At 60.6% G+C, this 113,869-nt stretch carries 103 protein-coding genes and 2 pseudogenes (2 of these 105 only partly in view); 61 read left to right on the plus strand and 44 right to left on the minus strand.

What is annotated here, in order from left to right:
- From ACQRBV_RS19560 to ACQRBV_RS19570, 3 genes are all read left to right on the plus strand, one after another.
- On the plus strand, nt 1–34 hold the end of the coding sequence (locus ACQRBV_RS19560; RefSeq protein WP_104994048.1) for a hypothetical protein. The gene continues 446 nt to the left of window position 1, outside the view; the window shows 34 of its 480 coding nt (coding positions 447–480); its start codon lies off the left edge, out of view; it ends in the stop codon at nt 32–34.
- A 12-nt stretch (nt 35–46) separates the two neighbouring features.
- Nucleotides 47–289: a hypothetical protein gene (locus ACQRBV_RS19565; protein ID WP_411984321.1), complete on the plus strand. Its 243-nt coding sequence runs from the start codon at nt 47–49 to the stop codon at nt 287–289.
- A 176-nt stretch (nt 290–465) separates the two neighbouring features.
- Nucleotides 466–960 carry a hypothetical protein gene (locus ACQRBV_RS19570; RefSeq protein WP_244383292.1) on the plus strand — a complete coding sequence of 165 codons (495 nt, stop codon included), beginning with the start codon at nt 466–468 and terminating at the stop codon, nt 958–960.
- Nucleotides 961–1,200: 240 nt separating this feature from the next.
- Here the strand turns inward: ACQRBV_RS19570 and ACQRBV_RS19575 are convergent.
- Nucleotides 1,201–1,338 (minus strand): annotated as a pseudogene (locus ACQRBV_RS19575) (IS3 family transposase); the annotation flags it as partial.
- A gap of 66 nt (nt 1,339–1,404) precedes the next feature.
- Between ACQRBV_RS19575 and ACQRBV_RS19580 the strand changes: the two are divergent.
- Nucleotides 1,405–1,617: pseudogene (locus tag ACQRBV_RS19580) on the plus strand (hypothetical protein); the annotation flags it as partial.
- 70 nt (nt 1,618–1,687) lie between these two features.
- On the plus strand, nt 1,688–2,797 hold the full coding sequence (locus ACQRBV_RS19585; RefSeq protein ID WP_205345320.1) for a tetratricopeptide repeat protein: 1,110 nt from the start codon (nt 1,688–1,690) through the stop codon (nt 2,795–2,797).
- A gap of 317 nt (nt 2,798–3,114) precedes the next feature.
- Here the strand turns inward: ACQRBV_RS19585 and ACQRBV_RS19590 are convergent, their stop codons facing one another.
- Nucleotides 3,115–4,038, minus strand: a complete 924-nt coding sequence (locus tag ACQRBV_RS19590) for a hypothetical protein (protein ID WP_411984320.1) — start codon at nt 4,036–4,038, stop codon at nt 3,115–3,117.
- Nucleotides 4,039–4,434: 396 nt separating this feature from the next.
- Between ACQRBV_RS19590 and ACQRBV_RS19595 the strand changes: the two genes are divergently transcribed.
- From ACQRBV_RS19595 to ACQRBV_RS19610, 4 genes are all read left to right on the plus strand, one after another.
- Nucleotides 4,435–4,902, plus strand: coding sequence for a metallophosphoesterase family protein (locus ACQRBV_RS19595; protein WP_411984319.1), 468 nt, complete (start codon nt 4,435–4,437; stop codon nt 4,900–4,902).
- Between the two features lie 360 nt (nt 4,903–5,262).
- Nucleotides 5,263–6,075 carry a Hachiman antiphage defense system protein HamA gene (locus ACQRBV_RS19600; protein ID WP_411984318.1) on the plus strand — a complete coding sequence of 271 codons (813 nt, stop codon included), beginning with the start codon at nt 5,263–5,265 and terminating at the stop codon, nt 6,073–6,075.
- A complete protein-coding gene (locus tag ACQRBV_RS19605) occupies nt 6,065–9,184 on the plus strand; it encodes a DEAD/DEAH box helicase (RefSeq protein WP_411984317.1) in 3,120 nt (1,039 codons plus the stop codon). The genes ACQRBV_RS19600 and ACQRBV_RS19605 overlap by 11 nt, the downstream gene beginning before the upstream one ends.
- Nucleotides 9,185–9,561: 377 nt before the next feature.
- On the plus strand, nt 9,562–11,118 hold the full coding sequence (locus tag ACQRBV_RS19610) for a methyl-accepting chemotaxis protein (RefSeq protein WP_411984415.1): 1,557 nt from the start codon (nt 9,562–9,564) through the stop codon (nt 11,116–11,118).
- A gap of 67 nt (nt 11,119–11,185) precedes the next feature.
- Here the strand turns inward: ACQRBV_RS19610 and ACQRBV_RS19615 are convergent, their stop codons facing one another.
- Nucleotides 11,186–12,601 (minus strand): purine-cytosine permease family protein, encoded by a 1,416-nt coding sequence (locus ACQRBV_RS19615; protein WP_411984316.1) that lies wholly within the window; start codon nt 12,599–12,601, stop codon nt 11,186–11,188.
- Nucleotides 12,602–12,856: 255 nt separating this feature from the next.
- On the opposite strand from ACQRBV_RS19615, the gene ACQRBV_RS19620 reads away from it, so the two are divergent.
- A complete protein-coding gene (locus ACQRBV_RS19620; RefSeq protein WP_060752510.1) occupies nt 12,857–13,768 on the plus strand; it encodes a LysR substrate-binding domain-containing protein in 912 nt (303 codons plus the stop codon).
- Between the two features lie 48 nt (nt 13,769–13,816).
- Here the strand turns inward: ACQRBV_RS19620 and ACQRBV_RS19625 are convergent, their stop codons facing one another.
- The 7 genes from ACQRBV_RS19625 to ACQRBV_RS19655 form a co-directional block, all read right to left on the minus strand.
- Nucleotides 13,817–14,197: a hypothetical protein gene (locus tag ACQRBV_RS19625; protein ID WP_411984315.1), complete on the minus strand. Its 381-nt coding sequence runs from the start codon at nt 14,195–14,197 to the stop codon at nt 13,817–13,819.
- A 138-nt stretch (nt 14,198–14,335) separates the two neighbouring features.
- Complete coding sequence (locus tag ACQRBV_RS19630; protein WP_411984314.1) at nt 14,336–14,755, minus strand: hypothetical protein; 420 nt, start codon at nt 14,753–14,755, stop codon at nt 14,336–14,338.
- A 201-nt stretch (nt 14,756–14,956) separates the two neighbouring features.
- Nucleotides 14,957–16,102, minus strand: a complete 1,146-nt coding sequence (argE, locus tag ACQRBV_RS19635) for an acetylornithine deacetylase (RefSeq protein ID WP_411984313.1) — start codon at nt 16,100–16,102, stop codon at nt 14,957–14,959.
- On the minus strand, nt 16,099–16,776 hold the full coding sequence (locus ACQRBV_RS19640; protein ID WP_411984312.1) for a DUF1028 domain-containing protein: 678 nt from the start codon (nt 16,774–16,776) through the stop codon (nt 16,099–16,101). The genes argE and ACQRBV_RS19640 overlap by 4 nt, the downstream gene beginning before the upstream one ends.
- Before the next feature lie 11 nt (nt 16,777–16,787).
- Nucleotides 16,788–17,198 (minus strand): RidA family protein, encoded by a 411-nt coding sequence (locus ACQRBV_RS19645; RefSeq protein WP_060752514.1) that lies wholly within the window; start codon nt 17,196–17,198, stop codon nt 16,788–16,790.
- Between the two features lie 25 nt (nt 17,199–17,223).
- Complete coding sequence (locus tag ACQRBV_RS19650) at nt 17,224–18,555, minus strand: flavin-containing monooxygenase (protein WP_411984311.1); 1,332 nt, start codon at nt 18,553–18,555, stop codon at nt 17,224–17,226.
- A gap of 108 nt (nt 18,556–18,663) precedes the next feature.
- Nucleotides 18,664–19,266 carry a LuxR C-terminal-related transcriptional regulator gene (locus ACQRBV_RS19655; protein WP_161549767.1) on the minus strand — a complete coding sequence of 201 codons (603 nt, stop codon included), beginning with the start codon at nt 19,264–19,266 and terminating at the stop codon, nt 18,664–18,666.
- Nucleotides 19,267–19,377: 111 nt separating this feature from the next.
- On the opposite strand from ACQRBV_RS19655, the gene ACQRBV_RS19660 reads away from it, so the two are divergent.
- Nucleotides 19,378–20,991 carry an ATP-binding response regulator gene (locus ACQRBV_RS19660; RefSeq protein ID WP_411984310.1) on the plus strand — a complete coding sequence of 538 codons (1,614 nt, stop codon included), beginning with the start codon at nt 19,378–19,380 and terminating at the stop codon, nt 20,989–20,991.
- Here ACQRBV_RS19660 and ACQRBV_RS19665 read toward each other — a convergent pair.
- Nucleotides 20,984–21,316, minus strand: coding sequence for a hypothetical protein (locus ACQRBV_RS19665; protein WP_060752518.1), 333 nt, complete (start codon nt 21,314–21,316; stop codon nt 20,984–20,986). The two genes, ACQRBV_RS19660 and ACQRBV_RS19665, sit on opposite strands and share 8 nt — an antisense overlap.
- Before the next feature lie 178 nt (nt 21,317–21,494).
- Between ACQRBV_RS19665 and ACQRBV_RS19670 the strand changes: the two genes are divergently transcribed.
- The gene (locus ACQRBV_RS19670; RefSeq protein WP_244383299.1) at nt 21,495–21,965 is read left to right on the plus strand and encodes a GNAT family N-acetyltransferase; all 471 of its coding nucleotides are present in this window, start codon (nt 21,495–21,497) and stop codon (nt 21,963–21,965) included.
- A gap of 136 nt (nt 21,966–22,101) precedes the next feature.
- Nucleotides 22,102–22,431, plus strand: coding sequence for a DHCW motif cupin fold protein (locus tag ACQRBV_RS19675; protein WP_090370508.1), 330 nt, complete (start codon nt 22,102–22,104; stop codon nt 22,429–22,431).
- Nucleotides 22,432–22,724: 293 nt separating this feature from the next.
- On the opposite strand, the gene ACQRBV_RS19680 is transcribed toward ACQRBV_RS19675, so the two are convergent.
- A complete protein-coding gene (locus ACQRBV_RS19680) occupies nt 22,725–23,192 on the minus strand; it encodes a copper chaperone PCu(A)C (RefSeq protein ID WP_060752521.1) in 468 nt (155 codons plus the stop codon).
- Nucleotides 23,192–23,800, minus strand: coding sequence for an SCO family protein (locus ACQRBV_RS19685; RefSeq protein ID WP_060752522.1), 609 nt, complete (start codon nt 23,798–23,800; stop codon nt 23,192–23,194). Before ACQRBV_RS19685 ends, ACQRBV_RS19680 begins: the two co-directional genes overlap by 1 nt.
- Before the next feature lie 191 nt (nt 23,801–23,991).
- On the opposite strand from ACQRBV_RS19685, the gene ACQRBV_RS19690 reads away from it, so the two are divergent.
- The 3 genes from ACQRBV_RS19690 (at nt 23,992) to ACQRBV_RS19700 (ending at nt 25,296) form a co-directional block, all read left to right on the plus strand.
- Nucleotides 23,992–24,375 (plus strand): DUF2946 domain-containing protein, encoded by a 384-nt coding sequence (locus ACQRBV_RS19690; protein WP_060752523.1) that lies wholly within the window; start codon nt 23,992–23,994, stop codon nt 24,373–24,375.
- A gap of 62 nt (nt 24,376–24,437) precedes the next feature.
- Nucleotides 24,438–24,998 (plus strand): putative natural product biosynthesis protein, encoded by a 561-nt coding sequence (locus ACQRBV_RS19695; RefSeq protein ID WP_060752524.1) that lies wholly within the window; start codon nt 24,438–24,440, stop codon nt 24,996–24,998.
- Nucleotides 24,999–25,089: 91 nt separating this feature from the next.
- Nucleotides 25,090–25,296 (plus strand): PLD nuclease N-terminal domain-containing protein, encoded by a 207-nt coding sequence (locus tag ACQRBV_RS19700; protein ID WP_411984309.1) that lies wholly within the window; start codon nt 25,090–25,092, stop codon nt 25,294–25,296.
- Nucleotides 25,297–25,356: 60 nt separating this feature from the next.
- Here the strand turns inward: ACQRBV_RS19700 and ACQRBV_RS19705 are convergent, their stop codons facing one another.
- On the minus strand, nt 25,357–25,917 hold the full coding sequence (locus ACQRBV_RS19705; protein WP_411984308.1) for a type 1 glutamine amidotransferase domain-containing protein: 561 nt from the start codon (nt 25,915–25,917) through the stop codon (nt 25,357–25,359).
- A 203-nt stretch (nt 25,918–26,120) separates the two neighbouring features.
- Here ACQRBV_RS19705 and ACQRBV_RS19710 point away from each other — a divergent pair, with 203 nt between their 5' ends.
- From ACQRBV_RS19710 to ACQRBV_RS19720, 3 genes are read left to right on the plus strand one after another with little or no spacing between them, the layout of a single operon-like run.
- Nucleotides 26,121–26,333 (plus strand): hypothetical protein, encoded by a 213-nt coding sequence (locus ACQRBV_RS19710; RefSeq protein WP_411984307.1) that lies wholly within the window; start codon nt 26,121–26,123, stop codon nt 26,331–26,333.
- A 2-nt stretch (nt 26,334–26,335) separates the two neighbouring features.
- A complete protein-coding gene (locus ACQRBV_RS19715) occupies nt 26,336–26,767 on the plus strand; it encodes a DNA methylase (RefSeq protein WP_411984306.1) in 432 nt (143 codons plus the stop codon).
- Nucleotides 26,764–27,492: a DUF72 domain-containing protein gene (locus ACQRBV_RS19720; RefSeq protein ID WP_411984305.1), complete on the plus strand. Its 729-nt coding sequence runs from the start codon at nt 26,764–26,766 to the stop codon at nt 27,490–27,492. Before ACQRBV_RS19715 ends, ACQRBV_RS19720 begins: the two co-directional genes overlap by 4 nt.
- Here the strand turns inward: ACQRBV_RS19720 and ACQRBV_RS19725 are convergent.
- The gene (locus tag ACQRBV_RS19725; protein WP_060752530.1) at nt 27,457–28,242 is read right to left on the minus strand and encodes a DeoR/GlpR family DNA-binding transcription regulator; all 786 of its coding nucleotides are present in this window, start codon (nt 28,240–28,242) and stop codon (nt 27,457–27,459) included. The genes ACQRBV_RS19720 and ACQRBV_RS19725 overlap by 36 nt on opposite strands.
- Before the next feature lie 121 nt (nt 28,243–28,363).
- On the opposite strand from ACQRBV_RS19725, the gene ACQRBV_RS19730 reads away from it, so the two are divergent.
- Nucleotides 28,364–29,524 carry an alpha-hydroxy acid oxidase gene (locus ACQRBV_RS19730; RefSeq protein ID WP_090370517.1) on the plus strand — a complete coding sequence of 387 codons (1,161 nt, stop codon included), beginning with the start codon at nt 28,364–28,366 and terminating at the stop codon, nt 29,522–29,524.
- A 192-nt stretch (nt 29,525–29,716) separates the two neighbouring features.
- Here the strand turns inward: ACQRBV_RS19730 and ACQRBV_RS19735 are convergent, their stop codons facing one another.
- Entirely contained in the window at nt 29,717–30,643 is a 927-nt protein-coding gene (locus ACQRBV_RS19735) for an alpha/beta hydrolase (protein ID WP_411984304.1), read from the minus strand.
- A 193-nt stretch (nt 30,644–30,836) separates the two neighbouring features.
- Between ACQRBV_RS19735 and ACQRBV_RS19740 the strand changes: the two genes are divergently transcribed.
- The 7 genes from ACQRBV_RS19740 (at nt 30,837) to uvrA (ending at nt 41,521) form a co-directional block, all read left to right on the plus strand.
- Nucleotides 30,837–31,424: an NUDIX domain-containing protein gene (locus ACQRBV_RS19740; RefSeq protein ID WP_090370519.1), complete on the plus strand. Its 588-nt coding sequence runs from the start codon at nt 30,837–30,839 to the stop codon at nt 31,422–31,424.
- A gap of 45 nt (nt 31,425–31,469) precedes the next feature.
- On the plus strand, nt 31,470–32,087 hold the full coding sequence (gene lexA / locus ACQRBV_RS19745) for a transcriptional repressor LexA (protein WP_090370520.1): 618 nt from the start codon (nt 31,470–31,472) through the stop codon (nt 32,085–32,087).
- Complete coding sequence (gene imuA / locus ACQRBV_RS19750; RefSeq protein WP_411984303.1) at nt 32,087–32,701, plus strand: translesion DNA synthesis-associated protein ImuA; 615 nt, start codon at nt 32,087–32,089, stop codon at nt 32,699–32,701. The genes lexA and imuA overlap by 1 nt, the downstream gene beginning before the upstream one ends.
- 7 nt (nt 32,702–32,708) lie before the next feature.
- On the plus strand, nt 32,709–34,121 hold the full coding sequence (locus ACQRBV_RS19755; protein WP_411984302.1) for a Y-family DNA polymerase: 1,413 nt from the start codon (nt 32,709–32,711) through the stop codon (nt 34,119–34,121).
- The gene (locus tag ACQRBV_RS19760) at nt 34,118–37,189 is read left to right on the plus strand and encodes an error-prone DNA polymerase (protein WP_411984301.1); all 3,072 of its coding nucleotides are present in this window, start codon (nt 34,118–34,120) and stop codon (nt 37,187–37,189) included. Before ACQRBV_RS19755 ends, ACQRBV_RS19760 begins: the two co-directional genes overlap by 4 nt.
- A 109-nt stretch (nt 37,190–37,298) precedes the next feature.
- On the plus strand, nt 37,299–39,011 hold the full coding sequence (locus ACQRBV_RS19765) for an ATP-binding protein (RefSeq protein WP_411984300.1): 1,713 nt from the start codon (nt 37,299–37,301) through the stop codon (nt 39,009–39,011).
- Nucleotides 39,008–41,521, plus strand: coding sequence for an excinuclease ABC subunit UvrA (gene uvrA, locus ACQRBV_RS19770; RefSeq protein ID WP_411984299.1), 2,514 nt, complete (start codon nt 39,008–39,010; stop codon nt 41,519–41,521). The genes ACQRBV_RS19765 and uvrA overlap by 4 nt, the downstream gene beginning before the upstream one ends.
- A 110-nt stretch (nt 41,522–41,631) precedes the next feature.
- On the opposite strand, the gene tkt is transcribed toward uvrA, so the two are convergent.
- Entirely contained in the window at nt 41,632–43,686 is a 2,055-nt protein-coding gene (gene tkt / locus ACQRBV_RS19775; protein WP_411984298.1) for a transketolase, read from the minus strand.
- A 175-nt stretch (nt 43,687–43,861) separates the two neighbouring features.
- Here tkt and ACQRBV_RS19780 point away from each other — a divergent pair, with 175 nt between their 5' ends.
- On the plus strand, nt 43,862–44,086 hold the full coding sequence (locus ACQRBV_RS19780) for a YdcH family protein (RefSeq protein ID WP_411984297.1): 225 nt from the start codon (nt 43,862–43,864) through the stop codon (nt 44,084–44,086).
- Nucleotides 44,087–44,222: 136 nt separating this feature from the next.
- On the opposite strand, the gene hglS is transcribed toward ACQRBV_RS19780, so the two are convergent.
- On the minus strand, nt 44,223–45,599 hold the full coding sequence (gene hglS / locus ACQRBV_RS19785) for a 2-oxoadipate dioxygenase/decarboxylase HglS (RefSeq protein ID WP_411984296.1): 1,377 nt from the start codon (nt 45,597–45,599) through the stop codon (nt 44,223–44,225).
- Between the two features lie 297 nt (nt 45,600–45,896).
- Here hglS and ACQRBV_RS19790 point away from each other — a divergent pair, with 297 nt between their 5' ends.
- Together ACQRBV_RS19790 and ACQRBV_RS19795 are read left to right on the plus strand one after the other, a co-directional pair.
- A complete protein-coding gene (locus ACQRBV_RS19790) occupies nt 45,897–47,306 on the plus strand; it encodes an OprD family outer membrane porin (RefSeq protein ID WP_411984295.1) in 1,410 nt (469 codons plus the stop codon).
- A gap of 134 nt (nt 47,307–47,440) precedes the next feature.
- Nucleotides 47,441–50,080, plus strand: a complete 2,640-nt coding sequence (locus ACQRBV_RS19795; protein ID WP_244383312.1) for an MGH1-like glycoside hydrolase domain-containing protein — start codon at nt 47,441–47,443, stop codon at nt 50,078–50,080.
- Nucleotides 50,081–50,127: 47 nt separating this feature from the next.
- Here ACQRBV_RS19795 and ACQRBV_RS19800 read toward each other — a convergent pair whose 3' ends face one another.
- Nucleotides 50,128–50,442, minus strand: coding sequence for an SCP2 sterol-binding domain-containing protein (locus ACQRBV_RS19800; RefSeq protein ID WP_003215671.1), 315 nt, complete (start codon nt 50,440–50,442; stop codon nt 50,128–50,130).
- A gap of 55 nt (nt 50,443–50,497) precedes the next feature.
- On the minus strand, nt 50,498–51,208 hold the full coding sequence (locus ACQRBV_RS19805) for a histidine phosphatase family protein (RefSeq protein ID WP_090370542.1): 711 nt from the start codon (nt 51,206–51,208) through the stop codon (nt 50,498–50,500).
- A gap of 204 nt (nt 51,209–51,412) precedes the next feature.
- Between ACQRBV_RS19805 and sohB the strand changes: the two genes are divergently transcribed.
- Nucleotides 51,413–52,438: a protease SohB gene (gene sohB, locus ACQRBV_RS19810; protein WP_060752545.1), complete on the plus strand. Its 1,026-nt coding sequence runs from the start codon at nt 51,413–51,415 to the stop codon at nt 52,436–52,438.
- Nucleotides 52,439–52,576: 138 nt separating this feature from the next.
- On the opposite strand, the gene ACQRBV_RS19815 is transcribed toward sohB, so the two are convergent.
- Nucleotides 52,577–54,106 (minus strand): MFS transporter, encoded by a 1,530-nt coding sequence (locus tag ACQRBV_RS19815; protein ID WP_411984294.1) that lies wholly within the window; start codon nt 54,104–54,106, stop codon nt 52,577–52,579.
- Between the two features lie 149 nt (nt 54,107–54,255).
- Here ACQRBV_RS19815 and ACQRBV_RS19820 point away from each other — a divergent pair, with 149 nt between their 5' ends.
- The gene (locus ACQRBV_RS19820) at nt 54,256–55,152 is read left to right on the plus strand and encodes a LysR family transcriptional regulator (RefSeq protein WP_411984293.1); all 897 of its coding nucleotides are present in this window, start codon (nt 54,256–54,258) and stop codon (nt 55,150–55,152) included.
- Here the strand turns inward: ACQRBV_RS19820 and dhaL are convergent.
- The 7 genes from dhaL to ACQRBV_RS19855 all read right to left on the minus strand — a co-directional run bounded on the left by dhaL (nt 55,109) and on the right by ACQRBV_RS19855 (nt 62,298).
- Nucleotides 55,109–55,756 carry a dihydroxyacetone kinase subunit DhaL gene (gene dhaL, locus ACQRBV_RS19825; protein WP_060752548.1) on the minus strand — a complete coding sequence of 216 codons (648 nt, stop codon included), beginning with the start codon at nt 55,754–55,756 and terminating at the stop codon, nt 55,109–55,111. The genes ACQRBV_RS19820 and dhaL overlap by 44 nt on opposite strands.
- A 3-nt stretch (nt 55,757–55,759) precedes the next feature.
- Nucleotides 55,760–56,761 (minus strand): dihydroxyacetone kinase subunit DhaK, encoded by a 1,002-nt coding sequence (locus ACQRBV_RS19830; RefSeq protein WP_244383315.1) that lies wholly within the window; start codon nt 56,759–56,761, stop codon nt 55,760–55,762.
- 76 nt (nt 56,762–56,837) lie between these two features.
- Nucleotides 56,838–57,953, minus strand: coding sequence for an MDR/zinc-dependent alcohol dehydrogenase-like family protein (locus ACQRBV_RS19835; RefSeq protein ID WP_090370548.1), 1,116 nt, complete (start codon nt 57,951–57,953; stop codon nt 56,838–56,840).
- Between the two features lie 25 nt (nt 57,954–57,978).
- Complete coding sequence (locus ACQRBV_RS19840) at nt 57,979–58,734, minus strand: SDR family oxidoreductase (RefSeq protein ID WP_411984292.1); 756 nt, start codon at nt 58,732–58,734, stop codon at nt 57,979–57,981.
- A gap of 60 nt (nt 58,735–58,794) precedes the next feature.
- On the minus strand, nt 58,795–59,802 hold the full coding sequence (locus ACQRBV_RS19845; protein WP_411984291.1) for a substrate-binding domain-containing protein: 1,008 nt from the start codon (nt 59,800–59,802) through the stop codon (nt 58,795–58,797).
- Nucleotides 59,803–59,836: 34 nt separating this feature from the next.
- Nucleotides 59,837–60,814 carry an ABC transporter permease gene (locus tag ACQRBV_RS19850; protein ID WP_090370553.1) on the minus strand — a complete coding sequence of 326 codons (978 nt, stop codon included), beginning with the start codon at nt 60,812–60,814 and terminating at the stop codon, nt 59,837–59,839.
- Nucleotides 60,811–62,298 carry a sugar ABC transporter ATP-binding protein gene (locus tag ACQRBV_RS19855; RefSeq protein WP_161549788.1) on the minus strand — a complete coding sequence of 496 codons (1,488 nt, stop codon included), beginning with the start codon at nt 62,296–62,298 and terminating at the stop codon, nt 60,811–60,813. The genes ACQRBV_RS19850 and ACQRBV_RS19855 overlap by 4 nt, the downstream gene beginning before the upstream one ends.
- Before the next feature lie 283 nt (nt 62,299–62,581).
- On the opposite strand from ACQRBV_RS19855, the gene rpiB reads away from it, so the two are divergent.
- The 3 genes from rpiB to ACQRBV_RS19870 all read left to right on the plus strand — a co-directional run bounded on the left by rpiB (nt 62,582) and on the right by ACQRBV_RS19870 (nt 66,045).
- Entirely contained in the window at nt 62,582–63,043 is a 462-nt protein-coding gene (rpiB, locus tag ACQRBV_RS19860) for a ribose 5-phosphate isomerase B (protein ID WP_161549789.1), read from the plus strand.
- Nucleotides 63,044–63,106: 63 nt separating this feature from the next.
- Nucleotides 63,107–64,087 carry a sugar-binding transcriptional regulator gene (locus ACQRBV_RS19865; RefSeq protein ID WP_060752556.1) on the plus strand — a complete coding sequence of 327 codons (981 nt, stop codon included), beginning with the start codon at nt 63,107–63,109 and terminating at the stop codon, nt 64,085–64,087.
- Nucleotides 64,088–64,476: 389 nt separating this feature from the next.
- Nucleotides 64,477–66,045, plus strand: coding sequence for a TerC family protein (locus tag ACQRBV_RS19870; RefSeq protein ID WP_411984290.1), 1,569 nt, complete (start codon nt 64,477–64,479; stop codon nt 66,043–66,045).
- Here the strand turns inward: ACQRBV_RS19870 and ACQRBV_RS19875 are convergent.
- Complete coding sequence (locus ACQRBV_RS19875) at nt 66,002–66,358, minus strand: thioredoxin family protein (protein ID WP_411984289.1); 357 nt, start codon at nt 66,356–66,358, stop codon at nt 66,002–66,004. The two genes, ACQRBV_RS19870 and ACQRBV_RS19875, sit on opposite strands and share 44 nt — an antisense overlap.
- Before the next feature lie 91 nt (nt 66,359–66,449).
- Nucleotides 66,450–66,698: a hypothetical protein gene (locus tag ACQRBV_RS19880; protein ID WP_060752558.1), complete on the minus strand. Its 249-nt coding sequence runs from the start codon at nt 66,696–66,698 to the stop codon at nt 66,450–66,452.
- A 332-nt stretch (nt 66,699–67,030) separates the two neighbouring features.
- Between ACQRBV_RS19880 and ACQRBV_RS19885 the strand changes: the two genes are divergently transcribed.
- The 8 genes from ACQRBV_RS19885 to ACQRBV_RS19920 all read left to right on the plus strand — a co-directional run bounded on the left by ACQRBV_RS19885 (nt 67,031) and on the right by ACQRBV_RS19920 (nt 73,597).
- Nucleotides 67,031–67,879: a transporter substrate-binding domain-containing protein gene (locus ACQRBV_RS19885; RefSeq protein WP_060752559.1), complete on the plus strand. Its 849-nt coding sequence runs from the start codon at nt 67,031–67,033 to the stop codon at nt 67,877–67,879.
- A gap of 52 nt (nt 67,880–67,931) precedes the next feature.
- Nucleotides 67,932–68,594 carry an amino acid ABC transporter permease gene (locus tag ACQRBV_RS19890; RefSeq protein WP_060752560.1) on the plus strand — a complete coding sequence of 221 codons (663 nt, stop codon included), beginning with the start codon at nt 67,932–67,934 and terminating at the stop codon, nt 68,592–68,594.
- A gap of 11 nt (nt 68,595–68,605) precedes the next feature.
- Nucleotides 68,606–69,268 (plus strand): amino acid ABC transporter permease, encoded by a 663-nt coding sequence (locus ACQRBV_RS19895; RefSeq protein WP_060752561.1) that lies wholly within the window; start codon nt 68,606–68,608, stop codon nt 69,266–69,268.
- Nucleotides 69,265–70,047: an amino acid ABC transporter ATP-binding protein gene (locus ACQRBV_RS19900; RefSeq protein ID WP_161549792.1), complete on the plus strand. Its 783-nt coding sequence runs from the start codon at nt 69,265–69,267 to the stop codon at nt 70,045–70,047. Before ACQRBV_RS19895 ends, ACQRBV_RS19900 begins: the two co-directional genes overlap by 4 nt.
- Before the next feature lie 14 nt (nt 70,048–70,061).
- Nucleotides 70,062–70,451, plus strand: a complete 390-nt coding sequence (locus tag ACQRBV_RS19905) for a RidA family protein (protein WP_060752563.1) — start codon at nt 70,062–70,064, stop codon at nt 70,449–70,451.
- A gap of 147 nt (nt 70,452–70,598) precedes the next feature.
- On the plus strand, nt 70,599–71,363 hold the full coding sequence (locus tag ACQRBV_RS19910; RefSeq protein WP_060752564.1) for an IclR family transcriptional regulator: 765 nt from the start codon (nt 70,599–70,601) through the stop codon (nt 71,361–71,363).
- A 9-nt stretch (nt 71,364–71,372) separates the two neighbouring features.
- On the plus strand, nt 71,373–72,581 hold the full coding sequence (locus ACQRBV_RS19915; RefSeq protein ID WP_411984288.1) for an amino acid deaminase: 1,209 nt from the start codon (nt 71,373–71,375) through the stop codon (nt 72,579–72,581).
- Between the two features lie 110 nt (nt 72,582–72,691).
- Nucleotides 72,692–73,597, plus strand: a complete 906-nt coding sequence (locus tag ACQRBV_RS19920) for a sugar kinase (RefSeq protein ID WP_411984287.1) — start codon at nt 72,692–72,694, stop codon at nt 73,595–73,597.
- A gap of 102 nt (nt 73,598–73,699) precedes the next feature.
- Here ACQRBV_RS19920 and ACQRBV_RS19925 read toward each other — a convergent pair whose 3' ends face one another.
- From ACQRBV_RS19925 to ACQRBV_RS19980, 12 genes are all read right to left on the minus strand, one after another.
- Complete coding sequence (locus tag ACQRBV_RS19925) at nt 73,700–73,975, minus strand: peptidylprolyl isomerase (protein WP_060752567.1); 276 nt, start codon at nt 73,973–73,975, stop codon at nt 73,700–73,702.
- A gap of 50 nt (nt 73,976–74,025) precedes the next feature.
- The gene (locus ACQRBV_RS19930) at nt 74,026–76,563 is read right to left on the minus strand and encodes a PAS domain-containing protein (protein ID WP_060752568.1); all 2,538 of its coding nucleotides are present in this window, start codon (nt 76,561–76,563) and stop codon (nt 74,026–74,028) included.
- A gap of 143 nt (nt 76,564–76,706) precedes the next feature.
- Nucleotides 76,707–78,662 carry an acetoacetate--CoA ligase gene (locus ACQRBV_RS19935; protein WP_090370570.1) on the minus strand — a complete coding sequence of 652 codons (1,956 nt, stop codon included), beginning with the start codon at nt 78,660–78,662 and terminating at the stop codon, nt 76,707–76,709.
- 80 nt (nt 78,663–78,742) lie between these two features.
- Complete coding sequence (locus tag ACQRBV_RS19940) at nt 78,743–79,516, minus strand: 3-hydroxybutyrate dehydrogenase (RefSeq protein ID WP_060752570.1); 774 nt, start codon at nt 79,514–79,516, stop codon at nt 78,743–78,745.
- 7 nt (nt 79,517–79,523) lie between these two features.
- Nucleotides 79,524–80,915: a GntP family permease gene (locus ACQRBV_RS19945; protein ID WP_060752571.1), complete on the minus strand. Its 1,392-nt coding sequence runs from the start codon at nt 80,913–80,915 to the stop codon at nt 79,524–79,526.
- 285 nt (nt 80,916–81,200) lie between these two features.
- Nucleotides 81,201–82,601, minus strand: coding sequence for a sigma-54 interaction domain-containing protein (locus tag ACQRBV_RS19950; RefSeq protein WP_244383324.1), 1,401 nt, complete (start codon nt 82,599–82,601; stop codon nt 81,201–81,203).
- Between the two features lie 109 nt (nt 82,602–82,710).
- Complete coding sequence (locus tag ACQRBV_RS19955) at nt 82,711–84,282, minus strand: ABC transporter ATP-binding protein (protein ID WP_411984286.1); 1,572 nt, start codon at nt 84,280–84,282, stop codon at nt 82,711–82,713.
- A gap of 10 nt (nt 84,283–84,292) precedes the next feature.
- The gene (locus ACQRBV_RS19960) at nt 84,293–85,315 is read right to left on the minus strand and encodes an ABC transporter permease (RefSeq protein ID WP_060752574.1); all 1,023 of its coding nucleotides are present in this window, start codon (nt 85,313–85,315) and stop codon (nt 84,293–84,295) included.
- The gene (locus ACQRBV_RS19965) at nt 85,315–86,376 is read right to left on the minus strand and encodes a microcin C ABC transporter permease YejB (RefSeq protein ID WP_060752575.1); all 1,062 of its coding nucleotides are present in this window, start codon (nt 86,374–86,376) and stop codon (nt 85,315–85,317) included. The genes ACQRBV_RS19960 and ACQRBV_RS19965 overlap by 1 nt, the downstream gene beginning before the upstream one ends.
- Nucleotides 86,376–88,235 (minus strand): extracellular solute-binding protein, encoded by a 1,860-nt coding sequence (locus ACQRBV_RS19970; protein WP_411984285.1) that lies wholly within the window; start codon nt 88,233–88,235, stop codon nt 86,376–86,378. Before ACQRBV_RS19970 ends, ACQRBV_RS19965 begins: the two co-directional genes overlap by 1 nt.
- A 130-nt stretch (nt 88,236–88,365) precedes the next feature.
- Nucleotides 88,366–88,647, minus strand: coding sequence for a peptidylprolyl isomerase (locus ACQRBV_RS19975; RefSeq protein WP_090370581.1), 282 nt, complete (start codon nt 88,645–88,647; stop codon nt 88,366–88,368).
- A gap of 117 nt (nt 88,648–88,764) precedes the next feature.
- Nucleotides 88,765–89,259 carry a DUF1543 domain-containing protein gene (locus ACQRBV_RS19980; RefSeq protein WP_411984284.1) on the minus strand — a complete coding sequence of 165 codons (495 nt, stop codon included), beginning with the start codon at nt 89,257–89,259 and terminating at the stop codon, nt 88,765–88,767.
- A 105-nt stretch (nt 89,260–89,364) separates the two neighbouring features.
- Between ACQRBV_RS19980 and ACQRBV_RS19985 the strand changes: the two genes are divergently transcribed.
- On the plus strand, nt 89,365–90,186 hold the full coding sequence (locus ACQRBV_RS19985) for an aldo/keto reductase (protein WP_411984283.1): 822 nt from the start codon (nt 89,365–89,367) through the stop codon (nt 90,184–90,186).
- A gap of 478 nt (nt 90,187–90,664) precedes the next feature.
- Here ACQRBV_RS19985 and ACQRBV_RS19990 read toward each other — a convergent pair whose 3' ends face one another.
- A complete protein-coding gene (locus tag ACQRBV_RS19990) occupies nt 90,665–91,180 on the minus strand; it encodes an Hcp family type VI secretion system effector (RefSeq protein ID WP_090370588.1) in 516 nt (171 codons plus the stop codon).
- A gap of 480 nt (nt 91,181–91,660) precedes the next feature.
- Here ACQRBV_RS19990 and tssA point away from each other — a divergent pair, with 480 nt between their 5' ends.
- From tssA to ACQRBV_RS20070, 16 genes are all read left to right on the plus strand, one after another.
- Nucleotides 91,661–93,214 (plus strand): type VI secretion system protein TssA, encoded by a 1,554-nt coding sequence (tssA, locus tag ACQRBV_RS19995; protein WP_411984282.1) that lies wholly within the window; start codon nt 91,661–91,663, stop codon nt 93,212–93,214.
- Between the two features lie 25 nt (nt 93,215–93,239).
- Nucleotides 93,240–93,737, plus strand: a complete 498-nt coding sequence (tssB, locus tag ACQRBV_RS20000) for a type VI secretion system contractile sheath small subunit (protein WP_411984281.1) — start codon at nt 93,240–93,242, stop codon at nt 93,735–93,737.
- 27 nt (nt 93,738–93,764) lie between these two features.
- Nucleotides 93,765–95,243 (plus strand): type VI secretion system contractile sheath large subunit, encoded by a 1,479-nt coding sequence (gene tssC / locus ACQRBV_RS20005; protein ID WP_411984280.1) that lies wholly within the window; start codon nt 93,765–93,767, stop codon nt 95,241–95,243.
- A 14-nt stretch (nt 95,244–95,257) separates the two neighbouring features.
- Entirely contained in the window at nt 95,258–95,659 is a 402-nt protein-coding gene (tssE, locus tag ACQRBV_RS20010) for a type VI secretion system baseplate subunit TssE (protein WP_411984279.1), read from the plus strand.
- Nucleotides 95,649–97,436: a type VI secretion system baseplate subunit TssF gene (gene tssF, locus ACQRBV_RS20015; RefSeq protein ID WP_411984278.1), complete on the plus strand. Its 1,788-nt coding sequence runs from the start codon at nt 95,649–95,651 to the stop codon at nt 97,434–97,436. Before tssE ends, tssF begins: the two co-directional genes overlap by 11 nt.
- Complete coding sequence (gene tssG, locus ACQRBV_RS20020; RefSeq protein ID WP_411984277.1) at nt 97,400–98,407, plus strand: type VI secretion system baseplate subunit TssG; 1,008 nt, start codon at nt 97,400–97,402, stop codon at nt 98,405–98,407. Before tssF ends, tssG begins: the two co-directional genes overlap by 37 nt.
- 12 nt (nt 98,408–98,419) lie before the next feature.
- Nucleotides 98,420–100,846, plus strand: a complete 2,427-nt coding sequence (locus tag ACQRBV_RS20025; RefSeq protein WP_411984276.1) for an AAA family ATPase — start codon at nt 98,420–98,422, stop codon at nt 100,844–100,846.
- On the plus strand, nt 100,843–102,375 hold the full coding sequence (locus tag ACQRBV_RS20030) for a sigma-54 interaction domain-containing protein (protein WP_411984275.1): 1,533 nt from the start codon (nt 100,843–100,845) through the stop codon (nt 102,373–102,375). Before ACQRBV_RS20025 ends, ACQRBV_RS20030 begins: the two co-directional genes overlap by 4 nt.
- An 81-nt stretch (nt 102,376–102,456) precedes the next feature.
- Nucleotides 102,457–102,588: a hypothetical protein gene (locus tag ACQRBV_RS20035; RefSeq protein ID WP_048729418.1), complete on the plus strand. Its 132-nt coding sequence runs from the start codon at nt 102,457–102,459 to the stop codon at nt 102,586–102,588.
- 16 nt (nt 102,589–102,604) lie between these two features.
- Entirely contained in the window at nt 102,605–103,795 is a 1,191-nt protein-coding gene (gene tagH / locus ACQRBV_RS20040; protein ID WP_411984274.1) for a type VI secretion system-associated FHA domain protein TagH, read from the plus strand.
- Between the two features lie 5 nt (nt 103,796–103,800).
- Complete coding sequence (tssJ, locus tag ACQRBV_RS20045) at nt 103,801–104,286, plus strand: type VI secretion system lipoprotein TssJ (protein WP_104994002.1); 486 nt, start codon at nt 103,801–103,803, stop codon at nt 104,284–104,286.
- A gap of 1 nt (nt 104,287) precedes the next feature.
- Nucleotides 104,288–105,616, plus strand: a complete 1,329-nt coding sequence (tssK, locus tag ACQRBV_RS20050) for a type VI secretion system baseplate subunit TssK (protein ID WP_411984273.1) — start codon at nt 104,288–104,290, stop codon at nt 105,614–105,616.
- Nucleotides 105,617–105,621: 5 nt separating this feature from the next.
- The gene (gene icmH, locus ACQRBV_RS20055) at nt 105,622–106,482 is read left to right on the plus strand and encodes a type IVB secretion system protein IcmH/DotU (RefSeq protein ID WP_244699368.1); all 861 of its coding nucleotides are present in this window, start codon (nt 105,622–105,624) and stop codon (nt 106,480–106,482) included.
- A 16-nt stretch (nt 106,483–106,498) separates the two neighbouring features.
- Complete coding sequence (gene tssM, locus ACQRBV_RS20060; protein ID WP_411984272.1) at nt 106,499–109,858, plus strand: type VI secretion system membrane subunit TssM; 3,360 nt, start codon at nt 106,499–106,501, stop codon at nt 109,856–109,858.
- Nucleotides 109,855–110,586: a PP2C family protein-serine/threonine phosphatase gene (locus ACQRBV_RS20065; RefSeq protein WP_411984271.1), complete on the plus strand. Its 732-nt coding sequence runs from the start codon at nt 109,855–109,857 to the stop codon at nt 110,584–110,586. Before tssM ends, ACQRBV_RS20065 begins: the two co-directional genes overlap by 4 nt.
- Nucleotides 110,583–111,425, plus strand: a complete 843-nt coding sequence (locus ACQRBV_RS20070; RefSeq protein WP_161549809.1) for a serine/threonine-protein kinase — start codon at nt 110,583–110,585, stop codon at nt 111,423–111,425. The genes ACQRBV_RS20065 and ACQRBV_RS20070 overlap by 4 nt, the downstream gene beginning before the upstream one ends.
- A 52-nt stretch (nt 111,426–111,477) precedes the next feature.
- On the opposite strand, the gene ACQRBV_RS20075 is transcribed toward ACQRBV_RS20070, so the two are convergent.
- Nucleotides 111,478–111,756, minus strand: a complete 279-nt coding sequence (locus ACQRBV_RS20075; RefSeq protein WP_060752596.1) for a hypothetical protein — start codon at nt 111,754–111,756, stop codon at nt 111,478–111,480.
- A 291-nt stretch (nt 111,757–112,047) separates the two neighbouring features.
- Between ACQRBV_RS20075 and ACQRBV_RS20080 the strand changes: the two genes are divergently transcribed.
- On the plus strand, nt 112,048–113,869 hold the 5' portion of the coding sequence (locus ACQRBV_RS20080; RefSeq protein WP_411984270.1) for a PTS sugar transporter subunit IIC/EAL domain-containing protein. It continues 254 nt past the right edge of the window; only the first 1,822 of its 2,076 coding nucleotides appear in the window; it begins with the start codon at nt 112,048–112,050; its stop codon lies off the right edge, out of view.

The raw sequence follows: 113,869 nt of genomic DNA on the forward strand, positions 1-113,869 counted from the left end.
ACGTACCGCCTCGACACTGATCATCAAGACCTGACGGGAGAAACACGTGTCTGATATCACCCAACTGGTCGTTGCTCTGGTGCTGTTCTTTCTGATCGATCGGTTTCTCAAATCGTACCCGCTTCGCAAATGGTTAGGGGTACTGCTGGTAGTGATGGGGGCGGTCGGCTGCGTTACCGCGAGCCAAATCCACTTGTCTGGATTCGACCTGGGGTTGCTGTCGGTCTTTGCCGTTGCACTGGGGGTGGGGTTGTTCCTAAAGCGGCGGCGATTCGAGCAGAGGGGGTGAGGGTGGCAGGCGTTTTCATTGATTCGCGCTCTGAAGCCCTGTCTAGTGCTCGCTGAATACGCCTTTTTGTTGATTTCGTTACCTCCTCCTGAAAAACAGATCAGAAGGTATAAACCTATTTTAGAACTAGACATTGTTCAGGAATAAATCCATCCCCTTTTCGCAAAGGAATTTACGTGTTCAAGATTTTCGCTTCTGCACTTGCCTTCACGTGCCTGTTCGGCTGCAGTCAACAACCCCTTGTTCATACCGAAAAGCCCCTCTCCACCCTTCAGGAACAAGAACACGCCCTGATGATCGGTAAATGGTATGGCGAAGCAACAACCCTCGACGGTAAACGTATGCAGCAACTGAGTGAGCGTCGAGCCAATGGCACCTTCATCGTGATGTTTCGCGTGACCGACAAATCCGGCCAATGGTTTGAGCAACAGGAATTCGGCCTATGGGGTGTTTCCGGCAAGATCTACTTCACCATCACTACCGGGAAAAAAGTGGGGGATCTGATTGCTCCCGCCAACCCAGGAAACCCTCATCTGAATGACGCGTATGAAATCATTGAGCTAACCGCCACTACTTATCGGAGCAAGGCGCAAGACGGCGGTGACGACTTCACCCAAAAAAGAGTGGATGACGGGTTTCAGCTGCCAGCTATTCCGGTGGTCAATCCTTGATAATCGCTACCGCGCTCCGCTTGGGTAAGCAGCACTAGACGCGTTGTGTCCGGCCGTCGGGAAGGGGACAGTATGTAGAAGATCGCGCGCCGACCTTAGATGTAAGAGGTCGCTGGGCTTTTGCATAAGGTGGCAGCTCGGAGATCTTTTTTTGACCGGCAGAAGTCAGCCAAAAGCAGTCGTTGAAATTGGCCTAAGTATGTTGTCTAGTCCTGAAATAGGTTTACACCCATTTCAGACTCAAAACGCCCGATGCACCGCATTGGGCGTTTTGTATTTCTGGGACAGATGTGGCCGTTCCCCGTTGTAGATCAGCACCGACTCATCCACCATTTTCACTGCGTCCGCCAAATTTTTAGGGCGATACAGCAGGAACTCGATTTCCGTAAATGCTGACCGACCGCTATTGGCCGAAAGCTTCCATCCGGTAAGCGATTAATCAACCTAGGTTCGAGTAATCCGAAAGCGATCCTGATCTTCACTGCATTCCTTGCGCAATCAGTGATCCCCAGCCACCCACATGCCGCAATTTTCCCTTTGGGATGGATGTTCAATCGATGCTGTGCCGGATTGTTGTCGGCGACGACGGTGTTGTTGATGGCACGCCCGACTTGGGTCGACGCTTTTCAGCGCCGAGTGAGGTTAAACCTGTTGTAAAAAGGCACCTATGCCCCCGCTCACGAGCGTCGCTACAATGCCCCCCCACACTTCACGAATGGATTCGAATTTGCGCCGGTTTGTCGTTCCTTTGGTTGCGTTGCTCCTCGGCTGTCTGGCCTATCTTTTAATCACGCTCGCTATCACCGTATGGCGCAGTCCGTATAGCGTCACGTTGATGATTGGGGCTTTTTACGACGAAGGCCTGGTGGTCGATAAAAACCCGGTCAAGGCCGCACAGTGGTATTTGCGCGCCGCTGAAAACGGCGAACCCGTCGCTGAGTATAAAACCGGTTTTTTCACTTACTACGGGCGCGGCGTAGCGGTGAATCATTCCAAGGGCCTGGAGTGGATCACTCGGTCGGCTGAGCACGGAAACCCGGATGCCCAGTATTTCCTGGGTATTTCCAATCTCGCAGGCACGGATCAACCCAGGAATTTTGCCCAGGCCGCCATGTGGTTTCAAAAAGCCGCCGAACAAGGGCATGCAAAAGCACAAGGAGACCTCGCCAGGCTTTACTACCGAGGTGATGGCGTTGAGGCGAGCGATCAACAGGCGTTCGCCTTGGCAAGCAAAGGCAGTGCTCAAGGGGATGCCGAGTCACTCATACAACTGGCAACTATTTACGCACATGGCAGAGGCGCGCCGGTCGATCTTGAACGCTCGGTCAAGCTACTTGCTCAGGCAGCCGACACCGGCAGTGGCAAGGCTTACGAATTGATGGGCGCCGCGATGCTCAGTGGCAGCGGCACACCCAAGGATGTACCCGCCGCCCTGCAGTGGTTTACCCGCGCCGCCGAGCAAGGCCGGGCCGATGCACAGTTCATTCTCGGCGTTCTCTACAGCAAGGGTGATGAAATACCGGTCGACTACCCGACAGCGAATAGGTGGTTGCTCAAGGCTGCTGCGCAAGGCCATGCCTTTGCAACCGCGATCCTTGCAGTGCAGGTAGATACCGGTCGAGGTTTCGAACGTAACAAGCTCAAGGCGTGCGGGCTCTTGCGCGTAGCTTTGAAACGCAAACTGCCGAAAAATCAAGATGAAATGCGCGACCAGCTGGAGCATGAAGAAAGGGAGCTTTCGCCAGGCCAATTGGCTGAGGTTGCGGCACTGGAAAACCTCTATTCAACTCCGGAAGGGCTCGAACAACTGTTGGCAGATATAACGAGCGTGCAGTAGGCATATGGAAGTGGAACAGCGTTCACGAGCGAGTTACGTGAACTATGGAGAGCCACGTGAACGCATACATAATGTGATCTAGGAAGAAGTCGAGTTCGCTTGCACAGTTGCACAGTTGCACAGTTGCACAGTTGCACAGTTGCACAGTGTCGCGCCCAGTGCCGGAGAATTCGGTGATGGGCAATATGAAGGTTACGATGACCCGTCTTTTGCCGTTTCCAGCTTCTCGCGAAGATATAATCGTGGTCGGGTTCGTCGAATTGCAGCGTGTTACTCCGGTGGAGATTCAGCCACAGAAGGAGCACCCACAAGTTGGTCTAGAGGGCTGCTTCTGGCCGATTGCTGGCTGTCTCGTCCGGCCGGGGGCCGACGCTGGCTTGCGCCTTGTCCGCCAGCCGTTGCACCCACTCGGCATCCTGCTGATTGACCACGGCGTAACGGTCCGGGGGTAAAAAGGCCCAGTGATGGGCCACCTCGACAAGGCGCTTGAGTTCATCGGCAGACAGCCAATACGGCGTGTCGACCAATGGCATCGGCGCACCGCTGAAACGCCGGCCGAGACAGAGGTGGGTGCCGGGGGCAAAGGCGAACGTCAGTGCCTGCCAGGGCTGCATGTGCTTGTCCGGCGTGGGTATTTTGCCAACCCGCCCATAGTTGAAGTTGCCCGCGTATTCTTCCTTGAGCACCAGCCAGTGACCCGCAGTCGTCCTGGCCAGGACCCATTGCGTTACACCGCTGTGTTGCACGCATTCAAGCTTGCCGTTTGCCCATTGCATGAGGGTGTTGCAGTCCGGATCATAATCGGAGGACCACAGGCTGGTGCCGGATACCAGGCCATGGTGCTCAAGCTCGACCAACCCTTGCTCCGGCATGGACCGCCAGTAGCGTTTGGTCGGGTCGCGGGCATCGCGCAAGAAGTTGCGTAACCCCCAGCCCGCCATGAAGAGCAGCGTGGCGAGGGCAAGCCAGCCAAAGGAGGCTCCGACGATCCGGTCAATATCCAGGCCGGGGGCGAATAACGAGCGATAGAGCAACAGGCCCAGTAAAAACGCGATACCCGGCAACACAGGGCCAAAGCACAGCGGCGGCACCAACACTTCGATCCAACTGAAGCGGTGCCTGCACGCGTGCTCCCGCGCCCAGGCTTGCTCCTGGGCGAGCATCGGCGCCTGTTCGCGTGGGGCAATGCCAGGGTCGGGCGTCTGAAAGCGCATGAACAGTGTGTAGGGGGTATCTCTCATGGACCCATCATGCTCTTGAGGTCGAAACGGGGACAGCCTGTAGAAGATCCTGCGCCGGCTATATATGCAAGAGGTCGCCGGTTTTTTGCATAGGTTGAGACGACTCGGCGACCTTTTGTGAGCGAAGCGTCTAGCTGATAGCCGCCTAGTGCGTCATCAACTTATCCATCAGCAATACGCCCAACCTGAGTTGTCAGCGACCAGGCCACCTTAAGGCGAGGACAACGTTGAAACGTTTGGTGGGGCGGCTATGAAGTTTGCCGATGCCTATCCGCTGCTGAAAAAATGCGGATAGCTTGACCCGGAAGGGGCGCGACCGCCTTGTGCAGTGCGCGTACTGCAGCTTTGGGTCGAAAACAGTCACTCCCACCCGGAACGTCCACGGAAATTTGACCCATGAAAACCGCTCTAATCTCCGACACTCACAATCTCCTCCGCCCCGAAGCCATCGGCGCGCTCGAAGGCTGTGACTTGATCATCCACGCCGGTGACATCGGCAATCCGGACATCCTCGCCCAATTGGCCAAAATTGCCCCAGTCCACGCCGTGCGCGGCAACAATGATCTCAGCAGCCCATGGGCCAAAGACCTCCCGGACCTCCTGACCTGCACCCTCAACGGCTGGCACACCCTCCTTGTCCACGACATCGCCGACGTCCCCGCCGATCTAGATCCAGACATAAAGCTCATCATCTCCGGCCATTCACACAAACCTCGCATCGAATGGCACGGCGATCGTCTATACGTGAACCCCGGTAGCGCTGGCCCTCGGCGTTTCAAATTGCCGGTCACGCTGGCGATTCTCGAGATACAACCCGACAGCATCAATCCGCGCCTGATTTCCCTGCTGGATCCCCCCAGCTGACACCGCTACGGTTCCCCCGACCCAGAACAAGGAACCCACGCATAATCTGCACCGCCAGCCGCCGCAGCGTTTTGTTGGGAGCAATGTTCAACCGCATGGCGCCATCCGGGTTCGAAGCGGTTGGGGAAGAAAGGGGACTGATTTATTTCTCAGCGGGAGAAACGCTCACCAGCAGAGATGAACCAACGATTCGTTATGACCGCTGCGCTACATGATTAGGGAAAGAGAACGCTAGTGGAGACTGATTGCTCGTCGGTAGAAGAAGCGATAGCGAGCACTGCACAGCTTAAAGGGTTATGGCAATATGACTTCATGCGTCGTTGAGAAGTGTCTCATGCTGGCGTACACAAAGGACGTGAAATGACATCGCTGGCAGCCCATCTTACCTGGCTTGAGCACAATGGCACCTATACCTCGGCGTGTGGGCGCTCAATCCCAGTTTATCGATTCAACCATAACGCATTAGATATTTCCATAATGTCCGATTGGGCGAGGCATTTTAGAAGTCACTACTGCAGCGACCAAGAATTACGATACTTAAAAAACCCCACAAAGACTAACTCTGAATATTTGATCACCGAAAAATTCCCCAGCGAATCAATTGCGCCAGGCCCGAGTATTCGGGCCGGGGATTTTGCAGAGATCCTAATAGCTGACTACCTACAATATATTAGAAACTACGCAGTCCCTCGAACACGCTATGATCGGAAGGTTGTAGCGAATGAATCCAGCAAGGGGTCAGACGTAATCGCGTTCAAAAAAAATCCGAACGTAATCAGTGAAAAGGATGAGCTGTTAATATTTGAAGTTAAAGCAAAAGCAACTGAAAAGACAAAAGTTAACGTCCTTCAGAATGCAATTGATGACTCCATCAAAGATGAAATTCGGATTGCAGAGTCTTTAAACGCCATGCGTCAGAGGTTATATGATCGACAAGATTTTGATGGAGTCGACTTGATAGAGCGCTTCCAGCGCGAACCTGATTATCCTTGCAAGCGCAAGTACGGCGCAGCAGCGGTTTACACGTCGTCATCTCTACATGAGAGCGTAGTATGTACCTCAGATGCTGGCAATCACCCTAGTGCCGACAGCTTGGAATTACTCATAGTGAGTGGGGTTGAACTGATGTCACTGATTCACGAGCTTTATCGGAGGGCGGCAGATGAAGCTTGAAAATAACGGTCGTGAAATTCTCGATGTTACACGTGCTAAAGCAAAACAGTATGAGTTTGGAATCGAAGAGGAATTTCACGTTGATCTTCCTCAGGATCCTAAGCGATTGCTAGTGTTCACGATTGGCGTGCTCGGGGAGTTGGCCGCACTTGAATCCCGCCCATCAGATGAACGCGAGGAGCATAAGCAAGTATTGAAACAACAATTAGTATTGGCTGGACAGTTTTTTGAGTCTTTAAGTCTGTCTCGCCTGACAACCGAAATAGATGAGTATCTAAAAATTTTGAGCTCGGCCGCTTATTATCTTGCCGAAATGCCAGGCAGTTCATTGGTTCTAGCTAAAGCAGTTTCGAGAACTCCGTCAGAGCTAACGGGCAGTAGGCTCGAAAGCTTCTTAGTGTGGCTACTAAAATCCGAGCTGAGTGAAAATTTTAATGTTTCTTCATCAGGATGCTATAACCAGCAGGTCCGCAGAACAGCAATGGCTTATCGCGCTTTTATGAATATGGAGGCAGATCTATCAGACGTAGAAGACGAGCTAAATGATTTCAGAAACACTGTCTATGCGAGCGGCTCAGATCGTGAGGTGCTGCTGGCTGACACTATCACTGCCCTAATTAAAAGAAAAATCAATAATTCGTCATTGATCTGCCTACCTAAATACACCGGACTGGAACAGAGTCGTTGGCACCAAGCGCTCGCAAACGACAAATTTATAAAGGAGTTCTGGCCTGCACAACGTTTGGTGGGAAGCCTAGGCGTGCTGAAGGGTGAGTCGGCAGTTATGCAAATGCCCACTAGTGCGGGCAAAACTAAGTCTATCGAGCTTATCATTCGGAGCGGATTTCTATCAGGTCGTGCAAAATTATCCGTGATTGTCGCCCCCTTCCGTGCATTATGTAGGGAAATTACTCAGGGGTTCATGGCATCGTTTGAGAATGACTCCGTCAATATAAACGAGCTTAGAGATGTTACAAATTTGGATGAGGATGAGCAGCAATTTCTTAAATTTTTACTTGGTGAGGATTTTAAAGGCAAACATGATCACACTGTAATTGTTTCAACACCGGAAAAGTTAGTTTACCTGCTTAGGCATGAACCTTCTCTTGCCAAAAAAATTGACTTGCTGATATTTGACGAGGGTCATCAATTTGATAGTGGAAAAAGGGGGGTAACCTACGAACTCTTGATTGCTTCGCTGAAGAAAACGATACCCGAGAAGGCACAAAAGGTTTTGATTTCAGCGGTTATGTCTAATGCAGAAACAATTGGCGACTGGCTGAATGGAGAGTCCAGTCTAAGCATTCAGGGTAGTAATTGGCTGCCATCTATCAAAAGTGTAGCTTTTCTGAGTTGGTTTCACGATATGGGCCAGCTGAGTTACCTCCGGCCAGACAATAAACGCGACAGCGGCTTATATGTCCCCAAGATAATCCAACAGTCAAATCTTAAACTGCAAGGGAGAGAAAGCAAGGCTCGGTTGTTTCCAATAAAGGCCGAAGTTCAGTCAATTTCCTGCTATCTGGGGCTTCGACTGTGCCAGCAGGGGCCAACAGCTATATTTTGCGGGGATAAAAGAACAGTCATTAGTCTGTGTTCGACTATTGTAGATGTGTACAAACGAGGATTATCACTTCCTGCGCCAAGCTCAGTCTCAGATGCTGATGAACTTCAGAAAATAGCGTTTCTGTCACATCTACACTTTTCCGATCAGCACATTTTTTCTGAAGCTATTCCTCTAGGAGTCCTACCTCACAGTTCAGCCATTCCAAATGGTCTCAGGATCGCGGTTGAATGGGCTATGGACAAGGGAGCCGGACACCTCGTCGTATGCACCTCGACACTCGCTCAAGGTGTAAATCTTCCAATCAAATACCTTCTAATCTCAAACCTAATGCAGGGTGGTAAAAAAATTTCCACTCGGGAGTTTCAAAACCTGATTGGTCGCGCTGGACGGGCGGGTTATCATACTGAGGGTAGTATAATTTTTACCGACCCCAAAATTTACGACAACCGTTTTCTATGGAAAGGACGTGATAAATGGGAAAGAACGCTCAAGATATTAAATTTTAATAACGCTGAAGAGTGTATGAGTAGTTTGATGGAGGTAATTCAACCACTTCCTTTGACAAAAGGTGAAAATGATGTTCTCAACTTCATCTCAAACCCGCTTAGTGAAAGACTATTGTGGCGCGAATGGTGCGAGGAAAACGGAACCCCCGAGGAAAGCTTTACTGAACTGATGCACGACTTGGATAAAAAGGAGCAAGTCCTTCATTCCATTGAAAGCTATTTCATGTCAACTTTGAAGGACGACAGCTCTTTGTTGTCGACAGAATACTTTCTAGACCTCGCTTACGAAACTCTTGCTTACCATCTTGCGGATGATGACGCTAAAGATCAGTTGGTGGCAATGTTTTCTGCCGTCCACTCGAGGTTAATCGTGATACCTGTAGAAAAATTCTCCTATTATGGACGAACCTTACTTGGACTTGATCAGCTTATTTACATCGAAGATTGGATAGAGTCTCAATTATTCGAGCTTGAATTTTGTGATTCCCCTCAGGATTTTCTCGAAGTATGCTGGCCCTTAATCACTATGTTTTCGAAAAATAAGATTGTTTCTAATCTCTATCCGCAGGAACAAGCGGTAAACATTGCCACTCGATGGTGCAGTGAAAAAAGCTATTCAGAGATCCTGGCTTATGCAAAATTAAACAACTTTTCCATTAAGGCGAAAAGCACTTATTACTCGATTACTCAAGAGCATATTGTAGATTTCTGTTCTGCTCTTTCCTATGATGGGATGTTAATAGTTGGGGCTGTCGGCGACATTGTCGAAGGCAAGGCCTTGAATGAGACATTGCTTAACCATGCCAGATTGCTTCAAAGTCAGCTGAAACTCGGTTTGTCAGACGAATTCAAAATCTGGATACATGGGCAAGGATTCCCTGACAGAGAGGTGTGCAAATTGATCAGCCAGCAATTGGAAAGCGTTCGAGAAAACAAAAATATCATTGACTACAAAGTGTTAAAAAACAACAAGCAAGTTCTAAAGGAAGCGCTGTCAAGATTGCCTAGTGCATTTTCATTGCCGAAATTTATTTGACTGAACAGCCCTGTCTAATAGGCATTTTTAAAGAGTTTTTCCGGTTCTTTAGCAGATAAAATAGAGCGTCCGATTTTGGCCGATAGCCGCCTAAGTCGCTCACCGCTTTTCAACTGCCACCATTTCCCCCTTGCCCATCGCACACGCCACTGCCGTAACCGAGATCACCGCCCAGCCTCTCGGGCAAAAAATCCATCGCTGAGCAACGGTTTGTACAAGCTCGTTACCCGACCACCCACCACCCTCAAACTTTCCCCCCCAAAGTCGATACAGTGTTGAACGCCACCACCCCCCTCGAAAAACAGGTATCCCGCATGCGCCTCAGAAATCTCAACGTAGCCCCACGCGCTGCGCTTTTTTTCGCGTTAATCATTGCGCTGGTCTTTGTGCAGGGCGTATTCGCAGTCATGCAGATGGGCAAGCTGAAGGATTCCGAAAAGGACGTCGAACTCAACTGGATGGCCAGCGTCCGACAAACGGCGTTGATGAACAGCACGGTCCTGCGTTTGAGGCTTGAAACGCAGCGGGGTCTGGCTGACCCCACGTCCATTCAAAAAACTCTTGAAGCCTTCCCCGGTTACCGCAAGGCGTTCACCGAAGCCGTGGCGAATTACGAGCCTCTGGTTGGAGGCGATAAAGAGCGCTCGTTATACACGGCGGTGAAAACCAGCGCCGAGGCGTACATTCGTCAACTGGACCTGCTCGAGCCGTTGATGCGCCAGGGTGACCTGGAGGGCGCGGTCGGCCTGGTGAGGAGTGGTATTCGGCCCCTGACTGATGCGATGGAGACGCAGATCAATGCGTTGACCACTTTCAACAATGATGGCGCAGCGGAGGCGGGGTGGTATTCCACCAGTGTCTATAACAACGGGTTTTGGCTGATCGTGGGGCTGATTGCCGGGGTTATCGTGCTGACGGTGGGGTTGGCGCTGTTGCTGACCCGAAGCATTACCTCGCCGATCAATGATGCCTTGACGGTCGCGGAGCGTATCGCCGGCAGTGATCTGTCCAAGGAGGTTTTGGTCAGCGGCACGGATGAGGCCGGGCGTTTGTTGAAGGCGCTTGCGCAGATGCAGGCGAACCTGCGCAGTACCATCATGCAGATTTCCGATTCGTCTACTCAGTTGGCCTCGGCGTCTGAGGAGATGACGGCGGTCACGGAGGAGTCGAGCCGGGGCCTGGTGGCGCAGAATGATGAGGTCAATCAGGCGGCCACGGCGGTCACCGAAATGAGCGCGGCGGTGGATGAGGTCGCTCGCAACGCGGAGTCGGCATCCGAAGAGTCCAAGCGTACCCAGGGCTATACCGAGGTCGGTCTGGCACGTGTGGCGCAGACGCTGCAGTCGATCCAGAAGCTCAACGGTAACGTTGAAAACACCAGCGAGCAGATTCAGGGGTTGTCGGATCGTGCGCAGAGCATCACCAAAGTGGTCGATGTGATTCGGGCGATTGCCGAGCAGACCAACCTGTTGGCGTTGAACGCCGCGATCGAGGCGGCACGCGCCGGTGAGCAAGGTCGTGGTTTTGCGGTGGTGGCTGATGAAGTCAGGGCTTTGGCCCATCGCACCCAGGTGTCGACCCAGGAAATCGAGCAAATGATCGCCGGCATCCAGAGCGAATCGGACCTGGCAGTGAAGGCGATGAACACGAGCCGGGACCTGGCGACTGAATCACTGGGTGTGGCGCAAGAGGCCAGTACTTCGCTGGATCAGATTTCCACGGCGATTGTGCAGATCAACGAGCGTAACCTGTTGATCGCGACGGCCTCCGAAGAGCAGTCGCATGTTGCGCGTGAGGTTGACCGCAACCTGGTCAGTATTCGCGAGTTGGCCACCCAGAGCGCCGCGGGGGCCAGCCAGACCGCGAGTGCCTGCGGTGAAATGTCAAAACTGGCGATCAACCTGAATCAGTTGGTCAATCGCTTTGTAGTGTGACGCGGTTTTTTTGAATGAAGTGTAAGCAGGCTTGGCGACAGGTGACCTATCGCCAAGCCTGCGCACGTCAGATCCCGCCGACCAACTTGCCCCCCTCCATGCGGCGCTTATACGCGCTGTCCCGGCTCGCCAACCAGAAGTACAGCGGCGACGTCACCAGCAGCCCCACCACCCAGGACAGGTCCGCGCCATTGATGTGCTCGGAAATAGGTCCTACGTACAGCGGTGTGTTCATGAACGGAATCTGCACCACGATGCCTACCGCATAGGCCAGCAGCGCCTGTGGGTTGTACTTGCCGTAGATGCCGCCGTCCACGCGGAAGATCGAGGCAATGTCGTACTTGCCCTTGTGGATCGCATAGAAGTCGATCAGGTTGATCGCCGTCCATGGCACCAGCACCACCAGCAATACCAGCACCATGTCGACGAAGTGGCCGATGAAGTCTTTGGAGGCGAACACGGCGGCAATCGCACACGCGGCCAGCACCAGCACCGAGATCACCGCGCGGCTTTTGGCGGTCGGTATCCAGCGGTAAGCGAAGGTCTGCACCAGGGTGATGATCGACAGCACCGCGCCGTACAGGTTGAGGGCGTTGTGGCTGATGACGCTGAGCAGGAACAGTACCAGCATCAACGGGCCGATGGCGCCGGTGGCGAGCTTGACGGCGTCCATGGTGTCCATGCCCACCGGGGTGGCGAGCACGGCCACGGCGCCGAAAATGAAGGCCAGGCTGGAGCCCAGTGCAGAGCCCAGGTAGGTGGTCCAGAAGGTCGACGCCACCGGTACGTCGGCCGGCAGGTAGCGGGAGTAGTCCGACACATAGGGGGCAAAGGCGATCTGCCAAAGCGCCGCCAGCGACACGGTCGCCAGCCAGCCGGACAGGTTGAATTCACCACGGGTCAGAAAGTCTGCGGTCTGCACATGGGTGAAGATGTAGCCGAAGCCCAGCACGATGCCGGCGCCGAGTACCCAGGTGCCGATGCGGTTGAGCACGTGGATGAAGCGGTAGCCGATAATGCCGATCACGCCGGAGCCAATCGCGCCGATCACGATGCCCACCGGCACCGGTACGCTGTCGACCACGCCGTGCAGGGACTTGCCCGCCAGCACGATGTTGGAGGCGAAGAAGCCGACGTACATGACGCCGGCAATCACCACCACCAGCAATGCGCCGAGCGAACCGAACTGGGCGCGGCTCTGGATCATTTGCGGGATGCCCATCTGCGGGCCCTGGGCCGAATGCAAGGCCATCAACACGCCGCCGACCAGGTGGCCGATGAGGATGGCGACAATGCCCCACAGCAGGTTCAGGTGAAACAGTTGTACGCCGAGCGCACCCGTGACGATCGGCAACGGCGCGATGTTGCCGCCGAACCACAGGGTGAACAGGTCTCTTACCTTTCCGTGGCGATCTTCCGGGGGCACGTATCCAATCGTGTGTTTTTCGATAAGCGGGGCGGAGGATGTTGCAGTGGTGACCATGACGAGCTCCAAGGCAAGGTGAGTACGTTGACGTACTTCGCTGTGCGCCGCACGGAGAGGCGCTTTCTTTGTTGTTGGAGGGATCATCTGCAATGGGCGCAGGGAGGTAAATTAGTAAGTTTGTTGCTATAGACCTTAAAAAATATAGCTCGCGGCGGATTCTGCTCCGGTATGTTGCATGCACTTGAATCCTCGTAAAAAAGCCGATTTTTACGCACTTGTTTGGGGCGAAATCCCACGTTTCTGGAGGTTCTGATGGCTGCTTACAACCTGCGCCAGCTCAGATATTTTGTAACCACGGCAGAATGCGGCAGCGTCGCCGAGGCCTCGCGCAAGCTGTATATCGCGCAACCGTCGGTGTCCACCGCCATCAAGCAGTTGGAAGACAGCTTTGGCGTGCAGTTGTTTATCCGCCATCACGCGCAGGGGGTGTCGCTCACACCCAGCGGCGCGCGGTTTTATCGCAAGGCGCTGGAGCTGTTGCGGGTGGCCCATGAGTTCGAGCAGAACGCCCTGGCGGACAATGACGTAGTGGCGGGGCAGATCGATATCGGCTGCTTTGAAACCGTGGCGCCGTTGTATCTGCCGCGCTTGATCGCAGGCTTCAAAGCGCGTTGGCCGGGGGTGGAAATCCGCATTCGCGACGGTGAACAACAAGAGCTGGTGCAGGCGTTGACGGCGGGCAGTATCGATATGGCGATGCTGTTCGAGCATGACCTGGGCGGCACCATCGAGACGACGCCATTGATGCCGCCGCAACAGCCGTATGCCTTGTTGCCGGCAGATCACCGCTTTGCGCAGCAGGCCAAGGTGTCGTTGGCGGACCTGGTGCTGGAGCCGATGATTTTGCTCGATGTGCTGCCCAGTCGGACCTACTTCGTGAGCATCTTTGAAGAGCGCGGGCTGACGCCGAATATCGTGTTCAGCTCGCCGTCGATCGAGATGGTGCGGGGCATGGTGGGCCGGGGGTTCGGCTTTTCGATCCTGGTGACCAAGCCGTATTCCGAGTACGCCTATGACGGGCAGAAGGTGGTGTGTGTGCCGTTGGCCGAGACGGTCACCGGGTCGGGCCTGTCGGCGGTATGGCTGCGGCGCGCACCGTTGACCAAGCCGGTGCAGTTGTTTGTTGATTACTGCCGTGAGGAGCTGGCGCGGCTGCTTGGCTGACAGGATCGTTCTCGCGCCGGGCGCGGGAACGATCAACAACGCGGGTCTTTATTCAGGCGCGTAGTTCCTGATGCATTCCACGCGCATCCAGTCTTCAAACAACTGGTTGGTTTTGTTCACGCTTTCCAGATAGTGGGGGCTATAGGTGCCATCGGCTTGGTCAGGGTGGAAGCTGAAGGTGAAGGTCTCTGATTCAATTGCCCCATCGCCATAATCCAGTTTGCTCGACTCCGGCTGCCCGATGGTCACTTGGGTGCCGTGGCGCCTGGCGGCTTCAGAGAGCAGATCGATGACCCTCGCGAAGTCTTCTTTTCTTACGGTGATGCGGTTGGATTCTTTGTCCGGCGTATTGGGTTCGGGGCGCAGGCGCAATGCTTCCGGCGCCGCTTGAAGGGTGTTTGAATACAGGAAGGATTGAATGCTGTTCATATAATACCCGTGGCTGTGTTGAGAGTTGATGAAGCGAAAGTTAAATAAAAAGTATCGGCGATCAACTGGCAGATCAAAAGTCTGCAAGTTGAAGGTTTTGATATTGGGTTTAGTGTTTTTTAGATAGCTAGAGCATTACTAAACAGCGGCATAATTGGTAATGCCCGCACTTCTCATTCGACCTTCGAACATTCGGTTTGCACCTTCCATTCTTTTCAAATAATCAGGGCTGAAGGTGCCGTCCGCCTGGTCCGGTTCGAAGCTGAATTTGACTGTATGGTAGGTTTTCCGCCCTTCGCCAAAGTCAGCTACGAACGACTGATCGTATTCCTGGTTGACTGTGACCCGGTTCCAGTTTGCGGCATCGTTAAAAAAGTCCACGGCGTCGGCATGGTCTTCTTTGTGTACGGTGAATTGGCGGGAGGTTGATTGAGGGTGCACTTCACTTGAGCGCACGGCACGTACTTGGGCATCTGTATCCAGCCGTGGAGCGGATAGCGAAGATGAAATACTACTCATGATAAGTACCTGTAAGTTGATCAGGGTATAACCAGTCAAGTTTGACTGCCTTCATGGGTGGTCATTAAGTTCCTTCGGTTCCAGGCGATAACTCACCAAATGTGGCGGAACATTTCATCTTTGCAGGAGGATAAGTTTTTACAGCGAAAGCGCCGGACAGCCACAACGTAGTAGGCAATATCCGGCGCCAGGCCTGTTCGAATGTGTCAGGCCGGGAGGGGGGAGAGGGCTGTGTCCGGCTCAAGCGCGGATCGAGTCCAGCATCCGTTGCAGCATTGCGTCGCAGCCCGCCAGTTGTTCCAGGCTTACGAATTCATCCGGCTTATGCCCCTGGTCCATACTCCCAGGCCCGCACACCACGGTGGGAATGCCCACGGCATCAAACAACCCGCCTTCGGTACCAAATGCCACGGTGCCGAAGGCCCGTGAACCGCAAAACGCGGCAATCAACTCCGCGGCCTGGCTGCGCTCATCGGTGACCAGCCCCGGATAAGCCGACAGCGCGGTAAACCGGATGTCACTCTGCGCGCTCACCGCCTGCATGCGTGGCAGCACCTGTTGCCTGGCGTAGGCTTGCAGGGCTTGTGCGACCTCGGCCGGATCCTGGGAGGGCAGTGCGCGAACCTCAAAGTCAAACCGGCAGTCGGCCGGTACGATATTCAGCGCCTTGCCGCCGCTGATCACGCCGGCCTGCACGGTGCTGAAGGGCGGATCAAACCTTGGGTCTTGTTGATCGCGCAGGCGTTGCCCGATGCGTCCCAGTTCGCCAATCAGGTCGGCGGCGTGCTCGATGGCATTCACGCCGTAGGGCGCATACGCCGAATGGCAGGCTTCGCCGTGCACATCACAGCGCATGGCCAGCTTGCCCTTGTGGCCGAGCACCGGTTTCAGTTCCGTCGGTTCGCCGATGATGCACAACATCGGTTTGACCGGCCGCTGTTCCAGCAGCGCCAGCAGCGAGCGCACGCCCAGGCAACCGACCTCTTCGTCATACGACAGGGCGATGTGCACCGGCCTGCGCAATGTCGCCTGGACCAGCGCCGGAACCAGCGCCAGCACGCAAGCGATATAGCCCTTCATGTCGGCCGTGCCCCGGCCAAACAGCTTGCCGTCGCGCTCGGTCAGCGCAAACGCCGGTACGCTCCAGGGCTGGCCATCCACCGGCACCACGTCGGTATGCCCCGACAGCACAATCCCCGGCAGTTCCACCGGGCCGATGCTGGCGAACAGGTTGGCCTTGCTGCGTTCGTCGTTGTAGATCAACTCACAGACCACGCCAAAACCGGCCAGGTAATCACGTACGTACTCGATCAACTGCAGGTTGGATTCGCGGCTGGTGGTGTCGAACCCCACCAGCGTTTGCAGCAATGCGCGGCTGTGGCTCATCGGTCATCTCCGGCCACGCCGTAGCCGGGTGAGCGATCAGGGGCGAGCGCACGGTCGATGTAGTCCTGCACCTGCGGGCGGTACGCGTCCCAGAGTTTTTGCAGCTCAACGATGGGCGCTTCATCGGCCCAGTCCACGCGCAGGTTGATGATCGGCCAGGTCAGCTCACCCACCACCACCAGCGCAGCGGAATGCACCGGGCCGGCTTCGCCACCGGCGGCGATGGCCGCGTGCATTGCCGCCAGCAACCGGTCCGCCAATTGGCCTTCGCTCTGTTCAAAGGCCATGACCATCGCCTCGATCACACCGCGATCGGCGAGCATATTGCCCGCCGCCACACACTGTTCGCGTGACACGGCATTGTGCGTGCCGAGGGTTTCGCTGCCGCTGAAATGTACGCTGCGCCCCAGGTGATCAATCGCCGTCAGTTGCCGGTACTGGCTGTAGCCGTTGCTCGTCAGGGCCTTGTCGAGGGCGTCGGCCGGTGCGAGGCCCTGTTCCAGCAGGTCGAGTACATCTGGGCCGAGCGCCGGCAGGGTGATGTTCTGGGTCGACACCGCGCCGACACCGGGCCGCAGCCACGGGCAACGGGCGCCTACGGCGATGCTCGAGGAACTGATGGCGATCCCCAGCTGGCCGGTGTCCGCGCAGCGGGCAACGATGGAAAAGGTCATGGGTTGCCTCCTTACTCTGGGATAACCGCGATCACGTCAATTTCCATCAACCACTGTGGCTGACCCAGGGCCGACACCACCAACCCGGTGGAAATCGGGAATACTCCTTTGAGCCACTTGCCGACTTCCTGGTACACCGGTTCGCGGTAGCGCGGATCGATCAGGTAGGTGGTGGTCTTGACGATATGCGACAGGTCGGAGCCCGCTTCCTCGAGCAACTGCTTGACGTTACGCATGGCTTGCTCGGCCTGGGCTCGCGGGTCGCCGAGGCCGATCAGGTTGCCTTCGAAATCCGTGCCCACCTGGCCGCGCACATACACGGTGTTGCCGGCGCGCACGGCCTGGCACAGGTCGTTGTCCAGGCTCTGGTTGGGGTAGGTTTGCTTGGTGTTGAACATGCGGATGCGAGTGTGAGTAGGCATCAAAAAGACTCCGGCAAAAAAGTGATCAGGCGCTGACAGGGGACGGGCGAGCCACCGGGGCGGCTTCGCGGTATTCAAGGTATTGGCGCTGGATGGCGATGTGGTCGGCCACGTATTTGGCGTCGTGCCACACCCCCCAGATGAACGACGAACCCCGGCGCGACTGCCACGGCAACCCGAGGAAATAGATACCCGATTCGCTGGCCACACCGCGCTGGTGCTGCGGCTTGCCGGCGGCGTCGAACGCGTCGACTTTCAACCAGCTGTAGTCCACGGCAAACCCGGTGGCCCAGATGATCGAGGTGATGCCGGCCTTGGCCAGGTCCAGTTCCAGGATCGGGTGCTGAATGCACTCGGCGTCGGGGAACACGCGGCGGGCTTCGGGCTCCTCCGGCAGGTCGAGGCCGTTGCGCTCGATATAGGCGTCTGCCGCATCCAACAGGGCCAGGTAGTTCTCATCACCACGTGCCAGGTTCTCCACCAGGTTGGCCTGGAAGCGGGCGACGTTGCCGTCGAAGGACTGGGTCAGGCCGACCAGGGTCATGCCTTGCTGGGCCAGCTCGCGAAAGTCGATGGTCTTGCCGCCGTGGGCGCCGCTGACGGCAATGGTCACGTGCTCGCGGCCGGGTTTCATCGCCGCCTGGTCCCACTCGCCCAACACCCCCAGCCACCAGCAGAAATCACGCTTGCGATAGGCACGCGGCGGGCGGTCGTGAGCGCCGACCGACAGGTACACCTGGCGCCCGGAGCGTTGCAATTCATCGGCGATCTGCACGCCGGACGAACCGGCCCCCACCACCAGCACGGCGCCTGTCGGCAGTTGCGCAGGGTTGCGGTAGTCGGCGGAATGGATCTGATGCAGCTCGGTGTCCTTGGGCGCAATCGCCGGAATCACCGGCTTCTGGAACGGCCCGGTCGCCGCCACCACACGGTTGGCTTCGATCACCCCTTCGCTGGTGTGCACGGTGAAACCGGGGCGGCCCACGTTGCGCACCACAGAAAGCACATCGACACCGGTGCGTATCGGCGCATTGAACTTGCGGGCATAGGCTTCGAAGTAGGCGGCAACGCGTTCTTTCGGGGCGAAGCCGTCGGCGGCCACGTCATCAAATTCCAGCCCGGGAAAACGGTCATGCCAGGCCGGCCCGTTGGCCACCAACGAGTCCCAACGCCCGGTGCGCCAGCGCTCGGCAATGCGGCTGCGCTCCAGCACCAGATGCGGCACGCCTTGCTTGCTCAGGTGCTCGCTCATGGCGACGCCGGCTTGACCGGCTCCCACCACCAGCGTGTCTATTGTTGTTATTGCTTGAGTCATGTGTCTGTCCTTGCGTAATGCAGTTGGATTCAGCTTGGGCATGACTTCAAGGCTAGGGGGAGGGCGGTTTTTAATAAAATATTATTAAGCTGGGAATTGAGCATAAATATCGGATGCAGCCGGCGGGCGCGGCTGTGCATCGTCAAGCGCCTAGAACTCCCCCGAATACTTCACCGCTGCGGCCGCACGCGACGGCACATCCAGTGCGCGCAGCACCGACGACACATGAATGCGCACGGTAAACGGCGAGATAGCCAGGGCTTTGGCGATTTCCTTGTTGGTCTTGCCCTGGGCGATCAGGCGCAGCACTTCCTGCTGGCGCGGGGTGAGGGTGTGGGTGTCCAGCGGCAGCAGGCCGGAGGGGGCGAACTTGACGAGCACTTCGCCTTCGCGGATCGCCAGCAACGCCTGGCCGATTTCATCCGGGGCAATGTTCTTGCCGATAAAACCGTCGACGCCCAGCGCCATGACCTGTTCGATCAACTCACGGTCATCCACCATCGACACCACCACCAGGGTGGTGCGGCGCAGTTGCTGGCGCAGCTTGGCCAGTTGGCTCATGCAGGTCAGGCCGGGGAAGCGCAGGTCGAGGATCAACGTATCGACCTCGCCGGGATCCAGCAGCAAGGCTTGCACCGCGTCCAGGTCGCCGGCTTCCTGGATCACGGCGCCGGGCAGCAGCCGTTGTACCGTGCGCGCCATGCCTTCGCGAAACATCGGGTGGTCGTCGGCAATGATGATCCGGCCTGTCATGGTGGGCTCCTTCCTGGGGCACGACGTTGCTGAGGCATGTTACTTTACCACCGGGCGGGATGCCCGCTCAGTCCCCTTGATACGCTGAACGTGACGACAAGGACGTAGTGCATGAGTCATGAGACCAACTCCGAACTCGACCAGGCCAACCTGCGAATTGTGGTTGCCAGCATCGCTATCGTATACATCGGCGCGCTGGGCTTCCTGCCCGGGCAGTCGGTGGACACCTACCTGCCGGTCATTCTCTACATCCTTGTGTTCCTGCTGGCATCCATCGCCTTGCGCCAGGTCATCGTGCGCTGGCCCGGGCATTACCCGGCGCGGCGGATCTTCGGCATGGTGCATGACTACACCGGCACCTCGTTCGGCATGGTGGTGGGGGGCGAGGCGGCGCTGCCGCTGTATGCGGTGATGGTGTGGGTCAACCTGGGCAATGGCATGCGCTATGGCTCGCGCTACCTGGCGATCGCCACGGCATTGGCGTTGCTGGCGCTGCTGATCGTGTATCGGCTTACGCCGGTGTGGCAGGCGCAACCCTTCATGGTGCTGATGCTGATGATCACCAGCACCGTGATCCCGGTGTACGCGCATATCCTGCTGGAGCGCACGCGCAAGGCGTCTGAACAGGCCATCGCCGCCAACCTGGAAAAATCCCGCTTCCTCGCCCAGGCCAGTCACGACTTGCGCCAGCCGATCCACTCCATCGGCCTGTTCACCGCGTGCCTGCGTGAAGCGCGCCTGGGCGATGAAGAGCGGCGGCTGGTGGATAACATCGACCGTTCGCTGCTCAACGTCTCGCAATTGTTCCGTTCGATTCTCGACCTTTACACCCTCGACAACGGCCGCCTGCTGCCCAAGTACCAGCCGGTGAACCTGGGCGAGTTTCTGGCCGACCTGGTGCGCCAGAATGCCGAGGCCGCGCGTTGGGCCGGTGTGGAACTGCGCTTGCGGCCGTGTGCTCACTGGGTATTGGTAGACCCTGCGCTGTTGGCCACGATGGTGCAGAACGTGCTGTCCAACTGCTTCAAATACGGCGCGCATCGGCCAGTGCTGATCGGCGTGCGCATTCGTCAAGGTGGCTTGGCGGTGGAGATTCATGATCGGGGCCGGGGGATTGCCGAGGAGCATCTGTCCAAGGTCTTCGAGGAGTTTTACCGGGTGCGCCACCGCCGGGACAAAGACGTCGAAGGCGTGGGCCTGGGGCTGTCCATCGTCAAGCGCCTGGGGCAACTGATGGGCGTGCAGGTGAACCTGCGTTCGCGGGTGGGCCATGGCACCTCCGTGAGCCTGTACGGCCTGACCCTGGCGACCGCACCGCAGACCCCGGCACCCCGTGATGATGCGCGACAGGCCGGTCTGCTGACCGGTTTGAAAGTGTGCCTGGTGGAAGATGACCAGAACGTGCTGCTCGCGACCCAGGCGCTGCTGGAGCGCTGGGACTGCGAGGTACAGGCCGAACTGTCAGGACGCGACCTGGTCAGCGATTGCGACATCATCGTCGCCGACTACGACCTGGGCAACCATGCCACCGGTATCGAGTGCATCGACGCCTTGCGGGCGCAACGCGGCTGGGCGGTCCCGGCGCTGATCCTCACCGGGCACGATGTGGAGAAAATCCAGGCCGCGTTGCACGACCGCCAGATCGCGATTCTGTCCAAGCCGGTACGCCCCGCGGAACTGCGCGGCGCCCTGCGCGACCTTAGCCAGCAGGCGGTGATCAGTTGAACGGCACCAAGCCATTGCCGCGAGCCCCTTTGGGCTGGCAGTAAGCGGCCGGCTTCATCATGCCGAAGCTGGCCACGGCGAACATGCCGCCGCTGGCACCGCTGGGCACGGAGCAGTTGTAATCACCGCTGGCGGTGCTGGCGATGTAATAGGTCGTCATGGAGTCATTGCGCACATTGGAGATACGCTTGACCGGCTCACCCAGGTTGGTTTCCGACAGCGTCTTGAGATGGTCTTCGGTGGGCTTGATATTGCTGCAACCGGCCACACCGATAATCAACGTACCGAGCAGGGCGAGGCGGGTCAGGGGAGCGTGGAGTTTCATGATGGATCTTCCTTGGGGTTGTTATGGCTTTTCCAACGCGCAACGAGCCCTCGCGCCCTGGAGGCACGGTGTTGGCGGAGCGTTGGAAGTGCCGGGGAATATAGCGCCGGGGACCGGCAGGGTCGATTAGCACAAATGGGCTAGTGGCAATTTGAAGTCATGGAAGGAGGCAGTACGGTTGGAGATAAGACGAGCCACGCCAGACGATGCTGACCGCGCGTTTGAGATTCGCCGTGAGGCCATTCGCGGTCAATGCATCGGTGCCTACAGCGCTGAGCAAATGGCGCTCTGGACCCGAGGTTGCGCAAGCGACGGTTACAACGCCCTGATGGAAAAACTGTTTTACCTGGGGTGGGTGAACGGTCAGCCTGTCGCCACCGGCATGCTCGACCTTGCCAACAATGAAGTCGGCGCGTTGTTTGTACTGCCGGCCTTCACCGGCCGCGGGTACGGCAAGGCAATGCTCGATCATCTGGAAAGCGTGGCGCGGGCATTGGCGATTGAAGAAGTGGTGCTGGACGCCACGCTGAACGCGGCAAGCTTCTATCGCGCCAACGGATATGTGGGTGAGGAGCAGGCGGTCTATCACTCGCCGTCGGGGCTGACGCTGGCGTGTGTGCCGATGGTGAAGCGGCTGGCTGCGGTTTGAACCCTGCAGAACCCCCGCACTTGATTGCCTGACAAGCGAAGGCACCTGTATCCCGCAAACCCGTCGGATCTGTGTCTATCGCCAACGGCCTCGGCCCGGTAGTTTCATGCCACGCTAACTGACGACCGAGTGTCCCATGGATCTTACCGCTGTCCCGTTTGGCACCACGGATTGGGCCACCCTCGAACCCACAACCCATCCTGGCGTTACCGGCAATGCCTTATGGCGTACTTGCCATTTCGGCACCACCCGCGTGCGTCTGGTGGAGTACACGCCCGGTTACCTGGCGGATCATTGGTGCTGGAGAGGGCATGTGCTGTTGTGCCTTGAAGGCGAGTTGCACACGGAGCTGGAAGATGGCCGCCGGTTCATTCTGACGGCCGGGATGAGTTATCAGGTGGGCAATGACATGGAGGGCCATCGCTCCTCGACGGCCATTGGCGCCAAACTCTTCATCGTCGACTGATCTGTAGTGAGCGGGCTCGCCCCGCGCTGGGCTGCGAAGCGGCCCTAACCCCAGGCACCTCGGCTCCACTGAAAATACTGTGGCGTTCTTATTGGGGCGGCAAGCCCTAATGCCAGTCAGTTAAGCGATAAAGCGGGCGATGAATAAATTGTGGGAGGGGGCTTGCTCCCGATAGGCCGCGCAGCGGCCTCAAAAATGGGCCTGCTACGCAGTCCATCGGGAGCAAGCCCCCTCCCACATTGACCGCGTTAATCCTTAACTGACTGGCATTAGGGCGAGCCCGCTCACTACAGTCAGTGCATCTTGCTGTGGTCCATGCCGTTCAGGGCACGGACCGCTGCTTTTACTTCGATGGACTGTTTCTCGCCCTTGGCGTCCTTGACGGTCAGGGTCAGCGGCACCTGGTCGCCTTCCTTGATCTGGCCGGTGAGGCCCATCAGCATCACGTGGTAGCCGTCCGGGTCGAGCTTGACGGCTTTGCCGGCGGGCAGGGCGACCGAGTCTACCGGGCCCATTTTCATCACGTCGTCCTTCATGCTCATCTCATGGATCTGTACGTCCTTGGCCACCGGCGACGCCACGCTGAGCAACTGGCTGTCGCTGTCGGCGGTGAGGGTCATGAACGCGCCGCTGGACGGCTGGCCCGGCACTGTGGCACGCACCCAGGCATCGCTGACTTGTACCTGGGCGCTGGCGTGGGCGGCAAGGCCCAGCAGGGTCAGGCCGAAGGCAACGCGTTTGAGGTGTTGAACGGCAGTCATTAGCAGACCTCCATGACGGTGAGCAGGTCTTCTGCGCACTCTTTAGCGGTAAGGGATGCCGACAGCCCCAGGCGCAGGTTGCCGCGGGTGTCGAAGACGAAACTGGTCGAAGTGTGGGACAGCGTGTAGGTGTCCCCGGCCGGGATCTTTTCATAGAAGATCCCGAATTCCTTGGCGGCCACGGCGATTTCTTCCGGGGTGCCGTACAGCGCTTCGAAGCTGGGGTCGAAGGCTTTCACGTAGCGGTCGAGCAGTTGCGGTGTGTCACGCTCGGGGTCAAGGGTGATGAACACCACCTGCATGATCTCGCCGTCGCGGCCCATCAGCTTCTTGGCCTGGGCGGCGCGCGCCAGAGTGGTGGGGCATACGGCCGGGCACTGGGTGAAACCGAAGAACACCACCGGCATCAGGCCACGGAACGAGCTCAGGGTGACGGTTTCGCCGTCGGTGTTCTTGAGCTTGAAGGTGCGGCCCATGATCTTGTCACTGAGGTCCTTGCCGTACTTGAAGTTCAGCTTGGGGCTGTAGTCACAGCCGCCCAGCAGGCTGCCCAGGCCCAACAGGCCCATACCGGTCAGCACTTTGCGGCGGGTGAATAACGTACTCATCAACTGTGCATCCTGTGAAGCGCCTGCATGGCTCTGGATCTACACATCAGGCTTTGAAAAGGCATTGAAACGTAGAAACGAGGAGGGCGCACAGTCTACCAACCCAGGCCTGCCTGCGTAATCTGCGACGTTCTGCCACAGGGGCGCGTCGCGCTTCATCCTTTTACGGCTTCGGTGGTAGAGTCGCCGCCATGAAACTGAGCCATCCCGACCGTTCGCTGATCGCCTGGACCCTGTACTTCTGCGTGCTGATGAACGTGTTCGTGTGCGGTTTGGGCCATGGGCAGATGCTGGGCCAGCAGCTCAACGGTATCGGCGGCGCGTTCTGTTCGGTGGACGGGAGCCAGGCGCCACTTTCCGATAAAGGGTTGGGCACTCCGTCGTCCAGCAACATCTCGAACTACTTTGCCTGCCCGGTGTGCAACGCGGTCACCGTGGCCATCGTGTTTCTTATCGGCCTGGCCTGGCTGCTGAGCCTTCAGCAAACCCCGGGCCCGGCCCATGAGCGGCGCAACAAGGCGCCGCCGCGTTATTCCTGGCCCTCGGCCAACCCCCGCGCTTCTCCCGCAGCCTGACGTGTGCCTTGGGCTTCCTGTGATCAGGAGGCGTTCTATCGTCACGACTGTGAGTCCATTTGATGACCTCTCTATTGCCTGCAGGCGCCAGTCGCCTGGTCAGCAAGGCGTCCCGTCGCCCGCTTGCGCAACCCCTGCGTACGGAACCGTTGTTGGCGCACTACCCGAGTAATTCCCGTTGCTTCGTGCACCTGGATGCACGCCTGCTGCCTCATTGGCACAGCTTGTTCGACATCTGCCCGACGCTGCTCAAACTCGACCCGCCCGAGGGCTTGAACCTGTTCCGCAGCTTCATGACCTGGGCCTATCGCAAGCAGCCGCCACTGGATTGGACCTACCACCTGAATGTGGCGCGCTGGCTGCTGGGCTCCCCGTACCGTGCGCAAATCAATGAGGAGCCGATCGAGGCGTTCATGGCGGCCGCAGCAGCGTGCTGGATCAGCCTGGACACCAGCCAGGCCCGGGGTCTGGTCCTGGCCTGGCAAGGCGCCACTCTCTTCGATTGGAAAGGCCCGCCGATCAGCGCCGCGCAACAGCAGGCATTACCCGCTTCTACCCTGGACTTCGCCTGGAGCCCGCTGAACGCACGGGGTGAGTTCAGCGGCTGGTTGCCGGTGCCTTGAGCAGTCAGCATCGCGCTGCGATGGCTGCGCAATTTTAATGAACCCTTGGCGCATCGGCTTGACCTAACGCATACGACCTAGGAGGTGAAGCATGCAAACTGAATACATCTGGATCGGCCTGGCCGTGGTTCTGGTGCTGGTGGAATTGTGGGCGATCAGTACCGTATTGCGCAGTACCGGGGGCTGGGAAAGCAAGGGTTTCTGGCTGGTGATCTTGATCTTTGTGCCGCTGTTCGGGCTGATCGCCTGGGCGATATTCGGGCCTAAACGCGAGATGCCTGAGCAACGTAGAAGCTAACGTAGAAGCTGAAGCAGAACAGGCGCCCTTGAGGCGCCTGTTTTCATTCAAGGGTTCGGCTTATCCAGCAACCGCCTTGGCAATCGCTTCATTGAACGCCGGCAGGTCATCGGGTGTGCGCGAAGTGATCAAGGTCCAGCCATTGGCCTTGCATGCCTTGACCTCGGCGTCGACCCAGCCCGCAGCTCCGGCATTTTCCAAGTCGATGCGCACGCTTTTATACGAGGTCAGCGTTTTGCCCTGGATCACGCCGGCGTCGATCAACGTCCACGGCCCATGGCAAATCGCTGCCACGGTCTTGCCGGCCTTGACGAAATCGTTGATCAACTTCAACGCGCTGGCGTCCTGGCGCAGGGTGTCGGCGTTGACGGTGCCACCCGGGATGACCAGGGCATCGAAATCGTTGCTCAACACATCCGACAGCGCCACGTCGGACTCTACGGTTTTGTCTTTCTCAGTATCGCCGACGAACGTCTGCGTGGTGCCGCCCTTGCTGGAACCGTGGGTCACGGTCGCGCCGTAGCCGCGCAATGCCTCCAGTGGCTTGAGCAGTTCATCGCGCTCGATACCGGTGTTGGAGGTGATGACCAGAATCTTCTTGCCGCTAAGTAGTGAGCTCATGATCGAGAGTCTCCTGATGGCTGGGTTAATGGGTGGATATGGGAGAGTTGATCAAGGCCAGGGGCTAAAGGTTTAAATTAATTTGGGTTGATGGGCTGGACGGTTGTGCGGGGCAGTTTCCTTGAACTATCGAAAGGGGGCGGGCTCTGCTGCATAAGGGCTCGCCTTTATGGCGAGCGTTCAAAACTGCCTGGAGACCAAGCATGACTGCCGATAAAACCCCTGATCCGATCAGTTCCGAGCAAGCGCAGAAGGGTGCGGAAAAACCCGTCAAAGGCCGCACGCTGGAGCATCCGAACCCGAAGACCGAAACCATCGACAAGGTGCTCACGCCCACCTCGATCAAGGACACCGAGCGCCAGGCCGAGGCGATCAACCAGCAGGCCGACAAGGCTGAGCGCAAGCTGGACCACTGATCATGGCCAAGTCGATCACCGCTTCCGAACTGGGTATCGAACTGGCGCCCGAAGACGACGCCAGCCTGTTCAAATGGTTTATTGCCAGCTTTCTGATGGGCAAGCGAATCCAGGCGCCGATTGCCGCGCAGGCGTACCGCGTGATCGTCGAGCAAGAGGGGCGTGATACTGCGCGCAAGTTGCAGCACTGCACTGCTGGCGAACTGGTCAGGATGCTGGGGCGTGCCCACTACGTGCGCTATGACGAAACCACCGCGCAACGGCTGTTGGACCTTAGCGCCAAGTTGAACGCCGAGTATGCCGGCAAGATCACGCAGATACGCGACGCCAGTGGCGACCGTCCGGCGTTCGAGAAACGCCTGGGTGAGTTCGAGGGGGTTGGCCCCAAGACGATCGAAATCTTCATGCGCGATGCGGCCAAGGTGCTGTTTTGACCGCATCGTTGTATCTAGGCTGTGCGGGGTGGAGTTTGCCCCGTGAGCACTGGCCGGCATTTGCCGACGAGGGCACGCATTTGCAACGTTATGCGTCGCGCTTCAATGCAGTGGAAATCAACAGTTCGTTTTATCGCGCGCACCAGCCCAAGACCTACGAGCGCTGGGCACAATCGGTGCCGGCAAGCTTTCGCTTTTCGGTCAAGGTGCCCAAGCGCATCACCCATGAACTGCGTTTGCAGCTTTGTGACACGGCACTGGATGAGTTTCTGGAACAGTGTCTGCACCTGGGTGAAAAGCTCGGTTGCCTGCTGGTGCAGTTACCGCCCTCACTGAGCTATGACCCGGCCGTGGCGTCGAATTGGTTCATGGCATTGCGCCAACGTTTTGCCGGCGCCGTGGTGCTGGAGCCGCGTCATCCCAGCTGGCGAGAGGCCGAGTCGCTGCTGATGGACCTGCACATCGGCCGGGTGATCGCCGACCCGGTTGTCATCCAGATGAGCACCGGTTGGCCAGGCGTGCAGTATTGGCGCCTGCACGGCGCTGAGCGCATCTATTACAGTGCCTATGGGCCCGAACGCGTGAAGGCGTTCGGGCAACAGCTCGACCTCTCGGTAGCGGCGGGCGTGCCCACGTGGTGCATTTTCGATAACACCGCCAGTGGCCACGCGACGGCCGATGCCTTGTGCCTACTCGACCTCTACCCGAACCACTTCCAGACCTAGCTGTTCATAGGCTTCGACACTCGGCACATGCCACTCGGTAATCAGCGTGTGAAGACGGTTGCAGGGCGCTACGACAAAGGGCTCCACCGCGCCGAGCTTGTCCGCCATGGTCACTGCGACCACGTGGGAGGCGCTGTCGAGCAAGGCCTGTTTGACCACCACTTCATCGAAGTGCAACGAGGTGATGCCCACTTGCGGGTGCAGGGCGCACACGCCCGTGAACAATAGGTCTGCCTTGATACTCTGGATCAGGCGCACGGCATCGTGGCCGCCGGTGGAAAGCGTGGCCGGGTTGAGCTGGCCGCCGGCCAGGATCACTTTCACATGGGGATGGTCGGCCAGGGCGATGGCGATCATCGGTGAGGGCGTGACCACCGTCAGGTGAATCGAGCGCGGCAGCGATTGGGCAATGCGCAGGGTGGTCGAACCGGAGTCGAACAGCACGATCTGGCCGTCCTCCACGCGCTGCGCCGCCAATTGGGCGAGCTGACGCTTGGCCTCGTTGGTCTCGCCGACCCGGGTAAAGAAGTCTTTGCCGGTGTCCTTGGGCCGGGGCAAGGCGCCACCGTGTACGCGCTGCAACAAACCGGCGGCGGCCAGTTCGCCGAGGTCGCGGCGGATAGTGTCCTGGGATACGGCAAAATGCTCCACCAGCTCCGCTGCGGTGACTTTTCCGTCGCGCTCCAGCAGCAACAGGATCTTCTGTTTACGCAAGGAAGGCAGGTCAGTGGCTTGATGAGTGTTATGCATGTTTGTGCGTCTTTTTGCTTGTTTGTGCGACATTAGCCGCCTGCTGCTATAAACGCAATGGCTGGTTGCGCAACCGCTGGACGGTTACTCTTCGTGCTCGGTTCAGGGAGAGGTGACCTAGATGACGTTGATCACAACCATCGAAGACTTACGCAAGCTGGCGCAAAAACGTGTCCCACGGATGTTCTACGATTACGCCGATTCCGGTTCCTGGACTGAAAGCACCTACCGGGCCAATGAAAGCGATTTCGCCCGGATCAAATTCCGCCAGCGCGTGGCGCGCAATATCGACCAGCGCTCGATCCGCACTACGATGATCGGCCAGGACATGGCCATGCCGGTGGCCCTGGCGCCGACGGGCCTGGCGGGCATGCAGCACGCCGACGGCGAAATCCTTACCGCCCGCGCCGCCGCCGCATTCGGCCTGCGCTACACCTTGTCGACCATGAGCATCTGTTCACTGGAGGACATCGCCGAGCATGTCGGCCAGCCGTTCTGGTTCCAGCTCTATGTAATGCGTGATCGCGGGTTTATCGAACAATTGATCGAGCGTGCCAAGGCTGCCGGCGTGGATGCGCTGGTGCTCACACTCGACTTGCAGATCCTCGGGCAACGCCACAAGGACTTGATCAACGGCCTGTCGGCACCGCCGCGATTGACTCTGCCGAATATCCTCAACATGGCGACCAAGCCACGTTGGGTGATGGGCATGCTCGGTACCAGGCGCCGTGGGTTCGGCAATATCGTTGGCCACGTGAAAGGCGTGGCCGACATGAGTTCGCTTTCGTCATGGACCGCCCAGCAATTCGACCCGCGCCTGAGCTGGGACGATGTGGAGTGGATCAAACAATGCTGGGGCGGCAAGCTGATCATCAAGGGCATTCTCGATGTGGACGATGCGCGCCTGGCGGCAGACGCCGGTGCCGATGCACTGGTGGTGAGTAACCACGGTGGCCGTCAACTTGATGGGGCGCCGTCGAGCATCAGCCAATTGCCGGCGATTGTCGACGCGGTGGGCCAGCGCATTGAAGTGTGGCTCGATGGCGGTATCCGCAGCGGCCAGGATGTGCTCAAGGCGGTCGCGCTGGGGGCCAGGGGCACGATGATCGGCCGCCCCCATCTGTACGGTCTGGGCGCGATGGGGGAGGCGGGCGTGACCAAGGCTCTCGACATCATCGCCCGCGAGTTGGATGTGTCGATGGCGCTGTGCGGCTATAACGATATACGCGATGTGAATCGCGAGATTTTGCTGCCGGGAACCTTGCCTGAAGGGAATTGCTGAGCAAAAAAATCGTAAAAAAGTAAAAAGAGTTGTCCACGAAAACCGTGGGTATCTCTGTGGATAACTTTGCGAAGACCCGGCTGGGTTGGCGATTTAACCTGCGGTTAATATTTGATCAACTGCCGGCGAGGGCCAGTATGGGCAGGGTTTGCGCTTGACAGGCAAGCGCGAACTCAGTGCCGAAATGCGTGTTCAGGAGTCGCCGTCGGGTGCTGTGGAGTGTGTCACGACCTGGGACGGCGCCTTCGCTTGCATCAACCTGTCCAGTGCCTGGCCATAACTGCGGCCGGCCAGGCTCATGCTGTTGTTGTGGGTGGCACCGGGCACCAGCAGCAGTCGCTTGGGCTGCTGGGCGGCGTCGAATAATTGCTGGCTGAAACGCGGCGGCACGTACTGGTCGGCCAGGCCGTGGACCACCAGCAGCGGCATGTGCACATCAGCGATCTTGTCGATGGAGTCGAACTTCTGCGAGAGCAACCAGCGCACCGGCAGTGAGGTGTTGGCCACGGCGGTCGCCGCGTCCCCCAGCGATGTGAAAGTGGATTCGATCACCAGGCCGCGCACAGGGATCGGCGTTTGCCGGCTCAGTTCGGCCGCCAGGTCGATCGCCACCGCGCCGCCCAGGGAGTGCCCGTAGATCAGGCGCTTGTTCGGGTCGGGTTGCAGCACCTTGAAGCGTTCCCAGGCGATACGCGCGTCTGCGTAGACACTGGTTTCCGACGGCAGATCACCCTGGCTCTGGCCGAAGCCACGATAGTCGATGGCCAGCACCGAATACCCCAAGGCGTGCAATTGCTCGATGCGAAACAGCTGGCCGGTGAGGTTCCAGCGCACGCCGTGCAGGTAGAGGATCGCCGGGGCGTCCTTCTTGTCTGCCGGGTACCACCAGCCGTGAATGTTCTGGCCCGACTTGAAACTGGCCGGCTTGAGGTCGAATTCCTGTACCGCTTTGGGCAGCCCGGTATACCAGCCGGCGGTGCCCGGTTCGATGCGAAACACCAGCTCACGTTCTTTGTGTTGCAGCACGGCACACCCCACGGGCAGGCCGATGATCAGCAGTGCCATGCACAGCAGGGGAACCCAGCGCAGGCCGAGGCGAGACAGAAAACGAGAGGACATGAAGATTCCAGGACAAAAACAAAGCAGGGGTTTTACCAGATGGCACATCGGGTAAGGAATTAATTCGACAGTCGTGAGTGGGCATTGCTTGCAAAGTGTTACATCGCCTCCGTTGAACTCGAGCGCACCTGCCAACTTGACGCTGGCCGGCGCCCGGGAACATGCTCGCCCTCCCACGTACAGAGGCCCAACCATGGACAACAGCCCCGTTCGCATCACCGCCGAAGAAACCCTCTCGAAAAACTGGTACCTGTTGAAAAAATACAGCTTCGACTTGCGCCGCCAGGACGGCAGCTGGCAAGCCCAGACCCGTGAGGTGTACGACCGCGGCAATGGCGCGACCATCCTGCTGTACAACCGTGCGCAGCGCACGGTGTTGCTGATCCGCCAGTTCCGCATGCCCACCTTCGTCAACGACTACCACGGCTATCTGATCGAAGCGGCGGCCGGCTTGCTCGACAACGCCAGCCCCGAAGAACGCATTCGCCTGGAAGCCGAAGAAGAGACCGGCTATCGCGTCGGCCACGTGGAGAAAATCTACTCGGCGTTCATGAGCCCGGGTTCGGTGACTGAGCGCATTCACTTCTTTATCGGCGAGTACCAACCGACGGATCAGGTCGGTACGGGGGGCGGTCTGGAGGAGGAGGGCGAGGATATCGAAGTGCTGGAGCTGGGGTTCGAGCAGGCGCTGGCGATGGTACAGGACGGCGAGATTGTGGATGGCAAGACGATCATGCTGCTGCAGTATCTGGAACTGCGGATGTTGAAAGACGGCTGGTGAGCCCCGACTGGCGGTTATTGTCAGAAATTTCCCAGAGGAGTACAAATGTACTCCATGACGACTCTCACTCCCCGCCGTACCGCCATCCTGACCTTTATCCGCGACCGTATCGCGCAGCAAGGTCAGCCCCCCAGCCTCGCCGAGATCGCCGAGGCGTTCGGCTTCGCCTCGCGCAGCGTCGCGCGCAAGCACGTGGTAGCCCTGACTGAAGCCGGGTTCATCGAGGTCAACGCGAACCAGGCGCGGGGCATTCGCCTGCTCAACCAACCGGCGCGCCCCGAATGGCTGGATGTGCCGGTGCTCGGCCGAGTGGCTGCGGGCCGGCCCATCGGCGCCGACGCCGAAGTGCACAGCCGCCTGCAACTGGACCCTGCCACCTTCACGAAAACCCCGGATTATCTATTGCGGGTGCAGGGCGACTCGATGATCGATGACGGCATCCTCGACGGCGACCTGGTGGGCGTGCGCCGCAGTGCCGAGGTGCTGAACGGGCAAATCGTCGTGGCGCGGCTGGATGGAGAAGTCACCATCAAGCGTTTCGAGCGCAGTGGCGAGCGCGTGCGCCTGCTGCCGCGCAACCCCGCCTATCAACCCATCGTGGTCGGGCCCGACCAGGACCTGGCCATTGAAGGGGTGTTCTGTGGCCTGGTGAGGCAAGGCTGATGGGCGCCGTGGTTGCCCTGGACGCGCTGTTCAATGGTGGGCGCGTGTGGAAGGGCCGGCCCGTTGCACCACCGGCCAGCGTGCACCCCACGGGGTTGGCGAGGCTGGATGCGGTGTTGCCAACGGGCGGCTGGCCGGAGTCGGCCTTGAGCGAAATCCTGATGGCCAAAGAGGGCATCGGCGAATTGCAATTGGTGCTGCCGACCCTGGCGCGCTTGTCGGCGGCGGGGGAGCGAATTGTGTTGGTCGCGCCGCCTTACACGCCGTACCCCCACGCCTGGCAGAACGCCGGGGTGGATGTGCGCCAGCTGTCGGTGATCCGGGCCGAGGAGCGCGATGCGTTGTGGGCGGTGGAGCAATGCCTGCGCTCCGGTAGTTGCGGCGCGGTGCTGTGCTGGCCGCGCAAGGCCGATGACCGAGCACTGCGCCGCTTGCAGGTGGCGGCGGAAACCGGGCAGACCCTGGCGTTTGCCTGGCGTGCCTTGAGCGAGGCGGTCAATGCGTCGCCGGCGGCTTTGCGCCTGGCGGTTGAGGTAGCGCCTGCACAAGTGCGGGTGCTCAAATGCCGGGGCGGGTTGGCCCATCCGGCGCCCATCGCGTTGGCGGGGCACTGAGGTTGCCATGCGTTGGGTGTGTATTGTCTTTCCGCAATTGGCGCTGGATGGCGTGCAGCGTGCGCACCCCGAGCCGGACGCGCCCCTCGCGTTGTTGGCCGGTACCCCGCAACGTCGCGTGCTGCAGACCGTCAATGCTGCCGCCCGTGCCTTGGGCCTGCGCCCCGGGCAATCGCTGACGGCGGCCCATGCGCTGGCCAAGTCCTTTGCCTGCGCCGAATACGACCCCGCCGAGATCGAGCGTTGGCAGCAGTTCCTCGCGGCCTGGGCCTACTGTTTCAGCTCCCAGGTCAGCCTGCACTACCCACGCGCCTTGTTGTTCGAGATCGAGTCGAGCCTGGGCCTGTTCGGGCCGTGGCCGCAGTTCGAAGCGCGTTTGCGCCAGGAGCTGAACGAGTTAGGTTTTCGCCACCGTATCGTCGCCGCGCCCAACCCGGCGGCGGCGCGGGTATTGGCCAATCTCTATGATGGCCTGGCGGTGACTGACGACGCCTTGAGCCAGGCCCTGGCGTCGCTGCCCATCGACCGCGCCGGCCTCGACCCGCAGGCCGCCATCGCGTTGTCCCGCATGGGCCTGCGCACCCTGGCCCAGGTGCAGGCGTTGCCCCGGCACACCCTGGCGCGGCGTTTCGAGGCGGGCTTGCTCAAGCACCTGGATACCCTCACCGGGCAACGGCCATTGGCCTTGGCGTTCTATCAGCCGCCGGATCAGTTCGAGGCACGCATCGAATTGAATTTCGACGTGCAATCCCACCAGGCGCTGCTCTTCCCCTTGCGCCGTTTGACCGGCGACCTGTCCGCCTTCCTCTGCGGTCGTGACAGTGGTGTGCAGCGTTTTGACCTGCACCTGGAACACGCCCAGCAACCCGATAGCGTGATCAAGGTCGGCCTGCTCAGCGCCGAGCGGGAACCTTCGATGTTGTTCGAACTGGCCCGCGGGCGCCTGGAGCAGGTGCAAGTCAGCGCGCCGGTACGCGGCGTGCGCCTGCTGGCCCAGGACTTGCCCGTATTCGTGCCGCAGCGCCAGGACCTGTTCGACGACCGCCCGCAACAGACCTTGCCCTGGGAGCAACTGCGCGAACGCCTGCGTGCGCGGCTTGGCGATGACGCGGTGCAGAGCCTGCGTTTTCATGCCGACCATCGCCCCGAATGCGCCTGGCAAGCGGCAGCGGCCAAACACCCGTGCCAGCCCCTGGACAACGTGCGCCGCCCCGGCTGGTTGCTGGCCGAGCCGACCCTGCTGGCCGAGCCTGGCGTGCAGATCCTCTTGGGCCCGGAGCGCATCGAATCCGGCTGGTGGGACGGCGCGGATATCCGTCGCGACTATTACCTGATCCGCACCCGTGCCGGCCAGCAAGGCTGGGCCTACCGCACCGTCGGCGAACCCGATGGGTTGTGGTTGCAGGGTTGGTTTGCATGAATTACGCCGAGCTGCATTGCCTGTCCAACTTCAGTTTCCAGCGCGGCGCCTCCAGTGCGCTGGAGTTGTTCGAGCGCGCCAAAGGCCAGGGCTACAGCGCCCTGGCGATCACCGACGAATGCACGCTGGCAGGTATCGTGCGGGCCTGGCAGGCGGCAAAGGCCGTGGCGTTGCCGTTGATTATCGGCAGCGAAGTGCGCATCGAAAACGGCCCGAAACTGGTGCTGCTGGTGGAAGACCTGAGTGGCTACCAGCACCTGTGCCGCTTGATCACCCTGGCCCGACGGCGTGCCGCAAAGGGCGGTTATCGCCTGCTGCCAGCCGATTTTGAACAACCGTTGCCGGGCCTGCTGGCATTGTGGGTGGCCGAAGACAGCGACACCCAGGCGTCGATCCAATGGCTGCGCCACACCTTCGCCGAACGCCTGTGGCTGGCGGTACACCTGCACTGCGGCCAGGACGATGCGCGTCATCTGGAACAACGCCTGCAGCTGGCCGCCAGCCTGAATATCAAGGCGGTGGCCTGCGGTGATGTGCATATGCATGTGCGCGGCCGTCGGGCCCTGCAAGACACCATGACTGCTATCCGCCATCACGTGCCGGTGGCCGAGGCCGGCACGCGCCTGCACCCCAATGGCGAGCGGCACTTGCGTGATCTCGACGCCCTGGCTGCGCTGTATCCGCAAGCGTTGCTCGACGAGACCCAGGCCATTGCGCGCCGTTGCACCTTTGACCTCGGCCAGTTGCATTATCACTACCCACGCGAGCTGGTGCCGGAGGGGCATGACGCAACGTCCTGGCTGCGTGCCGTGACGCAAGAAGGCATTGCCCGGCGCTGGCCAAAGGGGGTTGATAGCAAGACCTTGCAGAAGATCGACAAGGAACTGGAGGTGATCGGCACCCTGGGTTATGAAAGCTATTTCCTCACGGTTCACGACATCGTGCGCTTCGCCCGCAGCCGTTCGATCCTGTGCCAGGGTCGGGGTTCGGCGGCCAACTCGGCCGTGTGTTTTGCCTTGGGCATCACCGAGATCGACCCCAGCCTGACGGCTATGCTGTTCGAGCGCTTCCTGTCCAAGGAGCGCAATGAGCCCCCGGACATTGATGTGGACTTCGAGCACGATCGCCGCGAGGAGGTGTTGCAGTATGTGTTCCAACGCTACGGCCGCACCCGTGCGGCGTTGACGGCGGTGGTCAGTTGTTATCACGCGGCCGGCGCGGTACGCGACGTGGCCAAGGCCCTGGGGCTGCCGCCGGACCAGATCAACGCCCTGGCCGACTGTTGCGGGCGCTGGAGTGACGATGCTCCGCCCCTGGAACGCCTGCGTGAAAGCGGCTTTGACCCGCACAGCCCGATCCTGCGCCGCGTGCTGACGCTGACCCGGCAACTGATTGGTTTTCCCCGTCATCTGTCGCAGCACCCCGGCGGCTTCGTGATTTCCGAATACCCGCTGGACACCCTGGTGCCGGTGGAAAACGCGGCCATGGCCGAGCGCACCATCATCCAGTGGGACAAGGACGACCTCGATGCGGTCGGCCTGCTCAAGGTGGATATTCTGGCCCTGGGCATGCTCAGTGCGATCCGCCGCTGTTTCGACCTGTTGCGCCGCCACCGTGGCCGTGACCTGGCCTTGGCGACGATCCCCAAGGAAGATCCGGCGACCTACGCGATGATCAGCAAGGCCGACACCATCGGCGTGTTCCAGATCGAATCGCGGGCGCAGATGTCGATGCTGCCCAGGCTCAAGCCGAATAATTTCTATGACCTGGTGATTGAGGTGGCGATTGTGCGGCCGGGGCCGATCCAGGGCGGCATGGTGCATCCTTACCTGCGTCGTCGGAACAATGAAGAAGCCACCACTTACCCGTCGCCGCAATTGAAAACGGTGTTGAAGCGCACCCTGGGCATTCCGCTGTTCCAGGAACAGGTGATGCAGATCGCCATGGTCGCCGCTGACTACAGCCCCGGCGAGGCCGACCAGTTGCGCCGTTCGATGGCTGCCTGGAAGCGCCACGGCGGGCTGGAGCCGCACCAGGAGCGCCTGCGCGACGGCATGCTCAAGAACGGCTACACCGAAGCCTTTGCCGCGCAGATTTTCGAGCAGATCAAGGGCTTTGGCAGCTATGGTTTCCCCGAGTCCCACGCGGCCAGTTTCGCCTTGCTGACCTATGCCAGTTGCTGGCTCAAATGCCATGAGCCGGCCGCTTTCGCCTGTGCGCTGATCAACAGTTGGCCCATGGGTTTCTACAGCCCGGACCAGATCCTGCAGGACGCCCGGCGCCATCGGTTACAGATTCGCCCGGTGGAAGTCCAGGCCAGCGACTGGGATTGCAGCCTGGAGCCTATTGACGGCGCGCAACCGGCAATACGCATGGGCTTGCGCATGATCGCAGGGTTTCGCGAGGAGGACGCACGACGTATCGAGGCCGCTCGCCAACACCAGGCATTCAGCGACATTGCCGACCTGGGCGCACGCGCCGGGCTGGATGCGCGGGCCCAGGCCTTGCTGGCGGATGCCGGGGCCTTGCGGGCGTTGGCCGGGCATCGGCACAAAGCGCGCTGGGAGGTGGCGGGCGTGCAGCAGCAACTGGGCCTGTTCGCCGGCCTGCCCAGCCCCGACGAAGCGGTGGTGGAGTTGCCGGCGCCTTCGGTCGGCGAAGACCTGCACGCTGATTACGCCACCGTTGGTACCACCCTTGGCCCGCACCCAGTGGCGCTGTTGCGTGAAGAATTGCGCAAGCGACGCTGCCGCAGCTCCCATGAACTCCTGGCGGTCGAGCATGGTCGTAACGTGAGTATTGCCGGGCTGGTTACGGGGCGGCAGCGGCCCGGCACGGCCAGTGGCGTGACCTTCGTCACCCTGGAGGATGAGTTCGGTAACCTCAACGTGGTGGTCTGGCGTGACTTGGCCGAGCGTCAGCGCCAGGCGCTGGTGGGCTCTCGGCTGCTCAAGGTGGATGGGCGCTGGGAGGCGGTGGGCGACGTGCGACACCTGATCGCCGGACGTTTGACCGACCTGACGCCGCTGCTGGAAGGGATCCATGTGCGCAGCCGGGATTTTCACTGAAGACTGTGACGCGGGTTGCATTTACCTGCTGGCGTTAAGGCGGTGAAACGATCTAGGGTTGGCGCGCTCCAACGCTGGTCGATGTTTTCTTTTCGTACTGAGTCAACCCATGCATTTTTTATCCAACTCTCATGGCTGCGAAGGCTGGGCCGGTGAAATGGCCCGGCGAATCCGCGCGTTCGACTGGTCGACCACTGATCTTGGCCCCATCGACTCGTGGTCCACCAGCCTGGTCTGCAACGTGCAAATGATGCTGGCCTCGCCCGTGCCGATGGTGATGCTGTGGGGGCGGGCGGGGTACATGATCTATAACGACAGCTATTCGGCGTTTGCCGGTGGCCGCCACCCGTATCTATTGGGCAAGCCGGTGGAGTTGGGTTGGCCGGAAGTCGCCGACTTCAACCGTCATGTGGTCGACACCTGCCTGGCGGGCGGGACCTTGTTATTCAACAACAAGGACCTGGTACTGTCGCGCCATGGCAAGCCGGAGACGGTCTGGCTGGACCTGTATTACAGCCCGGTTGCCGGCGACAACCAGCAGCCGGCCGGCGTGCTGGCGATTGTGGTGGAGACCACCGAACTGGTGAAGTCCGAGCAAGTGCGCCAGGAACTTACCCACAATCTGGAACAACGCGTCGCCGCTGAAGTGCAGGCGCGCTCCGCTGCCGAGGATCAACTGCGCCAGTCGCAGAAGCTGGAAGCCATCGGCGGCCTGACCGGTGGTGTAGCCCACGACTTCAATAACCTGCTGCAGGTGATCGCCGGCAACCTGCACCTGCTGGCCCGGCATGAGCCGGATAACGCCCAGGTGCAGCGCCGGGTCAACGCAGCCATTGAGGCCGTTGAGCGCGGCGCCAAGCTGTCGGCGCAACTGCTCGCCTTCGCCCGTCGCCAGCCGCTGTCGCCGGCGGTGTACAACCCGCAGCGCATCTATGCGGGCCTGGGCGAATTGCTGCAGCGTGCGTTGGGTGAAACCATTCATATCGATGTGCAGATGCCCACGGATGCCTGGTGCATCAAGGTCGACCGCAACCAGCTGGAAAACGCGCTGCTCAACCTGGCGATCAATGCCCGGGATGCCATGCACGGCGAAGGCGTGATTCGTATCACCGGCGAAAACATCATCCTCAACCCTGACGATTGCGCCGGTAAAAGTATCAAGCCGGGCGAGTATGTGCGCCTGGCGGTCAGCGACACCGGCGTGGGGATGTGCCCGGAGGTGCTCAAGCGCGTCTTCGAGCCGTTTTTCACCACCAAGCTCGAGGGCCAGGGCACCGGGCTGGGCTTGAGCATGGTGTTCGGCTTCGTGCGCCAAAGCGGCGGGCACGTGGAGATGTGGAGCGAGGAGGGCAAGGGCTCGACGGTGCAGATGTATTTCCCCCACAGCCTGGAGCCGGAATGCTTGGACACACAGGAAGAACTGGCGCTGCACTGCGGCGGCCAGGAGACCATCCTGGTGGTGGAGGACAATGAAGGCGTGCGCCTGACGGTCGTCGAGTTGCTCAAGCAAGCGGGCTATACCGTACTCACCGCCGAGGACGGCGACCGGGCGATGCGGGTGTTGCAGGACGGTGTACGGCCGGACCTGATTTTCACGGATGTGGTGATGCCCGGCCGAGTCAAAAGCACGGACCTGGCCGACTGGGCCCGCGTGCAGCAGCCTCCCGTGCCGGTACTGTTCACCTCCGGGCACACCCGTGACATTCTCTCCAGCAATCATTTGCTGAGTCCGGATATCAACTTGCTGAGCAAGCCCTACAGCCCCGATGCCCTGACGCAACGGGTGCGCTCGGTGCTCAACACCCGACAAGGTTGCCCATGACCTCACAGCGCAACATGCCCAAGCTTTCTACCCCGGTCGGCTTCGTCCGGGTGCGTGGCGCCCGCGAACACAACCTGCGCGATGTCGATGTGGACATTCCCCGTGACGCCTTGGTGGTGTTCACCGGGGTGTCCGGCTCCGGCAAGTCGTCGCTGGCATTTTCCACGGTGTATGCCGAGGCGCAGCGCCGTTACTTCGAGTCGGTGGCGCCGTATGCGCGGCGCCTGATCGATCAGGTTGGTGTCCCGGACGTGGACAGCATCGAGGGCCTGCCCCCCGCCGTGGCCCTGCAACAGCAGCGCGGCACGCCGAGTGCGCGTTCATCGGTGGGCAGCGTGACCACGCTGTCGAGCCTGATCCGCATGCTGTATTCCCGCGCCGGCAGCTACCCGCCGGGCCAGCCAATGCTGTACGCCGAAGACTTTTCGCCGAACCTGCCCCAGGGGGCCTGCCCGGAGTGCCATGGCCTGGGTCGCGTGTATGAGGTGACCGAGGCGCTGATGGTGCCTGACCCGTCGCTGACCCTGCGCCAGCGTGCGGTGGCATCCTGGCCGCTGGCATGGCAGGGCCAGAACCTGCGCGACATCCTCGTGACGCTGGGCTATGACGTCGATATTCCGTGGCGCGACCTGCCGAAAAAGCAGCGCGACTGGATCCTGTTCACCGAAGAAACCCCGACCGTACCGGTGTATGCCGGCTTCACCCCCGAACAGACCCGCGACGCCCTCAAGCGCAAACTGGAGCCGAGCTACCAGGGCACGTTCAGCGGTGCGCGGCGTTATATCCTGCACACCTTCACCCACACCCAAAGCGCACTGATGAAAAAGCGCGTCGCGCAATTCATGCAGGGCAGCGCGTGCCCGTTGTGCGAAGGCAAGCGACTGAACCAGGCGGCGCTGTCGGTGAAGTTTGCCGGGGTGGATATCGGTGAGTTGTCGCAGTTGTCGTTGTCCCGGTTGGCCGAGCTGTTGCGTCCGGTGGCGGCGGGGCAGGACAAGATGAAACTGTCGGTGGAAAAGCGCCTGGCGGCGCAGCGCATCGCCCAGGACCTGCTGGAGCGGGTCAACACCTTGATCGAATTGGGCCTGGGTTATCTGTCCCTGGAGCGCAGTACGCCGACCTTGTCGTCCGGTGAATTGCAGCGCCTGCGCCTGGCTACTCAATTGGGCTCGCAGTTGTTTGGGGTGATCTATGTGCTGGATGAGCCTTCGGCGGGCCTGCACCCGGCCGATGGTGAAGCGTTGTTCAGCGCATTGGAGCGCTTGAAGGCGGCGGGCAATTCGTTGTTCGTGGTCGAGCACGACCTGGAAACCATGCGCCGCGCCGACTGGCTGATCGACGTCGGCCCGGCGGCCGGCGAGCAGGGTGGGCAGGTGCTGTACAGCGGCCCGCCGGCCGGTTTGGCCGACGTTGAGGCGTCGCAGACCCGTGAGTATCTGTTCGCCGAACGGCGCCCGCCAGGTCAGCCGCATCGTGAGCCCTCGGGCTGGTTGAAGCTCGAAGGGGTGACGCGCAATAACCTCAATGACCTGGACGTGGAGTTCCCGCTGGGGTGCTTCACGGCAGTGACCGGTATTTCCGGCTCGGGTAAATCCAGCCTGGTCAGCCAGGCGCTGCTGGAACTGGTAGGCACGGGCCTGGGGCGCGTGCTGGAGAACGACGAAGAACCGAGCCTGGAAGATGACACGCCGCAAGCCAGCGGCGGGCGGATCAGCAGCGGCCTGGAACACCTTCGCCGCCTGGTGCAGGTGGATCAGAAACCCATCGGCCGCACTCCGCGTTCGAACCTTGCGACCTACACCGGGCTGTTCGACAACGTGCGCAAACTGTTCGCTGCCACACCGGCGGCGAAAAAGCGCGGTTACGATGCCGGGCAGTTTTCCTTCAACGTCGCCAAGGGCCGCTGCCCGAATTGCGAAGGCGAAGGCTTTGTCAGCGTCGAATTGTTATTCATGCCCAGTGTGTATGCGCCGTGCCCGACGTGCCATGGCGCCCGCTACAACCCCGAGACTCTGGCGATCCAATGGCAGGGCTTGAACATCGCCCAAGTGCTGGGGTTGACGGTGGCGCAGGCGGTCGAGGTCTTCGCCGAGCAGCCGGGGATATTGCGCTCCTTGCAGGTACTGCGGGATATCGGCCTGGGCTATTTGCGCCTGGGCCAGCCGGCGACGGAGTTGTCGGGCGGTGAGGCGCAGCGCATCAAGCTGGCGACCGAACTGCAACGCAATGCGCGGGGCACCACGTTGTATGTACTGGATGAGCCGACCACCGGCCTGCATCCGCGAGACGTCGACCGCCTGCTCAGCCAGTTGAATCAACTGGTGGATGCCGGCCACACCGTGGTGGTGGTGGAGCATGAAATGCGCGTGGTCGCCCAGAGTGATTGGGTGATCGATATCGGGCCGGGAGCGGGCGCTCAAGGCGGCAAGGTGGTGGCGTGTGGTACGCCGCAGAAAGTCGCCAAGAGCAAGGCCAGCCGCACCGCCCCCTTCCTCGCCCGGGAACTGTGAGGCCGATGCGGGACAAACTGTGGGAGGGGGCTTGCTCCCGATGACGGCCTGTCAGTCACTTCATGTGTCGACTGAACCCCGCCATCGAGAGCAAGTGCGAATCAACGCATTCAGTGTTGAGCCCGTTGGATCTGCTGCCTGGCCAGCTCCACCACATTCTCAACCGTAAACCCGAACTTCTCCTGCAACTTGGCCAGCGGCGCCGAAGCCCCGAAGCTGTTCATCACCACTTTGGCCCCGGTCTGCCCGACATAGCGGTCCCAACCCAGGGGGCCGGCCTGTTCTATCGCTACCCGAGCCTTCACCGCGGGCGGCAACACACTGTCGCGATAGCTGCGTTCCTGCTCTTCAAACAGCTCCCAACTGGGCATTGAAATCACCTGCGCGGCAATCCCTTCGGTGGTCAACTGTTCATAGGCCGCCACGGCCAGGCTGACTTCACTGCCGGTCGCCAACAGCAACACTTCAGGGCGCTCGGCACCCGCCAGCACATAGGCGCCCCTGGCCGCCCCCGAGGCGCTCGCATACTGCGTACGGTCCAGGGTCGGCAACGCCTGGCGCGACAGCACCAGGCAGCTGGGCCGGTGGGTTTGCGCCAAGGCTACCTTCCACAATTCCAGGGTTTCATTGGCATCGCCGGGGCGCAGGGTCAGCAACCCCGGCGTGGCCCGCAGCTGCGTGAGGTGCTCGATGGGTTGGTGCGTTGGCCCGTCCTCACCCACGCCGATCGAGTCGTGGGTAAACACGAACACCACCGGCAACTCCATGATCGCCGCCAGGCGGATCGGCGGTTTCATGTAGTCGCTGAACACCAGGAACGTCGAGGTGTAGGGCCGCAGGTAGGACAAGGCCATGCCGTTGGCGATGGCGCCCATGGCATGTTCACGAATCCCGAAGTGCAGGTTGCGCCCGCTGTAGTCGTCGGCGCTGAAACGCCCGGCACCATCAAAGGTGAGATTGGTCTTGGTCGAGGGCGACAGATCCGCCGACCCGCCAATCAGCCAAGGGATATGCTGGGCGAAGGCGTTCAGCACCTCGCCGCCCGAGGCACGGCTGGCGACGCCCTTGGTATCCGCCGCAAAGTCCGGCAGGTCGGCTTGCCACTGTGCCGGCATTTCCCCGGCGCGCATGCGCTGGAGTTCGTCGGCCAATGGCGCGTCGAGCTGGGACAGGGTCTGGTTCCATTGGCTGAACAAGGGCTCGGCGCGTTCGAGCAACGCATCGCGCAACGCCGTACGCGCCGCATCGGGCACCAGGAAGCTGGAGTCCTGTGGCCAGCCATAGGCGGCCTTGGTCAGGCGGATTTCTTCTTCACCCAGCGGCTCGCCATGGGCGGCGGCTGTGTTGTGTTTGTGGGGCGAGCCATAGCCGATCACGCTGTCGACCACGATCAGGGTCGGGGCGCCGGTGTTGGCCTGGAAGGTTGCCAGCGCAGCACTCAGGGCCTGCAGATCATTGGCATCGGTGACGTGCAGGGTGTGCCAGCCATAGGCCTGGAAGCGCTGGATCACATCTTCGCTGAACGCCAGCTCCGTGTGGCCCTCGATGCTGATGGTGTTGTTGTCGTAGATCCAGCACAGGTTATCCAGCTGCAGGTGCCCGGCCAACGATGCCGCTTCGCCGCTGATACCCTCCATCATGTCGCCGTCACCGCACAGGGTGTAGACGTTGTAGTCGAACAGCACCTTGCCGTCGCGGTTGAAACGCTTGGCCAGCCAGCGCTCGGCCATGGCCATGCCGACGCTGTTGGCACAGCCCTGGCCGAGCGGGCCGGTGGTGGTTTCCACGCCGGTAGTCATGCGGTATTCGGGGTGGCCTGGGGTCTTGGAGCCCATCTGCCGGAACTGCTTGATGTCGTCGAGGCTGATCGCGGGCGCTCCGGAGCGTTTGCCATGGGCATCGATCTCGACCACACCGGCCAGGTGCAGCAGCGAATACAGCAGCATCGACGCATGCCCCACCGACAACACAAACCGATCACGGTTGGGCCAGTCGGGTTGCTGCGGGTGATAACGCAGGAAGCGACTCCACAACGTATACCCCACCGGCGCCAGGCCCATCGGCGTGCCGGGGTGGCCGGAATTGGCCTTCTGCACGGCGTCCATGGCCAGGGTGCGAATCGTGTTGATGCATTGGGTGTCGACAGCGGTGGCAGCATGATTCATGAACCGGTCTCCCTCGGGTGGCGATCTAGAGTGGAGGGCAGGGCTGGGCAAAAGGTTTGATCCCATCGCCCGCCTTGCGACGAACGGAGCCCTATTGATCCCGGACATGACAAGACCCTGCGCAATGGGCTAGCTTCAAGAGCGTAGGCCATTGATCAACGTGCAGAGGTACGCCATGCCAGTGAAACACGACCTGATTCAGGACTTGGGTAAAAGCAAGGAAGAGGTTCACCAACGTAGGGCGAGTGATAAGCGCCTGGACGCGCTGTTCGACCAGTACAAGGACGCCGACGACGCGGTACTGAAAGCGGAATCGGCCAGCGCCAGCGATGAACAGGTGGAGGTACTGAAGAAAAAGCGGCTGTTGATCAAAGACGAAATTGTGCAACGGATGGTGTAGGAACGAAGGCAATATTTGTTCAGAATTGTCTGGGGGACAGACGGCGTCTTACTGCCTATGATGCCCCCCGTCCACCCGGCTCTGGGGATTTTTGCAGCGCATGGAATGCGCAGCTGAGCCGGGCGGGCACCTCATTTCAATTCAGCAGGGTTTTCAGGCATTCGTCGATGGAGCGCTGCTGCGTCTCGCCATACAGCTGCAATTCATCAATCGTCTGACGCCCCAGCGCCTGTTCGAACTGCGCCTGGTTGGCGTTGGCTGCGTAGTGACTTTGCGCCGCATCCCCCAGGTTCGACTGGAAAATCCCCGCCGCACTCACCGGCAGGAAATCCTCATAGACCAACGGCTCTACCGCCACATGGCCGGCTGCGATCAATGCCGCCAGCGTCTGTGGTTGATTGGCTTGGCCGCGTGCCGCCAAGCCTTGTTCGGTGGCGAAGTAGCGAAAGTACGCCAGCCCCTGTTCACGCATCTGTGCATGATCATCGGGGAAGGCTTGGAAGTGTTGTTCCATCAACGCCACATAACGCGCAGCGTTGCTTTCATTGGGGAAGGCGCCCAGCGCATCGCGGGCGGCGTTCAGCAACTGGTCGTACAGGGCGCGGCCTTTGGGTGTCAGGGCGACGCCGCGTTGTTCGATTTCGCCGAAGCGTGCGCTGTGGCTGCCCTGGGCATCGGTGAAGGCGATGGCTTCGTCGAGGGCCTTGAAGCTGGTCTGGCGCAGCAGGATCGGGCAGCGACGGCGGGGTGGGCCTTCGATCACCGCCTTGGGGGTGATGCCTTTGCCAGGCATGGCGGCCTGCACTTGGTCGATATCCAGGGTGCGCGGTGTCAGGTGGTTGATGTGCGGGCCCTTGAACGCCACGACATCGGCGATCAGGCGATGCTGGTCGCTCAATTGCTGGTATTGCGCAGCGGTGACGGTGGCGGTGTGGTGCCAGCGAAAGGTTTCCAGGGCCTGGCGGATGAATTCATCAGCGTCCTGGGCGTTGAGGCCGCCGTCCCGTTCTGATTGTGCAATCAGCGCCAGTGCGCCCGGGGTGAAGATCGCACGTCTGGCCAGTGCCTGTTCGGCGAAGGCGCGCAGCTCGGGGTTTTCGATCAGTTCCAGGCGTAGCAGCGAGGTGAACACGCGAAACGGGCTGACCTGCAGCGAATGTTCATGCACGGCGCGAAAGGCCGTTGAATGCACCGGCACCCCGGCGGGCGTCAGGTCGTAGTAGCCCACCGGTTGCATGCCCATCACCGCAAACAGGCGGCGGATGGTTGCCAATTCCTCGGCGGTGCCCAGGCGGATGGCACCGTGGCGTTCCATGTCGAGGCGCTCGATCTCTGCGGTGCGGCGCAACTGCCGGGCCAGGCCCGGATCAGCCTTCAACACCCGGCTGTTGGTCTCGGCCACCAGCGCCATCAACGCGCCGTACAGCGGAACTTCATCTCGGTACATGTCCGACATGGCCTTGGAAAAACCTTTGCGGATCTCGTCGGGGCTGATATGCGCGGCGCTGGGCATAAAAAAATTCCTGAACACTAGAGATAGGGGCATGCAATGACGCGGCTTGTGCCTGGATTTTGTTGGGCTGGGTGCCAGCGTGCAAACGAAGAATCTTCAGGACTTCATTCTGCGAATGAATGACATGACGTAAATATGACAAAAACCATCCCCTGCGAAATTTCATTTTTCCCCGACTTTCCTAACAAATTCTTCACGAGGTGCGCCCAGAGCGTCATGAAACAATCGTCACGTTTGTAGGGATGAAAGCTGTTCTAAACACCGCACACATAAAAATAGATTTAGGGGCCGTCATTAATGAAAATTTCTACACTGGCGTTAGCTGTCACCGCCGCCGTGCTCGCACAGCAAGCGAGCGCCGATGGTTTTGGGCTGGGTTCTCTGGGTACAGGCAACGGTCACAGCGGTTTTCTTGAAGACAGCCATGCGTCCGTCAGTTCGCGGACCATGTACTACAGCGCCGATAACCGCTCGGGGACCAACAACGATCTGCGCGAAACCGCGACCGCGCTGCGTTTTGACTATAAGTCCGGCTACACCCAAGGCACCCTCGGCGTCGGTTTCGACGTGATGGCCTTTGGTGCGTTGCGCCTGGACGGTGGCGATGGTCACACCGCAGGCCCGGGCCTGGCGGGTAACGGCAACAGCTTCTTCCCGACCAAGAACAACGGTACCGAACCGGCCGACTCCTTCAGCCGTGCCGCCGGCAATGTGAAGTTCCGCATTTCCCAGACCGAGCTGCATGTGGGTGGCGGCCTGGCGCCGGTGTTGCCGATCCTGGTCTCGAACGACAGCCGCGTGGCGCCGCAGACCTTTGATGGCGGCATCCTCACTTCCAACGACATCCCGAACGTGAGTATCACCGCCGGTGAGTTGACCAAGGCCGAAGGCCGTGCGTCGAGCAACTCCACCGGGCTGAGCGTGGCCGGTGGTACCCGTGACAGCGACAGCTTCAAATTCGGCGGGTTTGATTACAAGCCGTTTGGCTCCTCCGACAACGCCATCGCTAAAAACCTGACGTTGCAGTACTACTACGCCAACCTGGAAAACTTCTACAAACAGAACTATTTCGGCCTGGTCCACGTATTGCCGCTGGGCAACGACCAATCGTTCAAGACGGACCTGCGCTACTTCGACAGCAGCAGCGACGGTAAAAACGGCGAGTCCGGCTATGCGTTCAACAACAACGGCGGCTACGCCAAGCACGCCGGCGAAGTGGACAACAAAACCTACAGCGCCGCGTTCACCTACCAGTTGGGCGGCAGCAGCCTGATGCTTGGCCATATCGGTGTGAGCGATGACGGTGGCTTCGTCTGGGTCAACCAGGGCAGCCTTGCCGACCCTAACCCGCAAGGCGCGGGCGGCAGCGACTTCTACCTGTTCACCGACGCCGTGGTCGGCCAGTTCTCCCGTGCCGGTGAGCAGGTCAACTTCGGTCAGTACTCTTATGACTTCAAGGCTTTCGTACCTGGCCTGAGAGCGTCCGTGGCCTACCTGGACGGTACCGGCATCAAGTCCAAAGTGGCCGGCGGTTCCGACCAGAAAGAAAACGAAACCGACTTCCGTCTCGACTACGTCGTGCAGGAAGGGCCGCTCAAGGGCTTCGGTACCACGCTGCGCACCGGTACTTACCACGGCCACAACACCGGCACGCCGGATCAGGACCAGACGCGCCTGATCTTCAACTATACCTACGCGATCTTCTAAGAACGCGCCGGGATAACAAGCGGCCGCTGAATCAGCGGCCGTTTTTTTTGGCGCTCATAAAATGAGACTTCATGTGCATCCGGGCACGGCGGGGCTCTACACTGCCCCTCACTGTGTCAGTGATGGAGGACTCGATGACGGCCAAGCCCGCAACCCACATCCTTGAAACCCTGGAAGGCCGGCGCCTGGCGGCTCAAGACGCCGAGCGCTGGCGCGAATGGGGGCCTTATCTGAGTGAACGCCAATGGGGCACCGTGCGCGAAGACTACAGCGCTGACGGCGACGCCTGGGCCTACTTTCCCCACGAGCACGCCCGCAGCCGGGCCTATCGCTGGGGTGAAGACGGCCTGGCCGGTTTCAGTGACAAGGCGCAACGCTGGTGCCTGGGCCTGGCCCTGTGGAACGAGCGCGACGCGATCATCAAGGAGCGCCTGTTCGGCCTGAACAACGCCGAGGGCAACCATGGTGAAGACGTCAAGGAGCTGTACTTCTTCGTCGACGGCGTGCCGAGTCATGCCTACATGCGCATGCTCTACAAATACCCGCATGCCGCCTTTCCCTATGAAGATTTGCTCAACGAAAACGCCCGGCGCGGTCTGGACGCCGCCGAGTATGAAGTGCTCGACACTGGGGTATTCGAAGACAACCGCTACTGCGACGTCAGTGTCGAATACGCCAAGCATCAACCCGACGATATCTGCATGCGCATCACCGTGCACAACCGCTCGGACCAACCGACGCGCTTGCAAGTACTGCCCCAGCTCTGGGCGCGCAATGACTGGAGCTGGACCTACGACGCGCCCAAGCCAAGCCTGACCCTCAGCGGCGAGCAGGTGCTGGCCCGTCACCCTGAGCTGCCCGATCGCCATCTCAGCGCGTGGGGGCAGGAGGGAGTCGAATGGCTGTTTTGCGAAAACGAGACCAACTTCCCCAAGCTGGATGGGCTGGCAGCCTTGGGGCCGTTCAAGGATGGCATCAACGATTACGTGGTGGGTGCGGTGCAATCGGCGATTCGCCGCGACCGCGGCACCAAGGTCGCGGCGCGCTTTGTACTTGAACTGGCGGGCCTGGAAAGCAAGACCCTGTACCTGCGGTTTGCCCCCACCGATGCGCCTGAGCTGAATGCGCGCAAGCTCTTCGAACAGCGTCGCCAGGAGGCGGATGATTTCTACGCGGCCTTGCAGCAGGGCATTGCCGATGAGGATGCGCGTAATGTGCAACGCCAGGCACTGGCCGGCCTGCTGTGGTCCAAGCAACTCTATTATTTTGACGTGAACCAATGGCTCGACGGCGACCCGGCCCAGCCCGCGCCACCGCCTGAGCGCCTGCATATTCGCAATACCCATTGGCGGCACCTGTCCAACTTCGACATCCTGACCATGCCCGATACCTGGGAATACCCGTGGTACGCCTCCTGGGACCAGGGCTTCCAGGCGGTGGCGATCGCACTGATCGACCCAGGGTATGCCAAGCAACAGCTGCTGTTGCTGGTGAAAGACCGCTTCATGCACCCCAACGGCCAATTGCCGGCCTATGAATGGCGTTTTGACGACGCCAACCCGCCGGTACACGCCTGGGCCAGCTGGCGGGTGTATCAGCAGGACAAAGCGCTCAACGGCGTGGGCGACATGGACTTTCTTGAGCGGATATTCCACAAGCTGCTGTTGAATTTTTCCTGGTGGGTCAACCGCAAGGACGCCGAAGGGCGCAACCTGTTCCAGGGCGGCTTCCTCGGCCTGGACAACATTGCGTTGTTCGACCGCTCGGCGGCGCTGCCGCCGGGTTACCAGTTGGATCAGGCCGACGGCACGGCCTGGGTGGCCGCCTATGCCCTGGACCTGATGCGCATCGGCCTGGAGCTGGCCAAGCGCAATGCGGTGTACGTGGACATCGCCGTGAAGTTTTTCGAGCACTTCCTGTATATCGCCGGCGCGATCAATCGCGTCGACGACAGTGCCGAAGGCTTGTGGGATGAGCAGGACCGGTTTTTCTACGACGTGCTGCACCGCCCCGACGGCCAGAATGAACCGGTGCGCCTGCGTTCCATCGTCGGCCTGATGCCGCTGTTTGCAGTGCTGGTGCTGGAGCAGCGTGAGCACGAAGGCTTGCCGGGCTTGCGTGAACGTCTGTTGGGGTTCATGAAGCACCGGCCAGACCTGGCCAAGCTGGTGTCACGCTGGAACGAACCGGGGCAGGGCAATCGCCTGTTGCTGGCGCTGTTGCGCGGTGAGCGCACCAAGGACCTGCTGCGGCGCATGTTGGAGGGCGATGAGTTCCTTTCGGCGTTTGGCGTGCGCTCTCTGTCCAAGGCATTTGCCGAGCAGCCGTTGGCGCTGAAAATGAATGGCGACACCCTGTGTGCGCGCTACCAGCCTGCTGAATCCGACTCACGCCTTTACGGCGGTAACTCCAACTGGCGGGGGCCGCTGTGGATGCCGGTGAACTACATGCTGATTGAGTCGCTGCGCGAGTTTCATCGCTACTACGCGGATAATTTCTCGGTGGAGTACCCGACGGGGAGTGGTTATCTGTCTTCCCTGGAGGAAGTCGCCGACAGCCTGAGCCAGCGTCTGACGCGTTTATTCCTGCGCGATGAAAATGGCCTGCGGCCTTCGATGGCGGGGTATGCGCAGTTGGAGGCAGATCCGGCCAGCCGGGATCTGGTGTTGTTCCATGAGTATTTCCATGGGGAAACCGGGCGGGGGTTGGGCGCATCTCATCAAACGGGATGGAGTGCTTTGGTGGCGTTGTTGCTACAGCCGAACCGCAATTGAATGTGGGAGGGAGCAAGCCCCCTCCCACCATTGGAGTTTCAGTGCACTCAGGCTGGGAACAGTTCGCTCAGCTTCATGGCCAGCATCATGTCGCCTTCAGTGCGCAGTTTGCCGCCCATGAACGCCTGCATGCCGTCGGTGGAGCCGTCGACGATGCCTTTCATGGTCTCGCCGTCCATGACCAGGGTCACTTGGGCGTCCGGGTTTTCGCCTTCCAGCAGTTCGCAGGTGTTGTTTTTAACCACCAGCGAGAAGTTCTGGGTGTCATCGATACGGAAACCGAAGACCAGGTCCAGGCCGTCGGCGGCAGCTGGGTTGAATTTGGCTTTCATTGCTTCTACGGCTTTAGCTACGTCAGTCATGGTTTCGATCCTTTAGGGTGAGTCCAGTGACCTTGGGGTCACGGTTGGCCGCAGTTCATCGGAAAGTGATGAGCTGCGGCGCCTTCAACAATTGCAAGTGGGTATGACTGTTGAAGGAAGCCAGTGCCACCTCGCGACCGCGGAATTTCAGCTGGTTGAGCGAGGTGTTAACAATTTGCCAGTTCAGTTCGAAGGCCTGGGCGGCAGGCATCCGGGTAATCAGGTGGAGCAGGGCGGTGATGGTGCCGCCGGAGGTAAACACGGCGATCTTGTGGGTGTTGTCGGCCGCCTCGAGGATGCGCTGCAGGCCACCCTGGACGCGCTCGACAAACCCCAGCCAACTTTCCAGCCCGGGCGGGTCATAGGTGCCGGCCAGCCAACGCTCGATGATCAGCGCGAAAATGCGCTGGAATTCGCTGCGGTTCTGCGCGGCATTGCGCAGGATCTCCAGGGCGTGGGGCTCGGTGCCGAGCAGGTCGGGGAGCAGGGCGCGGATGATCGCCTCGGCGTCGAACTCGTTGAAGGCACTGTCGACTTCAAGCGGTGGCACCGCGAGGCCGAGAGCCGTGTACTGATCGAAGGTAGCGCGGGCGGTGTGCTGCTGGCGACGCAGGTCGCCGGCGATGCAACGGTCGAATGCCAGGCCGAGGTCGGCCAGGTGGCGACCGAGCACTTGCGCTTGCTCCACACCGACGGGCGACAGCACGTCGTAGTCGTCTGCACCGAAGGAGGCTTGGCCATGTCGAATCAGGTAGATGCTGCCCACGTCCGTTTTCCCGGTACGTTGAAAGTCTGGCGAGGTTATGAGGATGCCCGCGAGCTGTCAATGAAAAAACATACGCTTGTTTTAAAAGCGCGTTAGAGCGGTATTGCTGGCGGTTTGAGCACTGGTCCGAAGGCGGTGCCGCCGGTATGCTGGGGCATCTGCGCCTGGCGCACATCCATTTAAATTGTCCTTATAAGGAGCGACATGGATTTTCTGGCTGAATACGCGAGTTTCCTGGCAAAGACCGTCACCCTGGTGGTCGCCATCCTGGTGGTACTGATCAGTTTCGCGGCGCTGCGCAACAAAGGCCGTCGCAAGTCCGCCGGCCAATTGCAGGTCAGCAAGCTCAACGATTTCTACAAGGGCCTGCGTGAGCGCCTGGAGTCGAGCCTGCTCGACAAAGAGCAGCTCAAGGCCCTGCGCAAAGCCGAAAGCAAAACCGAAAAGAAAAACAGCAAGAAGAAACCCGAGGCCAAGCCGCGGGTGTTCGTGCTGGATTTCGACGGTGATATCAAGGCCTCTGCCACCGAGAGCCTGCGCAATGAAATCACCGCGTTGCTGAGCCTGGCCACGCCCAAGGACGAAGTGGTGCTGCGCCTGGAAAGCGGCGGCGGCATGGTGCACAGCTATGGCCTGGCGTCATCGCAACTGGCGCGTATCCGCCAGGCGGGCGTGCCGTTGACCGTATGCATCGACAAAGTGGCGGCCAGCGGCGGCTACATGATGGCGTGCATCGGCGAGAAGATCATCAGCGCACCGTTCGCCATCCTCGGCTCCATTGGCGTGGTGGCGCAACTGCCGAACGTCAATCGCCTGCTCAAGAAGCACGATATCGACTTCGAAGTGCTGACGGCCGGCGAGTACAAGCGCACCTTGACGGTATTTGGCGAAAACACCGAGAAGGGCCGCGAGAAGTTCCAGGAGGACCTGGACATCACCCATCAGTTGTTCAAGAACTTCGTCTCGCGCTACCGCCCACAGCTGGCGATCGACGACGTGGCGACCGGCGAAGTGTGGTTGGGGGTTGCCGCCCTCGACAAACAACTGGTCGATGAACTGCAGACCAGCGACGAATACCTGGCGAACAAGGCCAAGACCGCCGAGGTTTTCCACCTGCACTATGCCGAGCGTAAAAGCCTGCAGGAACGTGTGGGCCTGGCCGCCAGCGGCTCGGTTGACCGCGTGTTGTTGACCTGGTGGAACCGGCTGACCCAGCAGCGGTTCTGGTAACTGACGCTGGGCCTGTAGGCTGATCCCTTGTGGGAGGGGGCTTGCTCCCGATGGCGATGTGACAGTCGATAACTGTATGGACTGAACCACCGCTATCGGGAGCAAGCCCTCTCCCACATTTGTTGTGTGCTATTGGAATCAGCGGGTCGGCAGTGGCGATGGGGTGGCTGCCGGAATGGGTTTGCTCATCAAGATCCCCACCACCACCGCCCCGAGCAACCCCAACAATCCGGCTACCCACAATACCCCGCCGAACCCACCCACAAACGCCTGTTGCGCCAGCGGTTGCACGGCCGCCCGTGCCGACTGCGGCAACAACCCCATCGCCGCCGGCATATCCCCGGCCACGACGCGCGAGGCAATAGCCGCCACTTGGGCCTGCCACTGAGCGTCAAGACTCGCACTGAGCAACCGCTCGCTATGGCTGCTTAACAACGCCCCATACACGCCGATGGCCAGCATGATCGCGCTGAAACGCATGGTGGTGCTCATGCCCGACGCCATTCCAGCGCGGTCGCGTGGCACGCAGGCCATGATGTTTTTCTGTGTATCGCCATTGAGCAGCCCCGCACCGGCACCGGTGACGGCAATCGCCAGGGCGAAGGGCAGATAGCCGCCGACGTTCACGGCCCAGGCACTCAGCAAGTTGCCGCAGCCCACCAGGGTCAAGCCGGCGGCCATCATCGTCGCGGGTGCAAAGCGGCCAGCCAGGCGGGCGCCGATCCGGGGGCAGATGAGCATGGTCAAAGCAAACGGCAGCATGCCCAGCCCCGAGGCAATCGCGGAAAAGCCCAAACCGTTTTGCAGGTAGAACGGCAGCAGCGTCATCATCACCTGGGCGCAACCGGCGTAGGCAAACATTCCCAACAGCGCGCCGATAAAGCGCGGGTGGCGCAACAGTTGCAAATCCACCATGGGCCGTTGTTGCAGGCGCTCGACCCACACAAACACACCCAGCAACAGCGCACCACCGACCAGGCGGGCGTAGGTCAGCGGGTTGTCCCAGCCAATGCGATTGGCCTCGATCAAGCCCCAGATCAGGCAGAGCAAGCTTGCGCTGAAGGCCAGGCTGCCCCATGGGTCGAGGCGTGCTGACTGGGTGTCGCGTGATTCGGGAATCGCGCGCAGCGCCAGGCTCATCAGTGTCAGGCCCACGGGCAGGTTGAGGTAGAAGATCCAGCGCCAGCCCAGATAGTGGGTAATCAGGCCGCCCAGGGTCGGCGCGGCGGTCATCGCCACGCCCATGCAGGCGCCCCAGAACGCCCAGGCTTTGGCACGCTCCACTTCATCGTGGAAGGTGTGGCCGATGGAGGCCAGTGCCGAGGTCAACAGCAGGGCCGCGCCGACCCCTTTGACGGCGCGGGCGATATCGAGCAACAACGCGTTCGGCGCAGCACCACAGCCCAGGGACGCCAGGATGAAAATGCTCAACCCCCAGATCAGCGATTTCTTGCGGCCAAAGCGATCGGCAATGCTGCCGGCGGGCAGTAACAAGGCCGCGAACGCGAGCATATAGGCGCTGACCACCCATTCGATATCGGCAAAATTGGCGCCCAGGTCGCGGGCGATGCTTGGCAATGTCACCGCGACGATATTGGTATCCAGCACGATCAACGAACAGACACCGGAGGCGGTCAGCAGCGTCAGGCGTGGGCTGGCCGGGTTCATGGTTGAATTACCTTGCAGGCAATCCTGAAAAGACAATTGACGGGCATCGCGAGGGCTCTCTAGTGTTGAAGTGGTATGAGCTTATCCTTGGCCGGTAACGTCTTTGTTAGCCGCTACGAAGCACTTCATTACCTTTGAGCTAAACCTCTATGGAACTACGCCATTTCCGTTACTTTCTGGCCGTTGCCCAGCACCGCAACTTCAGCCGCGCGGCCGAGCAGTTAGGCATCGCGCCGCCGACCCTGAGCCGGCAGATCCAGGACATGGAAAACAGCCTGGGCACACGCTTGTTCATCCGCCGGCAGCGCGAGGTCAGCCTCACCGAAGCGGGCGCCGCCTTGCTGATTGAAGCCGAGGCCACGGTGCGGCAATTCGAGTTCGCCCAACGCAATGCCCAGCGCGCCGGTCGTGGGGAGATCGGGCATATCGAGTTGGGTTACGTGGCTTCGGCGCTGTACTGCGGTTTGCTGCAACGGCAAATGCAGGGGTTCAGCCAGGCGTTTCCCGACGTGAGCGTGAACGTGCGCGAATGCGCGATGGCGACCTTGGCCAATGCGGTGGCGGATGGGCGGTATGACATCGGCTACATCCGCTCACCCATGAACTTGCCCGATGGCGTGGAGGCGGTACGCCTGGACAGTGAGGGCTTCGTGCTCGCGCTGCCGCAGGATTCCTGGCTGCTCGGGCTCAAAGCCATCGGCTGCGAACACTTGCAGAATGAGACGTTTATCCTGCCGGAACAGATCAGCGGCACCCTGCACGTGGCCGCACAAGGTGGCTATGCGCCACGCCTGGGGCCGCAACCGGGTGGTTTGGTCGCGGTGGTGGCGCTGGTGTCATTGGGGCAGGGCGTGGCGGTGGTGCCGGCGTCCATGGTGGGGCATGTGAGTTTGCCGGGCGTGGCGTACCGCACGATTCAGGGATGCGAAGCCTCGTCATGGTTGTCGTTGATTCACCGGCGATTTGAGCAAGCGCCGGCGGTGGTGCGCTACCTGGAGCACATCAAGCAATCAGTCGCGGTTGTACCGAGTCGGCCAGGCGCGTGAGGATCAGGCAGCACGACACCGCGCCCGCGTCCAGCACCCCCAGGGAACGCTCGCCCAGGCGACTGGCGCGGCCGATTTTCGCCACCAGGTCCTTGGTCGAATCGCGGCCGCGTGACGCAGCGCTTTTCATCGCCTCCAACGCATCATGGAAGGACGCGCCGCCGGCATGCGCGCCCTCAAAGGCTTCGACCGCCGGGATCAGCGTATCCATCAAGCACTTGTCGCCCACGCCGGCTTCGGTAATGTCCTGCAGCGAGGTCAAGCCGCCGCGCAGCAAGTGGGCGAAGGTGGTGGCGTCGATGTCATCACAGCTGCGTACCTCGTCGGCCATGCCGATAAACAGGCTGCCGTACAACGGGCCCATGGAGCCGCCGATGCCTTCCATCAGGCTCAGGGTCAGTTCATCCAGGGCTTCGGCCAGCGTCAGTTGGCGGCCTTCGATTGTGCGCCCGCAATGGGCGAACCCTTTGGCCATGTTGATGCCGTGGTCGCCATCGCCGATGGCGCCGTCCACTTCGCTCAAGTATTCACGGTTGGCGACGATCACGCTGACCAAGTCGGCAACGATGGCGCTGCCGTCGTGGGTGGAAAAATGCTGGCTCATGGTTCACTCCGCCTGGGTCATGCCGATGGAACGGCAGGGATGATCGATCAGGGTTTTCAGCTCTGCGTCCAGGCCGAGCAGGGTCAAGGTCACGCCCATCATCTCCAGGGAGGTGAAGTAGTTTCCGACGTAGCAACGGTGAATCTTCAAGCCCTTGGCGCTGAGCTGACGCTCCACTTCGGCGTAGAACACATACAGTTCCATCAGCGGCGTGGCCCCCAGGCCTGAAACCAATACCACCACGCTGTCGTCCTGGCTGAAATCGCGGTCGGCGAGGATTGGCGCGAGCATGCGTTCAGCCATCGCGGCTGCCGGTTCGATGGCGACTACTTCGATGCCCGGCTCGCCATGATGGCCGATGCCCAATTCCATCTGGCCGTCAGGGATCTGGAAGTTCGGCTTGCCGACGGCGGCAATCGTGCAGGGGGTGAGGCCGATGCCGATCGAGCGGCAATGATCGACGGTTTTTTGCGCGACCCGTATGACCCCGTCCAGGTCGTAATGCTGGGCTGCAGCGGCACCGCCGACCTTCCACATGAAAATTTCCCCAGCCACCCCTCGGCGCTTGGCGATATCGGCCTTCGGCGCGGAGGCCACGTCATCGTTGGCGACCACCGTGCGGATGCGCATGTTTTTGCTGGCCGCCATTTTCATCGCCAGCTTCACGTTCATATTGTCGCCGGCATAGTTGCCGTACAGGCAGGCCACGCCCGCGCCATGGTCGGCGGCGCGGAAGGCATCGAAAAAGCTTTTGGCGGTGGGTGACGAAAAAATTTCGCCGACGGCTACCGCGTCCACAAGGCCCGGGCCGACATAGCCGAGAAACGCCGGTTCATGGCCTGAGCCGCCGCCGGTGACAATGCCTACGCGGCCCTGGCCGGAGGGCCTGGCTTTGGTGATGACCCGAGGGTTGGTCTCGTACTGGCGCAACTCGGGGTGCGCGACCAGGATGCCGCGCAGCATGTCCTCGACCACTTGGTCCGGATCGTTGATGACTCGATTCATAACGCGGGTTCCTGTGTTCTTGTTCTGTTGGACGACAACAATCCAGTGTGGAGCGGCTTGCTCCCAGGTGGTGCGCCTAAGGTTTGAGCACAACCTTGAGCGACTTGTCTCCGCGCTCCATCACTGCAAACGCCTCCTTGAAATCCGCGAGTGCGAACGTGTGGGTCACCACATCGCGCATGTCGATCTTGCGGTTACCAATAAAGTCGATGGCGCGCGGGTACATGTAAGGCCCCAGGTGGGAGCCGAGGATATCGAGTTCCTTGCGGTCGCCGATGATCGACCAGTCGACCGTGGCTTCGTCGTTGAACACGCTGAACTCGACGAAGCGCCCCAGTTTGCGCAGCATTGCCAGGCCCTGGTTGACCGCTTTGTGGTGCCCGGTGGCCTCGATGTAAATATCGCAGCCGTAGCCATCGGTGATCTCGCGGATTTTGCCCATGACGTCGACTTCGGCCGGGTTCCAGACTTCGTCGGCGCCCAGGCGCAGGGCGAGGGCGGCGCGCTCGGGCTTCATGTCCAGCACGATGAGTCTTTTCGGATTGCGCAGGCGCACGGCGCCGATGATGCCCAGGCCCAGCGTGCCGGCGCCGGCGACCACCACAACGTCATCGTGGTCGACATTGGCGCGCTCGGCGGCGTGCAGCGAACAGGCCAGCGGCTCGATCAGGATCGCTTCATCGGGGGCGATGGATTCCGGCACTTTGTGGATGATGCCCTCCTTGGTGAAGATCATGTACTGGGCCATCGCACCCTGGACATTGTTCTGGAAACCGTAGAGGTCATGCTTCTGGCACATCCAGTACTGGCCGTGGTTGCAGAAGCGGCAGCCCCAGCAGGGCACGATCTGCTCGGAGATCACCCGGTCGCCGACCTGTACACCCCGCTTTTGCGCGCCCGGGCCGAGGGCGACTACACGGCAGACAAACTCATGCCCGGGAATCATCGGCGGTTTCACGTAGCGCGGTTGTTCGGCATCGCCCCAGAACGACGGCGCGCCGCGATAGGTCTTGATGTCGCCCATGCAGATACCGCACAGCTCGACTTTGGTGAGGATTTCATCGGGGCCAGGCGTCGGGACGTCGACGGTTTCCAGGCGATAGTCTTCCGGGCCGTGGCAGACCACGGCCTGCATGGTTTTCGGGATGACCGGGTGCAGTTGATCAGGTGTGCGTTCGGTAGCGGTGGACATGACAGAACCTCACGACAAAAAAGAATTACTGAATGCTGTAGCCGCCGTCGATCACCATGTTGGCGCCGGTAATCATCTGTGCGGCATCGCTGAGCAGGTACAGCGCCAGCCCGGCGATTTCTTCGGGCTGGGCAAAACGGCCCGCCGGGATCTGCAGTTTGGCCCGCTCACCCACTTCACCGGCCCAGGCTTTCTTGCCCAGGGCAGTCTCGACGATGGTCGGGGAGATGGCGTTGACGTTGATCTGCGGCGCCCATTCCATGGCCAATACCTTGGTCATGCCGACGATCGCGGCCTTGCTGGCGCAATAGGCAGCGTGGCGGTCGAGGCCGATCACGGCAGCCTGGGAGGCGAGGTTGACGATACGCCCGGCGCCTTGGGCCAGCATGTGCCTGGCGCAGGCCTGGGCCACGAAAAAACTGGCTTTCAGGTTGATGTCCAGGGTGCTGTCCCAGGCGCTTTCGCTGACGTCGATGGCTTTGTCCAGCAGCGCGATGCCGGCGCTGTTGATCAAGTAGTCCAGGCGTTGGAAGTGGTCGAACACCTGGTCGATGGTGTGTTGCACCTGGCTGATCCGGCTGAGGTCGACGGCGATACCCAGATGTTCGGCACCCAGGCTTGCCGCGACATCCACGACCGCCGGATCACGGTCCAGCAGCGCCACGCGGGCGCCGCGTTCGGCCAGCAGGGTGGCGCAGGCCAGGCCGATCCCGGCGGCACCGCCGGTGATCACGGCGCAACGGCCGCTGAGGTCGAAGGCTTGGTTCCAGAATCCAGACATGCATGGCTCCTCTTGTGAGCGCTGTGACGATCCAATGTGGGCGGTGTTTCAGGCCAATAGCTATTTGCCGCCGCTGACTTGTTTGTACAGGGTGTCGGCGTTGGCGTCGGTCACCGGCACCCACGGCAGGATGTAGTTCTTGGCCGTGCCCTCAGCCCATTTCAGCTCTTTGGCATAGCGCTCCCAGATCACCGACTGGGGTTTGTAGTCCTTGCCGGCCAAGGCTCGCAGCGCCACATCCAGCGCACCTTGGGACTGGGCCTGGGCGTCCTGGAGGAAGGTGGTGACTTCGCCTTTCTTCGCCGCCTGGATCGCATCGGGCATGCCGTCGATCGAAGTCACTGGCACGTCTTTGGCGGTCAAGCCGTGGGACTTCAGCGCCTGCACGGCGCCCAGGGCCATGTCATCGTTCTGCGCGATCACACCGTTGATGCCTTTGGGGTGGGCGTTCAACCAGTCTTCGGTCAGTGCGAGGGCTTGGGCGCGGTCCCAGTTGGCGGTTTTTTTCTCGATGATCTTGATCTCGGGGTGTTGACCGAGCACTTCCAGCTCGCCTTTTTCCCGGTCGATTTGCGCCGATTGGCCAATCGGGCCCTGGATGATCACCACGTTGCCTTTGCCGTTGAGCTTGTCGACCATGGCCTGGGCTTGCAGGCGACCACCCTCCACGTCGTCGTTACCCACATAAGGGACGGCGGCATCGGCGACTTTGGTATTGGACGCGATGACCACTACGTCGTTGCTCATGGCTTGCTTGACGGTGCCGACGCCGGCCTTGGTGTCGATCGGCACGAACAGGATGGCGTCGTAGTGCTGGGTCACCATGTTTTCGATCTGGTTGTTCTGGGTCAGGGCGTCGTAGTTGCCGTCGAAAATGGTCAACTGCACGGTGCCGTCCTTGACGGCCGGGTGTTCCTTCAGCTCGCGCACCCAATTCTGCATGAACTGACCCTTGAGGCCGTAGACGGCCGCGCCGATCTTGTAGGACTTGCCTTCGGCGGCCAGGGTGATACTGCTGGCGAGCAGGGAGAGGGCCGCCACGGCGGCCAAGGTGGTACCAAGTTTCATGAGTAGAACTCCGGTTATTGTTGTGGGTCGTTCTCTAGGGTTTTTTCTTGCGCCACACGTCAATCAGTACTGCGAACACGATGATCAGGCCCTTGGCGACCTGCTGGTAATAGGAGGACACGCCGAGCAGGTTCAACCCGTTGTTGATCACGCCGATCAACAGCGCACCAAACAGCGTGCCGACAATGCTGCCGGTGCCGCCCGACAGGCTGGTACCGCCGATCACCACTGCGGCAATCGCGTCCAGCTCATAGGACACTCCGGCCTGGGGCAGGGCGGAAGTGGTGCGGGCCGACAGCACCACGCCGGCCAGCCCGGCAAGCAGGCCCGAAACCACGTACACCGAAAACATCACTTTGCGTACGCCAATGCCGGAAGTGCGTGCGCTCTTTTCGTTGCCGCCTACCGCGTACACATAACGGCCGTAGGTGGTGTAGCGCAGCACCATCCAGAAGATCAGCGCGACCACGGCAAAGATGATGATCGGCACACCTATCGGGCCGATCTTGCCGATGCCCAGGGCCAGGTAGGCGTCGGGCAGGTCGGTGATCGGGCTGCCGTCGTTGAGGATGAACGTCATGCCTCGCGCCACGCTGAGCATGCCCAAGGTTGCCACGAAGGGCGGGATCGACAGGTTGGCGACCATAAAGCCGTTCACCACACCGAGCATCGCCCCGGCAAACATCCCCGCGCTCACGGCGGCCAGCAGGCCGTAGCCCTGGGTGGCAACCATGGCGCTGCACAGCCCGGCGAAGGCCAGGATCGAGCCCACCGACAGGTCGATGCCCTTGGTCAGGATCACGTAGGTCATGCCTACGGCCAGGATGCCGTTGATGGAGGTCTGGCGCAGGATGTCCATCCAGTTGCGCCAGGTCATGAAGTATTCGCTGGAAAATGCCATCACCCCGCACAGCAGGATAAACACCAGCGGCAGGCCGAAGCGGTCGATGGAAAGGCGCAGGCGATTGCGCGGCGCGGCGGTAATCGGAGCAGCAAGGGTTTTGGCATTCATGAGGCAAGACTCAACAAGGCTTCCTGGGAAAGGGCGGTGTCAGTGCTGATGGTCACCAGCCTGCCGCCTTTGAATACGGCGATGCGATCACTCAGGTGCAGCAACTCGGGGGCTTCCGACGACACCACGATGGCCGCGCCGCCGGCCCTCACGAACTGGTCGAGCAGGTGGTAGATCTCCTGCTTGGCGCCTTCGTCGATACCGCGGGTCGGTTCATCGCACAGCAGGCACACCGGCTCGGTGGACAAGCATTTGGCGAGCACGACTTTCTGTTGGTTGCCGCCGCTCATGGAGGCCACCGGCAGGTCCAGTGACGTGGTCTTGATCTGCAGGCGCTTGACCATGTCGCGGGCCAGTTGGGTTTCCTTGCGCGCATTGATCAACGACCAGTTCGACAAGCGCTTGTAGGCCGACAGGGCAATGTTGGAAAGAATGCTGCCGGTCAGCACCAGGCCGCTGTCTTTACGGTCTTCGGTAACCAGGGATACGCCGGCATTGATCGTGGCCTTGGGCAGGCCGATCGGCATGGGCTTGCCGTGCAGGGTGACGCTGCCGGAATCCGGTGTGGTCAGGCCATAGATGCAGTTGAGGAATTCACTGCGCCCCGACCCCATCAGGCCATAGATACCGAGGATTTCCCCCTGGCGCAGTTGCAGGCTGATGTCGTGGAATTCGCCGGCGCGACTCAGGTTGTCCACTTGCAGGCAGGTACTGGCGGCGCATTCGCGGCCGACCTTGTGGTCGATGCGCGTCAGTTCCTGGCCGACGATGCCGCGCACCAGGTGGTTGCGATCGATATCCGCCATGCGCCCGCTTTCCACAAAGGCGCCATCGCGAAAGATGCTGTAGTCGTCGGCGATCTGCGCCAGCTCGCTCAGGCGGTGCGACACATACACGATACCGGCGCCCCGGGCGGTGAGGCGGCGGATCGCCTTGAACAGGGTTTCGGCCTCGCGCTCGCCGATGGCCGAGGTGGGTTCGTCCATGATCATCACCTGACAGTCATGGCTGAATGCCTTGGCGATTTCCACCAGTTGGATCTGCGCCACGCTCAGGCGGTGCATGGGCTGGGTCGCGTCGACGTCGAACTCCAGGCTTTCAAGCAGCTCGCGGGTGCGACGGTTGAGGGCCTTGCTGTCGACGATACAGCCGGCGCGGCGCGGTTCGCGGCCCAGCCAGATATTTTCGGCGACGGTCATGTAGGGGATGGGCTCCAGCTCCTGGGTGATCATCGCGATCCCCGCCGCCAAGGCTTCGCCTGGGCGGTTGAACTGCACCGGTGCGCCGTTGAGCAGAATGGTCCCGGCGTCACGTTGGGTGATGCCCATCAGGATACTCAGGAACGTCGATTTGCCTGCGCCATTGCCACCGCACAGGGCGTGGACGCTGCCGGCCCGCAGCGAGAGGCGCCCATCACGCAGGGCAGGCACCCCGGCATAAGCCTTGGCGACGTGTTCAGCCTGGAGCAGTAATGGCGTAGCCATCGGCGTGTCCTCGTGCTGTGAATTCTTATTAGGTCGCACAGTCATGTTCTGCTGTGATCATATGTGTATCAAATGAAATTCTGATCAGTCAATCTCTTTCATTAAAAAGCCATGATTCTGGTCATGAGTGGCAATATCGCCTTTTTAGACCGCTTTGACTGCCGGGTCAGTTAGAACTTGCTTGACAGGAAGGGGTGAATGCAAGCGAAATGACTGAGAGAAATTTCATTGAGTGATCATATGATCAGTCACAAGCATAAACACGGCAGCGGAGTCAGACGCCATGAACACACCTTTCCCGGTGGCTATCGGATGCGATGAAGCGGGTTTCGAGCTCAAGGAGCTGTTGAAGCGTCATATCGAGACGCTGGGTTATCCGGTCACCGACTTCGGCACTCATTCCACCGCGCCGGTGCTGTATCCGGATATCGCCCTGGCCGTGGCCAACGCCATTAATGCCGGTGAGCAACGCCTGGGTGTGCTGGTGTGCGGCACCGGTATCGGCATGGCCATTTCCGCGAACAAGGTATTGGGCATTCGTGCAGCCCAGGCTCACGATACCTACTCGGCGGAGCGTGCCCGCAAGAGCAACGATGCGCAGATACTGTCCATCGGTGCGCGAGTGATCGGTGCGGAGTTGGCCAAAAGCATCGTCAAGGCATTTCTGGAGTCGGAGTTCGAAGCGACGCGTTCCGGGGCCAAGGTCGAGCGCATCAATGCGATTGAGCGCGATGGGCATCAGTAGTGGACTAAACGGGGCAAGAGTCGGGAGAATGCGCCTTTGACGCCGAAACGGAAGCCCGTCCCCATGAGTGACAGTACCCAGCGCATTGCCAGCGATATCGATCAGATGACCGAAGTGGCGATGCTCTATTACCTTGAGAACGTCACTCAGGAAGCCATCGCCAAGCGCTTCGACCTGTCGCGGGCCAAGGTCAGCCGCCTGCTCAAGCGTGCGCGGGATGAAGGTATTGTCGAGGTGCGCGTCTTGCAGCATCCGGCGATGAACAACGAACTGGAGCGGGCGTTGGTGGAACGCTTCAAGTTGGATCGTGCGTTGATCGCGGTCGACCATAGCGACCCCGACACCCAGCGCTCGGCAGTCGCCAGCCTGGTGGCCAACTACCTGAACAAAACGTTGAGCGATGGCATGATCGTCGCCGTAGGCATGGGGCGCAATGTCGGCGCAGTGGCCGATAACGTCTTCCTGCCGGTGACGCGCAACTGCACATTTGTGTGTGCTATCGGTGGTTCGCTCAAGGCCGGCGAATACATGAACCCTGACCATATCTGCCGGCGCCTGGCGCTGCGCTTTGGTGGCGAAAGCGAAAGTCTGTATGCCCCTGCCTTAGTGGCCAACCCGGAATTGCGGGGCGTACTGATCAACAACGACACCGTGCGTTCCACACTCGACCGCGCCCGGCGCGCTGACATCGCGTTGATCGGCATTGGCGATATGAGCGAAAACAGCAATATGGTGCGCATGGGCTGGTTCTCGCCCCAGGAGATTGCCCAGGCGCGGTTGTCCGGTACGGTCGGGGACATGATGGGCTATGACTTCATCGACATTCATGGCCAGCCGGCGGTCAACGCCATTCAAGGGCGGGTGATCGGCTTGACGGTACAGGAACTGGTCCGCATTCCGGATGTGGTAGCGATTGCCAGCGAAAACACCAAGGCGGCGGCGACGCTGGGTGCGTTGCGCTCGGGGGTGATCAACACGCTGGCAACGACGGTCACCAACGCTCACACCATCCTGGCGCTGGATGATGCCACCCGTAAAGGCTGACTCAGCCGAGATCGGAATGAGGGTGGGGCGGTGCGACGATTCGGCTGGCTCCCGTGGGCGGTGAGTCTGTCGGTAGATAGGCTGACTGACAGGCCGTCATCGGGAGCAAGCCCCCTCCCACAGGGTGGTGGGGCGGCGTTGAGGACAGGTTTTGTAATAGTTTTGCGTTGTAGGAAATTTATGTTCAGGCTGTACGATTCAAGTCCTTTTATGATTTCAGGACCTGCATGAACACCCTCTCGGAGCCTCCCAGTCGTCTTTCCCCAAGACAACCATTGCCGCTGTTCCAGCTGAAACCCTACCGTATTGCGCCTGCTAACCTTGTCCCGGTCCATCGACCGCGCATTGCCGTGCCCGGCATTCTGAAAAATTCTAAAGAGGTTCTATAAATGGAGTGGTTAGCGGACCCCACGGCCTGGCTCGGCCTGTTGACGTTGATTGTGCTGGAACTGGTGCTGGGTATCGACAACCTGGTGTTTATCGCGATCCTGGCCGACAAGTTGCCGCCGGAACAACGCGACCGTGCGCGGTTGATCGGTTTGTCCCTGGCGTTGCTGATGCGCCTGGGCCTGCTGGCAAGTATTTCCTGGTTGGTGACCCTCACCCAGCCGCTGTTCGAGGTGTTCGACAAGAGCTTCTCCGGCCGTGACCTGATCATGCTGTTTGGTGGTGTGTTCCTGTTGTTCAAGGCCACCATGGAACTGCACGAGCGGCTGGAAGGTCATGTGGCCCAGCGTACGGGCAATGTCGCCTATGCGATGTTCTGGCCGATCGTGGCGCAGATTGTGGTGCTCGACGCGGTGTTCTCCCTGGATGCGGTGATTACCGCTGTAGGCATGGTCGATGAGCTGGCCGTGATGATGATCGCGGTGATCGTATCCATCGGCCTGATGATTGTGGCGAGCAAGCCGCTGACCCGTTTCGTCAACGCGCACCCGACGGTGATCATGTTGTGCCTGGGCTTTTTGATGATGATTGGCTTTGCCCTGACCGCCGAAGGCTTGGGCTTCCATATTCCGAAGGGCTACCTGTATGCGGCGATCGGTTTCTCGATCCTGATCGAACTGTTCAACCAGATTGCCCGTGCCCGTCGCAAGAAGTCGGCGCAAGGTACGCTGCCGGTTCGCCAGCGTACCGCGCATGCGGTCATGCGCTTGTTGGGTGGCCGCAGCCTGGCGGTGGAAGGCATGGATGACGACGTGGCTGACTTGCTGGGCGAGCCCGACGCCAGCCAGGGGCCATTATTTGATCGACGCGAGCGCGTGATGATCAGCGGTGTGCTGCAACTGGCCGAGCGGCCGATCCGCACCTTGATGACGCCCAGGGCCAAGGTCGACTGTATCGACCTGGCGGACGATCCCGAGACGATTCGCCTGAAGCTGATGCATTCGTCCTACTCGCGTTTGCCGTTGATCCGCCACGGTGCGGTGGATGAACCGCTGGGCTTTGTGCACAAAAAGGAGCTGCTCAAGGAGTACCTGGCCGGTCACGAGCCTGACCTTGAGCGCCTGGCGCGCCGTGCGATCAACCTGCTGGAGAGTTTTTCGATCCTCAACGCCCTGGAGCAGATGCGCCAGGAATCCACCCACATTGCCTTCGTGATCAACGAGTTCGGCGATTTCATGGGCGTGTTGAGCATGACCGACATTCTGGAATCCATTGCCGGTGAATTGCCCGATGCCAGCGAAATCGAGGGGCCGGATATCGTCGAGGAAGGCAACGGCTTCCGCGCCAACGGCGCATTGACCCTGAGCCAGGTCAGTCAGCGCACCGGCTTCAATGCCGTGGCCACCGAGGATTACCAGACCCTGGCCGGCCTGGTGATGAGCCTGCTCGACCGCCTGCCGGTGGTGGGCGACAGCCTGGAACATGCAGGCTGGCGCCTGGCGGTGGCGGCGGTGGAGGAGCGGCGGGTCACGCAGGTGCGCCTGATACCCCTGGCTGGGCATAGCGGCTGAATATCGCTTCGATGGTTTGCTCCTGGGTTTCCCAGGGGCCAAACCCCTTGAAGACTTCCTTGAGTTTGCCATCCACATGAGTGACCAGGGTCGGGGTGCCTGTCACCGGCTCAAGCCGCGGGGTGGTTGCCGTATCAAGCACCAGGCTCTTCACCCTGTGTTCATAGGCTTTGGCGACGGGCTCGAAAAGCTGCACGGCACGCACGCACGCTGGGCAGGTCGCTGAAACAAACAGCAGGAACACCGTCTCGTACGCGGCCAGTATCGAGTGATAGTCCTCATTGCTGTTAATGACCTCTTTAGCGATTCCCATGATGATGTCCCTGTCGACGGATGGTTTTCGGACCAACGCTAAGCCCAGGGATTTCCCGCGTCTACTGTCAACCTTCACAGGTACCTGCACCTCACGCGTCGCGGTCGCGCTCCAGTCGCTCGCGTTCCTTGCGCGCCTGGCTCGCACATTTGCGGTATTCCTCATTGTCCCGAGAGGCCTTGGCCTTGCGATAGCCGTGGTGGTTCTGGCTGGTGTAGTTGGTGTCGAAGGCTTCCTTGAGTTTTTGCAGTTCTTGCGTGCATTCGTGGCGGTCGCTGGCGGCTGAAACGCTGCCGGCGGCCAGAAAGCTGAGCAGAACCAGAATAAGGCTGAGCTTCATCAGTGAGGTCCTTGTGGGGCGCGAATCTGCCAAGGCTAGTCCAGCGCAGGCGTTTTTGCACCGGTGTGGGCGCACTCGAAGGGGGCGCGGTAACACGCTTGTGACGCACTTTGCTGGAGCAATCACTGGGTGGTGGGGCATTGGGTAGCAAGGTGGCCTTGGGTGCTGGCGCAACGCCTTCTACGGCTATTTGAATTAGCGCCCTGATTTATAACGCATTTATCCCGATCATATTTTTCTGCTAACGCGTGTGGCACACTTTCTGCTGTCTATTCCGTTGTTACAAACCAAGTTCCGGTATAGCGGAATACACAATCCCTGGAGTGCTTGTCATGCATCACCGACCTTCCGTGTTTAAAGCGTGTGTTTTTCTCTTCGCCGCATCGGCTTCCCTCGCAAGCCTGGTGCAGGCGGCGGACAGCAAGCTCGATGATGTGCTCAAGCGTGGGCATCTGATCGTGGGTACAGGCAGTACCAATGCGCCGTGGCACTTCCAGGGAGCGGATGGCAAGTTGCAAGGGTTTGATATCGACATCGGCCGCATCGTGGCCAAGGGATTGTTCAACGACCCGAGCAAGGTGGAGTTTGTGGTGCAGTCCTCCGACGCCCGTATTCCCAACCTGCTGACCGACAAGGTCGACATGAGTTGCCAGTTCATCACCGTTACCGCCAGCCGTGCGCAGCAGGTTGCCTTTACCTTGCCGTACTACCGCGAAGGGGTGGGCCTGCTGTTGCCGAACAACAGCAAGTACAAAGAGATCGAAGACCTGCAGGCCGCCGGCGACGGCGTCACCGTGGCCGTGCTGCAAAACGTGTATGCCGAAGAGTTGGTGCACCAGGCACTGCCCAAGGCCAAGGTCGATCAGTACGACAGCGTCGACCTGATGTACCAGGCCGTGAACTCCGGTCGCGCCGATGCCGCCGCCACCGACCAGTCTTCGGTCAAGTACCTGATGGTGCAGAACCCTGGTCGCTATCGCAGCCCGGCCTATGCCTGGAGCCCGCAAACCTATGCGTGTGCCGTCAAGCGTGGCGACCAGGACTGGCTGAACTTCGTCAACACCGCGCTGCATGAAGCCATGACCGGCGTGGAGTTCCCGACCTACAAAGCCTCGTTCAAGCAATGGTTCGGCGTAGATCTGCCGGAGCCTGCGATTGGTTTCCCGGTTGAATTCAAGTGATGTGTAAACCGCGGGCGCCGCACATGGCGCCCCGTTTCAGGTACTGCCGACCATGAACTATCAGTTGAACTTTGCCGCCGTGTGGCGCGACTTCCCCAGCTTGCTGGCAGGGCTTGGCCTCGGCCTTGAGCTGGCGTTGCTGTCGATCGCCATCGGCTGCGTGATCGGCCTGATGATGGCGTTTGCCATGCTGTCCAGGCACCGTGCGTTGCGCCTCTTCGCCTCGGTGTATGTGACGGTGATCCGCAACACGCCGATCCTCGTGCTGATCCTGTTGATCTATTTTGCATTGCCCAGCCTGGGCATCCGTCTGGACAAGATCCCGTCGTTCATCATCACCTTGTCGTTGTACGCCGGTGCCTATCTGACTGAAGTGTTCCGCGCCGGGCTGTTGAACATTCCCAAGGGCTTGCGTGAAGCCGGCCTGGCCATCGGCTTGGGTGAGTGGCGCATCCGTGCCTACATCACGGTGCCGGTGATGCTGCGCAACGTGCTGCCGGCGCTGTCGAACAATTTCATTTCGCTGTTCAAGGACACCTCGCTGGCCGCCGCCATCGCGGTGCCCGAACTGACTTACTACGCCCGCAAGATCAACGTCGAGAGCTACCGGGTCATCGAAACCTGGCTGGTCACGACGGCGCTCTATGTGGCCGCCTGTTACCTGATTGCCATGCTGCTCCGTTACCTGGAACAGCGTCTGGCGATCCGTCGTTAAGGAGGGTTTCCATGTACGAATCTCCCAGCTGGTTGCATGAGTTGTGGGTCGCCCGGGACACCCTTTGGGCGGGGTTTGAAACCAGCGTGTATTGCTCGGCGCTGGCGATTGTTTTCGGCACGCTGATCGGCATCGTCGCCGGGTTGATCCTGACGTACGGCAAGTTCTGGATGCGTGCGCCGTTTCGTCTGTATGTCGACCTGATCCGCGGTACGCCGGTGTTCGTGCTGGTGCTGGCGTGTTTCTACATGCTGCCGGCCCTCGGCTGGCACATCAGCGCATTCCAGGCCGGCGCGGTCGGGCTGACGTTATTCTGTGGTTCCCACGTCTCGGAAATCGTGCGCGGCGCACTGCAAGCCATTCCGCGTGGGCAACTGGAGGCGGGCAAGGCCATCGGCCTGACGTTCTACCAGTCCCTGGGTTACGTGCTATTGCCCCAGGCGCTGCGCCAGATCCTGCCGACCTGGGTCAATTCCTCCACGGAAATCGTCAAGGCCTCGACCTTGCTCTCGGTGATCGGCGTGGCCGAGTTGCTGCTCAGTACCCAGCAGGTGATCGCACGCACCTTCATGACCCTGGAGTTCTACCTGTTCGCGGGTTTTCTGTTCTTTGTCATCAACTACGCCATCGAGCTGTTCGGGCGTTACCTTGAAAAGCGGGTGGCCTTGCCATGAATCAACCTCAAACCCAGCAACCGCTGCTGAACATCAGTGGCCTGCGTAAACAATACGGTCAGGTGGAAGTGCTCAAGGGCGTCGACCTGTCCATGCAACGCGGTAACGTGGTGACGTTGATCGGCTCCAGCGGCTCGGGCAAGACCACGCTGTTGCGCTGCGTCAACCTGCTCGAAGAGTTCCAGGGCGGGCAGATCACCCTGGACGGCGAGTCCATCGGCTACAGCGAAGTTGCCGGCAAGCGTGTGCGCCACCCCGAGCGCGTGATCGCCCAGCATCGGGCGATGACCGGCATGGCGTTCCAGCAATTCAACCTGTTCCCGCACCTGACGGCGCTGCAGAACGTCACCCTTGGCCTGCTCAAGGTCAAGAAGATGAACAAGGATGAAGCCGTGGCCCTGGCCGAAAAATGGCTGGACCGCGTCGGCCTGCTGGAGCGGCGTAACCACTTCCCCGGGCAATTGTCGGGCGGCCAGCAACAGCGCGTGGCGATTGCCCGCGCCATTGCCATGAACCCCAGCCTGATGTTGTTCGATGAAGTCACCTCGGCCCTCGACCCGGAATTGGTTGGTGAGGTGCTCAGTGTGATCAAGGGCTTGGCGGAAGAGGGCATGACCATGCTGCTGGTCACCCACGAAATGCGCTTCGCCTATGAAGTGTCTGACAAGATCGTATTCATGAACCAGGGGCGCATTGAGGAACAAGGTTCGTCGAAGGATATCTTCGAACGCCCGCAATCGCCGCGCCTGGCTGAATTTTTGAAGAACATTCGTTTTTAATCAGGAGTTATTTTATGAGCATTACTCGTTACGGCACCGGCAGCACCGCCGGCGGCGGCCAGCCACGTCCTTTTGCGCGTGCGGTGGAAGCGGACGGTTGGCTCTACGTCTCGGGCCAGGTGCCGGCGGTGGACGGTGAAATCATCACCGGCGGCATCGTCGAGCAGACCCGGCAGACCCTGCGCAATGTGGTGGCGATCCTCGAAGAGGCCGGTTACGAACTCAAGGACGTGGTCCGCGTTGGCGTGTGGCTGGAAGACCCACGGGACTTCTGGAGTTTCAACAAGGTCTTCGGCGAATACTTCACCCCGGAACACGCTCCGGCGCGGGCCTGCGTACAGGCCAGCATGATGGTCGATTGCAAGGTCGAGATCGATTGCGTGGCCTACAAGAAAAAAGGCTAAATGCCCCGACTCTAAATGATTGTTCCCACGCTCTGCGTGGGAACGCCGCCTCGGACGCTCTGCGTTCGCTTCTGTGACGCAGAGCGTCACGGTATGCGTTCCCACGCGGAGCGTGGGAACGATCAATAACTCGGACCGATTACCGTTATGACCGAAGACACCATCAAACGCCGCGCCAAAGGCCTGGACCGTGCATTCGATATCCTCGATTTTCTCAAGGAAGTCGGCCAGCCCCTGCGCCCGAATGATATTGCCAACGGCATCGGCAGCCCCAAGTCCACGGTCTACGAGCTGGTCGCCTCCTTGCTCGAGCGGCGCATCCTGGAAACCGTGGGCAAGGACGGCCATGTCTACCTGGGCCGCCAGCTGTATTTTCTCGGCCAGGCGCACTTGCGCCATTTCGACCTGACCCGCGAGGCTGACCATGCCTTGCAGGAAATCGTCAGCCAGACCCGCGAAACCGCGCAGATGTGCCTGCTCAATGGGCGCAAATACACTGTGGCGCTGATGCGCGAAGGCGAGCGGCATTTCCGCATTTCGTCGGACATCGGTGAAAACGCGCCGATCCCATGGACCGCGTCCGGGCGCCTGTTGCTGGGGCACTTGAGCGACCAGCAGATCATCGACTTGATCGACCCCGACGACTTTATCCTGCCGGACGGCCAGCGCTTGCCGCTGGAGACGTTCCTGGCGCAAATCCGTCAGGCCACCCTCGACGGGTTCTTTTCCTTCGACAGTGTGGCCGACACCTTTACCCATTGCTTTGCCGCCCCGGTCAGGGACGCGCAGGGCGTCAGCATCGCGACGCTGTGCATCGTCGCACCGCGTGCGGATGCCATCACCCATTACCACGACTATCGCCGGGTGCTGATCGAAAGCGCCAACAACCTGGCCCGTCGCATCAACGAATAGGAGCATGTCATGTCTGCCTTCAATGCTGTCGAAAAGGGCGCCGCCGCAGTGGGAGCCCACCTGGTCCGTGATGTCAGCCTGCCGGCGCTGGTGCTGCATCGCGACGCCCTGGCACACAACATCCGCTGGATGCAGGCGTTTGTCAGCAACAGCGGCGCCGAGCTCGCGCCCCATGGCAAGACCAGCATGATGCCCGCGCTGTTTCAGCGCCAGATCGCGGCAGGCGCTTGGGGCATCACCCTGGCCAACGCCGTGCAAACCCGTGCGGCCTATGCCGGTGGTGTGCGCCGTGTATTGATGGCCAACCAGCTGGTGGGCGCACCGAACATGGCGCTGATCGCCGACCTGCTGGCCGATCAGGATTTCGACTTTCACTGCATGGTCGACCACCCGGACAATGTCGCCGACCTGGGCCTGTTCTTCGCCGCCCGTGGCCTGCGCCTGAACGTGATGATCGAGTACGGCGTGGTCGGAGGCCGTTGCGGTTGCCGCAGCGAGCAGCAAGTGCGTGACCTGGCCAAGGCGATCAAGGCGCAGCCGGCGCTCGCGCTGACCGGCATCGAAGGATATGAAGGCGTGATCCACGGCGAGCATGCCGTCAGCGGCATTCGCGAGTTCGCCGCCAGCCTGGTGCGTTTGGCGGTGGAGCTGCAAGACAGCGGCGCTTTCGACCTGCCCAAGCCGATCATCACGGCATCGGGCTCGGCCTGGTATGACCTGATCGCCGAGTCTTTCGAAACCCAGAACGCCGCCGGCCGTTTCCTCAGCGTATTGCGGCCGGGCAGCTATGTGGCCCACGACCATGGCATCTACAAAGAGGCGCAGTGCTGCGTGCTCGACCGCCGCAGCGACCTCGACGAAGGCTTGCGCCCGGCCCTGGAAGTCTGGGCGCATGTGCAGTCGCTGCCTGAACCGGGCTTTGCGGTGATCGCGCTGGGCAAGCGCGATGTAGCCTACGACGCCGGTCTGCCGGTGCCGCTCAAGCGCTACAAGGCCGGTATTGTGCCGGCGCAAGGTGATGATGTGAGCGCGTGCAAGGTCACGGCGGTGATGGACCAGCATGCGTTCATGACCGTGGCGCCGGGGGTCGAACTGCGCATCGGCGATATCCTTTCGTTCGGTACTTCGCACCCGTGCCTGACCTTCGACAAGTGGCAAGTCGGCTGTCTGGTGGATGAGCAGTTGCAGGTGATCGAGTCCCTGGAAACCTGCTTCTGAACCGAGTCGCTCCTTTCGCGAGCACGCCCGCCCCACCGTTGAAATGCATTCCAAATGTGGGAGCGGGCTTGCTCGCGATGATGCCATCAGCCACACCCGAGACCATCGCTATGAGCACCCATCCGCACATCGCCCTGATCGGCGAATGCATGATCGAATTGCAACACCGCGCCGACGGCAGCCTGCACCAGAGCTTCGGCGGTGACACCTTGAACACCGCGGTGTACCTGCGCCGTGAGCTGGGCGAAAGCGGCAGTGTCGACTACGTCACCGCGCTGGGCGATGACAGTTTCAGCGATGCCATGTGTGCCCAGTGGACACAAGAAGGCGTGGGCCTGGGCATGGTCCAGCGCTTGCCTGGGCGCTTGCCGGGGTTGTACTGCATCCAGACCGACGCCAACGGCGAGCGCAAATTTCTCTATTGGCGCAACGAGGCCGCCGTGCGTGATTGTTTCACCACGCCTGCGGCCGAACCGGTCCTCGCGGCCTTGCCGGGTTACGACGTGGTGTATTTCAGTGGCATCACCCTGGCGGTACTGGGTGAGGTCGGGCGTCAGCGCTTGCTGCAGGCCCTGATCGAAACCCGTCGACGCGGCGGCAAGGTGGTGTTCGATAACAACTACCGCCCCCGGCTGTGGGCCACTGTCGAGGCGGCGCGCGCGGCGTATCACCAGGTCATGGCCGAGGTGGATATCGCCTTGCTGACCGAGGATGACGAACGTGCATTGTTTGGCTATGCCGACAGTGAGCAGGTGTTCGCAGCGTATCCGAGGTTGGCCGAGGTGGTGCTCAAGCGTGGGGCGGATGCGTGTCTGATCCGTTGTGATGGCGAGCGTTTTGCGGTGCCGGCCTTGAAGGTGGAGAGGGTGGTGGACACCACGGCAGCGGGGGATTCGTTCAGTGCGGCGTATCTGGCTTGTCGGCTGAAGGGCCGCTCGCCTGAGCAGGCGGCTTTGGCTGGGCATCGATTGGCTAGCCGGGTGATCCAGGTGCCAGGGGCATTGATTCCCAGGTGAATGGCCGCCTCTGGCGGATCGGGAGCAAGCCCCCTCCCACAGTTGTGGGAGGGGCGGTGCGACGGTTCGACTTGCTCCCGATAGCGGTTTGAAGTCGAACACTCAGTCGCGGTAGAACACCTGTACCAGGTGGTACCCGAACTTGCTCTTGATCGGCCCGTGAACCACCTTCACCGGTTTCTTGAAGATCACCGCATCGATCGCCCCGACCATCTGCCCTGGCCGTACTTCGCCCAAGTCGCCGCCGCGCTTGCCCGAGGGGCAGGTGGAGTACTTTTTGGCCAACACATCAAACGCTTCGCCTTTGGCGATGCGTTGCTTGAGCTGTTCGGCTTCTTCACTGGTTTTCACCAGGATGTGACGGGCTAGGGCTTTCATCTTGTTACCTTGCAACGGTCAAACGTCAGGGCGCGCGATTATGCCTGAACTCAGGCGTCAACGCCGATCATGCTGCGGATTTTCGTGGCCAGTAACTCGATGGAAAAGGGTTTGGCGACCATGTCCATGCCGTCTTCCAGAAAGCCTTGGCGCTCGGCGGCTTTTTCGGCGTAGCCGGTCATGAACAAGACCCGCAGGCCCGGGCGGTGCTGGCGGGCGATTTCCGCCAGTTGCCGGCCGTTCAGGCCCGGCAGGCCGACGTCGGTCACCAGCAGGTCGACACGCAGGTCCGATTCCAGCAACGGCAGCGCCGTGCGTGCATCGCCAGCCTGGTGCGCGGTGTAGCCCAGTTCACCGAGCACGTTGACCACCAGCATCCGCACGGCAGGGTCGTCCTCGACCACCACGACGGACTCACCAGCCAATGCCAGCGGGGCTTCGCTCAAGTTCGCGGGCTGGCGGCTTTCCAGTGCGGTGCCATGCAGGCGCGGCAGGTACAGGCGCACGCAGGTGCCCTGGCCCGGTTCGCTGTGAATGGTCACATGGCCGCCGGACTGCTGGGCAAAGCCGTAGATCATCGACAGCCCCAGGCCCGTACCCTGGCCGATGGGCTTGGTGGTGAAGAACGGGTCGAAGGCTTTGGCGAGGATTTTCGGCGCCATGCCGGTGCCGTTATCGCATACGCCGAGCATCACGTAATCGCCGGCCTTGACCGGTTCCAGGGTGGTGATATCAGTGCCGTCCAGGTAGCTGTTGGCGGTTTCGATCAGCAATTCGCCGCCGTCGGGCATGGCGTCGCGCGCGTTGATCACCAGGTTGAGCAGGGCGTTTTCCAGTTGGCTGGCGTCGGTGTTGACCGGCCAGATGTCCTTGCCCAACTGCACCTTGAGCGTGATATGCGCGCCTTTGGTACGGCGGAACAGATCTTCCAGGGAGGCCACCAACTGGTTGGGATCGATCGGCCGACGGTCCAGCGACTGGCGCCGTGAAAACGCCAGTAGCCGGTGGGTGAGGGCGGCCGCGCGGTGGGCGGAGGACACCGCCGCGTCGGTGAAACGGCCGATTTCGTCGCTGCGCCCGGCGGCGATATAACGCTGCATCAGGTCCAGGCTGCCAATGATGCCGGTGAGCATATTGTTGAAGTCGTGGGCGATGCCGCCGGTGAGCTGGCCCACCGCCTCCATCTTCTGCGCATGGCGCAGTGCGTCTTCGGCGCGCTCGCGCTCGAACATTTCGTTTTGCAGGCGCTGGTTGGCCTCGGCCAGCGCCTGGGTGCGCTGGGCCACGCGTTCTTCAAGGTTTTCGTTGAGGTGACGCAAGGCTTCTTCAGTGAGGATGCGTTCGGTCTCGTCGATCACAAAGATGTAGAAGCCATTGACCGAACCGTCATTGCTGAAACGCGGCAGGTACTTCATCAAGGCGTGGCGCGCCCGGCCGTCGCGATGCGGGGTGATGGTCAGGAAACTGCAGGCCTTGCCCTTGAGGGCGGCGGCGATCTTGTCGGCGCGCCCGGCATACACCTCGTCGCCGAGCACTTCACGGATGCTCTTACCGTACAGCTCCTGGGGCGTCAGGCCGTACCAGTCGAGGTAGGCGCTGTTGTTCAGGCGAAAGCGCTCTTCGTGGTCGACGTAGCCGATCAGCACCGGCATGGCGTTGATGATCAGCTGCAATTCGGTCTGGCTTTGACGCAAGGCCTGCTCGGTGTGCTTGCGTTCGGTCAGGTCCAGTGCGGCACCGAGGAAACGTGCCGGGCGACCCTGCGGGTCCTTGTAGCAGCGGCCGCGGGCAAACACCCAGCGCAACTGGCCGTCGGCTTGCAGCAAGCGGTACTCCTCGGCGTATTCGGTGCCGAAGGTGATGCAGTGCTTGATGCTGCGCGCCACCATGCCACGGTCTTCGGGGTGCACGCCTTGCAGGTACGCGCTGATCGGCAACAGGTCGGCGTCTTGCGGGTCGACGCCGTGCAGGTAGGCGAAATGGGCGTCGGCGATAAAGCGGTCTTCGCTGATATCCCAATCCCAGGTGCCTACCGCGTCGGTCGCGGCCAAGGCCAGTTGCAGGCGTTGTTCGGTGTTGTGCTGGGCCTTGAGGCTGTCTTCGGAGCGTTGCTGCAGTTCGAGGGTTTTGCTGCGGCGTTCGTTGGTTTCAATCGCGGTGACCAGGATGCCGGCGACCGTGCCGTGCTCATTGCGTACCGGGCTGTAGGTCAGGTCGAGCCAGATCTCGGTGTCGCGGTGGTTACGCTGCAAGACGAAGCGCTGTTCGCTGAAGGTGCGTACCTGCCCGCCGAGGACCGCGTCATAGATCGGCGCAGCGAAACTCTCAAGCTCCGGCCAGGTTTCATGTGCCGGTCGGCCCAAGGCATCGGGGTGCTTGTTGCCGGCGAGCCGGGCGAACCCATCATTGTAGAGTTGGGTCAGTTGGCTGCCCCACAACAGCAGCATCGGCATCGGTGAGTGGACGACGATATCGACGGCGGTGCGCAGGCTTTGCGGCCAGTTAGCCGCATCACCGAGAGGGCTTTGCGCCCAGTCCAGCCGCGCGATCAAGACTGCTGCTTCGCTGTCGGTGGATGTTCCATTCATGAAAAAAACCCTACGCTTGACGCTTTGAAATACGACAAAAGCCGATTATCCCGTGAGAGGGGAACGGCTGACTACCCCACGAAAAATAGCATGCATTGGGCGTTTGTCTTCAAATCAGTGCGTCAAGCTGAAACCTTTCCGCTTCATGTCGCCAGTTCAGGGCGGTCGCGAAACTGCGCCAGGGCCTGCGGGTTGGCCAGGGCGTCGGTGTTTTTCACCGGCTCGCCGTGAACCACATTGCGCACCGCCAATTCGACGATCTTGCCGCTGATGGTGCGCGGGATATCGGAGACGGCGAGAATCCTCGCCGGCACGTGGCGCGGTGTGGTGTTGGCGCGGATTACCTGGCGGATCTGCTGTTGCAGGGCGTCGTCGAGCTCGATACCGTCATTGAGGCGTACGAACAGCACCACACGCACATCGTCTTGCCAGCGTTGGCCGATGGCCAGGCTTTCCAGCACTTGCGGGATTTTTTCCACCTGGCGATAGATCTCTGCGGTGCCGATCCGTACGCCGCCGGGGTTGAGCACGGCGTCCGAGCGCCCGTGGATCAGCAGGCCGCCATGGGGGCGCTGCTCGGCGTAGTCGCCCTGAGCCCACACCCCGGGAAACTGACTGAAATACGAGGCGCGCAGTTTCTGCTGGTCCGGATCGTTCCATAAGCCGATCGGCATCGCCGGAAAATGCCGGGTGCACACCAGCTCGCCTTTCTCGCCGATCAACGGCCGGCCGTGTTCATCCCACACTTCGATGGCCATCGCCAGGCTCTTGCACTGCATTTCGCCGCGCCGCACCGGCAGCACCGGGTTGCCGATCACAAAACAGGAGACGATGTCGGTACCGCCCGACATCGACGCCAGGCACAGCTCGGGTTTGATCTCGCGGTACACATAGTCGTAACTGTGGGGCGACAGCGGCGAACCGGTTGAAATCAGGCCCTTGAGGCTGTGCAGATCATGGCTCAGGCGCGGTTGCAGCCCGGCTTTTTCCAGGGTGGCGAGGAATTTCGGGCTGGTGCCGAACACGCTGATGTGTTCCGCATCGATCAGGTCGATCAATCGCTCGGGCCCAGGGTGGAATGGCGAGCCGTCATATAGCACTGCGGTTGCGCCAAGGGCCAACACCGACACCAGCCAGTTCCACATCATCCAGCCGCAGGTGGTGTAGTAGAACAGGCAATCATCCCTGGACAGGTCGGCATGCAGGCCGTGCTCCTTGAGATGGGTGAGCAGCACGCCGCCGGTGCCGTGGATGATGCATTTGGGCACGCCGGTGGTGCCGCTGGAATAGAGGATGTACAGCGGGTGATCGAACGGCACGGCCACAAACTCGGGCTCGCCGCCAGGTTGATAGAAGTCGTGCCACAGCGTGACCCTGGCTCGGCTGCGGTAGTCGTCGACCCGCGCCTGAGGTCGTGCGTACGGCACGATGATCAGCTGTTCGAGGGACGGCAGGCGTTCGAGGATTTCATTGAGCTTGGCGCTCTGGTCGATGTCTTTACCGGCATAGCGGTAACCGGCGCAGGTGATCAACACTTTGGGCTCGATCTGGCCGAAGCGGTCGATCACGCCCTGGGTGCCGAAGTCCGGCGACGAACACGACCAGATCGCGCCGAGGCTGGTGGTGGCCAGCATGCCCACCAGGGTTTGCCAGGTGTTGGGCATGCACGCGGCGACGCGGTCGCCCTGGGTCACGCCGGCGTCGCGCAGGCTGCGCTGCAAGCCGGCGACATGCTGGGCGAGTTCGGCGTAGGTCAAGGCTTCGCGGTGGCCATCCTCACTGATGGCGACCACGGCCGGGTGCTCATCTCGGCGGCGCAGCAGGTGTTCGGCGAAGTTCAGCGTGGCGCCGGGAAACCACTGGGCGCTGGGCATCTCGGCCTCTTCGATCAGCGTCGCAATGGGCGGGCTGCGAAACGCAACGTCGAAATAGCTGACGATGGCCTGCCAGAAATCCGGGCGCTGGTCGATGCTCCACTGGTGCAGGGCGGGGTAATCGTCGAGCTGCACGCTGTAGCGTTGGTTGATGTAGCGGCGGAACTGGTCCATGCGCGTGTTGGCGATGCGTTCCGGGGAGGGTTGCCAGAGGATGTCGGACATAGGCGAATCTCTTGTTCGTCAACGACGATCAAATAGGGGGGCGGGCTGCCTCACCCCTATTTGAATCTTCAGTGCCTGGATTACTGCGCCAGCCAGCCGCCGTCAATATTCCAGGCGGCGCCGCGCACCTGGGCACCGGCTTCGCTGCACAGGAACAGCACCAACTCGCCCAGCTGCGGTGGGGTGACAAATTCCAGCGACGGTTGTTTCTCGGCCAGCAGGTCATGCTGCGCCTGCTGCGGATCGACACCCGCGGCGGCACGATCGTCAATCTGCTTCTGCACCAGCGGTGTCAGCACCCAGCCTGGGCAGATAGCGTTGCAGGTGACGTTGCTGGTGGCCGTCTCCAGGCCCACGACTTTGGTCAGGCCGATGACGCCGTGTTTGGCCGCCACATAGGCCGCCTTGCCCACCGAGCCGACCTGGCCGTGCACCGACGCGATGTTGACGATGCGCCCCCAGCCCTTGGCCTTCATTCCCGGCAAGCTCAGGCGTGTGCTGTGGAACACCGAGGACAGGTTGATTGCGATGATCGAGTCCCAGCGCTCCACCGGGAAATCTTCTACCGCCGCCACATGCTGGATACCGGCGTTGTTGACCAGGATATCGACGCCGCCGAACTCACGCTCGGCATAGGCGATCATGTCGGCGATCTGCGCCGGGTCGCTGACGTCGGCCGGGTGGTGGCCGACCTTGCCGCCGAACGCCTGTACCTGGGCGATCACCGCGCTGGCATCGCCGAAGCCGTTGAGGATCAGGTTGGCGCCGGCCTTGGCCAGGCTCAGTGCGATGCCCAGGCCGATGCCGCTGGTGGAGCCGGTAACCAGGGCGGTCTTGCCATTCAAAGTCGTCATGAAAACCTCACACAATGCCGGTGGCGTAGAAAGTACCAATCACCACGAAGACCGCGAGGGTCTTGATGAGGGTGATGCCGAAAATGTCCTTGTAGGCTTCGCGGTGGGTCAGCCCGGTGACCGCCAGCAGCGTGATCACCGCGCCGTTGTGGGGCAGGGTGTCCATGCCGCCGCTGGCCATGGCCGCGACCCGGTGCAGCACTTCAAGCGGAATATTGGCCGCGTGGGCCGCCGAAATAAAGCTCTCGGACATCGCCGCCAGGGCGATGCTCATGCCGCCGGAGGCGGAACCGGTGATACCGGCCAGCAGGGTCACGGTAATCGCCTCGTTGACCAGTGGGTTGGGGATACCCTTGAGCCAGTCCGCCAGCACCAGGAAGCCCGGCAGCGAGGCAATCACCGCGCCGAAGCCGTATTCCGACGCGGTGTTCATCGCCGCCAGCAAGGCGCCGCTGACCGCACTTTTGCTGCCGTCGGCAAGCTTGCTCTTGATCGCCGACCAGCCGAATGCCAGCACCATCAGGATGCCCACCAACAGTGCCGCCTGCACCGCCCAGATCGCGGTGAGCTTGGCGATCTCGGTGGTCACCGGCGCGCTCATGCCCGGCAGGCTGAGGCTGTGGGTCTTGCCGTACCACTGTGGAATCCAGTGGGTGAACAACAGGTTCATCACGCCCACCAGAATCAATGGCGACAGGGCGATCCAAGGGTTGGGCAGCCTCAGGTTTTCGGCGGTTTCCGGTTCGTTGCGCAACTCGGTGCCATAACCCTCGGCGGCGCGTTGTGCCTTGTTGCGCTGGCGTGTCAGGTAGAGCATGCCGGCGCAGAACACGAAAATCGTGCCGATCAGCCCCAGCCACGGCGCCGCCCACGCCGTGGTGTTGAAAAAGGTGCTGGGGATGATGTTCTGGATCTGCGGTGTGCCGGGCAGGGCGTCCATGGTGAACGAGAACGCGCCGAGGGCGATGGTCGCCGGAATCAGGCGCTTGGGGATATTGCTCTGGCGGAACATCTCGGCGGCGAACGGGTACACCGCGAACACCACCACGAATAGCGACACGCCGCCGTAGGTGAGCAGGGCGCAGACCAGCACGATCACCAGCATCGCCTGGCGGGTGCCGAGCAGGCGGATCGCTGCGGCAACAATCGAACGCGAAAAGCCCGACAGCTCGATCAGCTTGCCGAACACCGCACCGAGCAGGAATACCGGGAAATACAGTTTGATGAAGCCGACCATTTTCTCCATGAACACCCCGGTAAAGGCAGGGGCGACGGCGGAGGGGTCGGTGAGCAGTACCGCGCCGAGGGCGGCGATGGGCGCAAACAGGATAACGCTATAGCCACGGTAGGCAGCCAGCATCAGCAGCGCCAGGGCTGCCAGGGCAATGATCACACTCATGGTGTGTCTCCAGATTGTTATTTTTGTGGGGTGGTGCTTTGGAGAAGATCTATAGCTAGATGCATGCCAAATAGATTAACTTATTGATATATATAGAAATATTTTGATTTATAAGCAGTATTTAGAATATTTGTCTCTTAATTGAGACAAGTGTAGATCCAATGTGGGAGGGGGCTTGCTCCCGATAGCGGTGTTTCAGTCGGTACTTGTGCCAGCAGGAATGCAGCTATCGGGAGCAAGCCCCCTCCCACAGAAGGATGTCTCTACTTTGAGATTTGTATCTCTTTATTGAGATTGGATGATGCCCAGCGCCACCATCTTCTTGTACAGCGTCGACCGCCCAAGCCCCAGGCGCCTGGCCGCCTCCACCACATTGCCGTCACAGGCTTGCAGTGCGCCCGTGATCACCTGCCGATCAAAGCGTTCCCGTGCAGCGCTGAACGACTCACCCTCGATCGCCCGCAGCGTACTGCGCTCCACCGGGCTGAACGTACCGATCGCCGCTCGAATGTCTGCGGCATTCAACACCAGGTCATCACTCAACAACGCCGCACGCTCCAGCACATTGCGCAGCTCGCGAATATTCCCCGGCCACGCATGTTGCGCCAGCAGCCCCAGAGCCTCGGGGGCGAGTTCGTGGCGGCTGAGCAGTTCTTCAAGAATCGCCTCGCTCAGCGCCGGGATGTCCTCCAGGCGCTCACGCAAGGGCGGCACCTGGATCGGCAGCACGTTGAGCCGGTAATACAAGTCCGCACGGAACTCACCGCGCTTGATCGCCGCTTCCAGGTCCATGGAGGTGGCGGCGATCACGCGCACATCGCTGTGCAGCATCTCGTTGGAGCCGACCGGTTCATATTCCTTTTCCTGCAGCACCCGCAGCAGTTTGCTTTGCAGCGGCAGCGGCATATCGCCAATTTCATCGAGAAACAGCGTGCCGCCCTGGGCGATTTGCAGTTTGCCGGGGCGCCCCTTGCGGTCGGCGCCGGTAAACGCGCCGGGGGCGGTGCCGAAGAATTCGGCCTCCAGCAGGTCTGCGGGGATGGCCGCGCTGTTGATACTGACAAAGGCTTTGCTCGCCCGATTCGAAGCGCCATGAATCGCCTGGGCGAGCAGCTCCTTGCCGGTGCCGGTTTCGCCAAGCAGCAATACCGGTGACTCGGCACTCGCACTGCGGCGTGCCCGGCGTTTGACTTCCAGGCTGGCAGTGCTGGTGCCGATAAAGTGGGCAAAGTTGTACTTGCTCTGACGCTTGCGCAGCAGCGAGCGGGTCGACGCCAGCTCCTGTTGCATGCTCAGGTAACGTTCGATCATCGGCGACAGGTTGCGCAGTTCATCAAACAGCGCAAAGCCAATCGCCCCGATCACTGCCCCGGCTTCGTCATGGATCGGCAGGCGCATCACCACCAGCGGGCCTTTGGGCGTGTCCTGGATATCCAGCAGAATCGGCCTGTCGGTGCGCACCACTTGGCGCAGCAGACTGTTGGAAATGACCTTCTCACAGGGCTGGCCGATGGCTTCGTCAGCGCTGTTGAGCCCGAAGCGCTTGGCGTAGCGCTCGTTCATCCAGACGATATTCGCGTCGCGGTCGACAATCACCGTGCCTTCACTGGACTGCTCGATGATCTCGAACAGCGACTGGATCGCCTGGCCGCGAACCTGTTGGTAGTCCTTGAGGCTGGTACTCATGCGTGCAGAATCCTGTAGGCGCGAGCTTGCTCGCGAAAAACGTCAACGATAACGCAGCGCTGCCCGATACCCCGTGTCGCCTATCTGTGCTTCGCGAGCAAGCTCGCTCCTACAAGGGGATGTGCGCCGCTGCCAGCAGCTCTTTGGTGTACGGGTGTTGCGGTGCATCGAACACGTCGTGGCTCGCGCCGCGCTCCACCACTTTGCCGTCCTTGATCACAATCATGTCATGGGCCATGGCGCGTACCACGGCCAGGTCATGGCTGATAAACAGGTAGGTCAGGCCGTACTTTTCCTGCAACTCACGCAGCAACGCTACCACCTGTTTCTGCACTGTCCGGTCGAGTGCCGAAGTGGGTTCGTCGAGCAGCATCAGTGCAGGCTTGAGCACCAATGCGCGGGCGATGGCGATGCGTTGACGCTGGCCGCCGGAAAACTCATGGGGGTAACGATGCCGGCTCTCTGGGTCGAGGCCCACATCCTTGAGCACCTGGATCACCTGGGCGTCGCGATCTTCCAGGCTGCACGGCGCATGCACTTCCAGGCCTTCGCTGATGATCTGCTGCACCGACATGCGCGGGCTGAGGCTGCCATAGGGGTCCTGGAACACCACCTGCATCTGCTTGCGCCACGGGCGCATCTGCTGAGGGTTCAGCGGGTCGAGGGCCGCGCCCTGGAAGCGGATGCTGCCGGTGGACTCCAGCAGACGCAGGATCGCCTGGCCCAGGGTGGATTTGCCCGAGCCGGATTCGCCGACAATCCCCAGGGTCTTGCCGCGCTGTACGCTGAGGCTGATGCCATCCACTGCGCGCAGGTAGGTCTTGCGTCGAAACAGACCGCCGCCGAGCGGGAATTGCACGCTCAGGTCGTCCACCTGCAACACCGTTTCGCGTTCATCACGGCACAGCACGTCACCGCTCGGCTCGGCGTCCAGCAGCAGGCGGCTGTAAGGGTGCTGCGGTGCGTTGAACAAGGTCTGGCAGTCCGCCTGCTCGACAATGTCCCCGGCGCGCATCACGCACACGCGTTGAGCAATGCTGCGGACCAAGTTGAGGTCGTGACTGATCAATAGCAGCGACATGCCCAGGCGTTCCTGCAGGGACTTGAGCAGCAGCAGGATCTTGCGTTGTACGGTGACGTCCAGCGCGGTGGTCGGTTCGTCGGCGATCAACAGTTCCGGCTCGCACGCCAGGGCCATGGCGATCATCACCCGCTGGCGCTGGCCACCGGAGAGTTGGTGCGGGTAAGCCTTGAGCCGCTTCTGGGGTTTCTGGATGCCCACCAGGTCGAGCAATTGAAGGATGCGCGCCTGTGCTGCTTTGCCGCCCAGGCCCTTGTGCAGCAGCAAGGTTTCGCCGATCTGTTTTTCGATGCTGTGCAGCGGGTTGAGGGACGTCATCGGCTCCTGGAAGATCATTGCAATCCGGTTGCCACGCAGCTTTTGCAGGGTGGCTGGCGACGCCCCGATCAACTCCTGGCCACGGTACTTCACCGAGCCTGTGGTGCGCGTACCGGCTTCGGGCAGCAGTTGCAGGATCGAATGCGCCGTCACCGACTTGCCCGAGCCCGATTCACCCACCAGCGCCAGGCATTCGCCAGGACGGATATCCAGGCTCAGGTTGCGCACCACGGTCTGGCCGCTGAAAGCGACGCTGAGGTCGCGGATTTCGATCAGGTTCATACGGCGTCACTCATGAACGTGGGTCGAAGGCATCACGTAATGCCTCACCGATAAAGACGAGCAGCGACAAGATCAGCGCCAGGCTGAAAAACGCCGTCAGGCCCAGCCAGGGCGCTTGCAGGTTCTGCTTGCCCTGGGCGATCAGCTCGCCCAGGGAGGCGCTGCCCGCAGGCATGCCGAAGCCGAGGAAGTCCAGGGCGCTCAAAGTGGAAATCGCCCCGGTCAGGATAAACGGCAGGTAGCTCAGGGTGGCGGTCATGGCGTTGGGCAGGATATGCCGGCGAATGATCTTGCCATTGCCCAGGCCCAATGCCCGTGCGGCCTTGACGTATTCCAGATTGCGTCCGCGCAGGAACTCGGCACGCACCACGTCCACCAGGGCCAGCCAGGAAAACAACGCCATGATCCCCAGCAGCCACCAGAAATTCGGCTCGACGAAACCCGACAGGATGATCAGCAGGTAGAGCACCGGCAACCCGGACCACACCTCGAGGATGCGCTGGCCGAGCAGGTCGACCCAGCCGCCGTAAAAGCCTTGCAATGCGCCGGCAGCGATGCCGATAGCGGCGCTGATGGCGGTGAGCGCCAGGGCAAACAGGATCGACACCCGGGCGCCGAAGATCACCCGCGCCAGCACATCCCGCGCCTGGTCATCGGTGCCCAGCCAGTTCACCGCAGACGGTGGGCTGGGGGCTGGGCGGGTCAGTTCGTAGTTGGGCGTGTCGTCGCTGAACGGAATCGGCGGGAACAGCATCCAGCCGCCGTCCTGCTTGATCAGCTTTTGCACGTAGTCGCTGCGGTAATCGGCCTGGAACGGCAACTGCCCGCCGAACTGCTGTTCGGTGTAGCGCTTGAAGACCGGGAAATACAGCTCGTTCTTGTAGCTGAGCACCAGGGGCTTGTCATTGGCGATCAGCTCGCCGCCCAATGTCAGGATAAACAGCCCGATAAACAGCCACAGTGACCACCAGCCGCGACGGTTCTTCTTGAAACGCTCGAAACGCCGACGGGCAACGGGGGAAAGATTGAGCATCAGGCGTTCCTCGCGGCGAAGTCGATACGCGGGTCCACCAGGGTGTAGCAGAGGTCGCCGATCAGTTTTATCAAGAGCCCGAACAGGGTGAAGATAAACAGCGAGCCGAACACCACCGGGTAATCGCGGGACACCGCCGCTTCGTAGCTCATGCGGCCCAGGCCATCGAGGGAAAAGATCACCTCGATCAGCAGCGAGCCGGCAAAGAACACCGCGATAAACGCTTGGGGAATGCCCGAGATCACTAACAACATCGCATTGCGGAACACATGCCCGTACAGCACGCGTCGCTCGCTCAAGCCCTTGGCGCGGGCGGTCACCACGTACTGGCGCGTGATTTCATTGAGGAACGAGTTCTTGGTCAGGATAGTCAGCGTGGCGAACCCGCCGATCACCAATGAGGTGACCGGCAAGACCAGATGCCAGAAATAGTCGGCGATTTTGCCCACGGTGCTCAGCTCTTCGAAGTTTTCCGACACCAGTCCGCGCACCGGGAACCAGTTCAACGAAGTGCCGCCGGCAAAGAGCACGATCAGGAACATGGCGAACAGGAACGCCGGCATGGCATAGCCGATGACAATCGCGGTGCTGCTCCACACGTCGAAACTGCTGCCATGGCGCACGGCCTTGCGAATCCCCAGGGGGATCGACACCAGGTAGGTGATCAGCGTGGCCCACAGGCCGAGAGAAATGGTCACCGGCATTTTTTCGAGGATCAGGTCGATCACAGTCTTGCCGCGAAAGAAACTATTGCCAAAGTCCAGTTGGGCATAGCTCTTGAGCATCAGCCACAGGCGTTCCGGCGCGGGCTTGTCGAAGCCGTACTGTTTCTCGATGTCGGCGATCAGCTTCGGGTCCAGGCCCCGGCTGGCGCGCGAGCCGCCGCTGACGCTTTCGCCGGACGAGCCGCCGACGCCACCACCGCCGATCCCCTGCAAGTGGGCGATGGCCTGTTCCACCGGGCCACCGGGCGCGGCCTGTACGATCACGAAATTCACCAGCAGGATGATCACCAGCGTCGGGATGATCAGCAGCAGGCGCCGTACGATGTAGGCAAACATCAGTGGGTCGCTCCGCGTTTTTTCAATTCGGCGTTCATTTGCTCATTGGTCAACGGTGTCGGACTGATCTCCCACCAGGTTTCCAGGGCTTCGTCGTTTTTGGCCTCGATGGCGGGGCGGCCGAAGCGGTTCCACCAGGCCGCCGAGGTGCCGGGCGGGTAGTAGTTGGGAATCCACAGGTAGTTCCACTGCAGCACCCGGTCCAGGGCGTGGGCGTAGGTGAGCATCTGGGCTTGGGTGTCGGCTTTGACCAGACCCTTGATCAACGTGTCGACGGCCGGGTCCTTGAGCACCGCGTAGTTGTTGGCGCCTGGATCGTAGGCCGCAGCTGAACCGAAGTAGTTGTACAGCTCCATGCCGGGTGAGGTGGTGACCGGGAAGCCGATCACGATCATGTCGTAGTCTCGGGCCATGATTCGATTCACGTATTGGGAAGCGTCGATGCGCCGGATATTCAGGGTGATGCCGATCTGCGCCAGGTTGCGCTTGTACGGTAGCAGCAGGCGTTCCAGCCCGGCCTGGGCGCTGAGAAAGGTGAACTCCAGCGCTTCGCCGTCGGCGTTGACCAGTTTGTCACCGTCGGGTTTCCAACCGGCTTCTTCCAGCAGGGCCAGCGCTTGCAGCTGTTTGTCGCGGATCATGCCGCTGCCGTCGGTGACCGGTGCCTTGAAAACCTGGGTGAACACCTCGTCGGGCACTTGCCCACGCAAGGGTTCGAGAATCGCCAGTTCCTCCTGTGTGGGCGGTTGGCTGGCGGCCAGCGGGCTGTTGGAGAAGAAGCTCTGCTGGCGGATATACATATTGCGCATCATCTGCCGGTTGGCCCATTCGAAATCCCACAGCATTGCCAGGGCCTGGCGCACGCGGCGGTCCTTGAACATCGGTTTTTGCACGTTGAACACATAGCCCTGGGCCGGTTGCGGCATTTCCTTGGCCAAATGGGCGCGTTGCAGGCGGCCATCGTCCAGGGCCGGCCCGTTGTAGCCGATGGAATAGCCGGTGGCGGAAAACTCGCGGTTGAAATCATAGGCGCCACCGCGCAGCACCTGGCGGGCGACTTCGGTGTCGCCGAAATATTCCAGGCTCAGGTGGTCGAAGTTGTACAGGCCACGGCTGACCGCAAGGTCCTTGCCCCACCAGTTGGGGTCGCGGGTAAAGGTGATGGTGCTGCCGGAGTCGATCTTGCTGATGGTGTACGGGCCACTGCCCAGTGGGGCTTCGTAGCCGCCACCGTTGGCGAAGTCGCGGGTTTTCCACCAGTGCTCGGGAAACACCGGCAGGGTGGCGACATCCAGGGGCAGGGTGCGGTTTTCATTGCTGGAAAAGTCGAAACGCACCTGGCGCTCGCCTTCGACTTCGACGTGCTTGACGTCGGCGAACAGCGTCCGAAAGCGCAGGCTGCCTTGGGTCATCAGCAGGTCGAAGCTGTAGCGCACGTCTTCGGCAGTGATCGGCGTGCCATCGGCGAAGCGTGCCTTGGGGTTGAGGAAGAAGCGCAAGGACAAACCGTCATCGGCGCGCTCCATCTTCTCTGCCACCAGGCCATACACGGTGTAGGGTTCATCCAGGGAGCGCTGGGCGAGGGGCGCATAGAGCCAGCCGTCGACCTGGGATACGCCGATGCCTTTGTCGATATACGGCAGCACATGGTCGAAGCGCCCGATCTCGATGGCCGAGCGCCGCAGGCTGCCGCCCTTGGGGGCCTCGGGGTTGACATAGTCGAAGTGGCTGAAGCCGGCGGGATACTTGGCCGGTTCGCCGTACACCGTCAGGTAGGTCTGCGGGGCCGCGATCACGGCGGTACTGGCCAGCAGCAGGGCCAGGGAGGTACTGAGCAGTCTGGAAAAAGCCAATCGCATTATCAGCCTTGAACGCCGGGTGAAGAAGAATAGGGATTTGTACGCTAACGGCATCCGTGTCGCCAGTCATCACATGCACAACGGCCCACCAAGAGGCGGGCCGTTGTTTATCGCATCAGCGCGGACGGGATCAGTCCTGGCGGCTGGTGACTTCCAGCAGGTGATAACCGAACTGGGTCTTCACCGGGCCTTGCACGGTATTGATCGGGGCGCTGAATACGACGGTGTCGAATTCCTTGACCATCTGGCCTGGACCGAACGAACCCAGGTCACCGCCTTGACGGCTGGAAGGGCAGCTGGAGTTGGCTTTGGCGATTTCTGCGAAATCAGCGCCGCCTTCGATTTGGGCCTTCAGTTCGTTGCACTTGTCTTCGGTGGAAACGAGGATATGACGGGCGGTGGCTTTGGCCATGGGAGTAACTCCTTGAATGAAAAGGGTGAGCCTACCGGATTCAGGCGGTTATTTCCTGGCAAAGTTCCGATCCGATGAACCAGCGGTCATCCATGAACGCCCAGGAACTGCCTGTGCTCAGCCCAGGACGATATAGTCATTTTGCTGAATGATGGGGCGATGCGAGCCTTGTACGAGGTGAATATAGCGGCCGTCCACCAGGTCGATGGGCAGGCAGTCGTCGACATCCATCACACGGTCGGTGTGGGCCAGAGACCAGTGGCTCAGCATCTTCTGTTTGCCTTTGGCCTTGGCTTCCTGCGGGTTGCGGGCCACGACCAGCACGTAGTGATGAGCTTCGCCAAAGGCGCCGGCTTCATAGCCGCCGAGGTTGATGAAGTACAACCGCTGGGCATCGGCGCTTGGCGCCAGGTGGCTCACTTCGACTTTCCAGCCATCCACACCGTCGACCGCCATCCACGCATCGATGTGCATACCGGACGGGCTGCCGAACCAGTTGTCGCGCAATTGCGGATAAGTGGCTTGCAGCGTATCCGCCACGGTAAAGACCACATCGTGCACTTCGATTCTGGCCCTGGGGTGCTTGCCCCCGAGCATCACTACAAACAGCATGGGAGAGCTTCCTGGCGAGTGGGCAAAACGTAACCATACTTCGATTGAACCCTTCTGTCCGCTCAGTGCCACACTCTAGACCTGCGAACTCATCAGGAGATTGTCATGCGTACCATTGATCTGGCTGGCGTTCCTGTGCCGGTCATCGGCCAGGGGACCTGGCGCATGGGCGAAAACCCGGACCAGCAGCGCGCCGAAGTGGCCGCGCTGCAGTTGGGTATCGACGAGGGCATGCGCCTGATCGATACCGCCGAAATGTACGGCGAGGGCGGCGCCGAACGGGTGGTCGGCGAAGCCATTCGCGGCAGGCGTGAGCAGGTGTTCCTGGTCAGCAAGGTGTACCCTCACAATGCCAGTCACCAGGGCGTTCCACGGGCCTGCGAAGCCAGCCTGCAACGCTTGGGCACGGACTACATTGACTTGTATCTGTTGCATTGGCGTGGCCAGTACCCCCTTGAAGAAACCGTCGAGGCGTTCGAGCGCCTGCGTGAGGCCGGCAAGATCGGCCGTTGGGGTGTCTCCAATTTTGATGTCGCCGACCTGCAGGAGCTGGCATCGCCGGCCTGTGCGACCAACCAGGTGCTCTACAACATCGAAGAGCGCGGTATCGAGTTCGACTTGCTGCCGTGGTGGCAGCAACATCATTTGCCGTTGATGGCTTATTGCCCGATTGCGCAAGGCGGTGAGCTGTTGTCCAGTTCCACGCTCAAACAGGTTGCTCATCGTCATGGTGTGACGCCTGCCCAGGTTTGCCTTGCTTGGGTTTTGCGTCAGGAGGGGGTGATTGCGATCCCCAAGGCGGTCAAGCCCGAGCATGTGCGGCTTAATGCCGGGGCTGCGAAACTGGTGTTGGATGAGCATGATCTGGATGCGATTGATCGTGTATTTGGTGCGCCCAGGCGTAAGCATCCGTTGGCGATGGTGTAGCCCTGTGGTGAGGGGGCTTGCTCCCGTGGCGGCCTATGGGCCGACCAGGGTGTCGGAATGGGTTGTGTACATATCCATTGCTGCGATAACGGCGGCTTAGGGTTCCGCTCTTACAGCGGCTCACTTTTGGAAAGGCCCAAAAGTAAGCAAAAGGCCTTTGCCCCACCACTCGGCACCTCGCTCAGGCTCGGTGTGCCCGAACACAGGCTTGAATCCGTGGGCCGCCACCACGCGCCATCCATGGCGCGGGGCGGCTAACCCGGCGTCCTGCCGGGTTACCCACGGATTCAAACCTGCGTTCGGCCAGCGTGGTTTAACGGGGCGCCTGAGATCAAGATCCAAAGCAGATCTAGAGCAGATCAAAAGCAACATCAAAACACGGCAGACAGTGCGTCACGGCCGTTGTTGCTGTAGGTACCCACGCCTCCAGCAGCAGGAGCGGCGCCTTCCCTGGCTGCCGGTCCTGCGGGAGCCTTACTTAACTGGCCACTGGGCTGCGCCAGTCATCAGAGCCGGACGTGCCGGCGACTTCGTGGGTCCAGACGATTTTGCGATAGGTGAAATACACATCCTCCAGATGGGTGAAATGCGCGTTGTCAGGGTCCTGGCAGTTGGGCATGCGCGATTGAATGTCCACGATGGTCGCGCCCTCGAGCTCCATGGTGAAGTAGTGTTCCTGGGTTCCGGCTGACGAAGTGCGGAACCATTCGAGCCGGCATGACACTTCTTCGCCTGAGGTCAGTGCGCTGAATAGCAGCGGTGAAGATTTGTCGAAAATCTTGCTGATCATGAGGGGCTTATGTACCCGTTGCCCCGTCGGCTGGCCTGATTGCGGGTCGCGGGGAATGATCACCTGGTGAGCAAATGCCTGCACCAGGATCTGATCTTCATGACCTTCCTGAAAAAGATTGCCTACTGAGTCCTGGGTGAATGTACCCGCCGTAATCAAACCTTGTTTGACGCCGGTGACGGATAGGTACGCGGGTGTTGGCATGACTGGTTTCCTTGCCTGATTAAGTAGGGATTGCCGAACGGCTTCGTTGCCGGACGGGCAAGTAGTTCCTATAACAAGAAGCGTGCCTGAAATTGGAAGGGCCAATGAAATAAGGGGGCGGAAGAGTTAATCGGGGAATGTTGGTAAGTTGTGGTGAGAGTTTCGCAATTTTTTTTGTAGTTGTTTGCGCATGTATGTGCAGTTAGTTGCTCGTGCAGTTTGGGTTGTAACTGTTGAGTGTTGGGATATGACGCGATTTTTTGATCGTTTTGACTGTGCAATTTGTTGCGCAGGCCCTGTTTTTATTGGGTTGTAGGAAATTCCTTAAGTGATTTTCTGTTGCTTGATGATTGGCTCGGGCATGGCTAGTGTTCGCACACTTCATTCACTCCCTGGGTGAAAGTTAAATGGCATTCTGATACGCATCTAAAAAGCGGTTAGTTTGCTTTTCCTGTGATGGATAGTTGTGTGCGCCTCTAAATGGATTACTCAGAAAAGCTTTGCGACTATTACCTTGAATTGGCGCGGCGACCGTGTTCGCCAAACGCGTTTGCTGGAAGTGATATGCGCTTTTCAGGCGAGTTCGAGGCACTGGAAGCGGAGCTGGGCAAAGCGCATTCGATTCATGGCGCGAGCCTGCCCGATTGGCAGAAGGTCAGTGAGCTCAGCGAGCACTTTTTGCGTGAGCATTCCAAGGACCTGCGAGTCGCCGTCTGGTTGACCTGGGCCCTTCATCAGCGTGATTCATTCGCCGGACTGTTGGCGGGGCTCGCTCTGCTGCGGCATCTCTGTGAGCATCACTGGGTTGTGGTCTACCCGGTCAAGCCGCGTACACGCGTTGCCGCGTTGGGCTGGTTGGTGCTGCGGCTGGAGCAGCTCTTTGCGCAGGACCTTTCGCTTCTGGATCAGCGGCCGTTGTTTCAGGCGTTGCATGACCACCTCATCCGACTCGATGAGCTATGGGATCAGCATCTTGGAGCGGACGCACCCTTGTTGTTACCGATCCGCAGGCAGCTGTCGGAGCGCTTGGCACGTACTTCGCGAAGCGCGGCTGAGCCTAGCGGTGTCTTGAGTGTGATTGCCCAGGTCAAGCAAGCGACCACGCAATTGCTCAAGCCGGAGCCGGCGGTGAACAACGAAAAAGACGCGCACAAATTACTACGCGCCTTGCAGGAGCAGGCCCGTCCTTTGTGCGCCTGGTGGTTGCGCCAGAGTGCCAGTGACGTGCGTGCATTGCGCCTGAGCCGAACCTTGGCGTGGCTGACGCTCATCAATTATCCCGACGCCAATGGTGAGCGCGTTACGGCTCTGCGCCCGCTCTCTGCCGACAAACTCAAGCGTTGTCAGGAGCGCCTCAGCCAAGGTCATTACGCTGATCTGTTGCTGGAGCTTGAAGTCAGCCTGGCCGGTGCATTGTTCTGGTTTGACGGACTGCGTATGGCCTGGGAGTGCCTTGAGGCGTTGCAGGCAGGGCCCGCCAGGACCGAGCTGGAAATGCACTTTGCTTTGCTCCTGCAACGCCTGCCGGGCTTGCCTGACTACAGGTTCGACGACGGAACACCGTTCGCGGATCCGGCCACCTGTGAATGGATCACCCTGCATGTCATGCGTCACCTGCAAAGGACCGAGCCCTCCAGCGTTGTGCCCGATGTGGCAGGCGAGTCCTGGGACGCGGCCTTGCAGGCGGTGATGCCGGTGCTGCGCAAGGAAGGACTCAAGGCCGCGGTTGCTGTGCTCAAGCAAGGGCAGCAGGCGGCACGCGGCGAACGGGCCCGTTTCCACTGGCAACTCGCACTCGCCCGGTTGTGCATGCGGGCCGGCAAGCACGACCTGGGCAGGGTTCAGCTGGAACAACTGGACCTCGAATTGCAACGCGCCGGGCTCGAACGCTGGGAGCCGCAACTGGCTCTGCAAGTCGCTCGGCTGCTGTATCGCTGCTATGACCGCTTGCCACAAAGTCACGCCGTGCGCGAAAGCAAGGATCTCACCCATCGCCGGTTGTGCCACTTCGACCTTGAAGCAGTACTTGAATGAAGCCCGATCAAAAAGGAGAAACAACATGGCCAAAGACGGTTCGGTAGCCCCCAAGGAACGTATCAACATCACCTTCAAACCTGCGGTCGGCGGGGTTCAGGAGGAGGTCGAGCTACCGCTGAAGTTGCTGGTGCTGGGGGATTTCTCCCAGCGTGAAGACCCGCGCAAGCTCGAGGATAGAAAGCCCATCGGCATCGACAAGAACACCCTTGACGAGGTGTTGGCGAAACAGGCGCTCAGCTTGACGCTGAGTGTGCCCAATCGCCTGCAGGAGGCGGCTGACGTCGAGGAGCTGGCCGTCGAGGTGCGGATCAATTCGATGAAGGATTTCAACCCGGCGCATCTCGTCGAGCAAATTCCCGCATTGCAGAAGCTGATGGTACTGCGTGAAGCGTTGATGGCACTCAAGGGGCCGCTGGGTAACACCCCCAGTTTTCGCAAAGCCATCGAACAGGCGTTGGCCGACGACGGTTCCCGCGCTCGGGTTCTGGCCGAACTCGGGTTGAACAATCCAGACGCCTGACATTTTCAGTAAAAGGACACTGACAGCATGACGACCACCCCAAGCAACTCGCAGCCCCTGCAAGGCTCCGCCGAGGGCAGCATCCTCGATAACATTATTGCCCAGACATTATTGAGCGCCGACGACGAGGCTTACGGCATCGCCAAGCGCGGCGTGTCGGCGTTTATCGAAGAGCTGGTCAAGCCGCACAACCGTGCAGAACCGGTCAAGAAACACCTGGTCGACCGGATGATTGCCGAGATCGATATCAAGCTCAGTCAACAAATGGATGAGATTCTGCATCATCCGGATTTCCAGGCGCTGGAGGCTTCCTGGAGAGGGTTGCAGTTACTGGTCGAACGCACCGATTTTCGCGAGAACATCAAGATCGAACTGCTGAATGTCTCGCGCACGGACCTGCTGGACGATTTTGAAGACGCCTCGGAAATTACCCAGTCGGGGCTGTACAAGCATATCTACAGCGCCGAGTACGGCCAGTTCGGCGGTCAGCCGGTAGGCGCGATCATCTCCAATTATTACCTATCCCCCAGCGCACCCGATGTGAAGCTCATGCAATACGTCGCCAGTGTCGCGTGCATGGCCCATGCCCCTTTCATCGCCGCTGCCGGCCCGAGCTTCTTCGGGCTGGAAAGCTTCACCGGATTACCCGATCTGAAGGACCTCAGAGACCATTTCGAAGGCCCGCAGTTTGCCAAGTGGCAAAGTTTTCGGCAGAGCGAAGACGCCCGTTACATTGCCTTGACCGTACCGCGCTTTCTGCTGCGAACCCCGTACGATCCCCTGGAATGCCCGGTGAGAACCTTTGCCTACCAGGAAAACGTGGTCAACAGCCACGAGCATTATCTATGGGGTAATACCGCCTACGCGTTTGCCACACGGTTGACCGACAGCTTCGCGCGTTTTCGCTGGTGCCCGAACATCATCGGCCCAAAGAGTGGCGGGGCGGTCGAAGATCTTCCCTTGCATCATTTCCAGAGCATGGGTGAGATCGAAACCAAAATTCCTACCGAGGTACTGGTTTCAGATCGGCGTGAATATGAACTCGCGCAAGAGGGCTTCATTGCCCTGACCATGCGCAAGGGCAGTGACAACGCAGCGTTCTTTTCCGCCAGCTCAGTACAAAAGGCCAAGACCTTCGGCATCAGTGAAGAGGGCAAGGCCGCCGAGCTGAATTACCGGCTTGGCACCCAGCTGCCTTACATGATGGTCGTGAACCGCCTGGCCCATTACCTCAAGGTGCTGCAACGCGAGCAATTGGGCTCGTGGAAGGAGCGCACGGACCTGGAGCTGGAGCTCAACAAGTGGATTCGCCAATACGTGGCCGACCAGGAAAACCCCAGTGCCGAGGTGCGTGGGCGTAGGCCATTGCGTGCAGCGCGCATTGTCGTCAGCGATGTCGAGGGGGAGCCGGGCTGGTACCGGGTCAATTTGAGTGTGCGCCCGCACTTCAAGTACATGGGGGCAGACTTCACATTGTCCCTGGTCGGAAAGCTCGATAAAGAATGAGCGGAGGCCAGGGAATGCCCCATCGCAATAGCCTGTTCGAGCGCCTGGAATGTGAGGGCTCGAGCCGAACGTGCAGCGTGATGTCCGTCGCCGCACATCTGGGAAAAATGCTCAGTACGCGTGCAGGCAGTGTTCAGACATTGCCGGACTATGGTCTGCCCGACCTCAATGACATGCGGCTCAGCCTGCACGAGTCGCTGTCTCGGTCGCGCTTGCTGATCGAGCGTTTTATCCGGGCTTATGAACCGAGGTTGGCGAATGTACATGTCAGGGTGTCTCCCCTTGCTCGGGAACCCCTGACCTTGGCATTTGCCATTGAGGCCGAAATGGCCATCGACGGTGTCAACCAGGCGGTCGTGTTTCATGCACGCCTGGATGATGCAGGACGGGTTGAGGTCGGCACCGATGGCTTTTAACCGTTATTTTCAGAGCGAACTCAGTGCACTTCGCCAGCTGGGTCGGCGTTTTTCCGAGCGTAATCCGGCCTTGGCACCGTTTCTCGCGGAGCCGGGCCAGGACCCGGACGTCGAGCGATTGCTTGAGGGGTTTGCGTTCCTGACCGGTCGTCTGCGCCAGAAGCTGGAGGACGAACTGCCGGAGCTGGCGCATTCCTTGATGCATCTGCTGTGGCCCAACTACATGAGGCCCTTGCCGTCGTTCAGCATCCTGCAATTTGACCCTTTGAAACGCGCGGGCCCCAGTGTTCGTGTGGCGCGGGATACGGCAGTCGAGAGTCTGGCTATCCAGGGCGAGCGCTGCCGCTTTCGAACGTGCTACGCCACGGATGTCATGCCACTGCAACTGTGTGGCCTGGAGTATCTGTGCCGAGGCGAGGGCGCCTGGTTGGACCTGCGCCTGGTGATGAGTGCCGAAGGGCATTTCGGTGACTTGGTGTTCGACTCGTTACGCCTGCATCTGGCTGGCGACCGCTACGCGAGCCAGGCGCTTTATCTTGACCTGTTGCGCCATCTGGATGGCATCCATCTATTGCTGTTGGACGAGGCTGGCTCGCAGGTGACGTGGCCCGATGGCCAGCCCATGACGGTAAGGCTCGGTGCCGGCCAGGTTCAACCGGTGGGGTTTTCCCAGGAGCAGGCGCTGATTCCCTATCCGCAGAACACATTCCGTGGTTACCGCCACTTGCAGGAGTACTTCGCATTTCCCGAGAAGTACCTGTTTGTCGATATTGCGGGGCTGGATGTACTGCACACACTCCCACGAGCATCGCTGGAACAGGTGCACGGCATGGTCATGCGTTTTGAATTGCGCACCCAGACATCCAGCCCCCTGCGGCCCACCCTGGACAACGTCAAGCTGTACTGCACCCCCATCATCAATCTGTTCAAGCTGGATGCGGTGCCCATTCGGCTGGATTGCAAACAGGATGAGTACCTCTTGATGCCCGGGGATTACACGCCAGGCAACGCGGCGGTGTTCGCGGTGGACCGGGTCATCGGCTGGCGTCCGGGCGGGTTGGGCTACCAGACGTATGTGCCGTTCGAATCGTTCGAGCATGACGGCGATGCCGAGTCTCTGGAGGCGCGTCCCAGTTACAGCATTCGTCAGCGCCTGTCGGTGCAGCATGATGGGCTCGACACCTGGATGGGATTCGGCCGTCGTCGCGAACAAGGTCATGAAACCGTATCGGTCGAACTGACCTGCACTAACTGCAACTTGCCACGGCGGCTGCGAGCAGGCGAGATCAATCAGCCCAGTGAGCAGACCCCGGAGTCATTGACGTTCCGAAACATCACGGCGCCCACCGCAAGTTTCGCGCCGCCACTGGATCAGGACTTCCTGTGGAAAGTCATCAGCAACATGTCGCTCAACTATTTGTCGCTGGCCGATATCAACGCCTTGAAAGTGATTCTCGAAACCTACGATCTGCCGCGTTATCACGATCGGCAAGCGTTGAAAGTCAGCCGCAAGCGCTTGGGTGCACTGCGTTCCATCAGCCACGAGGCTGTTGATCGATTGCATCGAGGGTTGCCCGTCCGGGGGTTGCGGGTGGACCTGAGCATCGACCCCCAAGGCTTTCTGGGGCAGGGCGACATGTTTGTGTTTGCGTCGGTCCTCAACGAGTTCTTTGCGCTTTACGCCAGCCTCAACTCGTATCACGAGTTGCGAGTCATCAGCACACAAGGAGATGTGTACCTATGGCCATCCCGGATGGGACAGCAGCCCCTGCTTTGACCCTGATCTGCCAGGTTATCCGCGAGTACACGCTATTTCAGGCCGTGCTGCAGGTGATGGAACGATTGCGCGAGGCTCATCCGTTGCTGGATGACGACACGCTGTACGACCAACTGGAGTTCCAGGCCAATCCAGGGCTGGGATTTGCAGGGCATGACATTGACCGGGTGGAGTTCTTCAGGGAGCACGGGCAATTGCGTGCTCGCCTGCGCCTCAACGTATTGGGGCTGTTCGGTGCCGGATCTCCTTTACCGGCCTTTTATGCCGAGCAGGCCTTTGCCGAGCAGCCGAATGGGAATCCTACTCGCGACTTTCTCGACCTGTTTCACCATCGCCTGCAACGGCTGATGCTGCCGATCTGGCGTAAATACCGCTACCGGGCCTGTTTCCAAACGGGGGCCCGTGATGCTTTTTCCGAGCAGATGTTTGCACTGATTGGCTTGGGGGGCACTGCGATACGAGAGGCCTCGCAACTCGACTGCAAGCGTTTACTGCCTTACCTGGGGCTTTTGAGCCTGCGCGCCCACTCGGCCGCCTTGATTGAGTCGGTGCTGCGTTACTACTTCAAGCACGACCTCATAGGGATCGAGCAATGGGTCGAACGCACGGTGGAGATTACCCACCCACAGCGCAATGAACTGGGCCGCGGCAACAGCTCGCTCGGTCTCGACCTGGTGCTGGGGCACCGGATTGCCGACCGCAGTGGCAAATTCAGGGTGCACATTCTGGCGCTATGTTGGCGGCGCTTTCACGAGTTCCTGCCCATGGGGCCTGCGTATCAGCCCTTGTGTTCGCTGGTGCGCCTGGCCACGCGTGACCCACTGGAATACGACCTGCGGCTGGTATTGGCGCAAGGGGAAGTGCGGGCGTTGCACATCGGTGAGAGCAATGTCTGTCGCCTGGGTTGGACCAGCTGGCTGGGAACCGAGCGCGCCGATGGTGTGGTCACCCTCTCCGGTAATTTTCATTAGGGACTGATGGTTATGATGAATGTGGACCTGCAACAACTGATCCGCACCTTGACAGCTCGGGCACGCCAGGACCTGGAGCGCGCGGCCGAGCGGTGCGTGATGCGCGGCGGTCGTGAAGTGTTAGTGGAAGATTTGCTCCTGGCCTTGCTTGAGCATCCCGAGGGAGTAATGGCCAAGGCGTTGGCAGACGCCAATGTCAACGCCGGTGAGCTGCATGCAGCCTTGCAGCCCCGCAGTGAGCAGAGTGCAACCCGCAACCCGGTCTTCGCGCAGGCACTGGTGTGTTGGCTGCAGCAGGCATTGATGGTTGCTCATGTTGAGTTGGGGCAGTCTTTCGTGGACCACGGCGCATTGTTGCTGGCACTCCTGCGTCACCCACTGGAGTACGCGGGCAGTGGTTATCACGAGGTACTGAGCCGCGTGGATGCAGATCGGGTACGTGATTTTCTGACGAGCCAGCCTGCCGAAACCGAACCGGTAGCCAGCGCTTCTCTACTGCAGCGTTTTACCCATGACCTGACCCGGCAGGCGCGTGAAGGGTTGATCGACCCGGTGCTGTGCCGTGACGGGGAAATCCGCCAGTTGATCGAGATCCTGGTACGACGACGCAAGAACAACCCGATGCTGGTTGGAGAGGCCGGAGTGGGCAAAACGGCGATCGTCGAAGGGCTTGCTCGGCAGATCGTTGCTTCGCAGGTGCCTGCGGCTCTGAAAGGGGTTCGCTTACTGACCCTGGATATGGGCTTGTTACTGGCAGGTGCCAGCCTCAAGGGCGAATTCGAACGGCGTCTCAAAGGCCTCATCGATGAAGTGAATGCATCGCCGGAGCCGGTGATCCTGTTTATCGACGAGGCCCATACCCTGACCGGTGCCGGGGCACAGGCGGGCGGTGCCGACGCGGCAAACCTGCTCAAGCCGGCGCTGGCGCGGGGAGCCTTGCGGACCATCGCCGCCACCACCTGGTCGGAGTACAAGCAGTACATTGAGAAGGACCCGGCGTTGGCGCGGCGCTTCCAGCCAGTGTCGGTCGATGAACCCAGTGTCGAGGCGGCGGTGTCCATCCTGCGTGGCCTGGTTCCTGTTTATGAGGAAAGCCACGGCGTTTATGTTCGCGATGATGCTGTCGTCGCGGCAGCGCATATGAGCGCTCGTTATCTGGTGGGGCGGCAGTTGCCGGACAAGGCTGTGGATGTGCTGGACACCGCCTGTGCCGCGGTTCGCACGCGCCAGGCAATGCCACCTGAGGCGTTGCAGAAACTGTGTGTGGAGCTGGGCGAAGGTCGACGCCAACAGCGGGCGTTAAGTCGAGACACCGACCTCGGATTGCCCGTGGATACCCAGGCGCTGCAAGCCTTGAACCTGCGTCTTGAAGCGCTTGAGCGACAGCATCAGGCGTTGGAGCAGTCGTGCGGGCAACCCACTCAGAACCTTGAGGTGTGCCCGCATCAGGTGGCTCGCGTTATCAGCGCCTGGACCGGCATCCCGGTCGAGCAGTTGGCCCTTAAACCGGATGAAAAAATCCTCGGCCTGGCCGGCGCCCTGCGTAAGCGCATCCTGGGACAGGAGCACGCGGTGCAAGCCCTTGACCGCGCTTTACGTGCTGTTGCCGCCGGCCTGAACAACGCGGATGCGCCCGCAGGCGTATTTTTGTTGGTGGGGCCGAGCGGTGTCGGCAAGACTGAAACGGCACTGGCCCTGGCGGATCTTTTGTATGGCGGCGAGCGTTTTGTTACCACCATCAATATGTCCGAATACCAGGAGAAGCACACGCTCTCGCGCTTGATCGGGGCGCCTGCGGGTTATGTCGGTTACGGCGAAGGTGGGGTGCTGACGGAGGCCGTACGCCAGCGCCCTTACTCGGTGGTGTTGCTCGACGAGGTAGAGAAAGCCGACCCGGAGGTGTTGAGCCTGTTTTACCAGGTTTTCGACAAAGGGCGCGCCAACGATGGCGAGGGGAGGGAGATCGATTTTCGCAATACGTTGCTCCTGCTGACCTCCAACCTCGGCAGTGACCGCATCAGTGAACTGTGTGGCGATGGATGCCGGCCTGAGCCCCAGGTGCTGCAAGACGCGATCTACCCCATTTTGCGCAACCACTTCAAGCCGGCCTTGTTGGCACGGATGCGCGTCGTGCCGTATTACCCGCTCTCAGGAGACGTGTTGGGTAATGTAGCGAGACTCAAGCTGGCGAATGTGGGCACACGCTTACATCAACGCAAACTTGCGTTTACCTACACACCTGAGTTGGTTGCGCATATGACCGAGCGTTGCGCCGATGGGGACAGCGGTGCGCGATACATCGATCAATGGATTGAACGCCACTTGCTGCCACAGATGGTGGACGGCCTTCTCGACGCTGCGGCCAGGGATGAGGCGATGTCCCGGGTGCATGCGAGCCTCGATGGGAGTGGCTGGCCCACCTGCGAGTTCAGCCAATGACCGACAATCGCTTTGCACAACAGCCCGGTCCGCAGGCTGATACCGATATCTTTCTGGATTGCTTCACACGCTTGGGGCTCGACTGCGATGAAACCTCACTGCCCGATGTGTGTGTCGCAGGCGCGGCGCGACTGAGCGGGTGTGAACTCAGCCAGTTATACCTGCTCGATGAAGTGAGCGATCGGCTTGATCTGATTGCCCAGCATATGCCCGAGAGTACGTGGCGAGCTGGCGCAGGCGAGTGTCCTGACCTGAGAAACCAGCAACTGCTGCATTACACCTTGAGCCAGGGGCGTGCGCTTGGCTTGGATACGGTGCAAAACAGTCTGTATGACATCGGTTTCTTGCCGGCCTTGGGTGCACCTTGGTGTGCCCTGTTGAGTGTGCCGCTGTTCAACCGGAGCGGTGGCGCCACGGGTGTATTGCTATGCGCCAGCCGGCGCTGCATTCAACTGCAAGGCCATGCAGTGGCGTTGGGGCAACTGGGTAGTTTTGCCTTGAACCAACTGCGGATGCTGCGGCGGATGCAACCGGTGCCCGGCGTTCCAGACCCGAGGCGCAGTGTGCCCCTGGCCGGAGCGTACGGCTTGATCGGCACCAGCCCGGCGATGGAGCAGACCTGCAAGTTGCTCGGCAAGGTCCTGCATTCCCCTTACACCGTGTTGCTCTGTGGCGAGACCGGTACCGGCAAGGAGGTGGTCGCCCGTGCCATCCATGCAGCCGGGCCGCGTGGCGGCAAAGCCTTCGTGGTGCAGAACTGCGCAGCGTTCCCCGAAGGGCTGTTGGAGAGTGAGCTATTCGGTTACCGCAAAGGTGCGTTCACCGGCGCCGAACGCAATTATGCCGGGCTGTTTGACGCGGCCGACGGCGGTACGTTGCTGCTCGATGAAATCGGCGATATGCCGCTTGCGTTACAGGCCAAGCTGCTGCGGGTATTGCAGGAAGGCGAGGTACGCCCGTTAGGCGCCAATGCGGCCCATAAGGTTGATGTACGCATCATTGCGGCCACCCATCGCGACCTGGCTGCGATGGTTGCCGAGGGTAGTTTTCGTGAAGATCTGTATTACCGGCTCGCTCAGTTCCCGATCCAACTGCCTGCCTTGCGTGAGCGCGACGGCGACGTGCCGTTGCTGGCGCGGCATTTCGCGCAGAACGCGTGCACGACGCTGGGGAGGGCGCCGGTGGGATGGTCGAATGCTGCCCTGGATCAACTGTTGAATCATCGCTTCCCCGGCAACGTGCGCGAACTCAAGTGCCTGGTCGAGCGCGCCGTACTGCTGTGTGACGACGACGTGATCCTGCCGACGCACCTGTCGCTGCCACCGACACCGGCCGCATCGGCTGGCGATGATGTAACGCTGCGCCAGCGCATGGAGCGGGTGGAACGGGTGTTCCTGCTCGATTGCCTGCACAAGAACCGTGGCAATCGGACCCGCACCGCACGGGAATTGGGCGTCGCCCGACGCACGCTGCTCTACCGACTCGCTCGTTTGAACATTCCCCAGTGGGACGCGAGGGAAGAGTGCTGAGTGCGAACTTGAATCTTGCTGGAACACATGCCGCCTTCATCGAAATGAGCCGGCCTGCCTTTTCATTCTGGGAGAAACCAAATGCCTGACCGTCCATGGCAAGCCGTGGTGCTTGTGTTGTGTTTGCTGGGTGGCTGTAACGCCAACTACGTTTTCGATGACGCCGATTATCGACCGTTGGGTGACCCGCAGGCGATCACTCGTGGCCAGTGAATGGGGATGTCTGACGATGCAGCTCGTACTTGAAGTGTGTGGGAGCGATGGCGGCGCACCCGTGCCCTTGGCCCGTAAAGTCTTTGACCGTGTCGGCGGCGTGATTGGCCGCGGTTCCGGTTGTGACTGGGTGATTCACGATCCCAGTCGATTGCTTTCCAGCCACCATGGGTTGATCGGGTACCGCGAGGGCCGCTACTTCTTGACCGACATCAGTCGCAACGGGATTGGCGTGGCGGGCAGCTCCGAGCGCTTGCGCAAAGGACAGGCGCGCCCCATCAGCCATGGCGACGTTTTTCAGTTGGGGGCGCTGGTGATGCGTGCCGGGTTGATGGAAGCACAGCGCGGTCCAGAAGCAGCGCTGGTCGGCGCGGGAGGACCGATCCCCGATGACGCCTTCCTGGGGCTTGACCCCTTGCAGGCGCTGGACCTTGAACAGCAGCGGCAGGTTGCCTCGAATGAGCTGCAAGCCTTGATCGAGAGCAGCGAGGAGCCGGGTGCATGGCAGGAACGGCACGCGGCCGACAGGGCGTTTCTGGTCATGCCTCGCCGGGCGGAGCCGCCAGTGGAGGCCGCCACGGACGCAATTTTCGCGCCTGGAGCCGCCGTTGAGGAGCCGTTTTGGACGCCGTTTGCTGCTGCCCTGGGCATGGATCTGGACCACCTTGACGGACCGGGCCGTGCGGCGTTGGCTATCAAGGTGGCGCACCTTTTTCGCGTGGCGATCGAAGGGTTGCAACAAAATCTGCGCACCCGTGAAGCGCTGAAGAACGAACTGATGCCGGCATCTGCCGACAGGTCGGCGCAGAGGCAAAATCCCTTGGCGGTCTGTGTGGATACCCCGGCTGTATTAACCGCGATGTTAGGTGCGCAGGCGCTGGATCAATGCTCTGCCGAGCGCGCCATTACCCAGGCCCATCAAGACGGGCAAATCCATCAGGTGGCTCTGCTGGCGGCGTGTCGCAGTGCATTGCGTCACACACATGCCGTCTTCGCCCCTGGGCATTTGCTGTTGAGCCTGGAGTCCCAGCGCAAGCCTTCCAGGTTTTTCAGCGACGCTGGGTACTGGCGGGCTTACCAGCGCCATTACCAACGTCTTGCCGAGGACGATCAGTTCAACGATCCCCTGCTGGGCCGCGAGTTCACCAGGGCTTATGAGGAACAGGTACATCTGGCCTCAGCCCTGCACATCGATTATCCAGGATGATATTCATGCATCGAACACCCCTCAGATTCATGCTGTGCTTGTGCAGCCTGTTGGCCGGCTGCACGGCGCTGTCACCTTTGTCGACATTGACCAAACTGGATGTGGTGCTGACAGCCACCGAACAGGTAAACCCCGACCTTCACGATCGACCCTCGCCGGTGGTGGTGCACCTGATTGAACTGCGTCATGCCGTAGCCTTCGAGAATGCCGACTTCTTCAGCCTGTATAACCATGCCGAACAGGTGCTGCCAAAGGATTGGGTGAGCAGTGAAGAGATCGAACTGCGTCCGGGTGACCGCCTGGCCCTCAAGCTTAGTGTTCGACCGGAAAGCCGTTTCGTGGGGGTACTGGCGGCCTATCGGGATTTGCCGCATGTGCAGTGGCGGCTGCTACTGCCAGTGACGCCGCGACACCTGAACCGTGCCGACCTGGTACTGGACAAAGCCGGGGTTCGTATTGCCGGCCCGCTCTCCGGCACGGAGATGCAATGACATGCAGGTTCACAAAGTCATCTGGCAGGAAGGCATGCTGTTACGGCCGCAGCACTTGCAGCACAACGACCGCTATTACCAGCAGCAACTCAACCGCACGCGCTTGTTGGGCAATGATGCCTGGGGCTTCCTGACGCTGGAACTCAATGAGCAGTACCTCAACCTGGGCAAGCTGGTGATCAACCAAGCCAGTGGCGTTTTGCCGGATGGCAGCTTCTTCGACCTGAGCGCAGTCATGGAGCCTCTGGTGCTGGACGTGCCTGCCGATTCGGGCAAACACGCGGTTTACCTGGCGCTCCCCCTGGCCACCGGCAATCAGGTTGAAACCCGTCAACCGTCCCAGAGCGAGGTGCTGGCCCGCTATATCGCCTGTGAAGTCGAAGTGGGGGATTCGAACGCCGGCATGGGTTCCCCTTGCCGGATCAACTGCGCACGCCCCGATTTGCGCCTTCTGCTGGACGAAGGGGAGAGCGATACGGGCTTCGTGAAACTCAAGGTCGCCCAGGTACTGGTGTCGTCGGGTGAAAGTGGTTTGAGCCTGGACAGGGAGTTCATGCCGGCCTTTATTTTTGTGCAGGACTGCGGGTATGTGTCGTCGTGCCTGCAGGAGGTCATCAGCCTGCTGGCCAGTCGAGGGGATGCCATTGCTGCGCGGATGTGCGGCGAGGGTACGGCAGCCGGAAGCCATGTGGGCGATTTCCTGATGCTGCAAGTGATCAATCGCACCGAGCTGGAGTTGCGTCATTACTTGAGCCAGCCTTTGGTGCGCCCTGAGACGCTGTTCCGGGCACTGGTGTCGTTGCTTGGTGAGTTATCAACGTTCACCCATGACAGCAAGCGTGCCCACCTGGACGTGCATTACCAGCATGCTGACCAGGCAGGCAGCTTCCGCGGCCTGATGGCGCAAGTGCGTGCCGCGTTGTCGGTCGTGCTCGAACAGCACGCCGTCGAGCTGACGCTGCAGCAACGTCAATACGGGGTGTTGGTCTGCCCGGTGAGCGACTTGAAATTGCTCGGCACTGCGACATTCATCCTGGCGGCGACTGCGCAATGTGACTCTGAGGAACTGCGCAGTCGGCTGCCGGCCCATCTGAAAGTCGGCCCCGTCGAACGCATCCGTGAGCTGGTCAACCTGCATCTGGCAGGCATCAAGGTCAAGCCATTGCCTGTGGCACCGCGACAGATTCCATTTCATGCCGGCAAGACCTATTTCATGCTCGATATGAATGCCCACGACATCGCGCAGTTGGAGCAGTCAGGTGGCTTCGCTTTCCATGTAGGCGGGGATTTTGCCGGGATTGAACTCAACTTCTGGGCCATTAGGAATTGAACGCTATGGACAGTGACTACCCGCAGGACGAAAAGACTGTGCTGCTTGACCATGAAGGTCGCGGGCCGGCACAGGGGCCGATGACCGACTTTCCAGCGCCGCCGCGTTATGAGCAGTTGGAAGACCGGATGATTTATGCGGGCCATCTGTTGGGGGCGCAGCGTTTCAAGGTGGGCCTCAACCCCCTGGTGACGGCGGCCTGGGAGCTGTTGTCGGAGTTGGTCCAACTCAAGGGCTGCTCCGCACGTGAGCAACTGGATACGATCAACGACCGGTTATTGTCGGCGGTCACTCAATTCGAAGCCCGCAGCTTGCAGAGCGGCATCGAGAGCAGCCAGGTCATGTCGGCGCGCTACGTATTGTGCAGTGTCATTGATGAAGCCGTCGTCACCACCCCGTGGGGGGCCAGAAGCGACTGGTCGAAGATGAGCCTGTTAAGCCGTTTTCACCATGAAACCTTCGGCGGCGAAAAGGTCTTTCAACTCCTGGAACGATTGTCTCGCGACCCGGTGAAACACCTGGCCGTCCTGGAGTTGATCTACCTGTGCCTGAGTTTGGGGTTTGAAGGCAAATATCGGGTCATGGAGCGAGGCGGGCTGCAACTCGAAGCCATTCGCGATGGATTGTATCGACAGATCCGGCAAGTGCGCGGCGATCTGCCGGTGGAACCTGTGCTTCCTGCCAGGGACTTGTCGCGTCGCCGCAGGCCGTTACGCCTGATCCCAGTCTCGTGGTTTGTGGCCTTTGTCTTGGCCTGTTTGTTGGTGATGTACACCGGGTTTTCCTGGGTGCTCGGCAAAGAGCGGGCGAATGCGCTGCAACCCCTTCAACTGTCGGCGTCGGATTTGAACCAGACGCCCTTGTAAACGCTGGGAGCAATGAATGAACGCATTCTTCAAGGGCGCGGGCGCTGTGCTGGGCACGGTTTGGGTCTGGAGCCTTTTACTGGTGCTGTGCAGCGCTGCTGTGGTGTGGTGGATCGGGCCGTTATTGGCCGTGGACGATCATCGGTTCTGGCAAGGTTCGGCGGCCCGGCTGGTCAGCATCAGTGTGTTGTTTCTGCTGTGGGGCATTGCGATGGCGCTGGCGGGCAGGGGCCAAGTTGCCGGCCTCGCGAAACCGGGACGGCGGGCACGCCGGCAGCCATTGAAATGGGTCGAGGAGGAGCACCGGCATGTACGCGGTCGGTTCAAGCAGGCCGTTCAGTTGTTGAAGACGTCCCGGCGCTATGGCGAGCATAACCAGCGTTGGCGCCGTGACTTGCCCTGGTATCTGTTGATCGGTGAGCGCGGCAGTGGAAAGACGCAGCTGTTGGCCGCCGCCGGCTTGCCGTCGCCGTTCGACCAGGCGGGGGGGACGCCGACGAGCAGCGGCGTTCACTGTGACTGGTACTTCGCCGACGAAGGCGTGCTCATCGATACGCCGGGGCGTTACCTGTTACAGCCTGACGTTTCAGTCGATGCGACCGGTTGGACAGCGCTGCTGCGCCTGCTCAAGTGGCGGCGCCGCGCGCGGCCGCTCAACGGCGTGGTGGTGACGCTTTCGGTAGAGCGGCTGACGAGCGACAGTGAGCATGATCTGGAGCAGCATGCACGGGCCGTGCATTCACGTTTGCAGGAAATCCAGCAGGTGCTGCATGTGGATGTGCCGATCTATCTGGTATTGACCCAGGCTGATCGGCTGCCGGGGTTTGCTGAGTTCTTCGACTCGCCCCTGGGGGAAGCTGCCGATAGCTTGCTTGGCCAGCCACTTGAGCCTGGCAAAACGGGTATTGAAGTCGCTCAGGTTCACCTGGCGTTCGAGCAGTTGCTGCAACGTTTGAATGATCAACTGATCGCTCGATTGCATCAGGAGCGTAATGCCGACCGTCGTGGCCAAATGCTGGGTTTCCCGCAACAGGTTGCGCGCCTGGGCGAGCGCCTTTGCCTGTTCATCGAGCTGGCTTTTTCCGCTCATCGCTATCAGCGCGTCAATGGTCTGCGAGGGTTCTACTTGACCTGCGCCAATGGCAGGCGCAACCACTTTGTCCAAGGCCTGTTCAGCCGGGTGATATTCGCCGAAGCCGACCTCGCCGGTTTGCAGGCCCACGAGCAACGGCGCATGCGGCGGCGCCAGGGACTGCAGGCACTGGCAGCAGCGCTGGTGATCTGTGGGGTCGGGGGGCTGTGGATGTACAGCTATTCGCTGAACCAGCAACGCCTGGCTCAGATAGCGGCATTGGCAACTTCAGTTTCGAGCGTCCCGCAGGGTGGCGATGCCGCCTTGAATCTTGTGGCTGTGTTGGATGCGCACCTGTCGGCAACCCAGGTTTTCCCGGATGTGGCAGGCACCCGGCTGGTGGAGCGAGCAGGTTTGTATCAGGGCGAGTTGAGTCGCCCGCTCCTGGTTCGAGCCTATGAGCAGGCGTTGCACCAGCGGCTGCTGGCCTACGTCACGGCGCTGCTTGAAGACCAGGTACGCGCCAGCCTTGGGGATCGGGAGCGCCTGGTGGAAAACCTGCGCGCTTACCTGATGCTCAACCTGCGCGAGCGGCGCGATACCCGCTGGCTGGCGCAACAGGTGGCGGGCCATTGGGCCGCCGGTTTTGCCGGCAACGCTTCGGTGCAGGCGCGCTTGAATCAGCACTGGGTGCGCTTGCTTGAACAGCCGTTCACGGCGCATCTCAACGAGGAGTTGGTGGCACAGGCACGTGCAGAGCTGCGAGGCGAGTCGTTGGCGGAGGGGATTTATCGCGTGCTGCGCGAGCAGTCGCGCCACCTTGAACCGCTGCGCCTGGCCGAGGGCAAGGTATTCGCCGCCATCGACCCACCGATTCCGGGTTTCTATACAAAAAAGTATGTGCAGTATTTCGAGGCCCAGGGGCCGCGACTGGTGAATGCTATCGCACAGGACAACTGGGTATTGGGGGAGGGCACTGATCTGGGTGCCATAGATTTGCGTCGGTTGATGGTCCAATTGCAGCAACGCTACTTCAGTGAGTATGCCGATGTCTGGGCTGCCGCTCTGGGCCGACTCAGGCTGCTGTCGACCGACAATCTGCGCCAGGACGCCGAGCAGCTGGCGGACCTGACCTCCGCTCAATCCCCGCTGATCCAACTGTTGCTGCAACTGCGTGAAAACACCCGTTTGCTGGCGGGGCATGAGCTTCTGGGCAAAGTGGCCCAGCAAACCGGTGAGCTGGGCCCCTTGACCTCGGCGGCGGCAGCGCAGGCGATGTTTCCCGACGCCGGGCGGCGGGCGTTGCAACGGCGTTTTGAACCCTTGCATCAATTGCTCGATGAGCAGGAAAACCCAGGCGCGCAATTGACCCAGGCATCGCGCTTGCTGGACGAATTGCATCTGCAATTGGCGGCCCTCAACCGAGACAGCTCACCGGAGCAGGCGGCTTTCCTCAGGGTCAAGCGGCGCATGGAGGGGCAACCGGATGTACTGGGTACGCTGCGTGATGCAGCCGCCCGTTTGCCGCTGCCGTTGGCGGGCTGGGTCGAGAGCATCGCTGATGACAGTTGGCGTCACTTGCTGGAACAGGCCTATACGCATGTCAACCAGCGCTACCAGAGCGACGTGCACCCACTCTATGCCAGGGCGATTCGCCAGCGTTACCCGTTCAACGCCCATGCAACCAGCGATGTGGCCCTCAACGACTTTCATGAGTTTTTCAAGCCTCAGGGCGTTCTGGCGCGTTTTTATGAAGGTTACATGCGACCCTTCGTCAGTGCCGACGGCAACCGCTACCGGTTACGGGGCATGGATGGGCAAAACTTACCGGTCTCACGCTTTCTGTTGGACCAACTGACGAAAGCCCAGGTGATCCGTCGCGGTTTTTTCACTGAGGAGCAGGGAGAGCTGTCAGTCCGGTTTACCCTGGCGCCCTATAGCCTGGACCAGTCGGTCAGCCGGGCGATCCTGCGGGTTGGCGACAAGCAGTTGGAGTACCGCCACGGGCCAATCCTGCCCATGATGTTCCATTGGCCGACCGACGCGGATAACGGTCGCAGCAGCCTGGTTCTGGAACAAGGCGCTGGGCAACGGCCATTGGGTCTCGAAAAAAATGCCGGGGCCTGGTCGTTGTTCAGGTTGTTTGACTTGTTGCAGAAAGAGCCTGCCAGTGGGCGCAACGCCCAGTTGTTCAAGGCGAACCTGGCCGGCTTGCGCGCCAACTTCTTGCTGACCAGTCAACGTACGCCCGGGCCGTTTGAAATCGATACCTGGCGCACTTTCCGATTACCGGAGCAGCTATGAGCTGCGGCCTGCATCAATGGCGCAGTGCCGGGCGTTCGCAGCAAGGGCGAGCGCGAGCCCGCAATGAGGACGCCTTCCTGGACTGCCCGCAGCGAGGCTGCTGGGCTGTGGCGGATGGCATGGGCGGCTATCGCCATGGCGAGGTCGCCAGCCAGTGGGTGGTCAGCAGCCTGGCGGCAATGTCGGCCGAGGGTGACCTTGATCGACGGGTTGGCGCGCTTCGCCAACGTTTGCAAGACGTCAATCAACGGTTGGGCGATGTGCGAATGGCGCCCGCCACGGGCGGCGACGTCACGATGGGCAGCACCGTGGTTGCACTGTTGCTTGAGCACGGGCGGGCGGCCTGTATCTGGGCGGGTGACAGTCGCTGTTATCTGTGGCGCGATAAGAGTCTTTACCAGTTGTCGAGGGACCATTCCCTGGCGCAGCGCCTGATGGATGAGCGCCTGTTGAGCGTGGCGCAAGCCCAGGCTCACCCCGATGTCAGGGCCTTGACCCGCGCCGTGGGCGCGCGTTCGCGGTTGCAGCTTGAGGTGCTGGAACTCAGCACCCGCCCAGGCGATGTATTTTTATTGTGCAGTGACGGTCTGTACCAGGCACTCAGCCATGGCGATCTGGGGTGTGCGTTGAGCCTGGGAGCACCCCGGCAGGCGGTGGACCACTTGTTTGCCAGGGCGTTGTGCCGGCCAACGGCGGATGACCTGACCGCTGTCGTGGTGCAATCTTGAACGCCGCGTCGACCCCTCCCGGCCTGCTCGTGGGGCGCTATCACCTTGAGCGCGTGTTGGGGCGGGGCGGGATGGGCGTGGTGTATGGCGCACGAGACCTGTTGCACGAGCAGTTTGGTGAGCCCTGCTCCAGGGTTGCGCTCAAGCGGCTGGATGAGACTTTTTCGGCGTGCCCCGATGCACATGTGCTGTTGTTCAGCGAGTTTGCGTTGACACGCAGCCTGCGCCACGACCGTGTGGTGCGCATGTTTTCGTTCGAGGTCGACACCCACAGCCAGGTCGCGTTCTTTACCATGGAGTGGCTGCACGGCATGACCCTGGATCGGTTGTTGCTGGAATGCCCGGAGGGTTTGCCCTGGCGGGAACTGCAACCCTTGGCCATCCAGTTGCTGGATGCGCTGGTCTATATCCATCAGCAAAACATACTGCATGGGGATGTGAAACCGGCCAATGTCATGGTCGGTGAAGACGGGGTGCGTTTATTCGATTTTGGCCTGGGTTATACGCCGGCATGGGCGAAGTCGGGTTTGCCGAGTCTCAGCCGCGACCGTTTCAACGCCTGGACGCCCGCGTATGCGGCCCCGGAGCTGCTGGCCGGTGGCGCGTTGACGGCTGCTGCCGATGTGTACGGTGTCGCGTGCGTGTTGTATGAACTGGCCCATGGCCAACGTCTGGGTGAGCGCAGCTGCATCGCAAAGCTGACCCGGCCCAGGCAACTGCCTGGGCATTGCTGGCCTGCACTGCGCTGTGCGTTGGCTACGAGCCCCGAGCGGCGCAGTGTGACGGCAGCCGAGTTGCGCGAGGCCTTCGGCCGCAGGCGGTCTTGCTGGTGCCTCTAGGGTAGGGGGCAAACGGTCACGTCATACAACTGGGCTGACAAGAGGGGGCCCCTTAGTGTGAACGACGCGGCTCGATATCAGGGGAGGGCCGGCTGAGATGACGTCGAGCGCGTTTCTGGGCCTTGCGGCGTATCCAGTTTTGCAAGGGCGCCAGCAGGAAAAACATCAGGTAGGCCGTGAGCACCAGGGTCAGGTCTATCCAGGTTTCAGCGACTGGGCCGGTAAAGATTTCAATGACGTTTTTGATGATGAACAGCAACGCTACGCTGCACAGCCACAGCACCATGGTGACAAAGATCGGGCGCATAGGGTTTGGGCGTTTGTCTTGCATGGTAAAACTTCTCCTGAGTGCCTGCTTCCGTTCCAGACAACATCCTTGAGTGGGTAGCCCGGTTTTCATCCGGTCTGCAACATCCATTAATGCGCAGAACGGCGCGGATGATACCGACTCAGATCAGTTTAGGGAGCAGGTTATGTCGGAAAGTTCCTATTATTCATCTGGAAATTGGCGTAACTGATGGGCATCCACCGCCAAAATGCCCCTGGATAAGTGGCAAAAGGCTTTCGCTTCCGCCATCAGGACGTGTAGCGTTGCAGCGAGTCACAGGCAGAGGGACGGGTCATGGCGCAAACGCTGTTCAAGCTTTTCCTTACTCAGCGCCTGGCGGCCCTGGCCAGTACGGATTCATTGCGCGCGATTCGTGAGGGGTTGCTGTGGATCCTGCCGTGCCTGCTGGTGTCCGCCGGCTTCCTGATCCTGTCCGAGTGCGCCAGTGTGCTGGGGTTCAGCTCACAAGTAGTGGGCTTTCTATCGGGGGGGCACAACCAGATCAGCTCGGTTATCCCCTTGTTGGTGGCCGCATCCATCGGGTACATGCTGGCCATTCAGTATCGCTTGCCACAGCTGCCGGTCGCTTTCCTGTGCCTTGCCCATGTGGTAGTGGCCACGTTCGTGCTGCGTGATTATCCCCGGGCTTCGGCGACCTTCGTGCTGTTCATCGCGATTGCGTCACCGTTGATCAATGTGCCGGCCATCGCCTGGTTGCACCGCTTTCGTTGGACGCGCCTGGTCAACGAGGACCTGGTGGGGCACAACCTCAAGGGCACTATCAACATGGTGCTACCGGGTGCAATCACGGCGCTGTCATTGGTGCTGGTGTTGTCGTCTTTGCTGCAGATTCCCTATGTCGGGCAACTCCAGGGGCCCCAGGTGCTCGATGCGCTGCAAACGCCCTACGGCAGCGGGTTGTTCGTCACGATGATGAATTCGTTGTTGTGGTTTTTCGGCATTCACGGAGTGTATGCCATGCAGCCGCTGTTCGATGTCCTGGACCAGGCCGTAGTGCTCAACGGTGCGTCGCTGGCGGCGGGGGAGCCCAGCCGATACCTGCTCAACAGCGGGCTGTTGGGGTGTTTCGCATTTATCGGCGGCTCGGGCGCGGCGTTGTGCCTGCTGTTTGCGATCCTGCTGTTTTCCAAGAGCCACACCGTGCGCCTGCTGGCAATTGCCAGTTTGCCGCTGTCGTTGTTCAACGTCAGCGAGGTGCTGCTGTTTGGATTGCCGATCATCCTCAACCCGCGTCTGTTCATCCCCTTCCTGCTGGCGCCTGCGCTCAACGCCATGGTGGCCCTGGTGGTGGTGCAGATGGGCTGGGTATCGCCGGCGGTGGCCAGCGTGCCGTTGACCGCACCGGTATTGCTCAATGCCTACCTGAGTACCCATGGCGACATCGGCGCGGTGGTGTTGCAACTGGCACTGCTGGGGCTCGGCACTCTGGTGTATGCGCCGTATGTGCGGGCAATGCATCGCCAGGCCAATGAAAGCGGTACGGTGTACCTCAAGTCGCTGGACATGACTTTTCGCGGCCTTGAGGAAAAAGGCCGCTTGCTGGAGCTGGACCCCGTGCTGGCGTCCCATCGCAGCGCAGCGCGCCAGGCGGTGGAGTTCAGCCGGATTCAGCAGATCAGCGATTACGAGTTCTACTTGGAGTTCCAGCCCCAGGTCTCCATCCGTACCGGCCTGTGCACCGGTTGCGAAGCCTTGATGCGTGCCCGCGACAACCAGGGCGTGGTGCATTCCCCCTGGGAGTTCCTGCAATGGCTGGCGCAGGCACGGCTGATGCCGGATGTGGACGTCTGGGTGGCGTCCCAGGCCGTGCGCCAGTATCAGCAATGGAAGAAGGTTGGCTTCGAGTTGCCGATGACCATTAATATTTCCAGCTCGACCCTGACGCACGCCGCCTATGGTGATCGCCTGGTGCAGATCCTTGCCCAGGCTCATGGGCGAGTGTCAGTGGAAATTACTGAAGACGCATTGGTCGGTGATATCCAGGCCACGCGCCAGACCATCCAGAAACTGCAATCGATAGGCGCCAAGGTGTATATCGATGACTTTGGTACCGGGTTTTCGGCGTTGAGTTACCTGCACCAGTTTCCCGTGGACT

It is taken from the genome of Pseudomonas sp. R11F (genome assembly GCF_050312575.1).
GTDB lineage: Bacteria > Pseudomonadota > Gammaproteobacteria > Pseudomonadales > Pseudomonadaceae > Aquipseudomonas > Aquipseudomonas palleroniana.

Bases quoted from the DNA above. Each gene is read 5' to 3' on its own strand.
- ACQRBV_RS19830 (WP_244383315.1), bottom strand. From the start codon at position 56,761: ATGAATCGAGTCATCAACGATCCGGACCAAGTGGTCGAGGACATGCTG.
- ACQRBV_RS19925 (WP_060752567.1), bottom strand. From the start codon at position 73,975: ATGAAAGCCCTAGCCCGTCACATCCTGGTGAAAACCAGTGAAGAAGCC.
- ACQRBV_RS19615 (WP_411984316.1), bottom strand. From the start codon at position 12,601: ATGGTCACCACTGCAACATCCTCCGCCCCGCTTATCGAAAAACACACG.
- imuA (WP_411984303.1), top strand. From the start codon at position 32,087: ATGGGCGCCGTGGTTGCCCTGGACGCGCTGTTCAATGGTGGGCGCGTG.
- ACQRBV_RS19790 (WP_411984295.1), top strand. From the start codon at position 45,897: ATGAAAATTTCTACACTGGCGTTAGCTGTCACCGCCGCCGTGCTCGCA.
- ACQRBV_RS19935 (WP_090370570.1), bottom strand. From the start codon at position 78,662: ATGTCCGACATCCTCTGGCAACCCTCCCCGGAACGCATCGCCAACACG.
- ACQRBV_RS20030 (WP_411984275.1), top strand. From the start codon at position 100,843: ATGACCGACAATCGCTTTGCACAACAGCCCGGTCCGCAGGCTGATACC.
- ACQRBV_RS19700 (WP_411984309.1), top strand. From the start codon at position 25,090: ATGCAAACTGAATACATCTGGATCGGCCTGGCCGTGGTTCTGGTGCTG.
- ACQRBV_RS19945 (WP_060752571.1), bottom strand. From the start codon at position 80,915: ATGAGTGTGATCATTGCCCTGGCAGCCCTGGCGCTGCTGATGCTGGCT.
- ACQRBV_RS19835 (WP_090370548.1), bottom strand. From the start codon at position 57,953: ATGTCCACCGCTACCGAACGCACACCTGATCAACTGCACCCGGTCATC.
- ACQRBV_RS19650 (WP_411984311.1), bottom strand. From the start codon at position 18,555: ATGCCCAAGCTGAATCCAACTGCATTACGCAAGGACAGACACATGACT.
- ACQRBV_RS19985 (WP_411984283.1), top strand. From the start codon at position 89,365: ATGCGTACCATTGATCTGGCTGGCGTTCCTGTGCCGGTCATCGGCCAG.
- ACQRBV_RS19950 (WP_244383324.1), bottom strand. From the start codon at position 82,601: ATGAGTACCAGCCTCAAGGACTACCAACAGGTTCGCGGCCAGGCGATC.
- ACQRBV_RS19695 (WP_060752524.1), top strand. From the start codon at position 24,438: ATGACCTCTCTATTGCCTGCAGGCGCCAGTCGCCTGGTCAGCAAGGCG.
- ACQRBV_RS19710 (WP_411984307.1), top strand. From the start codon at position 26,121: ATGACTGCCGATAAAACCCCTGATCCGATCAGTTCCGAGCAAGCGCAG.
- ACQRBV_RS19740 (WP_090370519.1), top strand. From the start codon at position 30,837: ATGGACAACAGCCCCGTTCGCATCACCGCCGAAGAAACCCTCTCGAAA.
- ACQRBV_RS19920 (WP_411984287.1), top strand. From the start codon at position 72,692: ATGAGCACCCATCCGCACATCGCCCTGATCGGCGAATGCATGATCGAA.
- icmH (WP_244699368.1), top strand. From the start codon at position 105,622: ATGGACAGTGACTACCCGCAGGACGAAAAGACTGTGCTGCTTGACCAT.
- ACQRBV_RS19625 (WP_411984315.1), bottom strand. From the start codon at position 14,197: ATGAACAGCATTCAATCCTTCCTGTATTCAAACACCCTTCAAGCGGCG.
- ACQRBV_RS19755 (WP_411984302.1), top strand. From the start codon at position 32,709: ATGCGTTGGGTGTGTATTGTCTTTCCGCAATTGGCGCTGGATGGCGTG.
- ACQRBV_RS19645 (WP_060752514.1), bottom strand. From the start codon at position 17,198: ATGCCTACTCACACTCGCATCCGCATGTTCAACACCAAGCAAACCTAC.
- ACQRBV_RS19595 (WP_411984319.1), top strand. From the start codon at position 4,435: ATGAAAACCGCTCTAATCTCCGACACTCACAATCTCCTCCGCCCCGAA.
- ACQRBV_RS19760 (WP_411984301.1), top strand. From the start codon at position 34,118: ATGAATTACGCCGAGCTGCATTGCCTGTCCAACTTCAGTTTCCAGCGC.
- tkt (WP_411984298.1), bottom strand. From the start codon at position 43,686: ATGAATCATGCTGCCACCGCTGTCGACACCCAATGCATCAACACGATT.
- ACQRBV_RS19905 (WP_060752563.1), top strand. From the start codon at position 70,062: ATGAGCATTACTCGTTACGGCACCGGCAGCACCGCCGGCGGCGGCCAG.
- ACQRBV_RS20025 (WP_411984276.1), top strand. From the start codon at position 98,420: ATGATGAATGTGGACCTGCAACAACTGATCCGCACCTTGACAGCTCGG.
- ACQRBV_RS19735 (WP_411984304.1), bottom strand. From the start codon at position 30,643: ATGTCCTCTCGTTTTCTGTCTCGCCTCGGCCTGCGCTGGGTTCCCCTG.
- ACQRBV_RS19665 (WP_060752518.1), bottom strand. From the start codon at position 21,316: ATGAAACTCCACGCTCCCCTGACCCGCCTCGCCCTGCTCGGTACGTTG.
- ACQRBV_RS19725 (WP_060752530.1), bottom strand. From the start codon at position 28,242: ATGCATAACACTCATCAAGCCACTGACCTGCCTTCCTTGCGTAAACAG.
- ACQRBV_RS19685 (WP_060752522.1), bottom strand. From the start codon at position 23,800: ATGAGTACGTTATTCACCCGCCGCAAAGTGCTGACCGGTATGGGCCTG.
- sohB (WP_060752545.1), top strand. From the start codon at position 51,413: ATGGATTTTCTGGCTGAATACGCGAGTTTCCTGGCAAAGACCGTCACC.
- ACQRBV_RS20035 (WP_048729418.1), top strand. From the start codon at position 102,457: ATGCCTGACCGTCCATGGCAAGCCGTGGTGCTTGTGTTGTGTTTGCTG.
- tssC (WP_411984280.1), top strand. From the start codon at position 93,765: ATGACGACCACCCCAAGCAACTCGCAGCCCCTGCAAGGCTCCGCCGAG.
- argE (WP_411984313.1), bottom strand. From the start codon at position 16,102: ATGAGCCACAGCCGCGCATTGCTGCAAACGCTGGTGGGGTTCGACACC.
- ACQRBV_RS19955 (WP_411984286.1), bottom strand. From the start codon at position 84,282: ATGAACCTGATCGAAATCCGCGACCTCAGCGTCGCTTTCAGCGGCCAG.
- ACQRBV_RS19705 (WP_411984308.1), bottom strand. From the start codon at position 25,917: ATGAGCTCACTACTTAGCGGCAAGAAGATTCTGGTCATCACCTCCAAC.
- ACQRBV_RS19940 (WP_060752570.1), bottom strand. From the start codon at position 79,516: ATGACGACTTTGAATGGCAAGACCGCCCTGGTTACCGGCTCCACCAGC.
- ACQRBV_RS19900 (WP_161549792.1), top strand. From the start codon at position 69,265: ATGAATCAACCTCAAACCCAGCAACCGCTGCTGAACATCAGTGGCCTG.
- dhaL (WP_060752548.1), bottom strand. From the start codon at position 55,756: ATGAGCCAGCATTTTTCCACCCACGACGGCAGCGCCATCGTTGCCGAC.
- ACQRBV_RS19910 (WP_060752564.1), top strand. From the start codon at position 70,599: ATGACCGAAGACACCATCAAACGCCGCGCCAAAGGCCTGGACCGTGCA.
- tssK (WP_411984273.1), top strand. From the start codon at position 104,288: ATGCAGGTTCACAAAGTCATCTGGCAGGAAGGCATGCTGTTACGGCCG.
- tssJ (WP_104994002.1), top strand. From the start codon at position 103,801: ATGCATCGAACACCCCTCAGATTCATGCTGTGCTTGTGCAGCCTGTTG.
- ACQRBV_RS19845 (WP_411984291.1), bottom strand. From the start codon at position 59,802: ATGAAACTTGGTACCACCTTGGCCGCCGTGGCGGCCCTCTCCCTGCTC.
- ACQRBV_RS19880 (WP_060752558.1), bottom strand. From the start codon at position 66,698: ATGAAGCTCAGCCTTATTCTGGTTCTGCTCAGCTTTCTGGCCGCCGGC.
- ACQRBV_RS19840 (WP_411984292.1), bottom strand. From the start codon at position 58,734: ATGTCTGGATTCTGGAACCAAGCCTTCGACCTCAGCGGCCGTTGCGCC.
- ACQRBV_RS19895 (WP_060752561.1), top strand. From the start codon at position 68,606: ATGTACGAATCTCCCAGCTGGTTGCATGAGTTGTGGGTCGCCCGGGAC.
- tssG (WP_411984277.1), top strand. From the start codon at position 97,400: ATGGCCATCCCGGATGGGACAGCAGCCCCTGCTTTGACCCTGATCTGC.
- lexA (WP_090370520.1), top strand. From the start codon at position 31,470: ATGTACTCCATGACGACTCTCACTCCCCGCCGTACCGCCATCCTGACC.
- ACQRBV_RS19850 (WP_090370553.1), bottom strand. From the start codon at position 60,814: ATGAATGCCAAAACCCTTGCTGCTCCGATTACCGCCGCGCCGCGCAAT.
- ACQRBV_RS19660 (WP_411984310.1), top strand. From the start codon at position 19,378: ATGAGTCATGAGACCAACTCCGAACTCGACCAGGCCAACCTGCGAATT.
- ACQRBV_RS19590 (WP_411984320.1), bottom strand. From the start codon at position 4,038: ATGAGAGATACCCCCTACACACTGTTCATGCGCTTTCAGACGCCCGAC.
- ACQRBV_RS19870 (WP_411984290.1), top strand. From the start codon at position 64,477: ATGGAGTGGTTAGCGGACCCCACGGCCTGGCTCGGCCTGTTGACGTTG.
- tssF (WP_411984278.1), top strand. From the start codon at position 95,649: ATGGCTTTTAACCGTTATTTTCAGAGCGAACTCAGTGCACTTCGCCAG.
- ACQRBV_RS20065 (WP_411984271.1), top strand. From the start codon at position 109,855: ATGAGCTGCGGCCTGCATCAATGGCGCAGTGCCGGGCGTTCGCAGCAA.
- uvrA (WP_411984299.1), top strand. From the start codon at position 39,008: ATGACCTCACAGCGCAACATGCCCAAGCTTTCTACCCCGGTCGGCTTC.
- ACQRBV_RS19980 (WP_411984284.1), bottom strand. From the start codon at position 89,259: ATGCTGTTTGTAGTGATGCTCGGGGGCAAGCACCCCAGGGCCAGAATC.
- tssM (WP_411984272.1), top strand. From the start codon at position 106,499: ATGAACGCATTCTTCAAGGGCGCGGGCGCTGTGCTGGGCACGGTTTGG.
- ACQRBV_RS19640 (WP_411984312.1), bottom strand. From the start codon at position 16,776: ATGACCTTTTCCATCGTTGCCCGCTGCGCGGACACCGGCCAGCTGGGG.
- ACQRBV_RS19885 (WP_060752559.1), top strand. From the start codon at position 67,031: ATGCATCACCGACCTTCCGTGTTTAAAGCGTGTGTTTTTCTCTTCGCC.
- ACQRBV_RS19605 (WP_411984317.1), top strand. From the start codon at position 6,065: ATGAAGCTTGAAAATAACGGTCGTGAAATTCTCGATGTTACACGTGCT.
- ACQRBV_RS20075 (WP_060752596.1), bottom strand. From the start codon at position 111,756: ATGCAAGACAAACGCCCAAACCCTATGCGCCCGATCTTTGTCACCATG.
- ACQRBV_RS19960 (WP_060752574.1), bottom strand. From the start codon at position 85,315: ATGCTCAATCTTTCCCCCGTTGCCCGTCGGCGTTTCGAGCGTTTCAAG.
- ACQRBV_RS19675 (WP_090370508.1), top strand. From the start codon at position 22,102: ATGGATCTTACCGCTGTCCCGTTTGGCACCACGGATTGGGCCACCCTC.
- ACQRBV_RS19715 (WP_411984306.1), top strand. From the start codon at position 26,336: ATGGCCAAGTCGATCACCGCTTCCGAACTGGGTATCGAACTGGCGCCC.
- ACQRBV_RS19795 (WP_244383312.1), top strand. From the start codon at position 47,441: ATGACGGCCAAGCCCGCAACCCACATCCTTGAAACCCTGGAAGGCCGG.
- ACQRBV_RS19965 (WP_060752575.1), bottom strand. From the start codon at position 86,376: ATGTTTGCCTACATCGTACGGCGCCTGCTGCTGATCATCCCGACGCTG.
- ACQRBV_RS19970 (WP_411984285.1), bottom strand. From the start codon at position 88,235: ATGCGATTGGCTTTTTCCAGACTGCTCAGTACCTCCCTGGCCCTGCTG.
- ACQRBV_RS19655 (WP_161549767.1), bottom strand. From the start codon at position 19,266: ATGACAGGCCGGATCATCATTGCCGACGACCACCCGATGTTTCGCGAA.
- ACQRBV_RS19820 (WP_411984293.1), top strand. From the start codon at position 54,256: ATGGAACTACGCCATTTCCGTTACTTTCTGGCCGTTGCCCAGCACCGC.
- ACQRBV_RS19620 (WP_060752510.1), top strand. From the start codon at position 12,857: ATGGCTGCTTACAACCTGCGCCAGCTCAGATATTTTGTAACCACGGCA.
- tagH (WP_411984274.1), top strand. From the start codon at position 102,605: ATGCAGCTCGTACTTGAAGTGTGTGGGAGCGATGGCGGCGCACCCGTG.
- ACQRBV_RS19975 (WP_090370581.1), bottom strand. From the start codon at position 88,647: ATGGCCAAAGCCACCGCCCGTCATATCCTCGTTTCCACCGAAGACAAG.
- ACQRBV_RS19930 (WP_060752568.1), bottom strand. From the start codon at position 76,563: ATGAATGGAACATCCACCGACAGCGAAGCAGCAGTCTTGATCGCGCGG.
- ACQRBV_RS19690 (WP_060752523.1), top strand. From the start codon at position 23,992: ATGAAACTGAGCCATCCCGACCGTTCGCTGATCGCCTGGACCCTGTAC.
- ACQRBV_RS19990 (WP_090370588.1), bottom strand. From the start codon at position 91,180: ATGCCAACACCCGCGTACCTATCCGTCACCGGCGTCAAACAAGGTTTG.
- tssA (WP_411984282.1), top strand. From the start codon at position 91,661: ATGGATTACTCAGAAAAGCTTTGCGACTATTACCTTGAATTGGCGCGG.
- ACQRBV_RS19800 (WP_003215671.1), bottom strand. From the start codon at position 50,442: ATGACTGACGTAGCTAAAGCCGTAGAAGCAATGAAAGCCAAATTCAAC.
- ACQRBV_RS19915 (WP_411984288.1), top strand. From the start codon at position 71,373: ATGTCTGCCTTCAATGCTGTCGAAAAGGGCGCCGCCGCAGTGGGAGCC.
- ACQRBV_RS19815 (WP_411984294.1), bottom strand. From the start codon at position 54,106: ATGAACCCGGCCAGCCCACGCCTGACGCTGCTGACCGCCTCCGGTGTC.
- ACQRBV_RS19875 (WP_411984289.1), bottom strand. From the start codon at position 66,358: ATGGGAATCGCTAAAGAGGTCATTAACAGCAATGAGGACTATCACTCG.
- ACQRBV_RS19730 (WP_090370517.1), top strand. From the start codon at position 28,364: ATGACGTTGATCACAACCATCGAAGACTTACGCAAGCTGGCGCAAAAA.
- ACQRBV_RS19765 (WP_411984300.1), top strand. From the start codon at position 37,299: ATGCATTTTTTATCCAACTCTCATGGCTGCGAAGGCTGGGCCGGTGAA.
- ACQRBV_RS19780 (WP_411984297.1), top strand. From the start codon at position 43,862: ATGCCAGTGAAACACGACCTGATTCAGGACTTGGGTAAAAGCAAGGAA.
- ACQRBV_RS19865 (WP_060752556.1), top strand. From the start codon at position 63,107: ATGAGTGACAGTACCCAGCGCATTGCCAGCGATATCGATCAGATGACC.
- tssB (WP_411984281.1), top strand. From the start codon at position 93,240: ATGGCCAAAGACGGTTCGGTAGCCCCCAAGGAACGTATCAACATCACC.
- tssE (WP_411984279.1), top strand. From the start codon at position 95,258: ATGCCCCATCGCAATAGCCTGTTCGAGCGCCTGGAATGTGAGGGCTCG.
- hglS (WP_411984296.1), bottom strand. From the start codon at position 45,599: ATGCCCAGCGCCGCGCATATCAGCCCCGACGAGATCCGCAAAGGTTTT.
- ACQRBV_RS19600 (WP_411984318.1), top strand. From the start codon at position 5,263: ATGACATCGCTGGCAGCCCATCTTACCTGGCTTGAGCACAATGGCACC.
- rpiB (WP_161549789.1), top strand. From the start codon at position 62,582: ATGAACACACCTTTCCCGGTGGCTATCGGATGCGATGAAGCGGGTTTC.
- ACQRBV_RS19680 (WP_060752521.1), bottom strand. From the start codon at position 23,192: ATGACTGCCGTTCAACACCTCAAACGCGTTGCCTTCGGCCTGACCCTG.
- ACQRBV_RS19855 (WP_161549788.1), bottom strand. From the start codon at position 62,298: ATGGCTACGCCATTACTGCTCCAGGCTGAACACGTCGCCAAGGCTTAT.
- ACQRBV_RS19890 (WP_060752560.1), top strand. From the start codon at position 67,932: ATGAACTATCAGTTGAACTTTGCCGCCGTGTGGCGCGACTTCCCCAGC.